At 44.7% G+C, this 115343-nt stretch carries 105 protein-coding genes and 4 pseudogenes (2 of these 109 only partly in view); 82 read left to right on the forward strand and 27 right to left on the reverse strand.

The features are described from left to right. Window positions 1-646, forward strand: the 3' portion of a protein-coding gene (locus tag MHI01_RS28965) for a PHP domain-containing protein (protein WP_036614639.1). It extends 224 nt beyond the left edge of the window; the window shows 646 of its 870 coding nt (coding positions 225-870); the start codon falls outside the window, past its left edge; it ends in the stop codon at window positions 644-646. Between the two features lie 143 nt (window positions 647-789). Here MHI01_RS28965 and MHI01_RS28970 read toward each other — a convergent pair whose 3' ends face one another. Together MHI01_RS28970 and MHI01_RS28975 are read right to left on the reverse strand one after the other, a co-directional pair. Further along, window positions 790-1236 carry a GNAT family N-acetyltransferase gene (locus MHI01_RS28970; RefSeq protein WP_101313589.1) on the reverse strand — a complete coding sequence of 149 codons (447 nt, stop codon included), beginning with the start codon at window positions 1234-1236 and terminating at the stop codon, window positions 790-792. A 207-nt stretch (window positions 1237-1443) separates the two neighbouring features. Then, window positions 1444-3216 (reverse strand): Rqc2 family fibronectin-binding protein, encoded by a 1773-nt coding sequence (locus tag MHI01_RS28975; RefSeq protein ID WP_340984676.1) that lies wholly within the window; start codon window positions 3214-3216, stop codon window positions 1444-1446. Window positions 3217-3572: 356 nt separating this feature from the next. Here MHI01_RS28975 and MHI01_RS28980 point away from each other — a divergent pair, with 356 nt between their 5' ends. From MHI01_RS28980 to spoVM, 19 genes are all read left to right on the forward strand, one after another. After that, window positions 3573-6431 carry a calcium-translocating P-type ATPase, SERCA-type gene (locus MHI01_RS28980; RefSeq protein ID WP_340984677.1) on the forward strand — a complete coding sequence of 953 codons (2859 nt, stop codon included), beginning with the start codon at window positions 3573-3575 and terminating at the stop codon, window positions 6429-6431. Between the two features lie 182 nt (window positions 6432-6613). Further along, a complete protein-coding gene (gene dapF, locus MHI01_RS28985) occupies window positions 6614-7447 on the forward strand; it encodes a diaminopimelate epimerase (RefSeq protein ID WP_036614947.1) in 834 nt (277 codons plus the stop codon). Between the two features lie 214 nt (window positions 7448-7661). Continuing rightward, entirely contained in the window at window positions 7662-9551 is a 1890-nt protein-coding gene (locus MHI01_RS28990; RefSeq protein ID WP_047843687.1) for a bifunctional homocysteine S-methyltransferase/methylenetetrahydrofolate reductase, read from the forward strand. 19 nt (window positions 9552-9570) lie between these two features. Continuing rightward, the gene (locus tag MHI01_RS28995) at window positions 9571-10470 is read left to right on the forward strand and encodes a YicC/YloC family endoribonuclease (RefSeq protein WP_076211386.1); all 900 of its coding nucleotides are present in this window, start codon (window positions 9571-9573) and stop codon (window positions 10468-10470) included. A gap of 51 nt (window positions 10471-10521) precedes the next feature. Then, window positions 10522-10782: an extracellular matrix/biofilm regulator RemA gene (gene remA / locus MHI01_RS29000; protein WP_006209218.1), complete on the forward strand. Its 261-nt coding sequence runs from the start codon at window positions 10522-10524 to the stop codon at window positions 10780-10782. A gap of 13 nt (window positions 10783-10795) precedes the next feature. Then, a complete protein-coding gene (gmk, locus tag MHI01_RS29005) occupies window positions 10796-11368 on the forward strand; it encodes a guanylate kinase (RefSeq protein WP_017687445.1) in 573 nt (190 codons plus the stop codon). Between the two features lie 157 nt (window positions 11369-11525). Then, window positions 11526-11738 carry a DNA-directed RNA polymerase subunit omega gene (gene rpoZ / locus MHI01_RS29010; protein ID WP_036614619.1) on the forward strand — a complete coding sequence of 71 codons (213 nt, stop codon included), beginning with the start codon at window positions 11526-11528 and terminating at the stop codon, window positions 11736-11738. Window positions 11739-12038: 300 nt separating this feature from the next. Next, window positions 12039-13274 (forward strand): bifunctional phosphopantothenoylcysteine decarboxylase/phosphopantothenate--cysteine ligase CoaBC, encoded by a 1236-nt coding sequence (gene coaBC, locus MHI01_RS29015; protein WP_145151258.1) that lies wholly within the window; start codon window positions 12039-12041, stop codon window positions 13272-13274. Window positions 13275-13277: 3 nt separating this feature from the next. Further along, window positions 13278-15827, forward strand: a complete 2550-nt coding sequence (priA, locus tag MHI01_RS29020; protein ID WP_340984678.1) for a primosomal protein N' — start codon at window positions 13278-13280, stop codon at window positions 15825-15827. Between the two features lie 116 nt (window positions 15828-15943). Next, complete coding sequence (def, locus tag MHI01_RS29025) at window positions 15944-16432, forward strand: peptide deformylase (RefSeq protein ID WP_017687449.1); 489 nt, start codon at window positions 15944-15946, stop codon at window positions 16430-16432. Window positions 16433-16444: 12 nt separating this feature from the next. Next, window positions 16445-17398 carry a methionyl-tRNA formyltransferase gene (gene fmt / locus MHI01_RS29030; protein ID WP_340984679.1) on the forward strand — a complete coding sequence of 318 codons (954 nt, stop codon included), beginning with the start codon at window positions 16445-16447 and terminating at the stop codon, window positions 17396-17398. Beyond that, window positions 17395-18873: a 16S rRNA (cytosine(967)-C(5))-methyltransferase RsmB gene (rsmB, locus tag MHI01_RS29035; RefSeq protein WP_340984680.1), complete on the forward strand. Its 1479-nt coding sequence runs from the start codon at window positions 17395-17397 to the stop codon at window positions 18871-18873. Before fmt ends, rsmB begins: the two co-directional genes overlap by 4 nt. 252 nt (window positions 18874-19125) lie before the next feature. Continuing rightward, window positions 19126-20166, forward strand: coding sequence for a 23S rRNA (adenine(2503)-C(2))-methyltransferase RlmN (gene rlmN / locus MHI01_RS29040; RefSeq protein ID WP_017687452.1), 1041 nt, complete (start codon window positions 19126-19128; stop codon window positions 20164-20166). 7 nt (window positions 20167-20173) lie between these two features. Next, window positions 20174-20950: a Stp1/IreP family PP2C-type Ser/Thr phosphatase gene (locus MHI01_RS29045; RefSeq protein ID WP_017687453.1), complete on the forward strand. Its 777-nt coding sequence runs from the start codon at window positions 20174-20176 to the stop codon at window positions 20948-20950. Further along, window positions 20947-23157, forward strand: coding sequence for a Stk1 family PASTA domain-containing Ser/Thr kinase (gene pknB / locus MHI01_RS29050; RefSeq protein ID WP_282320820.1), 2211 nt, complete (start codon window positions 20947-20949; stop codon window positions 23155-23157). Before MHI01_RS29045 ends, pknB begins: the two co-directional genes overlap by 4 nt. Window positions 23158-23218: 61 nt before the next feature. Further along, window positions 23219-24127: a ribosome small subunit-dependent GTPase A gene (gene rsgA / locus MHI01_RS29055; RefSeq protein WP_076328024.1), complete on the forward strand. Its 909-nt coding sequence runs from the start codon at window positions 23219-23221 to the stop codon at window positions 24125-24127. Between the two features lies 1 nt (window position 24128). Next, the gene (rpe, locus tag MHI01_RS29060; RefSeq protein WP_017687456.1) at window positions 24129-24788 is read left to right on the forward strand and encodes a ribulose-phosphate 3-epimerase; all 660 of its coding nucleotides are present in this window, start codon (window positions 24129-24131) and stop codon (window positions 24786-24788) included. Window positions 24789-24791: 3 nt separating this feature from the next. Then, window positions 24792-25043 carry a hypothetical protein gene (locus MHI01_RS29065; protein ID WP_047843680.1) on the forward strand — a complete coding sequence of 84 codons (252 nt, stop codon included), beginning with the start codon at window positions 24792-24794 and terminating at the stop codon, window positions 25041-25043. Window positions 25044-25210: 167 nt separating this feature from the next. Further along, on the forward strand, window positions 25211-25291 hold the full coding sequence (gene spoVM / locus MHI01_RS29070) for a stage V sporulation protein SpoVM (protein ID WP_017687458.1): 81 nt from the start codon (window positions 25211-25213) through the stop codon (window positions 25289-25291). 194 nt (window positions 25292-25485) lie between these two features. Here the strand turns inward: spoVM and rpmB are convergent, their stop codons facing one another. Continuing rightward, window positions 25486-25674 (reverse strand): 50S ribosomal protein L28, encoded by a 189-nt coding sequence (gene rpmB, locus MHI01_RS29075; protein WP_017687459.1) that lies wholly within the window; start codon window positions 25672-25674, stop codon window positions 25486-25488. 637 nt (window positions 25675-26311) lie between these two features. On the opposite strand from rpmB, the gene MHI01_RS29080 reads away from it, so the two are divergent. The 4 genes from MHI01_RS29080 (at window position 26312) to MHI01_RS29095 (ending at window position 31657) form a co-directional block, all read left to right on the forward strand. Continuing rightward, window positions 26312-28123, forward strand: a complete 1812-nt coding sequence (locus MHI01_RS29080) for a DAK2 domain-containing protein (RefSeq protein WP_127545462.1) — start codon at window positions 26312-26314, stop codon at window positions 28121-28123. A 211-nt stretch (window positions 28124-28334) separates the two neighbouring features. Then, window positions 28335-29198 carry a DegV family protein gene (locus MHI01_RS29085; RefSeq protein WP_076250889.1) on the forward strand — a complete coding sequence of 288 codons (864 nt, stop codon included), beginning with the start codon at window positions 28335-28337 and terminating at the stop codon, window positions 29196-29198. A 10-nt stretch (window positions 29199-29208) separates the two neighbouring features. Beyond that, window positions 29209-31254: an ATP-dependent DNA helicase RecG gene (gene recG, locus MHI01_RS29090; RefSeq protein WP_340984681.1), complete on the forward strand. Its 2046-nt coding sequence runs from the start codon at window positions 29209-29211 to the stop codon at window positions 31252-31254. 115 nt (window positions 31255-31369) lie between these two features. Continuing rightward, the gene (locus MHI01_RS29095) at window positions 31370-31657 is read left to right on the forward strand and encodes a stage VI sporulation protein F (RefSeq protein ID WP_036614589.1); all 288 of its coding nucleotides are present in this window, start codon (window positions 31370-31372) and stop codon (window positions 31655-31657) included. A gap of 535 nt (window positions 31658-32192) precedes the next feature. On the opposite strand, the gene MHI01_RS29100 is transcribed toward MHI01_RS29095, so the two are convergent. After that, window positions 32193-33773 (reverse strand): response regulator transcription factor, encoded by a 1581-nt coding sequence (locus MHI01_RS29100; protein WP_076328021.1) that lies wholly within the window; start codon window positions 33771-33773, stop codon window positions 32193-32195. A 7-nt stretch (window positions 33774-33780) separates the two neighbouring features. After that, complete coding sequence (locus MHI01_RS29105) at window positions 33781-35589, reverse strand: sensor histidine kinase (protein ID WP_340984682.1); 1809 nt, start codon at window positions 35587-35589, stop codon at window positions 33781-33783. Window positions 35590-35720: 131 nt separating this feature from the next. Here MHI01_RS29105 and MHI01_RS29110 point away from each other — a divergent pair, with 131 nt between their 5' ends. The 16 genes and pseudogenes from MHI01_RS29110 to MHI01_RS29185 all read left to right on the forward strand — a co-directional run bounded on the left by MHI01_RS29110 (window position 35721) and on the right by MHI01_RS29185 (window position 50563). Then, entirely contained in the window at window positions 35721-37052 is a 1332-nt protein-coding gene (locus MHI01_RS29110) for an ABC transporter substrate-binding protein (protein ID WP_340984683.1), read from the forward strand. Between the two features lie 111 nt (window positions 37053-37163). Next, window positions 37164-38015 (forward strand): carbohydrate ABC transporter permease, encoded by an 852-nt coding sequence (locus tag MHI01_RS29115; RefSeq protein ID WP_339194495.1) that lies wholly within the window; start codon window positions 37164-37166, stop codon window positions 38013-38015. Then, the gene (locus tag MHI01_RS29120) at window positions 38012-38848 is read left to right on the forward strand and encodes a carbohydrate ABC transporter permease (protein ID WP_340984684.1); all 837 of its coding nucleotides are present in this window, start codon (window positions 38012-38014) and stop codon (window positions 38846-38848) included. The genes MHI01_RS29115 and MHI01_RS29120 overlap by 4 nt, the downstream gene beginning before the upstream one ends. A gap of 13 nt (window positions 38849-38861) precedes the next feature. Beyond that, a complete protein-coding gene (locus tag MHI01_RS29125; protein WP_340984685.1) occupies window positions 38862-40415 on the forward strand; it encodes an alpha-L-rhamnosidase-related protein in 1554 nt (517 codons plus the stop codon). Then, window positions 40412-40612 carry a hypothetical protein gene (locus tag MHI01_RS29130; protein WP_340984686.1) on the forward strand — a complete coding sequence of 67 codons (201 nt, stop codon included), beginning with the start codon at window positions 40412-40414 and terminating at the stop codon, window positions 40610-40612. The genes MHI01_RS29125 and MHI01_RS29130 overlap by 4 nt, the downstream gene beginning before the upstream one ends. Before the next feature lie 643 nt (window positions 40613-41255). Beyond that, a complete protein-coding gene (locus tag MHI01_RS29135) occupies window positions 41256-42908 on the forward strand; it encodes a sensor histidine kinase (RefSeq protein ID WP_036660169.1) in 1653 nt (550 codons plus the stop codon). Between the two features lie 10 nt (window positions 42909-42918). Then, a complete protein-coding gene (locus MHI01_RS29140; RefSeq protein ID WP_340984687.1) occupies window positions 42919-43719 on the forward strand; it encodes a LytR/AlgR family response regulator transcription factor in 801 nt (266 codons plus the stop codon). Window positions 43720-43899: 180 nt separating this feature from the next. Next, window positions 43900-45135, forward strand: coding sequence for an L-lactate MFS transporter (locus tag MHI01_RS29145; protein ID WP_036675050.1), 1236 nt, complete (start codon window positions 43900-43902; stop codon window positions 45133-45135). A gap of 259 nt (window positions 45136-45394) precedes the next feature. Then, window positions 45395-45877, forward strand: coding sequence for a GNAT family N-acetyltransferase (locus MHI01_RS29150; protein WP_047843670.1), 483 nt, complete (start codon window positions 45395-45397; stop codon window positions 45875-45877). Window positions 45878-46019: 142 nt separating this feature from the next. Further along, window positions 46020-46960: pseudogene (glsA, locus tag MHI01_RS29155) on the forward strand (glutaminase A). A gap of 1058 nt (window positions 46961-48018) precedes the next feature. Beyond that, window positions 48019-48291, forward strand: a complete 273-nt coding sequence (locus MHI01_RS29160; RefSeq protein WP_340984688.1) for a hypothetical protein — start codon at window positions 48019-48021, stop codon at window positions 48289-48291. 17 nt (window positions 48292-48308) lie between these two features. Next, window positions 48309-48875: a radical SAM protein gene (locus tag MHI01_RS29165; RefSeq protein WP_340984923.1), complete on the forward strand. Its 567-nt coding sequence runs from the start codon at window positions 48309-48311 to the stop codon at window positions 48873-48875. Window positions 48876-49021: 146 nt separating this feature from the next. Then, window positions 49022-49348, forward strand: a complete 327-nt coding sequence (locus MHI01_RS29170; protein ID WP_340984924.1) for an SPASM domain-containing protein — start codon at window positions 49022-49024, stop codon at window positions 49346-49348. Beyond that, the gene (locus tag MHI01_RS29175; RefSeq protein ID WP_111621113.1) at window positions 49345-49620 is read left to right on the forward strand and encodes a PqqD family peptide modification chaperone; all 276 of its coding nucleotides are present in this window, start codon (window positions 49345-49347) and stop codon (window positions 49618-49620) included. Before MHI01_RS29170 ends, MHI01_RS29175 begins: the two co-directional genes overlap by 4 nt. A gap of 3 nt (window positions 49621-49623) precedes the next feature. Beyond that, entirely contained in the window at window positions 49624-50298 is a 675-nt protein-coding gene (locus MHI01_RS29180) for a hypothetical protein (RefSeq protein WP_340984689.1), read from the forward strand. A gap of 4 nt (window positions 50299-50302) precedes the next feature. Beyond that, window positions 50303-50563, forward strand: a complete 261-nt coding sequence (locus MHI01_RS29185; RefSeq protein ID WP_340984690.1) for a DUF362 domain-containing protein — start codon at window positions 50303-50305, stop codon at window positions 50561-50563. Window positions 50564-50595: 32 nt separating this feature from the next. On the opposite strand, the gene MHI01_RS29190 is transcribed toward MHI01_RS29185, so the two are convergent. Then, complete coding sequence (locus tag MHI01_RS29190; protein ID WP_340984691.1) at window positions 50596-50769, reverse strand: hypothetical protein; 174 nt, start codon at window positions 50767-50769, stop codon at window positions 50596-50598. A 268-nt stretch (window positions 50770-51037) separates the two neighbouring features. Between MHI01_RS29190 and MHI01_RS29195 the strand changes: the two are divergent. The 3 genes and pseudogenes from MHI01_RS29195 to MHI01_RS29205 form a co-directional block, all read left to right on the forward strand. Beyond that, window positions 51038-52638 (forward strand): annotated as a pseudogene (locus tag MHI01_RS29195) (ATP-binding cassette domain-containing protein). Next, window positions 52601-53026 (forward strand): helix-turn-helix domain-containing protein, encoded by a 426-nt coding sequence (locus MHI01_RS29200; RefSeq protein WP_340984693.1) that lies wholly within the window; start codon window positions 52601-52603, stop codon window positions 53024-53026. Before MHI01_RS29195 ends, MHI01_RS29200 begins: the two are co-directional and overlap by 38 nt. A 136-nt stretch (window positions 53027-53162) precedes the next feature. Then, window positions 53163-53696: pseudogene (locus MHI01_RS29205) on the forward strand (glutaminase); the annotation flags it as partial. Between the two features lie 215 nt (window positions 53697-53911). On the opposite strand, the gene MHI01_RS29210 reads toward MHI01_RS29205, so the two are convergent. The 3 genes from MHI01_RS29210 to MHI01_RS29220 form a co-directional block, all read right to left on the reverse strand. Next, window positions 53912-54253, reverse strand: a complete 342-nt coding sequence (locus MHI01_RS29210) for a YolD-like family protein (RefSeq protein WP_340984694.1) — start codon at window positions 54251-54253, stop codon at window positions 53912-53914. Continuing rightward, window positions 54250-55494 carry a DNA polymerase IV gene (locus tag MHI01_RS29215; RefSeq protein WP_340984695.1) on the reverse strand — a complete coding sequence of 415 codons (1245 nt, stop codon included), beginning with the start codon at window positions 55492-55494 and terminating at the stop codon, window positions 54250-54252. Before MHI01_RS29215 ends, MHI01_RS29210 begins: the two co-directional genes overlap by 4 nt. Window positions 55495-55987: 493 nt before the next feature. Further along, a complete protein-coding gene (locus MHI01_RS29220; RefSeq protein ID WP_076250913.1) occupies window positions 55988-56179 on the reverse strand; it encodes a hypothetical protein in 192 nt (63 codons plus the stop codon). A gap of 172 nt (window positions 56180-56351) precedes the next feature. On the opposite strand from MHI01_RS29220, the gene MHI01_RS29225 reads away from it, so the two are divergent. The 8 genes from MHI01_RS29225 to MHI01_RS29260 all read left to right on the forward strand — a co-directional run bounded on the left by MHI01_RS29225 (window position 56352) and on the right by MHI01_RS29260 (window position 66458). Next, window positions 56352-58580 (forward strand): hypothetical protein, encoded by a 2229-nt coding sequence (locus MHI01_RS29225; protein WP_076328017.1) that lies wholly within the window; start codon window positions 56352-56354, stop codon window positions 58578-58580. Between the two features lie 26 nt (window positions 58581-58606). Then, window positions 58607-59815 carry a HEAT repeat domain-containing protein gene (locus tag MHI01_RS29230; RefSeq protein ID WP_076328016.1) on the forward strand — a complete coding sequence of 403 codons (1209 nt, stop codon included), beginning with the start codon at window positions 58607-58609 and terminating at the stop codon, window positions 59813-59815. A 22-nt stretch (window positions 59816-59837) separates the two neighbouring features. Next, window positions 59838-61238, forward strand: coding sequence for a glycosyltransferase family 2 protein (locus tag MHI01_RS29235; protein ID WP_174806433.1), 1401 nt, complete (start codon window positions 59838-59840; stop codon window positions 61236-61238). Between the two features lie 274 nt (window positions 61239-61512). Next, window positions 61513-62316 carry a response regulator transcription factor gene (locus tag MHI01_RS29240; protein WP_036674925.1) on the forward strand — a complete coding sequence of 268 codons (804 nt, stop codon included), beginning with the start codon at window positions 61513-61515 and terminating at the stop codon, window positions 62314-62316. Window positions 62317-62470: 154 nt separating this feature from the next. Next, entirely contained in the window at window positions 62471-63838 is a 1368-nt protein-coding gene (locus tag MHI01_RS29245) for a nucleotide sugar dehydrogenase (protein ID WP_036674926.1), read from the forward strand. A gap of 35 nt (window positions 63839-63873) precedes the next feature. Beyond that, window positions 63874-64767 (forward strand): hypothetical protein, encoded by an 894-nt coding sequence (locus tag MHI01_RS29250; protein ID WP_340984696.1) that lies wholly within the window; start codon window positions 63874-63876, stop codon window positions 64765-64767. 566 nt (window positions 64768-65333) lie between these two features. Continuing rightward, complete coding sequence (locus tag MHI01_RS29255) at window positions 65334-66020, forward strand: hypothetical protein (protein ID WP_315372547.1); 687 nt, start codon at window positions 65334-65336, stop codon at window positions 66018-66020. 96 nt (window positions 66021-66116) lie between these two features. Further along, window positions 66117-66458 carry a DUF3139 domain-containing protein gene (locus MHI01_RS29260; RefSeq protein ID WP_315372548.1) on the forward strand — a complete coding sequence of 114 codons (342 nt, stop codon included), beginning with the start codon at window positions 66117-66119 and terminating at the stop codon, window positions 66456-66458. 658 nt (window positions 66459-67116) lie between these two features. Here MHI01_RS29260 and MHI01_RS29265 read toward each other — a convergent pair. After that, window positions 67117-67989 (reverse strand): helix-turn-helix transcriptional regulator, encoded by an 873-nt coding sequence (locus MHI01_RS29265; RefSeq protein WP_315372549.1) that lies wholly within the window; start codon window positions 67987-67989, stop codon window positions 67117-67119. A gap of 667 nt (window positions 67990-68656) precedes the next feature. On the opposite strand from MHI01_RS29265, the gene MHI01_RS29270 reads away from it, so the two are divergent. The 6 genes from MHI01_RS29270 (at window position 68657) to MHI01_RS29295 (ending at window position 75621) form a co-directional block, all read left to right on the forward strand. Further along, on the forward strand, window positions 68657-69859 hold the full coding sequence (locus MHI01_RS29270; protein ID WP_340984698.1) for an LLM class flavin-dependent oxidoreductase: 1203 nt from the start codon (window positions 68657-68659) through the stop codon (window positions 69857-69859). A gap of 249 nt (window positions 69860-70108) precedes the next feature. After that, the gene (locus MHI01_RS29275; protein ID WP_340984699.1) at window positions 70109-71383 is read left to right on the forward strand and encodes an ABC transporter substrate-binding protein; all 1275 of its coding nucleotides are present in this window, start codon (window positions 70109-70111) and stop codon (window positions 71381-71383) included. A gap of 3 nt (window positions 71384-71386) precedes the next feature. Next, window positions 71387-72259 carry a carbohydrate ABC transporter permease gene (locus tag MHI01_RS29280; protein WP_017687487.1) on the forward strand — a complete coding sequence of 291 codons (873 nt, stop codon included), beginning with the start codon at window positions 71387-71389 and terminating at the stop codon, window positions 72257-72259. Between the two features lie 49 nt (window positions 72260-72308). After that, window positions 72309-73124 carry a carbohydrate ABC transporter permease gene (locus MHI01_RS29285; protein ID WP_036674932.1) on the forward strand — a complete coding sequence of 272 codons (816 nt, stop codon included), beginning with the start codon at window positions 72309-72311 and terminating at the stop codon, window positions 73122-73124. A gap of 113 nt (window positions 73125-73237) precedes the next feature. Further along, window positions 73238-74455, forward strand: a complete 1218-nt coding sequence (locus MHI01_RS29290; protein ID WP_036614537.1) for an MFS transporter — start codon at window positions 73238-73240, stop codon at window positions 74453-74455. Window positions 74456-74733: 278 nt separating this feature from the next. After that, window positions 74734-75621, forward strand: coding sequence for a cell wall hydrolase (locus tag MHI01_RS29295; RefSeq protein WP_235431594.1), 888 nt, complete (start codon window positions 74734-74736; stop codon window positions 75619-75621). Between the two features lie 121 nt (window positions 75622-75742). On the opposite strand, the gene MHI01_RS29300 is transcribed toward MHI01_RS29295, so the two are convergent. From MHI01_RS29300 to MHI01_RS29315, 4 genes are all read right to left on the reverse strand, one after another. Beyond that, window positions 75743-76453, reverse strand: coding sequence for an ABC transporter permease (locus tag MHI01_RS29300; RefSeq protein WP_282320831.1), 711 nt, complete (start codon window positions 76451-76453; stop codon window positions 75743-75745). Continuing rightward, on the reverse strand, window positions 76450-77295 hold the full coding sequence (locus MHI01_RS29305; protein WP_253501708.1) for an ABC transporter ATP-binding protein: 846 nt from the start codon (window positions 77293-77295) through the stop codon (window positions 76450-76452). Before MHI01_RS29305 ends, MHI01_RS29300 begins: the two co-directional genes overlap by 4 nt. Before the next feature lie 138 nt (window positions 77296-77433). Next, complete coding sequence (locus MHI01_RS29310) at window positions 77434-78369, reverse strand: LytTR family transcriptional regulator DNA-binding domain-containing protein (RefSeq protein WP_282320832.1); 936 nt, start codon at window positions 78367-78369, stop codon at window positions 77434-77436. A gap of 322 nt (window positions 78370-78691) precedes the next feature. Beyond that, window positions 78692-79462 carry a hypothetical protein gene (locus MHI01_RS29315; protein ID WP_282320833.1) on the reverse strand — a complete coding sequence of 257 codons (771 nt, stop codon included), beginning with the start codon at window positions 79460-79462 and terminating at the stop codon, window positions 78692-78694. A 399-nt stretch (window positions 79463-79861) separates the two neighbouring features. On the opposite strand from MHI01_RS29315, the gene MHI01_RS29320 reads away from it, so the two are divergent. From MHI01_RS29320 to yaaA, 8 genes are all read left to right on the forward strand, one after another. Further along, window positions 79862-80536 (forward strand): hypothetical protein, encoded by a 675-nt coding sequence (locus MHI01_RS29320; protein ID WP_282320834.1) that lies wholly within the window; start codon window positions 79862-79864, stop codon window positions 80534-80536. Between the two features lie 256 nt (window positions 80537-80792). After that, a complete protein-coding gene (locus MHI01_RS29325; RefSeq protein WP_340984700.1) occupies window positions 80793-81152 on the forward strand; it encodes a hypothetical protein in 360 nt (119 codons plus the stop codon). 63 nt (window positions 81153-81215) lie between these two features. After that, window positions 81216-81497, forward strand: coding sequence for a hypothetical protein (locus tag MHI01_RS29330; protein ID WP_340984701.1), 282 nt, complete (start codon window positions 81216-81218; stop codon window positions 81495-81497). A 235-nt stretch (window positions 81498-81732) separates the two neighbouring features. Then, on the forward strand, window positions 81733-82188 hold the full coding sequence (locus MHI01_RS29335; protein ID WP_340984702.1) for a hypothetical protein: 456 nt from the start codon (window positions 81733-81735) through the stop codon (window positions 82186-82188). A gap of 217 nt (window positions 82189-82405) precedes the next feature. Beyond that, window positions 82406-82807 carry a DUF4279 domain-containing protein gene (locus tag MHI01_RS29340; RefSeq protein WP_339177743.1) on the forward strand — a complete coding sequence of 134 codons (402 nt, stop codon included), beginning with the start codon at window positions 82406-82408 and terminating at the stop codon, window positions 82805-82807. 54 nt (window positions 82808-82861) lie between these two features. Further along, entirely contained in the window at window positions 82862-83302 is a 441-nt protein-coding gene (locus MHI01_RS29345; RefSeq protein WP_340984703.1) for a hypothetical protein, read from the forward strand. A gap of 531 nt (window positions 83303-83833) precedes the next feature. Then, window positions 83834-84712 carry a prohibitin family protein gene (locus MHI01_RS29350; RefSeq protein ID WP_083669817.1) on the forward strand — a complete coding sequence of 293 codons (879 nt, stop codon included), beginning with the start codon at window positions 83834-83836 and terminating at the stop codon, window positions 84710-84712. A gap of 214 nt (window positions 84713-84926) precedes the next feature. Further along, the gene (yaaA, locus tag MHI01_RS29355) at window positions 84927-85679 is read left to right on the forward strand and encodes a peroxide stress protein YaaA (RefSeq protein ID WP_339177737.1); all 753 of its coding nucleotides are present in this window, start codon (window positions 84927-84929) and stop codon (window positions 85677-85679) included. Between the two features lie 207 nt (window positions 85680-85886). Here yaaA and MHI01_RS29360 read toward each other — a convergent pair whose 3' ends face one another. Continuing rightward, the gene (locus tag MHI01_RS29360) at window positions 85887-86450 is read right to left on the reverse strand and encodes a DUF4879 domain-containing protein (protein ID WP_076328002.1); all 564 of its coding nucleotides are present in this window, start codon (window positions 86448-86450) and stop codon (window positions 85887-85889) included. A 646-nt stretch (window positions 86451-87096) separates the two neighbouring features. Between MHI01_RS29360 and MHI01_RS29365 the strand changes: the two genes are divergently transcribed. The 3 genes from MHI01_RS29365 to MHI01_RS29375 all read left to right on the forward strand — a co-directional run bounded on the left by MHI01_RS29365 (window position 87097) and on the right by MHI01_RS29375 (window position 89479). Beyond that, complete coding sequence (locus MHI01_RS29365) at window positions 87097-88419, forward strand: WXG100 family type VII secretion target (protein WP_340984704.1); 1323 nt, start codon at window positions 87097-87099, stop codon at window positions 88417-88419. A 22-nt stretch (window positions 88420-88441) separates the two neighbouring features. Beyond that, window positions 88442-88816, forward strand: coding sequence for a ribonuclease toxin immunity protein CdiI (cdiI, locus tag MHI01_RS29370; RefSeq protein ID WP_105599580.1), 375 nt, complete (start codon window positions 88442-88444; stop codon window positions 88814-88816). A 330-nt stretch (window positions 88817-89146) separates the two neighbouring features. Continuing rightward, window positions 89147-89479, forward strand: a complete 333-nt coding sequence (locus MHI01_RS29375; RefSeq protein WP_340984705.1) for a hypothetical protein — start codon at window positions 89147-89149, stop codon at window positions 89477-89479. Window positions 89480-89985: 506 nt separating this feature from the next. On the opposite strand, the gene MHI01_RS29380 is transcribed toward MHI01_RS29375, so the two are convergent. Next, a complete protein-coding gene (locus MHI01_RS29380; RefSeq protein ID WP_340984706.1) occupies window positions 89986-90507 on the reverse strand; it encodes a GNAT family N-acetyltransferase in 522 nt (173 codons plus the stop codon). A 194-nt stretch (window positions 90508-90701) separates the two neighbouring features. On the opposite strand from MHI01_RS29380, the gene MHI01_RS29385 reads away from it, so the two are divergent. Further along, window positions 90702-91067 carry a hypothetical protein gene (locus tag MHI01_RS29385; RefSeq protein WP_340984707.1) on the forward strand — a complete coding sequence of 122 codons (366 nt, stop codon included), beginning with the start codon at window positions 90702-90704 and terminating at the stop codon, window positions 91065-91067. 418 nt (window positions 91068-91485) lie between these two features. On the opposite strand, the gene MHI01_RS29390 is transcribed toward MHI01_RS29385, so the two are convergent. After that, complete coding sequence (locus tag MHI01_RS29390; protein ID WP_340984708.1) at window positions 91486-93204, reverse strand: AAA family ATPase; 1719 nt, start codon at window positions 93202-93204, stop codon at window positions 91486-91488. A gap of 1155 nt (window positions 93205-94359) precedes the next feature. Between MHI01_RS29390 and MHI01_RS29395 the strand changes: the two genes are divergently transcribed. From MHI01_RS29395 to MHI01_RS29420, 6 genes are all read left to right on the forward strand, one after another. Then, window positions 94360-94764 (forward strand): hypothetical protein, encoded by a 405-nt coding sequence (locus MHI01_RS29395; RefSeq protein WP_340984709.1) that lies wholly within the window; start codon window positions 94360-94362, stop codon window positions 94762-94764. A 239-nt stretch (window positions 94765-95003) separates the two neighbouring features. After that, window positions 95004-95465, forward strand: a complete 462-nt coding sequence (locus MHI01_RS29400) for a hypothetical protein (RefSeq protein ID WP_340984710.1) — start codon at window positions 95004-95006, stop codon at window positions 95463-95465. Between the two features lie 50 nt (window positions 95466-95515). Next, window positions 95516-96031, forward strand: a complete 516-nt coding sequence (locus MHI01_RS29405; RefSeq protein WP_340984711.1) for a ParB N-terminal domain-containing protein — start codon at window positions 95516-95518, stop codon at window positions 96029-96031. Continuing rightward, complete coding sequence (locus tag MHI01_RS29410) at window positions 96024-96212, forward strand: hypothetical protein (RefSeq protein WP_340984712.1); 189 nt, start codon at window positions 96024-96026, stop codon at window positions 96210-96212. Before MHI01_RS29405 ends, MHI01_RS29410 begins: the two co-directional genes overlap by 8 nt. Window positions 96213-96232: 20 nt before the next feature. Beyond that, window positions 96233-96595, forward strand: a complete 363-nt coding sequence (locus MHI01_RS29415; RefSeq protein ID WP_340984713.1) for a Mom family adenine methylcarbamoylation protein — start codon at window positions 96233-96235, stop codon at window positions 96593-96595. Window positions 96596-96823: 228 nt separating this feature from the next. Next, on the forward strand, window positions 96824-97387 hold the full coding sequence (locus MHI01_RS29420; RefSeq protein WP_340984714.1) for a GNAT family N-acetyltransferase: 564 nt from the start codon (window positions 96824-96826) through the stop codon (window positions 97385-97387). A gap of 95 nt (window positions 97388-97482) precedes the next feature. Here the strand turns inward: MHI01_RS29420 and MHI01_RS29425 are convergent. Continuing rightward, window positions 97483-97623: pseudogene (locus tag MHI01_RS29425) on the reverse strand (IS3 family transposase); the annotation flags it as partial. Between the two features lie 95 nt (window positions 97624-97718). On the opposite strand from MHI01_RS29425, the gene MHI01_RS29430 reads away from it, so the two are divergent. Continuing rightward, window positions 97719-98000, forward strand: coding sequence for a DUF6809 family protein (locus MHI01_RS29430; protein ID WP_340984715.1), 282 nt, complete (start codon window positions 97719-97721; stop codon window positions 97998-98000). Window positions 98001-98141: 141 nt separating this feature from the next. Here MHI01_RS29430 and MHI01_RS29435 read toward each other — a convergent pair whose 3' ends face one another. After that, window positions 98142-99518, reverse strand: coding sequence for a right-handed parallel beta-helix repeat-containing protein (locus tag MHI01_RS29435; RefSeq protein WP_340984716.1), 1377 nt, complete (start codon window positions 99516-99518; stop codon window positions 98142-98144). A gap of 553 nt (window positions 99519-100071) precedes the next feature. Further along, a complete protein-coding gene (locus MHI01_RS29440; protein WP_445744915.1) occupies window positions 100072-101664 on the reverse strand; it encodes a catalase in 1593 nt (530 codons plus the stop codon). A gap of 188 nt (window positions 101665-101852) precedes the next feature. Between MHI01_RS29440 and MHI01_RS29445 the strand changes: the two genes are divergently transcribed. Continuing rightward, a complete protein-coding gene (locus MHI01_RS29445; RefSeq protein WP_340984717.1) occupies window positions 101853-103835 on the forward strand; it encodes an ATP-dependent DNA helicase in 1983 nt (660 codons plus the stop codon). 491 nt (window positions 103836-104326) lie between these two features. On the opposite strand, the gene cysK is transcribed toward MHI01_RS29445, so the two are convergent. From cysK to MHI01_RS29465, 4 genes are all read right to left on the reverse strand, one after another. Further along, entirely contained in the window at window positions 104327-105283 is a 957-nt protein-coding gene (gene cysK, locus MHI01_RS29450; RefSeq protein ID WP_339186604.1) for a cysteine synthase A, read from the reverse strand. Window positions 105284-105446: 163 nt separating this feature from the next. Beyond that, window positions 105447-105830, reverse strand: coding sequence for a hypothetical protein (locus MHI01_RS29455; RefSeq protein ID WP_339186606.1), 384 nt, complete (start codon window positions 105828-105830; stop codon window positions 105447-105449). A gap of 479 nt (window positions 105831-106309) precedes the next feature. Continuing rightward, the gene (locus tag MHI01_RS29460) at window positions 106310-106543 is read right to left on the reverse strand and encodes a hypothetical protein (protein WP_017687536.1); all 234 of its coding nucleotides are present in this window, start codon (window positions 106541-106543) and stop codon (window positions 106310-106312) included. After that, window positions 106540-107577 carry a nucleotide-binding protein gene (locus MHI01_RS29465; RefSeq protein WP_051447360.1) on the reverse strand — a complete coding sequence of 346 codons (1038 nt, stop codon included), beginning with the start codon at window positions 107575-107577 and terminating at the stop codon, window positions 106540-106542. The genes MHI01_RS29460 and MHI01_RS29465 overlap by 4 nt, the downstream gene beginning before the upstream one ends. 950 nt (window positions 107578-108527) lie before the next feature. Here MHI01_RS29465 and MHI01_RS29470 point away from each other — a divergent pair. After that, entirely contained in the window at window positions 108528-109262 is a 735-nt protein-coding gene (locus MHI01_RS29470; RefSeq protein WP_036614465.1) for a YitT family protein, read from the forward strand. 126 nt (window positions 109263-109388) lie between these two features. Here the strand turns inward: MHI01_RS29470 and MHI01_RS29475 are convergent, their stop codons facing one another. Beyond that, a complete protein-coding gene (locus MHI01_RS29475) occupies window positions 109389-109859 on the reverse strand; it encodes a DUF2188 domain-containing protein (RefSeq protein WP_339177708.1) in 471 nt (156 codons plus the stop codon). Window positions 109860-110249: 390 nt separating this feature from the next. Here MHI01_RS29475 and MHI01_RS29480 point away from each other — a divergent pair, with 390 nt between their 5' ends. From MHI01_RS29480 to MHI01_RS29490, 3 genes are all read left to right on the forward strand, one after another. Beyond that, window positions 110250-111050, forward strand: coding sequence for a lipid II flippase Amj family protein (locus MHI01_RS29480; protein WP_036614460.1), 801 nt, complete (start codon window positions 110250-110252; stop codon window positions 111048-111050). 136 nt (window positions 111051-111186) lie between these two features. After that, window positions 111187-111795, forward strand: a complete 609-nt coding sequence (locus tag MHI01_RS29485; RefSeq protein ID WP_340017868.1) for a TetR/AcrR family transcriptional regulator — start codon at window positions 111187-111189, stop codon at window positions 111793-111795. Window positions 111796-111876: 81 nt separating this feature from the next. Then, on the forward strand, window positions 111877-113112 hold the full coding sequence (locus MHI01_RS29490) for an MFS transporter (protein ID WP_076327980.1): 1236 nt from the start codon (window positions 111877-111879) through the stop codon (window positions 113110-113112). A gap of 104 nt (window positions 113113-113216) precedes the next feature. On the opposite strand, the gene msrA is transcribed toward MHI01_RS29490, so the two are convergent. Together msrA and MHI01_RS29500 are read right to left on the reverse strand one after the other, a co-directional pair. Next, the gene (gene msrA, locus MHI01_RS29495) at window positions 113217-114179 is read right to left on the reverse strand and encodes a peptide-methionine (S)-S-oxide reductase MsrA (protein WP_036614455.1); all 963 of its coding nucleotides are present in this window, start codon (window positions 114177-114179) and stop codon (window positions 113217-113219) included. Window positions 114180-114359: 180 nt separating this feature from the next. Next, window positions 114360-115070 carry a TVP38/TMEM64 family protein gene (locus MHI01_RS29500; protein WP_162158991.1) on the reverse strand — a complete coding sequence of 237 codons (711 nt, stop codon included), beginning with the start codon at window positions 115068-115070 and terminating at the stop codon, window positions 114360-114362. A 100-nt stretch (window positions 115071-115170) separates the two neighbouring features. On the opposite strand from MHI01_RS29500, the gene MHI01_RS29505 reads away from it, so the two are divergent. Next, window positions 115171-115343, forward strand: the start of a protein-coding gene (locus tag MHI01_RS29505; protein ID WP_036674957.1) for a Gfo/Idh/MocA family protein. 766 nt of this gene lie beyond the right edge of the window; only the first 173 of its 939 coding nucleotides appear in the window; its start codon is at window positions 115171-115173; its stop codon lies off the right edge, out of view.

A 115343-nucleotide genomic window follows, 5' to 3' on the forward strand; every position in this document is an offset into this window, starting at 1 on the left:
CAAAGATATTCATGTACTGGGCTATTACGTTAATACGGAGGATGAGATATTCCTGCAACGGTTGGCCGGATTACGAGAAGCGCGAGATGAGCGGAATCATCTGATTATCGCCAAGCTGCAAGAACTCGGGCTTGATATAAGCTGGCAGGAGGTACTGGATGAGCTGGGACGACCGTTAGAGCCGGATGAGAGTATTGGCAGACCTCATATGGCCGATGTGCTGGTGAAAAAAGGCTACGCTGTTGACATGCGGGATGCATTTGATCAGTATCTTGCTGAAGGCAAGCCAGGCTTTGTATCTGTACCCCGCGTTGCACCAGAGGATGCGTGTGAGTGGATCAGAGCCGCAGGTGGAGCCGCTGTGATTGCCCATCCGGGTCTCTATAACGATGATGAATTGGTGCGACGTATCATCGAAGACTCTCGTCCAGATGGCATTGAGGTGTTTCATTCGGACCATGGCCCAGAAGAGGAACGCAGGTATGGTAAGCTGGCCAAGGAATACGACCTCATTGAAACAGGTGGATCTGATTATCATGGTAAACGGCAAGGTGTTGTTTTCCACGGGGATCTTGGTAGCAAGACCGTAACGGTTGATGTGTTGGAAAGGCTGAAGGCAGCTGCTTCACAGCAAAGGGGAGAGTAAGCGAGACGTTGCAACGCTCTATCTGACTATAATAAATTCTGTATTACTGGATACATTTTAAGATCGAAGGAGTAAGAGACATGCAAGCATGATAGGGCTGAACGTTCATGTTTGCATGTCCCTTTTTTTGTTCTGAAAATAGTCTATGTAATGGAATAGTTTACCCAAGCGCCACGTGTAGCCCCGAGACGTTCGAATAATTGCTGTGCCCGCTCATTGGTCACTGCTGTGATCCAAGACATATATGCACATCCATGGTCACGCGTATATTGCTGACAGTGTGCAAATAATTTGGCTTCTGCTTCGCCTTCTCTGAATGTTTCCGTAACGAATAGGTCATTCATGATGGCGACACGCTCTGCTTTCATCGTGCTGTATGTAAAGAACAGGGTAGAAAATCCGATAAGCTTCCCGTCCTCTTCTGCCACGAATTGAGCACCGATCTGCTGATTAAGCAGGTTGTTTATCAAAAGCTGGATAGATTGATCACCAGGCCAGGGGTTGTTGTAGAATCCCACCACATAGTCATGCATTAATGCCATTAGGGGTTTCAGATCATCAGGTTGAGTTTCTCTGATATGTATGGTCATGATACACTTCCTTTAACTATAAATTTTATTCATCACAATCGAATTATTATACATATAAATGAATTAATATTCAATGAGAAAGCTAAATAAGCTGAGCTTCACATATCATTCAAACAAGTAATGCAACCACAAAAATCCCCTGAACCGTTAATGGTCAGGGGATTTTTCTATTGTTACTGTTACATCGCACCTTATGAGCTAAGCATACTATCCATTTTTAATCGTGGATGGCAGACTTTTGATCAATTCATCATTTGGCGTGACAAACAACGTCTTCTGATGATCATAGATCACAAAACCAGGCTTCGCACCACTTGGTTTGCGCACATGACGGATAAACGTGTAATCCACAGGCACACTGCTGGACTCCTTGGCCTGGCTGAAATAGGCAGCAAGCTGTGCTGCTTCTTCCAATGTAGCTTCACCAAATTCCGTACTGCGAATAACGACATGTGAACCTGGAATGTCTTTGGTATGCAGCCAGGTGTCGTTGGAAGAAGCGAGACGGTTGGTCACGTACTCATTCTGCAGGTTGTTTTTGCCCACAAGAATATCAATTCCCTCCGAGGAGGTGAACTGGTGTACGGTTGGACGGTCACTTTTCTTCTTCTTTTTACCCTTTTTATTACGGTCACGAAGGTATCCTTGCTGTACAAGCTCGTCCCGTATTTCCTCAATATCGTTCATCGATGCAATGGAGAGCTGCTGTAACAGGTTATCGAGGTAGTCAATCTCGTCTTTGGTTTTGCCAAGCTGCTCATGAATGACAGCCAGACTGTTCTTGTATTTGTTATACCGCTTGAAATAACGTTGTGCGTTGTCAGATGGTGTAAGCAGTGGATCAAGCTGAATGGTAATGTTGGCTTGGTCTTCATCGTAGAAGTTCACAAGCTCCACGCTCTTGTCCCCTTTGTGAACCAGATGCAGGGAGGCAAACAGCAACTCACCCCATAGTCTGAACTTGTCCGCATCATCCGCTTCCAGTAGATCCTTGTTCAGGTTGTCCAGCTTTTTGATGTTTTTGCTTCGCTCATTCTGCAGAAAACGGAGCAGATCACTTACTCTCTGTTTAACCGTGTCTCGTTCAGCCTTATCTCCGTAATAATCTTCCATGCACTTGCTCATCGTGTCATAGGTTTTCTCCAAATCCTGAATGCTCTGAAGATGAACGGCTGAGAAAATCATTTTGCCTTTGGCGTTCATTCCGGTTACAGGTGTGTAGATATGATCTCTGACAGGCACCATCACGGCTTCAAAAGCGTTCCAGAGTGCACCAGCCTCAACTCGGCTTTCACCCTCAACCACAGCTGGAGTGCTCACGGTGCCTTCAGCAGCAATTCCACGAGCAGCAATCTCTCCCGCAATTAACGGGCTAAGACCGCTAAAGGAGTTCACAAGCCAGCGTGATGCATCTTCTTCAGCGGCATGATAGCTGTCCTCGAAAGCTGTACGACTCACTTCGAGCGGATTACTTTTATGTTGCTCGGGTGGGGCAGTATACGCGAATCCAGGCATGATTACCCGGTAGCTACTGATGGAAGGAGTCACATGATGAATGCCATCCAGAATCGTTCCAGTTACAGGATCAAGCAAAATAATATTACTGTGACGCCCCATCAATTCAATGATGATCCGTTTAACCGAAACATCCCCCAGTTCGTCGCGCTGGCGCACATTGATGTGGATAATACGCTCCATACCAATCTGATGGATCTCCTCAATGATTGCACCTTCACAGTGCTTGCGGAGCAACATACAGAACATGGGTGCTTCTGTAGGGTTAAGGAATGTCTTTTCCGTATAATGCACACGGGGATAGGTTGGGCTTGCCGAAACAAGCAATTTACTATTTCCGCGCTGAGCACGCAGGGTGAGAACTACGTCATGGCCATTCGGTTGATGGATTTTGCTGATACGTCCACCAATGCAGCCTTGCAGTTCATGAACAATGGCCCGTGTTACAATGCCGTCCAATGCCATTTTTTCCACTTCCTCTCTCTATCGAGCATCTGCATTTATCATGCCAAATGCTTCATCTATATAACTGAAACGTGCAACCAGGTATGTAAAAAAACAAGGACTGGCTACAGATTCTTCGTTGCTTGCCTGTTGAACGCTGGAATTGGTACTGCGCAGAACATCGCAGACTTTTATTTTAGCCTATTCTGTCCATCAGGGAAAGGATTCACCTTCCGGGTGCTAATCACAGACCTGTCCGAATACATATAGAGCAGGTAGTTTGTCCGGCATAGTGTACAGCCTGTCGACCAGCGCGCCGGTGAGTCATGTGAGCTTATTTTGCAGATGAAATACAGACTGGGAGGGAAACTTGAAGCATGGAACATACCAAGTGGCATCAACTTAGTGATGAAGAGCTTCGTAACACTCTTGGCGTCAGCCCGCAGGAAGGATTGACGGATGAAGCTGTAGCAGAGAAGAGGAAAGTGGTCGGTTCGAATGAGCTGAGCGAGGGGAAACGCATTTCTCCAATTACATTGCTCTTGAATCAGTTCAAGGATTTTATGGTGCTGGTGTTGATGGGAGCAACGTTGGTATCCGGATTACTGGGTGAGTATCTGGATGCGGTAACGATTGTGGCTATTATCGTACTGAATGCAATTCTGGGGTTTGTACAGGAATTCCGGGCTGAACGATCTCTTCGTGCATTGAAACAGTTGTCTGCACCTCTTGCCAAAGTGCTTCGTTCAGGCCAGGAAGTACACCTTGCCGCCAAACAACTTGTCCCCGGAGATATTGTCATGGTGGAGAGTGGGGACCGTATACCCGCGGATGTGCGCTGGCTGCAAACGAACAGTCTGGATGTCGAGGAGTCGGCACTTACCGGGGAATCGGTTCCTGTAAGCAAACACTGCCTTCCGATTGCGGACGAGGACGTTCCGCTGGGTGATCAGAAGAATATTGGTTTTATGGGTACCATGGTCACTCGTGGTACAGCCAAAGGTGTGGTTATCCGTACGGGGATGGAGACGGAGATGGGCAAAATCGCCGATCTGATCCAAAATACGGAGGAGCAAGAAACACCGTTACAGCACAGGCTGGAGCAATTGGGCAAAATTCTGATTTTTGTCGCATTGGGATTAACCATTATGGTTGTCGTCGCAGGTATATTGCACGGACAACCAGCCGTTGGCATGTTTCTGGCAGGGGTCAGCCTCGCGGTGGCTGCCATACCGGAGGGTCTGCCGGCTATTGTAACCATTGCACTCGCACTAGGCGTGCAGCGTATGATCAAACGTAAAGCCATTGTACGCAAACTGCCTTCTGTCGAAACTCTGGGCTGTGCATCTGTAATCTGTTCGGATAAGACTGGCACGCTCACTCAGAACAAGATGACGGTAACGGATGTGTGGTTGGAGGGACGTAACATCAAGGTTACCGGGGATGGTTATGCACCTGAAGGGCAGATGCTGGAGAACGGTCGTACGGTGGAACTGAAGAGTGACCAGTCGCTACGCAGAATGCTTCAGATCAGCGCGCTTTGCAACAATGCGAGTATTGTGGAAAGTGCTGCAAGCGAGGTGGGGAGCAAGAAAAAAGGCAAGGATACCAAAAAGGAAAGCAAGAAAAACACGAAAAAAGGTGAACTCCAAGAAGAAACCGTTCAACGAGATAATGTATTTTGGGAACTGAAAGGCGATCCGACGGAAGGGGCACTCGTCACACTGGCCTCCAAAATGGGGCTTACTCCTGCCGGACTCAAAGAGTTGTATGCCCGCCAGCAGGAATTCCCGTTTGATTCGGAGCGTAAACGCATGTCGGTCCTGGTTCATCATCAGGGTGGCCGAATGATCTATACCAAAGGTGCCCCGGATGTGTTGATCGGACACTGTAGTTATATTTTGTGGGAAGGCAAGGTTGTACCTTTCACTGGAACACTGCGGCAGAAAGTGATGGCAGCTAACGAGAGCATGGCCGGAGCGGCACTACGTGTCCTTGGAATGGCCTATCGTGAAGTGCGGCCGGAAGAAAAAGTGGCTGACGAACATGCCGCCGAAAGTCAGCTTGTCTTCGTAGGACTTGCAGGTATGATTGATCCACCGCGTCGTGAAGTGCGTGATGCGATTGCCACATGCCGCAAGGCGGGGATACGAACTGTCATGATTACAGGTGATCATGGAACAACGGCAGAAGCTATTGCTCATCAACTCGGGATTCTTCCACGTGGAGGGGCTTCGTTAAGTGGTCAGCAACTGGCAGGCATGACAGACGAGCAACTGGATAAACAGGTAGAGGGCATCTACGTGTTCTCAAGGGTAAGTCCTGAACATAAGCTTCGCATCGTAAAATCGTTGCAGCGCAAAGGGCATGTCGTCGCGATGACGGGTGATGGAGTCAATGATGCTCCGGCGATTAAAGCGGCTGACATCGGGATCGCGATGGGCATTACAGGCACAGATGTGACGAAGGAAGCTTCTGCGCTCATTCTGAGTGATGACAACTTCTCAACCATTGTGGCTGCCATTGAAGAAGGCCGTAATATTTATGAGAACATTCGCAAGTTTATCCGTTATTTGCTGGCATCAAACGTGGGCGAAATATTGACGATGTTCTTTGCGATGATGATGGGCTTGCCGCTGCCACTCGTACCTATTCAGATTCTGTGGGTTAACCTCGTAACAGATGGCTTGCCTGCAATGGCGCTGGGGGTAGATCAGCCGGAAAAAGATTTGATGGAACACAAACCCCGTGGAGCCAAGGAAAACATTTTTGCCCGCAGACTGGGGTGGAAAATCGTCAGCCGGGGTGTATTGATTGGGTTATGCACACTCGGAGCGTTCTGGCTTACCCTTCAGGCTGCGCCGGATAATCCGGGTCAACTGATCAAGGCACAGTCTGTTGCTTTTGCTACACTCGTTTTGGCGCAACTCATTCATGTTTTTGATTGCCGTAGTTCGCGGTCCATCTTCCACCGGAATCCTTTACAGAACAAATATCTGGTTCTTGCGGTGATTTCATCGGTTGTACTGATGCTGGTTGTCATGTACGTTGAACCGTTACAGCCGATCTTCAAAACCGTACCTCTGGGATTGCGTGAATGGGCGCTCTGTATCGTTGCTGCAGGCATTCCAACGTTTCTTATGGGCGCAGGCAGCGTCTGGGGTGGTCGTCGTAATCGTCGCCGTATGGGTGGTACTGGCCGCTTCGTACCGAAAAGTACAAAGTTTTCGGCATAAAATCAATACCTTTTCCTTACCTATTTCGGTATGCTATCCTCAAAATGATTCAAAGCGGAAGCTTTGGCATTTTGCAGGATAGCTTTTTTGTGTAAATGCTGAATATGAATTTCTATGGTAATCCTGTAGAAGAGCAAGAATATAGCTTTGGCAGTAGACTGCCAAAAGGAGTGGGCAAGATTATGGAATTTACGAAAATGCATGGACTTGGTAACGATTTTATCGTTGTATTTGGTGAAAAGGAGCTTCCGGCAGATGCGGCAGAGTTGGCTGTGAAATGGTGCAACCGTTTCTTTGGCATCGGTGCGGACGGCCTGGTTTATATACTGCCTTCGGAGAAGGCGGACTTTCAGATGCGTATCATGAATTCGGACGGTTCGGAAGCAGAACAGTGCGGTAATGCCATTCGCTGTGTATCCAAATACGTATACGATCATGGTCACGTGAACCAGGAGCAGATCACCATTGAAACGATTGGTGCAGGGGTACAACCTGTGAGTCTCAACATTCGTGATGGTAAAGTGGAAACGGTACGTGTCGACATGGGTGAGCCGATCCTGAACGGTCTTCAAGTGCCTACAACGGTGGATGCCAACCCAGTGGTTGATCACTACATTGAAGCAAATGGACATGCGTTCAAATTCACTGCCGTATCCATGGGTAACCCGCATGCGGTTATCTATGTAGATGACGCTGTGAATTTTGACCTCACGACTTGGGGACCACTTCTTGAAGTGCATCCGATGTTTCCAAAAAAAATCAATGTGGAATTCGCCACAGTTCGTGACCGTGGATATGTGGACATGCGTGTATGGGAACGCGGAGCGGGTCCAACACTCGCTTGCGGAACCGGAGCTTGTGCGACACTGGTATCCTCTGTCCTGAATGGACATACAGATCGTACAGCAGTCATCAGCCTCAAGGGTGGGGATCTCCACATTGAGTGGAATGAAGCTGACAATCATGTGTACATGACTGGACCTGCTGAAGTTGTTTTTAAAGGAATCACTTCATAAAAAGTGAAAGGTTTAACCAAAGGGGCCTGCGGGCCTCTTTTTTTGTCAAAAAGGATAGGTCGTGTCTCCTGTACAGAGACATATTGGGGGCTGTATGGCAAGAAAGTCCATATGAGCTGGATACTCATCAAAAACCTGTGTTTTTCTTCGTTTTTTAGCGTTTTTTGTGTTACATTAGTATGTAAATGATCACAGCTAGGCGGGGGGAAATGGGATGAAGGCGGATTTGCGCAAAGTTATGCAGGAACGGGTTCTCGTTGGAGATGGGGCCATGGGAACATTTCTGTACCAAATGGGGTTCCCGGTGGGGATTTCATATGAAGAATTAAACTTGATTTCACCTGAAGTAGTGGCGGATGTACATCGCCGTTATCGGGATGCAGGTACAGAAATATTTGAAACAAATACGTATTCTGCCAATTACGACAAGTTGTCCAAGTTCGGTCTGGAGTCCAAGGTGGAGGACGTGAACCGTGCCGGCGTACGCATCGCCAAAGAGGTAGCTGGAGATACCGGTTATGTGCTTGGTGCAGTTGGTTCCATTCGAGGTGGCAAGCGGACGAACGTGTCAACGAGTGAACTGAAACGCTTTTATCAACAACAGATCTCTGCACTGCTAGATGAAGGCGTGGATGGCATTTTGCTTGAGACCTTCTATGATATCGAGGAAATGGATATTGCCCTTTTGCAAGCGCGCAAGCTAAGTGATCTGCCCGTAATTGGACAGTTCGCGGTAGAGGATGTAGGACACACACTGGACGGATATACAATGCCTGAAGCCTTCCGGATTATGCGGGAGCAGGGCGCGGATGTCATTGGTTTTAACTGTCGCTCAGGTCCAAACGGGATTATGCGTGCCATGGAAACCGTCTCGGGACGAATTGGTATTCCAATGTCCGTCTACCCGAATGCGGGTGCAGCAGATTATGTAGATGGTGAGTTCCGTTATGGTGCGACTCCGGAGTACTTTGGTCAGACGGCAGTGCAATTTGCTGAACTGGGCGCTCGTATTATCGGTGGTTGCTGTGGTACGACACCTGATCATATCACCGCTATGAAAGAGGCGCTTGCTGACTATGTGCCTTCGCCTATTCTGGAGCCTGATCCGTCAGAATCCAAACCGCGTATTGTGTTGCATGAAAATGTGGATGAGCGTTCCGGACGTGGCGGACAGCCTACGATCGTTGATCTGGTCAAGCATCGTCACACCGTTATCGTTGAACTTGACCCGCCACGTGACTTGGACATTGCCAAGTTCATGAAAGGTGCCGAGACACTGAAAGCAGCCGGAGCCGATGCCCTGACACTGGCCGATAATTCACTCGCGGTTACACGCATGAGCAACATGGCGCTGGGTCACCTCGTTCAGGATCGCACGGGCCTTCGTCCACTGGTGCATATTGCCTGCCGTGACCGGAATCTGATTGGAACGCAGTCCCACATGATGGGGTTTGATGCTTTGAGTATTAATCATGTACTGGCTGTAACAGGAGATCCTGCAAGATTTGGCGATCTGCCTGGTTCGAGCTCGGTATACGATCTGACTTCTTTTGAAATCATACGCATGATCAAACAGTTGAACGATGGAGTAGCTTTCTCAGGTAAACCACTGAAGCAAAAAGCTGGTTTTGTAATCGGAGCAGCATTTAATCCCAATGTGAAATATTTGGAGAAAGCTGTACAACGTCTGGAGAAGAAAATTACCTCTGGCGCTGATTACATCATGACACAACCGATCTATGATCCTGAGTTGATTGTAGCAATGCACGAAGCGACCAAACATTTGGATGTGCCCATTTTTGTAGGTGTAATGCCGCTAGCGAGTGGACGGAATGCAGAGTATCTGCACAACGAGGTTCCCGGAATCCAGCTTTCGGATGAAGTGCGTTCCCGTATGGCAGGTCTGGAAGGCGAAGAAGGCCGTGCGATGGGAGTGAAAATTGCCAAAGAACTGCTGGACGTAGCAACAGCGCATTTCAAAGGCATCTATCTCATGACACCGTTTATGTTCTACGGCATGACGGCCGAACTGACTCAATACGTATGGGAGAAGTCGGAGCATCAATGTCCTACTTGTTTCAACCCTAATAATCAATTACAATAGTAAAACGGATGTGATGCCGATGTCATTCAGTATGACCGGATACGGTCAATCCGCCTTTCATTTTGGCGGCTATAAGGTACAATTAGAGATCAAATCTGTTAATCATCGTTATTGCGAAGTGATGATGCGTCTGCCAAGAGAGTGGACGTATTATGAAGACGGTTTGAGGAAGATCGTACAGAGTCGTTTGAAACGTGGGCGGATTGATGTTTATGTAATGAAAGAAAAAGAGGAAGACCAGGCTCTTCCCGCTGTTCTGAATGAACAGACGGTCAGGGCCTATCTGCAGGCTGCAGAGCAACTGGAGACCCAATATGGAATGCAGGGCAAACCAAGTATTGTGGATATGCTTGGTCTGCCGGACGTCATGGTTCATTCGGATGGGACAAGTTCCATTCCCGAAGAGCAGAAGGACGAATGGGAGCGAGTTCTGCAGGAAGGATTGAAAGAGGCTCTGTCCAGCCTTGAACAGATGCGCGCTCGCGAGGGTCTTCATCTGGCCAGTGATCTGGAACGGCGGATTACCCGTCTGGAGTCACTGCATACCGAAATGCTTGATCTTGCACCGACTGTGGTAAGTGATTATCGCAACAAGCTAAGACAAAGGCTTACGGAAATGCAGGAAGAAGGCTCTTTCCCTTTTGATGAGCATAAATTGGGTATGGAAATTGCAATGTTTGCCGATCGTTCTAACATAGAAGAGGAGCTTACGCGTCTACAGAGTCACTTTGGACAGAGCAGGGAACTGCTGAAGAGTGATGAGCCCGTAGGTCGTAAGTTGGACTTTCTAATTCAAGAGATGAATCGGGAAGTCAATACGATTGGATCAAAAGCCAACCATTTGGCTCTGGTGAATCGTGTTGTCGAGATGAAGGCGGAGCTGGAGAAGATTCGTGAGCAAGCGGCGAATATCGAATGAACGGCCACATTTCGGCAAAAGAGTCGCATGTATAGGGGGAAGAACCTGATTATGGCAATCAAACTCATTAACATTGGATTCGGTAACATCGTATCGGCGAACCGGATTATATCCATCGTGAGTCCGGAATCGGCGCCGATCAAGAGAATTATACAAGAGGCAAGAGATCGTCACATGCTGATTGATGCAACGTACGGAAGACGTACTCGTGCCGTAATTATTACGGATAGCGATCATGTCATTTTGTCTGCAGTTCAGCCTGAGACGGTCGCCCATCGTCTTTCTTCGAAAGATGATGATAACGACGAATAAAATGGAGTGTAATATGTCTAAGGGATTACTGGTAGTGTTGTCCGGCCCATCTGGGGTCGGGAAGGGTACTGTATGTAGCGCTTTGCGCAAACGGGTGCCGGAATTGATCTATTCCGTATCGGCAACAACCCGTCAGCCTCGTCTTGGTGAAGAACATGGTGTGAACTATTTCTTCAGAAGTCATGAAGAGTTCCAGAACATGATTGCTGAAGATCAATTGTTGGAACATGCGGAGTATGTTGGTAATTATTACGGAACACCGCGTGATTTTGTAGAGAAAACGATTAACGAAGGCCGCGACATCATTCTGGAGATTGAGGTTCAAGGCGCGTTAAAAGTGAAAGAGAAATTCCCGGAAGGGATCTTTGTTTTCCTGCTTCCTCCTTCATTGGACGAGCTGAAAGATCGCATTCAGGGCCGTGGTACCGAAAGCCAAGCGACCATTGATCACCGGATGTCCGTGGCGGTTGATGAGATCAGTCTGCTGGAGCAGTATGATTACGCTGTTGTTAATGATGAAATTGATTTGGCGTGCAAGAGAATAGAAAGCATCATAATCGCCGAACATTGTAAGATCAATAAATAATCCCTTTTGCCGCTGCAGAATGCGATATAAGTGGGGCAGTTGTCATATCATATACTGAAGCACTCCTTCTCGGAATGCCCGGGTGTGAAGACATGCCACATCAGTTCTGTCAGGCGGCAACTTGTGATTATACTAATGCGAAGAGGTGTTTGTTAATATGCTGTATCCTTCTATTGATGAAATGATGAACAAAGTCGACAGCAAGTATTCCCTTGTTGTTGCTGCTTCCCGCCGGGCTAGACAGCTACGTGAAGGTGAAAAAACGGATTTAAGAGGTGCGAGATCCCATAAACAAGTTGGCGTTGCACTGGAAGAAATCTATGGAGACCTGCTCGTTGTCATCAAAGGACAGGACGAAGAAGAAGAGTAAGCCGCCTGCGGCTGCTCTTCAACTGCATACGGCGTAAGCCGGATTAATTGACAACCGCGAGGTTGTTATTTTTTTACGAATAAGCATATTTTAACGGAATCTTACTTAGGACGTGTCTCAAAACTCGCTGAAGTGCATCTTTTACCGCCTTTTCGCCCCCTGCTGCGTCACTTTCCCTTGACGTGCCCCGGCACGCCTGCGGAAAACTTCCTTGCTTGGAACGAAAATTCGGGAAAATCTGCTTCCTTCGGAGTTTTCAGACGCGCCCTAGACGTCGTATAAATATCGGGGGAAATAAACATGTTGAACGGTAAAAAAATCGTGCTTGGTGTGACTGGCGGCATAGCCGCTTACAAAGCGGCAACATTATGCAGCAGACTTGTGCAAAAGGGAGCGGATGTTCATGTGATTATGACAGCTTCCGCTACACAGTTTATTACCGAATTGACGCTGCAAACGTTGACCCGAAATACCGTATACACCGATACATTTGATGAGCGTGAGCCAGCAGTCGTATCTCATATTCATCTGGCCGATCTGGCTGATCTTGTTCTGGTTGCTCCGGCAACAGCCAATGTGATTGCCAAGATGGCGCATGGCATGGCAGATGATATGCTCTCAACAACTCTTCTTGCGACGACAGCCCCTGTCATGATTGCACCAGCGATGAATGTACATATGTATGATCATCCAGCTGTAAAGCATAATATGAACCTGCTTGTTGAACGGGGCGCCATGATGATTGAACCGGGTGAAGGTCTGCTTGCGTGTGGATATGTGGGCAAGGGACGTCTGGAAGAACCGGAGAGCATTGTGGATGTGGTGGAACGTTTCTTCGAACAGCGCGAGTCTGCAGACCGTGCCCGGCAAGGACAAGCTTCACTGTTACAAGGTAAGAAGGTTGTCGTTACGGCTGGAGGTACGATTGAGCGTATTGACCCAGTACGATACATTACGAACGATTCATCTGGAAAAATGGGATTTGCCATAGCCGCAGCTGCGCGTGATCTGGGGGCAGATGTGAAATTGGTTATGGGCAGTACCCAAGCCAAGCCACCGGAGAACGTTGAGTTGATCCCTGTACAGTCTGCACAGGATATGTATGAAGCGGTAACACGCGAGTGGGACGATGCTGATATCGTGGTTAAGGCGGCGGCAGTTGCCGATTATCGTCCAAAGGAAGTTTATACCGAGAAGATCAAGAAGAAAGGCGACACGCTGTCGCTCGAACTTATTAAAAATATAGATATTCTTGAAACACTGGGCAAACAGAAAACCCATCAGTTTTTGATTGGTTTTGCTGCGGAGACTCAGTCAGTTGAGATGTATGCACGTGAGAAATTGGAACGGAAAAACTGTGATCTGATCGTAGCCAATGATGTAACCCGCACGGGTGCAGGATTTGGAACAGACACCAACGCGGTACATATCTATGACCGGGAAGGTTTGGTGGAGGAGCTTCCAGTGATAGCCAAGGACGATGTGGCTCATCGGTTGCTCCGGATTGCGGCGGAGCGCATTGCCGGGAGGAATTAGGATATGGATATTGCCAAGGTCATAGTCGATGTTCCCGTGAAGGAAACAGATCGGCCGTTTGATTACCTGGTACCTGAATCGATGAGAGAATGGATCGAGATTGGCAGCCGGGTGGGTGTGCCTTTTGGTCATCGGACGGTGCAGGGATTCGTGATTGATCTTGTGCCGCGTACCGGAGAGGAAACATTCAAGCTTAAGCAGATTCAGGAGTTACTGGACATTGTTCCCCCGTTGTCAAAGGATTTGGTTGAGTTGGCCGAATGGATGAGTGGACGTTATGCCAGTAACCGGATTTTGTCATTGCAGGTCATGGTGCCGACGGCATTGAAAGGGAAAGCAGAGCGATACATCTCGCTGGGAGATGCACTTGATGGACAGATGGCGGGTGCACAACCGGATGATGAGGTGTTATTTGTTTGGGGAGAAGAGTCTACGACTGAGAAAGTACAGCAGGATATCATCCGTTTTGTCAAAAGTCGGGGTCAGGTACCGCTGCAACAACTGAGTCGAAAATATCCCAATCATGCTACACTAATTAAGAAATTATTGCTTGGTGGTGTACTGCTGGAAAGTCAGGCCATCAAGGACAAGTTAAATAAAAAAACGATGAAGTCCGTTGATCTGGCTGTAGATATTGCTGCTGCTCAGGAAGCACTTGCTTCATTCCCGGCGAAAGCACAGCGGCAGAAGGAGATTCTGGCTTTTTTGCTGGAAATGAAAGAACTGCTGCCCATGCCGATGAAAGAAGTGTTATCTACACTACAGGTATCGGCCGCGACGATTAAAGGGCTTGAGGAAAAGGGACTGATCGTCACCGAGGACGTTGAGGTCTTCCGTGACCCGTATCAGGGCAGGACGTTCAAAGCGACTGAACCGCTGGTTCTGACCGATGAGCAAAAACTTGTCTACGACAATATCAATGGCCGATTGCAGGAACAACGCCATGGGGTGTTTTTGTTACATGGTGTTACGGGAAGTGGCAAGACGGAAGTCTATCTTCAAACCATTCAACAATGCATCGAACAGGATCGGCAGGCTATCGTACTGGTGCCCGAGATTGCGCTCACACCACAGATGGTAGAACGTTTTAAAGGGCGATTTGGGGACCAAGTTGCTGTTATGCACAGTCGTCTGTCTGGCGGTGAACGTTATGATGAATGGCGCAAGATTCGTGAGGGTCAGGTAAAGGTTGCAATTGGGGCACGTTCAGCTGTATTTGCTCCATTCAGTCGGCTTGGGTTGATCATTATGGATGAAGAACACGAGACTTCCTACAAACAGGAGGAAACTCCGAAATATCATGCTCGTGATGTAGCGGTAAAAAGAGCACAGCAGCATCAGGCGGTGGTTGTTCTGGGTTCAGCGACACCTTCGCTGGAAAGTTATTACGCTGCACGCTCGCAGAGTAATGATGATTTTGCACCACTCTTACTGGAGATGCCAACACGGGCACTGGGTAACAAGCTGCCTGAAGTGCGTATCGTTGATATGCGTGAAGAGTTGAAGGATGGCAACCGCTCCATGTTCAGCAGGGCTTTGCACAAAGGGCTGGAGGAACGCTTGGAACGTGGTGAACAGACGGTGCTTCTGCTGAATCGCCGTGGATATTCGACCTTTGTTATGTGCCGAAGTTGTGGATATGTGGCAGGTTGTCCTGAATGTGATATTTCATTGACGTATCATCAGCGCTCGAATAATCTCCGTTGTCATTACTGCGGGTATGCGGAAGCGGCTCCGGAAGTGTGTCCGGACTGTGGAAGTGAGCATATTCGATACTTTGGTACAGGTACACAGCGAGTCGAGGAAGAGCTTGCCAAGCTCTTCCCGGGTATTCGGGTCATTCGGATGGATGTGGATACAACAACGGAAAAAGGGGCTCACGAGAAGCTGCTGAAACAGTTTCGTGAGAAAAAGGCGGATGTATTGCTGGGCACCCAGATGGTTGCGAAGGGTCTTGATTTCCCGGATGTAACCCTGGTTGGCGTGATAACAGCGGACTCAGCGTTGAATTTACCTGATTTCCGTGCTGCGGAAAAAACGTTTCAGTTGCTAACACAGGTAGCTGGCCGAGCGGGTCGGCACCAATTGCCTGGTGAGGTGTTTGTTCAGTCCTATACGCCGGAACACTACTCCATTGGTCATGCGAGTCAGCATGACTATGTGTCGTTTGTACGTGAGGAATTGCTGCACCGTCGCAATTTGCAATATCCGCCATACTGTCGCCTGATTCTGGTGACCTTTTCGCATGAGCAACTTCCAGTATTGATTCGTCTTGCCGAGAACTATACGCGAATACTGAAAGAGAAGGCTAATGCGGCTGGATGGCTCGGCAGTCTGGATCGATTCAGCAATGATGCCTTTGATGTACTGGGGCCGGTAGCGTCTCCGATTCCTCGGATCAAGAATAGATACAGATTCCAATGTATGATAAAATGGCGGGGGGATGTAGACGCCATAGGACTCGCTCTGGCTACGGCCCGGCGCATGGACGATGATGTTCAGGCGCAAAAATTGCTTATTAGTCTGGATGTAGACCCGCAAATGTTAATGTAAGCATTTTGCAGCAATGCGGATGTAAACAAGCGGTATAAACATAGATTAAAATGAATACCCCAAAAATACAGATATCGTCCTGAAATTATGATGAGGATTAGGAAGGTGCTTACAACATGTCGATTCGCATTATCGTGCAAGAACCAGATGAGGTGCTCCACAAGAGAGCCAAAGAAGTAACCAAAATTACACCAAATGTACAAAAATTGCTGGATGATATGGCTGATACCATGTACGATGCGGAAGGTGTGGGTCTTGCTGCGCCACAGGTTGGTATTTTGAAACGTCTGATTGTTATCGACGCAGGTGATGAGCAAGGGCTGATCAAGATGATTAACCCGGAGATCATTGCAAGTGAGGGAGAACAATTTGGACCTGAAGGTTGTCTGAGTATCCCTGGAATTAATGGTGATGTTCGCCGTTTCGAGACCGTTACAGTTAAAGGTCTGGATCGTGAAGGTAAAGAGCTGATTATTACGGGTAGTGGCTTGCTGTCCCGTGCATTCCAGCATGAGATTGATCATCTGGATGGTGTACTCTTTACGGATGTCGCCGAGAAAGTGTACGAAATTGCAGCCGATCAAACGGGACCGCGTCGTAATTAAGGAGTGATCGATTTGAATATTGTTTTTATGGGAACACCTGAATTTGCAGTGCCTTCTCTCGATATGCTGATGGCAGAGGGGTACAATGTGGTGGGTGTGGTGACTCAACCTGATAAACCACAGGGACGCAAAAAAATACTTACGCCAACACCGGTTAAGGCCGCGGCAGAACGCCACGGTCTGCCGGTGTTTCAACCTGTTAAATTGCGTGATCCGGAAGCGGTAGCCCGCTTGGCTGAATGGAAGCCGGATCTGATCGTAACCGCGGCCTTTGGACAGATTCTGCCCAAAGCCGCGCTGGATATGCCTGTTCGTGGTTGTGTGAACGTGCATGGCTCTCTTTTACCGAAATATCGGGGAGGAGCACCGATTCAACGTTCCATTATTAACGGGGAATCCGTGACAGGAGTCACATTGATGTATATGGCTGAAGGCTTGGACACCGGAGATATGATCTCGCGTGTGGAACTGCCAATTACGGATGAAGATACATCAGGATCGATGTTTGATAAATTAAGTGAGGCTGGTTCCAAACTGCTTCAGGCAGAAATGCCACGATTGATTGCAGGCGAGACAACGGCGGTCCCTCAGGATGATGCTGAGGCTTCGTATGCTCGCAATCTGACTCGGGATGACGAGAAAATGGACTGGAGTCGTACTTCACGTGAACTGTTCAATCAGATTCGTGGTCTTGTGCCGTTCTCCGGTGCATTTACGATGTGGGATGATCAGGTCTTCAAAGTTTGGGCTGCGGCTAATCCCGATCAGGTGGACCTAGAAACTTCTTCAGATGCTGGACAAGCAGAGCCGGGAACGGTGCTGCAATTGAATAAGGCAGGGATTGAAGTCCGCACAGGCAATGGATCTCTCTGGTTGACTGAAGTGCAGCCAGCAGGTAAAAAGGTGATGCAGGCCGCTGACTTTGCTCGCGGTGGTACACTGAAACCTGGAACGGTGCTACGATGAGCGGTAATATACCAGGTCGTTCGTCAGGAAAAGGCCAGCAAGCTAATGGAAATTCATCCGGACGTGAAGGAAACCGTCGTCCGAATTCGGGTAAATCGGGTGGTGCATCGCGCTCCCAGCAACCCAAAACATCTGCTCGTACATTGGCAGTCAAGGTTCTGAGTGCTGTTGAGCAAGATGGAGCATACAGTAATCTGGAGTTGAACCGCCGTCTGAAAGAGGCGGATCTAAGCCCCGCAGATGCTGGACTAGCTACCGAATTGGTGTATGGAACAATCGCCAGATTGAATACACTTGATTATTTTCTGGAGCGTTACGTCGCCAAAGGAGTATCCAAACTGCAACCATGGGTTCGCAGCCTGCTGCGAATTAGCGTATATCAGATGATATACCTGGATCGTATTCCTGAGCATGCCGTGGTGAGCGAAGCGGTTAATCTGGCGAAGAAACTGGGCCATCAGGGAATCTCGGGTATGGTGAATGGAGTGCTCCGCAATATGATCCGCAATCGGGATGAACTTCGTATTCCAGAACATCTGCCCGTTGCCGAACGTATTTCACTGGAGCATTCCCACCCGTTATGGATGGTTGAACGCTGGATTGCCCAGTACGGCGAAGAGACAGCGGAAGCGATCTGTCGTGCGAATAATGAGCCGCCAGCGGTGAGTGTCCGTGTCAACACAACAATGACCACACGGGAGAAACTGATGCATGAGATGACCAGTACAGGTGCAGTCGTTGAAGCTTCTCAGCTGAGTTCCGATGGAATTCTTGTACGTAGTGGCGGAAACATGGCTCTAACGTCCTGGTATCGGGACGGGTTGTTCTCTGTACAGGACGAAAGTTCCATGCTTGTCGCTGAAGCAGTTGCGCCAGAAGTAGACCAACTTGTATTGGATTGTTGCGCAGCTCCAGGTGGTAAAACAGCTCACATGGCTGAGAAAATGCAGGATCGCGGTCGTATTGTCGCGAATGATGTACATGCTCACAAGCGCCAGCTGATCCTGGATCAGGCGGAGCGTCTCGGTCTGACTTGTATCGATGCTGTAACTGGAGATGCGCTAGACCTGAATGAACGGTATCCGGAAGCGTCGTTTGACCGCATTTTGCTGGATGCACCATGTTCAGGTCTGGGTGTTATTCGCCGCAAGCCTGATGTGAAATGGACCAAAACCGTAAAAGATATCGAAGATATCGCAGGCTTGCAGCGTGAATTGCTTGATCATGTTGCGCCGTTGTTAAAACCAGGTGGTATTCTGGTGTATAGCACGTGTACGATTGAGCCTGCTGAGAATGAGGATATGGTTGCAGACTTCTTGAATCGACATCCGGAATACAGCCCAGCAGAAGCATCCGTCTGGTCTGAATCGGAGACAGCGAACTTGAAGGTTGTGAACGGTGGTATTCAGATTTTGCCACAATACGCTCACAGTGACGGATTTTTCATCGCACGGTTGACAAAAACAGTGGAATAACAGTTTAATAGAGCACGGAAGTATGACCGCCGAGGGGAACTTCGGCGGATTTCTTTGTGATGGGACTTCGATATAATTGTCAGAGAATGTGGTGACAGGGTGCGATGGCGGCATTGAGATGTTATAATGCATGAAGTACAGATATCAAGGGTATACATGGATGTAACGTGGTCTTTGTGATAGAATAGGACGAATGGAACGAAAAGAAGGAAGCCAACGAAAAGAAAAGAAGGAATAGGTGTTGACAACAAAATGAAACCTTTTATATATGATTATTCTCTGGAACAACTGCAGCAATGGGCTGTTGAGAATGGGGAGCCGGCGTTTCGCGGTGGCCAAATCTTTGACTGGATTTATGTAAAACGCGTGAATGATTTCAGTGAAATGACCAATCTGTCCAAGCCATTGCGTGAAAAACTGACAGAGCAATTTGAATTCGTAACGCTTAAGGAAATTACCAAGTTTGAATCCAAGGATGGAACGGTTAAATTCCTCTTTGGTCTTCATGATGATCATGCCATTGAGACAGTAATTATGAAGCATAACTACGGGAACAGCATCTGTGTAACCACACAGGTTGGTTGTCGTATTGGTTGTACGTTCTGTGCATCCACATTGGGTGGACTCAAGCGTAACCTTACGGCTGGGGAGATTGTTGCACAGGTTGTGCAGGCTCAGAAAATTCTGGATGAACGCAACGAGCGTGTCAGCAGCATTGTGATCATGGGTTCGGGTGAACCTTTCGAAAACTATGAAGCTACGATGACTTTCCTACGCATTATGATTCATGAAAAAGGGCTGAACATCGGTCAGCGTCACATCACGGTATCCACGAGCGGAATCGTTCCGAACATCTACAAGTTTGCAGATGAAGATACACAGATTAACCTCGCCATTTCGATCCATGCACCAAATGATGCACTGCGTTCGAAATTGATGCCGGTTAACCGTCGTTTTCCTTTTGAAGACGTGATGGAGTCCCTTCGTTATTATCTGGCCAAAACAGGTCGGAGAATTACGTTCGAGTATGCACTTATTGGTGGGGTAAACGACCAGCCAGAGCATGCAGCAGAACTGGCAAGTGTGCTTAAGAACATGTTGTGCCACGTGAATCTGATTCCGGTTAACCATGTACCTGAACGCAAATACGTAAGAACATCGAGAAGCGACATTTTCAATTTTCAGAAGATTCTCTCGGAACAGGGTGTTAATGTAACCATTCGTCGTGAACAGGGACATGATATTGCTGCCGCTTGCGGTCAGCTTCGTGCAAAGCATATGGAGTTGAGGTGAGAACGTTTTGATCAAAACAGTTCATGTGAGCCATATCGGACGAGTGCGTTCGGTGAATGAAGATTCAGCCTGGATTCGTAATCTCGATACAGGATATATTCTGGGTATTGTTGCCGATGGCATGGGTGGACATCTTGCAGGGGATACGGCAAGCCGCTTGGCAGTAGAGACGTTGGTGAAAGATCTGGGAACACTGGAACCAGGTCTGTCACATGCGTCTCTGTCTGCGGCTCTCAGCGATGCTATTTTGCATGCCAACGAAGTTATCTTCCGCACGGCATCAACAGATGACAAGTATCACAACATGGGAACAACGGTGGTTGCGGCTTTATTGAACGATACGGAAGGTGTTATTGGACACATCGGTGATAGCAGAGCCTACAAAATTGCGAACAAAGCTGTGATCCAGCTAACCGAGGACCATACACTGGTGAATGAATTGTTCAAAAATGGTCAGATTAGCAAAGAGGATGTGTCCCATCATCCACGTCGCAACGTACTAACTCGTGCGCTTGGAACAGATGCCGAGGTGAAGGTAGATCTGGATACCGTCAAGCTGGAGGAAGGCGAAGTTCTTCTCCTGTGCAGTGATGGTCTCAGTAACCTGGTCAGCAATGAGCAGATTATTCAGGTTGCCGGCAATCTGGAACTGGCATTGGAAGATCGTGCAGACCGACTGCTTCAGTTGGCTTTACTTGCTGGGGGAGACGACAACATCACGCTTGCTTTGTTCGAGTTGCAGAGGGAAGGTTCCGTGGATACGGAAACGGGGTGTGAGTCATGATTGGGCACCAGCTAGGCGGACGCTATGAAGTGATTGAGCGTGTCGGCGGTGGCGGCATGGCTCTTGTGTACAAAGCCCAGGATCTTCTGTTGAACCGGAATGTAGCGATCAAAGTCCTTAGACAACAGTTTGTGCATGACGAAGAGTTTATTCGCCGTTTCCGCAGGGAAGCACAGTCGGCAGCATCGCTGTCTCATCCGAATGTAGTTAGCATTTATGACGTGGGGCAGGAAGATGACGTTCATTATATTGTCATGGAGTATGTGGAAGGCAAAAACCTGAATGAAATTATCAAAGAACGTGCCCCTCTGCAGGTGGACGAATCGGTGCGAATCGCTTCCCAGATTGCAGATGCTCTTGATCATGCACATCATAATCAAATCATTCATCGGGATATCAAACCCCACAATATATTAATTGGCCGGAATGGCCGCGTGAAAGTCACGGATTTCGGGATTGCCCGTGCCGTTACGTCTACAACGATTACGCAGACGGGTTCCGTAGTTGGTTCTGTACATTACTTCTCACCGGAGCATGCCAAAGGCATCGTTACTGGTGAAAAATCGGACTTATATTCTCTTGGGATCGTACTTTACCAAATGCTTACCGGGCAACTTCCGTTTCTGGGTGAAAGTCCAATCAGTGTGGCATTGAAGCATTTGCAGGAAGAGTTCGATGAACCACGCAAATTCAATCCATTGATTCCGCAAAGTGTGGAAAATGTCATCTTAAAATCCATGCGTAAAAATCCGCAGGAACGTTATCAGTCGGCCAAAGAAATGCAGACCGATCTGGAAACTTGCCTGATGCCGGAGAGACGAAATGAAACGAAGATTGATTTTCCGGATGAGGATGATATAGATCAGACTCGCGTTATGCCAGCCATCAAGCCTGAACCGCGCGGAGTTACATCGACGGGTGCGGTGCCAGTGATGGAGTCTAACGAAGAAACTGGCAAGGGTAAGGCAAAATCGAAGAGTTGGAAGAAGCCAGCTCTACTCATCTCATTAACCGTTCTTATTCTAATCGCCATGGTGGGCGTTGTATGGTATGTCAAGGGTATGCTGGTTGTACCTGAAGTAACCGTGCCTAACGTGATCACCCAGACGGAAGAAAAAGCTCGGGAAATGCTTGAGGAGAAAGGACTCGTCGTCAGTGATGAGGTCATCCGTCTGTATCAGGAAGGTGTCGAACCCGGTATCGTCTATGAACAGAGCAGAAAAGAAGGCGATGTTGTCAAAGAAGGTTCCGAGGTCCAGATCAGTGTTGGTGCAGAAAAAGAACTTTTAAAGATGATTGATGTCAAACAAGTAACTTATGATGAGGCTGTCAAGAAGTTGACTGCGCTTGGCATTAAGGAAGATCAGATTCAGCGGAAAGACGAGTTCTCCAATGATGTGGCTTCAGGTTCTGTTATTTCCCAGACACCGGGTGTCAATGAGGAATTCGATCCTGTGACAGTTCAGATTGAGTTAACCGTAAGTAAAGGCACTGAAACGGTCAAAATGCCTGATCTGAAAAATCATACCCGCAGTGAAGCCGAAGAAAAACTTAAATCAGTTGGACTTGTACTTGCTCAGGTGCAGGAAGAATCAAGTTATACGGTGGACCAGGGCAAAGTGACGCAGCAATGGCCTGTGGAAGCTGGCGCAGAGGTTAGTCCTGGCGATAAGATTACAATCTTTATCAGTACAGGGTATCCGCCAGAAGCGCTGGAATATCCTTTTAATATCAATGTCTCACCCAAAGAAGAGGGCAAAAACAGTAAAATCCGTATCACATATGAAGACGCACGTGGCAAGAATCAGGAATGGGGAACACGCACCGTGAACTCAACCCAGACCTTGACCATTCCACTTGTGCTCGCTCCAAATGAAAATGGGGCTGTGTCCGTATATCGTGATGGACAGTTCCTGGATACGTATCTTGTCTCCTACAGTGAAGCCAAAAATGGAACAGTAAACGTACCTTCCATTGACCCGGAACAAAGCACTGAGACGCCGCCAGAAAATGAGCCTGATCCAGGTGAAGGTAGCGTAGATGAGGGAAGTGTTGATCCCAATCAGGAAGGTGAACCTGAGTCCACACCGGCAGACGGTGAGGGTGACAGCGTAGATGAGGACACTTCTGCCATGAATAATGGTAAGGGGCACGGCAAGGAAAAAGAGAAGAAAAAGGAAGTCATTAACGCATCAAGCCGTCCATAAGGGCGGCTTATGCTGGCGTCTGGAGTAAATGTACCACCATCTAAAGGAGGGCGTCGGAGCTATGCCAGAAGGTATCATCGTTAAAGCGCTAAGCGGTTACTATTATGTCATGCCAGTGGAAGACAACGGGGTTCCTTCGGTTGAAGGTTCCGCCGTTCAATGTCGAGCCAGAGGTATCTTCAGAAAGCGGGGAACGTCACCGCTTGTAGGTGACCGCGTCAGCTACATGTTGACAGAGAACGGAGAAGGAACGGTAGATGAAATCCGGAAGCGTGAGACGGAACTTATCCGTCCTCCTGTAGCCAATGTAAGTCTGGCTGTTCTCGTGTTTTCTGTGAAGGAACCGGATATGAACCTGAACCTGTTGGACAAGTTCCTTGTTCATATCGAGCAGGCGGGGCTGGATGCACTCATTGTGTTGACCAAACTGGATTTGGCTGATCCAGCCAAAGACACTGTTGCTGAAGTGAAAGCATTGTATGAGCAGGTTGGTTATGAAGTGATCTCCACAAGTTCACGTACCGGTGAAGGCAGTGAATTGCTCAGAGACCGACTGGCTGGTAAGATCAGCGTATTCTCCGGACAATCCGGTGTAGGCAAGTCTTCGATGTTAAATGCATTGATGCCGGGCCTGACGCTGGAGACAAATGCGATCAGCATGCGTCTAGGACGAGGGAAACACACCACCAGGCACGTGGAGCTTATTCCGTTGGATAATGGTGGGTTTGTTGCAGATACGCCAGGATTCAGCCAACTGGACTTTCTGGAGATCGGTGTGGAGGAACTCTCCACTTGTTTCCGCGAATTCGCCCAGTTTGCAGATCAGTGCAAATTCCGAGGTTGTACCCATACACATGAACCAGGCTGTCGTGTGCTTGCGGCCAAGGAGGAAGGTCTGATCTCCGAAAGCCGATATCAGCACTATGTGCTGTTCCTGAACGAAATGAAAGATAAGAAGCGGAGGTATTAACATGATTAAAATTGCCCCATCGATATTATCAGCTGATTTTGCCCGCCTTGGTGCGGAAGTTGCAGAAGCTCAAGCTGCAGGAGGAGACTGGATTCATGTTGACGTTATGGACGGTCATTTCGTCCCTAATATTACGCTTGGACCTGCGATTGTGAAGGCAATCGCTCCACATACAAGCTTGCCGCTCGATGTGCATTTGATGATTGAGAATCCGGAGCGTTATGTTGAGGAATTTGCCAAAGCGGGTGCAGCGGTAATTACCGTTCATGCTGAGGCTTGTGTGCATTTGCACCGCGTTATTCATTTAATTAAGGAGCAAGGAGTGAAGGCAGGAGTTGCCCTTAATCCGGGAACGCCAGCGTCTGCCATTCTCGAAGTTCTGGATGATGTGGACATGGTTCTTGTCATGACGGTCAATCCTGGCTTTGGCGGACAGGCATTTATCTCGGGTACGATGAACAAAATCAAGCAGATTCGTACCTGGTTGAACGAAAAGGGACGCCATGATGTACATATCGAAGTAGATGGCGGAATTGCTGCCGATACAGCCCCGCTTGTGGTGGAAGCCGGAGCAGATGTGCTCGTTGCCGGAAGTGCCGTATTTGGACGTGAGGATCGTGCTGCCGCGATTACTGAAATTCGCCGTAGCTACGGAGGCTGATCTATGACCCTCAAGGAGACACTGTGGACGATGGCTGCGAGTCTCGTGACGGGACTTGTGCTTGCTTTGTTTGCGGTTATTCAATCCCCGTTTAATGCTATTACGTCATTAATCGGGGTAGGCGTTGTTATTATGTATTTCCGCAAATTTGATCGTACGGGACATCGGGTTACTTTTGTCATTTTCGGCATACTGTATTATTTACTGAGTGTTTTCATGATCGCTGCCTATCAATATATTCCTGCCCAAACGTAAATGACCTGATCTTCGGGCTTGTCATTGTGGAATAGGGATCGAAGGTTCCGCATAAATATGGTTACATGAGCAGGTTTCTCATGTAGCCTTTTTTGTCGTGTTTGAGGTAAAGAAGGCCTGAAGCATAGGATACGGCGGACGCATGAGCATGATGGGGAGGGTGAATTATGAAATTTTACACATTCAAACTGCCGAAGTTTTTGGGAGGGTTTGTAAAGGCGATTCTTAATACGTTTCAAAAGCACTGATCCGATTGATAAGGTAACAGGGAATACCGCCGCTTTGGCTCAGGCTTATCTGGAATTCGTACCTGCGAAGCGCCATGCGGCGGCCATTCACATGTTAATGAGCGTATTCAAGAATCCCTTTTTTGAATACCAAAAAAGCACCTGCAAGGAACAAGGTGCTTTTTGCTTACCCGATTTATAGTAGCTTTGCGTGATTATACGCGAGTCACTTTACCGGCTTTCAGTGCACGGGTGCTTACGTATACACGTTTTGGTTTGCCGTCAACGAGAATGCGGACCTTCTGAACGTTTACGCCCCAAGTACGACGGTTACGGTTGTTAGCGTGGGATACGTGGTTACCGGTGCCCGGTTTCTTACCTGTCACATAACATTTGCGAGACATAGATTACACCTCCTATCCTAAAATAACCAGTTGCCTTCAGAAACGAAAAGTCATTCCATAAGGACTAAATTGTTCTTCCTGATCATAAAGATCAGGTTTCAGTAGCTAATGGCGTTGTTTAAGCCGGCATGAACCGGATCATTTCCATTACTTAACCTGCATAAAACAATACTTGAATATAATATCATAATTAAAAAAGCTTCGTCAACTGATCCAAAAACTTTATTTATTTCTCCTGTCTAATATAGTACAATGTTGAGTAGTCCATAATACAGTGGTGAACAGGCTGTTGCCGCGAGGAAGTCGGAGAATAAACCGTACTTAGAGGTCGGTGGTCTGCTTTTTGGCAACGCTGTGAGCTGCGGCATTCCATCATTGGCACCAGTCTCCATGCGGCATTCATGCCGGCTCTTGATACCGGTGCATATCCGTATGCCCCGAAGTTAGGGGTGCAGAGAGTGCAGGATATTGGTAGCCCGGCCGCCCAGACCGTTAATCCGGCTGACATGTTGTATTGTATGCCTGTGCCGGACAAGGTATGGACGAAGAATAACGCAGTCCGCGTTAGCGCATGAACAGACCAGACACATCTTGGTGCAAGGTGTTCGTGTATCAAGCTAGGAAGGGGAATTCTCACTTGAGTATACGTTCTTTAAATGGAACAGATTTCACCGCAATGGTACTTGCCGGAGCGGAACAACTTGGACAGCATGCAGAGCACGTCAATTCCCTGAATGTTTTCCCTGTGCCGGATGGTGACACGGGAACGAACATGAATTTGACAATGAGTGCAGGAGTCGCAGAGATTAAAAGAAAAAGTTCTGCCTCCATCGGCGAAGCTGCCGGTATTCTATCGAAAGGCCTGCTTATGGGCGCACGGGGGAATTCAGGAGTTATTCTGTCGCAATTGTTCCGTGGTTTTAGTCGTTCAGCTGCTCCCTATGAGGAACTGAATACGCTCCAATTTGCAGCAGCCCTGCAGAACGGTGTTGACGCAGCTTACAAAGCAGTCGTAAAGCCCGTTGAAGGGACCATTCTTACCGTAGCCAAGGAAGCGGCGAAACATGCCAACTACTACGCAAGACGGACGAATGATATTACTGAATTAATGAATGAAGTTTTGTTAAAAGCAAAAGAAGCACTGGCAATGACTCCGGAATTACTGCCTGTACTGAAACAGGTTGGTGTTGTGGATTCAGGTGGTCAGGGGCTTGTATATATCTACGAGGGCTTTATGGAAGTATTGCTGCAAAGTGACGGAGGGAGTCGTACTTCACTGAACAAAGAAGTAACCCCATCCGTGGCAGCATCTGCTTTGAAACCGGCTGCACCGACAGAAGTGGATATCAAGAAGCCTGCACAGCAGCAGGTGATTGCACCGGAGATGCCATTGTCTGCTCAGGCGAGACTGGAAACGGAAGATATTGAATTCCTGTATGATATGGAATTCTTCATTAATCGTGAGCTTGGAGAGAACGCAGGAGTGGCATTTGATGACGAAGCATTCCGGAAAGCGTTGTCAGTTAATGGGGATTCGATCATCATCATTGCCGATGATGAAGTCATCAAAGTTCATGTCCATTCCAAGACACCAGGCGATGTATTAAACCTGGCGCTGCATTATGGTGAGATTACACAGATTCATATTCTCAATATGCGTGAACAGCATCGGGATCTCCTGACAGCAGGCATGGATATTGCTCCATCACCTGAATTGTTTGCAGAGATTCCACCTGAGGCTGCGCGCAGTATGGAAGAGGCTGTGCTTCCTGCAGATGAGATGGCACCGTATGGTTTTATTGCGGTATCCTCCGGTGACGGTATTGCAGAGATTTTCCAAAGTCTTGGCGTTGATGTTGTTCTGTCCGGTGGACAGACGATGAATCCGAGTACTGAGGATTTTGTAAAAGCCGTTCGTTCCATTGCTGCGGAGCAGGTATTTATACTCCCGAATAACTCGAATATTGTACTGGCTGCGGAGCAGGCTCGTGAATTGCTTGAAGATGAGCGCCGGATTACGGTTATTCCAAGCAAGACCATTCCACAGGGAATGGCTGCTGCTTTTGCTTTCCAGGAAGATGAGTCTGCGGAAACAAACCGTGACCAAATGTTGGAGGCCATCAGCCGGGTACAGTCCGGTCAAGTGACTCATGCGGTTCGTGATACGCAATATGATGAATTAGATATTAAGGCGGGGCACTATATCGGTATTCATAACTCCAAAATTGTAGCGACGGATGAAACCATGCTTCAAGCATGTGAAGGTCTGCTCAAACAGATGATGGAGAGTGGAGATGAAGTGGTGACGATCCTTGAAGGGGACGAAGCTGACCCTGAGGTTACTGCTGCCCTCGCTGCATGGCTTGAAGAACAGTATCCTGATGCTGAGGTAGAGGTACATCTTGGAGGACAGCCTGTGTATTATTATTTGTTCTCCGTAGAGTCCTAATAAAGGTTGTTCAAAAAGTACCAATTGATCACGAAGTAGCTCACGAAGCAAACTCGACATCGAATCTTGCGTTCACCTTCGGAGTCCGGTGCTCATGTAGGTTTGCCTACACTCCGCTCCTCCTCCTTCAGGTTCTCGCAACCTTCTCGGTGCTGAATCGTTGACTTTTTGAACATGTATTAATAGCACTCTAGCGAAGAGGAGGAGAGTCATGAGCCACAAGGTTACGATAGTAACAGACAGTACGGCAGATATTCCCGAAGAACTCATTCGCAAATACGGGATTCATATTGTTCCGCTACGTGTTCTATTCGGTGAAGAGACCTATGCAGATGGCGTTGATCTGACTTCGGAACAGTTCTACGAAAAGTTGAAGAAGGTATCTGTGTTGCCTACAACTTCACAGCCATCTCCAACCGATTTCATGAATGTGTACCAATCACTTCTTGATGAGAACCCGGAACGCCCGATTGTATCGATCCACCTGTCATCCGGCATGAGTGGTACCTATCAATCGGCCATGCTTGGCAAGTCTTTGCTGGAGCGCGAGGGTGACATCACCGTGCTGGATTCGAAGTCAGCTTCGTATGGATACGGTCTGATGGTAGTACAGGCTGCTGAACTTGCCGAACAGGGCAAGTCAGCAGTCGAAATCGCTGCGGCTATTGAAGGGATGCAACAATCTCGCAAGTTGTTCTTTCTTGTAGATACTTTGGAGTATCTGCAAAAGGGCGGTCGGATTGGCAAAGCTTCAGCCATCTTGGGAACGTTGCTTAACATTAAGCCGATCCTGTCTATTGATGAAGAAGGCGTTATCTACGCAGTTGAGAAAGTCAGAGGTCATAAAAAAGCAATGGCACGCATTATTGAGCTGTTTCAGAAGGATCTTGCAGGCAAACGGGTGAACCTGGCGGTAGGTCATACCGCTGACCCGGGATCAGCGATCGCTTGTGCAGAGCAGCTACGGGGTCATTTTACACTGAATGAAGTGATCTATACCAATATTGGAGCCGTAATAGGCAGTCATGTTGGACCTGGTGTCATTGCGATCTTTATGTGGCCTGTTCCGGAATGAGGGATTAGACATGAAATTGGAAGAAATATCAGTTAAGCAAATTAACGGCGTGAGTGCTCTCAAAGAGGGAGAGCTTCACGCCTTTGGCATCTCTACTGTTAAAGACCTGCTTGAATATTATCCGTTCCGTTACGAGGATTATCGTCTGCGTTCACTTAGTGAAGTGAAGGATGGGGACAAGATTACGGTCCAGGGACAGGTAATGGGTATTCCTGTATTACAACGATACGGTAAAAAGTCCCGTCTTACCTGTAAGATCATGACGGAAGAGTGGATGATTACAGCCACCTGGTTCAATCGCCATTTCCTCAAAGAACAACTAACCCCCAATCGGGAGATTGTGATTACGGGAAAATGGGAACAAAAACGCATGCAGATGACCGTGACTGACTCGGAGTTCCCCGATAAAGGCGATGGGCGTTCAGGTACACTGCAACCTGTATATTCGGTAACCGGCAAACTGACACAACAATGGATGCGGAAAACGATCAATCAGGGATTAATTCAATTCGGAGATATGATTCCTGAAATTCTGCCTCAGTCCTTGATGAAGAAATACAGCTTGATGCCTCGTAAACAAGCGATTTCGGGAATTCATCGTCCACAGGACAACCGGGAAGGTCAACAGGCCAGACAGCGGATGGTGTATGAAGAGCTGTTTTTGTTCCAGTTGAAAATGCAGGCGTATCGCGCGCTCAACCGGAATCGCATGGATGGTGTAGTGCATACCACGGACAATACGACGATTCGTGAGTTTGTACGCAGTTTACCTTTTGAACTGACAGATGCTCAGAAAAAGGTGGAGCTTGAAATTCTGCATGATATGCGTTCGCCCTATGCAATGAATCGGTTATTACAGGGTGATGTCGGATCAGGTAAAACGGTTATTGCGGCAATTGCGCTATACACAACTGTTCGATCTGGATTCCAAGGGGCTCTGATGGTGCCTACGGAGATTCTGGCGGAGCAGCATATGCGCTCACTGCAAAAGCTGTTTGAACCGTTTGGGGTAACCGTAGGGCTGTTAACGGGCAGTGTAAATGGACGCAAACGTAAAGATCTGATCGCCTCATTGCAAATGGGCATGATTGATATTGTGGTGGGTACACACGCCCTGATTCAGGAAGATGTTTTCTTCCGTGATCTGGGTCTTGTGGTGACGGACGAGCAGCATCGCTTCGGGGTGAATCAGCGCAGCGTTTTACGACGCAAAGGATATAACCCGGATGTGTTAACGATGACGGCAACGCCTATTCCGCGGACACTGGCCATTACAGCTTTTGGTGATATTGAAGTATCCACGATCTCGGAACGTCCGAAGGGACGGATTCCAATCTCCACGTATTGGGTCAAACACGATATGATGGAGCGGGTGCTCGGTTTTATCTCGAGAGAAGTGGATCAGGGACGTCAGGCTTATCTGATCTGTCCGCTCATTGAAGAGTCGGAGAAGCTGGATGTGCAGAATGCCATTGATCTGCATGTGCAGATGCAGCAGAACTTTCCGAAATATCGTGTAGGTCTGCTGCATGGACGGATGACGGCTGCGGAGAAAGAAGAGATGATGCGGGACTTCTATAGCAATGATATTCAGTTGCTTGTCTCCACCACCGTTGTCGAGGTTGGGGTCGATGTGCCAAATGCCACGTTGATGGTCATTATGGACGCGGACCGCTTCGGTCTCTCCCAGCTGCATCAGCTTCGTGGTCGGGTCGGTCGTGGTGCGCATGCTTCTTATTGTGTACTCATTGCTGATCCCAAGACGGAGGTTGGACAGGAACGTATGAAGGTCATGACGGAAACGGAGGATGGATTCGAGGTATCCCGGCGTGACCTCGATCTCCGGGGTCCGGGTGATTTCTTTGGTACCAAACAGAGCGGACTACCCGAGTTCCGTCTTGCCGATATGGTTGCCGATTTTGCTGTGCTGGAACAGGTCAGAGATGACGTGACCCACTTAATTGAGGATGCGACTTTCTGGACCTCCATGGACTATGCACCTCTGCGTGATTTCCTACAGCAACAGCAAGTATTCAAGGGTGATCTGATTGACTAAAGCTTGCCTTGATAGCTGGTTTTTCGTATTACCTTTGTAAAAAAAGACAAGTGTACAAGCCCTCCCGACATATGAATAAGAAGTGAGTTCATTCTTTTGGGAGGTGCTATACGTTTTGGGTTATCAACAATATGGAATTAGTCCGCAGCTGGTGGAGCGGATCAAATTAAAGATGAAAAATCCCGCTGTCAAAGAGCGTATCAAAAAGTTGATTGATGGCGTGACCAAGTCTGATCTGCAAGATAAGGCCAAGGTCAGAAGGTTGGTCAAGTCTTCGGCAGTCATTATGAATGAGAATTTCTCTCCGGCGCAGGAGGAGCAGTTTGTTGCTTTTGTGCTTGCACAGAAGATTGATCCGAACAATACGTTTCATTTGATTAAGCTGTGGGGGATGTTTAGGTAGGGATTCGATGTAATGTTGGGTGGGGTAAAGAGCGTTGTTTACACGGGGGCACTGCGATGACAGAATAACCTTCCGAGCGCTGTTATCCCCGGATTTTCTGATTGACCCTTTCCAAGGGTAAAATCCGGTGATAAAGGCGCACGCTTCGCTTCTTTAGGTTATTTCTGTCCTCTCCGTTGTTGTGTAAATTGATTTATTTTACAAAACCAAATTACATCGAATGTTTATGAAGTAATTTTAGTGGGTGGGGCGTTCCATAAGTCAGGAAGATGACTTTTGGAACGCCCTTTTGATTGAATAACCAGGGACAAGCCTTGTGGTAATTACTCGGTTGAATATTGGTTGTAGTTATCGAAATGACCCATGACCTTGCTTGTGTTACCGCAAAAACAAAATTTTCATTGAGTATGTTATGTTGGTTAAATCGACCATCTTAGTACTTGCGAGCTTCAAGGAATATGGGCTGATGGAAGAAGGCCAGTACCTGCCGAATGATCGCTAAGAACCACAACAACGAAAACAAGGAACTGGGCCATCATGCATGGCCTGGTTCCTTGTTTTTTGCGGTGAAGGATTTGTGTTGCTTTCGGTATTCCTCTGGGGTCCAACCGGTCAATTTTTTAAACACCCGAAAAAAATATTTTGGATTGTCGTAACCCAGCTGTTTGGCAACCCGATAGATTTTATCGTCTGTGCTCGTTAAGAGCTGCTTGGCTTGCCTGATCCGTAGTCTGTTTACGTAATCAGTGAAGTTCTCGGATGTCTTTTCTTTAAATAAATGACTGAGGTAACTCGGGTTCAGGTAGAACAGGGACGATACCCATTCCAGCGTTAAATCCTTGGTATAGTGATTATCGATATATGTCCTGACGTTGTCGATCACTTGATCTGATGCGTAGGGGTTGTCTTCCTTAAGCAGAAGAGCTGTTCCCGTCAGCACCTTTACCATGTAATGCCTAATGCACTCCATATCGAACGAGACGTTCAGGACAGCCTCCAAGCTGGAAGAGGCGCTACTGTTACCTCCGTTCTGGATATAGTTACTCAGCAGCCGTTTGGTTTCCGTGATAATGTCTCTGCACTGCTCTTTCAGGTGGGCAAGCAAAGCGTCAGGCTGGCGTATGTAGAAAGCAAAGAAATCGGTGATGAGCTCTTCCACCTTCGGCACATTCCCGCTCTCTATAAAAAATAACAGTTCATATGTTCGAGCCCACTTCAGTTGATGTAAAGGAAATTGCTCCCGTGAAAATACGTAACATTTGCCAAAATCGGTAATGGCTCGTTCGTCCAACGCAAGGATCGTTTGATGATGAGCTTCTCGGACCCCACCAATGCCTGTATGAGGCAAGCTGATCCCCACACAACAATCCGTAGTTTCGGATTTGGTCAAAATGATACTCGCAGTTTGTTCCGCCATTTTCTGCAAATCAAGCTGGCCTGAGCAATCCAGATCATGCATCAGGAAAAACAGTACTTGATCCGTTTGTGGATGAGGAATGTACAGGCCATTCGAAAAGGTAGGTAGTTGCTGTGCTGTAAGCGGTTGAGGACCATAAATCGTCAATAAAATGAACTGGTCAGATGCCATGATGGCGGCAAATTCCGCAGAGCGGAACACAGGTGTTTTGATGGATGAATGGGGAGCCAGCACATAATTCAGGAAGGCTTGCATGTCTGCATCCCTTTTCATCTGCTCCGTTTCTACTTCTCTTAGAACGACTTCCCGCTGAAGAGAGCGCTCCTGTTCGATGGCTTGGATGGCTTGGTGAAGCGTACCGTGGATCTCATCCCGGCTAAAAGGCTTCAGCAGGTAATTTACAACTTTCGCAGAGATGGCCTCCTGCATATAATCAAAATCGGTATGTCCGCTAATGACAATTAACTTGATACGCGGATATTGCTGGCATACTGTCCTGATCAACAGCTTGCCGTCGACCTCAGGCATGCGCATGTCCGTAAAGATAATGTCCGGCTTGAACGATTCAATCAAAGCCAAGGCATCTGCCCCGTTATCTGCTTCGCCTAAGAGTTCAAGCGAGTGCTCAAAAGTCCCGATTTTTTTCAACAAACCTTTGCGGATCAAGGGTTCATCGTCCACAACGATATACGTGTACATCTCTTGGTCACCTCTTTTCCCAATTGGCCGGAATTTCGAGTGTAATTCGAGTTCCTGTATTCAAATCGGTATGAAACGAAAGGCCGTAACCCTCTCCGTAATACAAAGCAATTCGTGAATGCACGTTTTTGATGCCGATGCTTTGTTTATGCCTTTGACCAACGGTGACGAATTCAGGTGGCTGCTGGAGCAATTGTCGAAGTTCCTCCGCTTGTGTTGAGGACATGCCCACGCCATCGTCCCAGATCTCGAACACGATGCTGTCCCCCTGAAACAAACCGGTAATGGTAACGGAACCCTTCCCACGTTTGTTCTCCAACCCGTGATAGATGGCATTTTCCACGAGTGGTTGCAACAGAAGTTTCAGCATGCGACGACTCCGAATTTCCGGGTCTACATTCAGGTTGAACGCGAACTTGTCACCATACCGAATCTGCTGGATGGCCATGTAGTTTTCTACATGTTGAAGTTCTTCGCTGACCGCGACCAGCTCGCTGTCCGTTTTGATGCTGTAGCGGAACATGTCCCCGAGTGACTTGGTCATCACCACAATACTCTCAACTTCTTCGATCTCGGCAATGCTATTAATCGACTCCAGCGTATTGTAGAGGAAATGGGAGTTGATCTGTGCTTCCAATGCCTTCATCTGGGAGTCCAGCATGAGGATTTTATTCTGGTAACTCTCTCGGATATGTGTATCGATATCTTTCATCATTTTGTTGAACTCGTGGTAAAGGATGCCTATTTCATCGACTTGCCTTGTTACTTGAGGCTTGATGGTCACAAAACGATGAGATTTGGTTTTGCGCATCAGTTTGGTCAATTCGATGATGGGTTTGGTGATCAGGTTGGACAAGAAAAAGGAAAGTAGAAGGAAAATGACGGCACAGCTTACGGCCACGTATAACAGCAACTTTTGTGAGATGTTGTACTCCTCATACAACCGATCCATAGAGATGTTGGCAATCACGTTCCAATTGCGGCCGGGAACTTTCTGGATTACCGTCATCATGTTATCTTGGATTGATTTGTACTGTGAACTGTTTCCGACTTGATGCGTTGCCGCAGCCAGAGTATCGGAGAGAGGAGTGCCAACTCTACTTCCGTCGCTGGAGTACAGGATCTCGCCAGCGTCGTTCGCCAGATATAGATTGGACAAGCTTGGTGCCGGATTACGTTTTAGACCGTCAAAAATGTTCATACTGCAATCCAGCATAAACACGCCTAGGAACTCGTTGTTGTTGGGATCGTAGAGGGCTCTGGAGAAGCCAATGGATTCCTTGGCGTTAATGATGTAAGGTTTGACGCCTACTTCACCAATATACAAATCGCCTTTTCGCTGGATCGTATCCAGATACCACTCATCCCGAAGTGCTACATAATCGAGGCGTAGGTCTGTACCGCTGCTGCCATAGCTTATCCATTTGCCATCAGGTGTGAAAAGGTACAAACCATTGATGTAATTGTAACCAAGCAGAATGTTTTCAAAGATCAATTTCAATTTGCTGCGAATCATGAAGATTTCATATTGATCGTTGGTACCGTTCAACTTGATTAGTTCATCACTCACAGTGCTGTAAGCGGTTGCATTGGAAGACTGCTGAAGGAGTGTGACGGAGATCCGGTCGATGTTCTGCAAAATTTCCTCCATGCTCTTGACCGAATTGCCTATAGTTGTCGACGTCACGAGAGAGGTCTGCTCACTCACCAGCTTCGTGTAACTGCGATAGGAACTGACAGACACAACGATAATTGGCACGATTGATACGAGGACGAGGACCAGAAAAAGTTTAGTTTTGATGTTGAACAGAATCATACGTGCTCCTCCCGCCATTTGTCAATTCTAAAAATAGTGCACCATACGAGCCAAAGCAAATGCACTTTTGCCCACCGTATGATGAGAATGTGCACAAAGCAAGAATAAACATGAATTGGGGGAATGACAAGATGAAAAAAAGAAAACGACTGTGGTCCTTAGCTTTGGTACTGCTCTTGATGTTTCTGAGCGCATGCAGCTCCAGTAGCGAGGAGGGGGGCGGTACGGATACCAATAACGGGAGTACAGATGAGTCAGGAAAGCCAATTACGTTGACGATGATGCTTTCGGGAAACAAGGCATCTGAGGGAGAGGATTTCGAGCTGGAGACCTTGCCGCGCCTAGTCAAAGAGAAGTTCCCGAACATTAACTTGGAAGTACAAAAGTTGCCTGATGATCAATACAATACATCTGTTCGAACCAAGCTTGCGGCTGGACAGGGACCGGACATTTTCTGGATTTTCCCGAAAAATGCGGCTGGCGGTGTCATTGATTTTGCAAAGGCAGGCTTTGCTGCGGATCTGTCAGATCTGAAGTTCTGGGACAACATCAGCCAAGGAGCGAAGGAAGATATGTCCTATGAGGGTAAACCTTACGGGGTGGCCGAAGGGTTGGACTTCTTGGGAGTTTACTACAATAAGGAGTTGTTACAACAAGCGGGATATTCCGAGTTTCCGAAGGATTGGCCTTCGTTTCTGGACTTATGCCAAAAGTTGCAGGCAGCGGGCGTAACACCAATTGCGATGGGTGACAAGGACCCTTGGATGATCCAATTCGGTATGTATCCGATTGCGGCCAATGTCGTGTATCCGAATGAGCTGGATTTTGATGTCAAACTGCAGAACGGCGAAAAATCGCTGACTGATCCAAAGTGGGTTCAAACGATATCGAAATACAAAGAGCTCTATGATAACAACTACGTCGTTAAAAACTCGCTTGGTATTGGCAGTGCCCAATCTGCACAGTTGTTTATCGACGGGAAAGCAGCCATGACCTTTACGGGAACATGGGATTATGCCTCCATGACGTCCAAAGGCGCTACCGATTTTACTCGCGGATTCGCTTCATTGCCAGGTAACGAGCCGGAACAGCCGGTGTTTGTATCTGCTGCAACATCTGCCGGATACGCTTTGAACGCCAAATCGGCAAACCTGGATGCAGCCAAGGAAGTACTGAACTACCTGTTTGATGGTGAATCCGATCTGTTCAAAGCATTTGTGGAAGCCAACAGTTCCATCAGCGTCTATAAGGACGTAGAACTTGAAAATGAATTGTTCAAGGAAGTGAATGACAATTATCAACAAACTGGAAATTCCATCTACTTCAGCAACCAGATGTGGCCAGCAGGAGTATCGGACGTCATGCAAGCAAAGTTTGCCGAGATTATTGCTGGACAGAAAACAACACCAGAAGATGTGGCAAACGCCATGGAAACCAAGTTTAGAGAGCTGTGGAAAAACTAGAACAAAACGATGCTGTCTGCTGTAAAGGGGAGAATGATTGTCCTTCTCCCTTGCCGCAGGCCCTCTTGGAAAGGATGGAGCAGGATGAGCTCTACTGTAATGAAAAAGTCCATGTACTGGTTTGCTTTGCCGGCATTGATCTTCTACCTGACCTTCTGGATCTTCCCGATCCTGCGGTTGTTCCAGTACAGTATAACGGACTATAACGGGTACGCCCAAGCCTATAACTATATCGGTTTCGACAACTATAAGGAATTGTTCCGGAGCGACATCCTAGGCATTTCTTTAAAAAATACACTGATCTATACATTCGTCACCGTCATAGCTGGCAATATCATCGGTTTGGCAATGGCATTACTGTTAAACATGAAAATAAGAGGAACCGGGATTTACCGTTCCCTGGCGTATATTCCCACTTTGTTCAGTGCGATTGTCGTCGGCTTTTTGTGGAGTTACGTCTATATGCCGGATTACGGGCTGATTTCTTCCTTTCTCGATAAACTGGGTATCGCAAATGAACTGAATTTCCTGGGTGATTACTCGACCGCACTGTATTCTATTATCTTCGTGGAAATCTGGAAGACGATCGGAACGACAATGATTATCTTCCTTGCAGGACTACAGACTGTTCCGAGCGACCTTTTGGAAGCCGGACGGATTGATGGCTGCGGCTCATGGAGATTGCTGCGACATGTGAAGATTCCATTACTGGCAACAGCGATTACAATCAACGTGACGTTAAGTTTGATCAATGGACTCAAAGCGTTTGACTTCCCGTTTATCATGACAAATGGCGGTCCCGGTACGGCTACCAACACGCTTATTTATACCATATACAAGATGGCATTTACCGAACAACTCTTTGGTAAAGCTTCGGCTCTTGGCGTCATTTCCTTTGCCGTAATTATCGTCATTACCGCTGTTTTTGTCCTGAAAATGAACAAACGGGAGGTGTCGGCATGATGCTTCGTAAAGTTTTGGGGAAAGGGTCCATTCAGGTTGTCGTGTTGTTGGTGATGGCGTTAAACCTGATTCCGTTAATTATTGCCTTTTCGACATCACTCCGAGATCCAAGCAACAACACAAATCCGCTGGTCCTGTTCCGGGAGATGTCCTTTGCAAGTTACAAGGCTGCCTTCGACCGCATGCACTTTCCGGAAGCGCTATGGAACAGCGTGGTGTTAACCGGCGTATCGGTCGTGTTCGTTGTCCTGTTTGCGGCAATGGCGTCCTACCCGATGGCCCGTTTGAAGACAAAGCTAAGTAAGTTCATGTATTTGTTTTTTTTGTCCGGACTTGTGGTACCTGCGCAAATGGTATTGATACCGATCGTGCAAATGATTAATGCGCTTCATATCCCAACGAATCAATATACGCCTATTTTCATGTTCATTACGTGCAGTCTGCCGTTTTCAACTTTCCTGTACACGGGCTTCATTCGAAGCGGTGTGCCTGAGGAGGTAGAAGAAGCGGCGCACATCGACGGGGCGGGATTATTCCAACGGTTCTGGACCGTCGTGTTCCCCTTACTCATTCCGGTAACGGTTTCGGTCATTATTACACAAGGTGTCTGGATCTGGAACGATTATTTCTTCAATATGATCTTTATTTCCAGCGCAGGAGATTCACCGTTACCACTGGCCATGCTCGGATTTTTGGGCGATCAGCAAAATCCCACGCAGTGGAATGTCCTGTTTGCAGCGTGCTTTCTGTGCGCACTACCGTTGCTGCTGGCGTTCTTGTTCCTGCAAAAATATTTTATCGGTGGTATGACCGTTGGGGCGGTCAAAGGTTAAGGAGGACACTGCAATGAATGAAAAAGTGATAAACAACGCCTGGCTGGAAAAAGCACAGCGTCTAATGCCGGAGCTTCACCAGCAAAAGGTCTATCCGGAACATATCGTGAGCGCAGTTCCGGATGCGTCAGCTTTTCAGGGATGGCGTATCGAACCACTCGGCTTAGCAGAACAACTATCTGATCAAGTGTTGTGCAAGGGAGACAGTGTTACGCTGGATTTCGGGGAGCATCTCGTCGGTTATCTGACCTTGTCGCTTCTTAACGAACGCAGCAATGCAGATGCACCTCTCAGGTTGAAGCTCACATTTGGAGAAATGCCCTGTGAGGTCGGTGAGAATTTTGCAGAATATTCGGGCTGGCTTAGCCGTTCATGGCTTCAGGACGAGATCGTGAATATGGATGTGTTACCTGGCACGCTAACACTGAACCGTCGATATGCCTTTCGGTATCTGAAAATCGAGGTGGTAGAAACGTCGATCCGTTACGATATTCGAATTAACGATATATATTGCTTGACGGTGACTTCAGCAGACATAGGGGCAGTACCTCAATTGCCTGAAGGTATCGACAAGGAGCTGCTGGAAATAGATCGCGTGTCCGTGAAGACACTCCGGGATTGCATGCAGACGGTATTCGAAGATGGACCGAAGCGCGATCGACGTTTATGGATCGGAGATCTTCGCCTTCAGGCCCTCGTCAATTATGAAACATTCGGCTGTAATGATCTCGTCAAGCGCTGTTTGTATCTCTTTGCCGGAACGAGATTGGAAGGCGGCCAGGTAGGAGCCTGTTTGTACGAAAAACCAGAACCGTACGTGGACGACATTTACCTATATGACTATGCGTTGTTCTTTATTGCGACATTATGGGACTATTTTGAAGCTACCAAGGACAGGGAAACGTTGGAAGAACTTTGGCCGGTGGCTAGAGAACAGATTGAGATTGGGCTTAAACGACTTGATGAGCGGGGCATCGTAAGGGATGACGATACATGGTATTGTTTTCTGGACTGGCATGAAGAACTAAATAAACAGGCCGGTGCTCAGGCAGTTCTCATCTATAGTATGAAAAGGGGAAGGTCGATTGCCAAAGAACTAGAGTTGCCGGAGTATGAGCAATGGATTAACGCACACATCAAAGACGCTGAGCAAGCAGCCCACACATATCTGTGGGATGGTGAGCAGGGCTTTTTCGTCAGTGGTGAAAAAAGACAGGTATCCTGGGCATCGCAAGTATGGATGGTACTGGCTGAGATCATGGATGCTCCAGCTTCCCGGCAATTACTTGATCGGTTAATGAGTAACGAAGAAGCTATTGGCATGACCACGCCGTACATGGTTCATCATTATGTTGATGCATTGCTTATGTGCGGGGAAGAGGAGAAGGCACTGGAGCAGATCCGAAGGTATTGGGGCGGCATGCTAAAAGATGGGGCGGACACCTTCTGGGAGCTCTACGACCCGGACGACAAAACGTATTCTCCTTATGGTAGCAATTTGGTCAACAGTTATTGCCATGCTTGGAGCTGCACGCCAAGTTATTTTATTAGGCGAAATTTTTCATGAATTTTGGACTTGAGGTCAACCAAGAACATCTGGTTGGCCTTTTTGGATTAGTTTCAGATAGCATAGAGCCTGCCATGGCCTATTGTTTTTATTTTTATCTGTTTTTGTTCGTAACGTTAAAAGAACGAGTGGCTATTAATGAAGCGATAAATACGAATATTAAAATAAAGTTATATGGGTTTCCTTTAAGGTTGTAGACTTGAACGATGAGTGCCAGAGTTGAGATGCTTAAGATTATTCGCAGGACAATCGCCGATGAGCGATCGGGAATAATTGGAATAACATGACAACTGATTATAACATAGGTTTTTCTGGAGTCGGACATTTCCATAGAAGTTAAGGGACGAACTATGGTGTGCTTGGTGCAATATAGTTGATGTATTTTCACAGGATGGACTTTGCTTTCCTCCGGGGGGAGCGGTAAACTGTTGCATACGAGCATACGAGCATACGAGCATACGAGCATACGAGCATACGAGCATACGAGCATACGAGCATACGAGCATACGAGCATACGAGCATACGAGCATACGAGCATACGAGCATACGAGCATACGAGCATACGAGCATACGAGCATACGAGCATACGAGCATACGAGCATACGAGCATACGAGCATACGAGCATACGAGCATACGAGCATACGAGCATACGAGCATACGAGCATACGAGCATACGAGCATACGAGCATACGAGCATACGAGCATACGAGCATACGAGCATACGAGCATACGAGCCTTATGGATTAATGTCCTGGATATTAAGTCAAAAAGGCGTGGCTGTGTCGATATGCATTTTATTTCAGACAGATGTGGAGGAAGTAGGATTGGAAATGTTTACGATGCTGCTGGGTTTATTTGAACGGGCGGCGCTGTTGATTATATTTTTATTCTTTCTGTCGAGGGTGCCAAGGTTTAGGCAGATTCTGCAAAAGGGGAAATTAAGGTGGCAGGAGTCTATTGCGGTTACCTTGTTATTCTGTGCTTTTGCCATTTTCGGGACATATACGGGCATTAATGTTGAAGGTTCACTGGTGAATGTACGGATCATCGCCGTGTTATCGGGTGGTATTTTGTTCGGAGCGCCTGTGGGTATTATTACGGGTATTGTCTCCGGGGTGCATCGGTATTTGATTGATATGGATGGAGTCACAGCCATACCGTGTCTAATCACGAGTATCCTGGCAGGTCTGGTCTCCGGTTATATACATAAGTACACGCCCAAGCCCAAGCGATGGATTATCGGTATTGGTGCTGGAATGATCTGTGAAGCGCTCACGATGTTATTAATCCTGTTATTTTCCTATCCCGATCCACTGGGTGCCGATATCGTCTCGCAGATTGCGCTGCCTATGATTCTGGGTGAAGTCAACATTGGGCTGATTGTGCTCTTGGTGCAGAGTGTTGAAGGGGAAAAGGAAATGATTGCGGCTCGTCAGGCGAAGCTGGCACTGGAGATTGCAAACAAGACCTTACCGTATTTCCGTTCGATTGATGAGGATTCTCTGCGCAAAATCTGCCGGATTATTCAGGAGGATATTCAGGCCGATGCGGTTGCAATTACGGATACCCGGAATGTACTGGCGTATGTAGGATTTGGCGAGGAACGATATCATATCGGTAATGAAATTATAAGTGAGATGACCAAGAAGACGATATCTAGCGGGGAGATTACGATCAGTAATGATGTCATTGATGAAAAAACACCCGATATCCACTCGCTGTTAATCATTCCGCTCAAAGAACGAGGAGACATTACAGGTGCGCTCAAAATCTATTATCGCAAAGCGTACAAAATTACGTATCCATTACAAACGATGGCTGTAGGTCTATCGCAGATCATCTCAACCCAGATGGAAGTATCGCGGGTAGAAGAGATCAAGGCTGCTGCCAACAAAGCAGAGCTACGTGCATTACAGACTACCATTCATCCTCATTTTCTGTTTAATGCGCTAAATGCGATTGCTTCGTCCATCCGAACCAAACCGGATCGAGCGCGGGAGCTGATTGTGAATCTATCGGGGTACATGCGTTACAATCTGGAGCTGTCGGATGAGTTAATTGATATTCATAAGGAACTGGAGCAGGTCCGTAATTATGTAGAGATTGAGAAAGCTCGCTTTGGTAGCCGACTTAACGTGATCTATGACATTGATGAGGTCGCGGTGCATATTCCGAGTCTTGTTATCCAGCCGCTCGTCGAAAATGCCATTATTCATGGCATTCTCAAGGTGAAAGGACCCGGGACTGTTCGAATTCGGGTACAGGATTATCCGGAGTTTGTACGAATCAGTGTCAGCGATACAGGAGCAGGGATCAGTGCAGATATTATTGAACGGGTCTACCACGACCGTATGCCTGGTAACCAGATCGGGCTATACAATGTGCATCGACGGGTCAAGCTTATCTACGGACAAGGTGTAACCATTACGCGGCTGGAACAAGGAACCGATATTTTATTTGATGTGCCCAAAGGAGATGTCGTAACAAGGTGATGATGGATCAATGAGAGCTCTTATTGTGGAAGACGAGATTCTGGCAAGTGAGGAATTGAATTATTTAATCCAGGAACATAGTCAGATTGAAGTGGTGGATCGCCTTGAAGATGGGCTGGATGTACTGAAGTTTTTGCAGGAACAAGAAGTAGATGTTATTTTTCTCGATATCAATATTCCCTCGCTGGACGGTATGATGCTGGCCCATCATATTGGGAAATTTGCAACGAAACCCTACATTGTATTTACGACGGCGTATAAGGAACATGCAGCGGAAGCCTTTGAGTTGGAGGCGTTTGATTATATTCTGAAGCCGTATGACGAGAAACGAATTGCTGCAATGCTCCATAAGCTGGAGCTTGCATTCAAACGTGATCATGCGCCCGTGGAGCAACATTTTGAGGAGGGACCAGCCCCTACGGCGGACGGATCTGCTGCGCATGGTGAACTGGTACGAGAACGAGATACGAATTCCCATACGGACAGAAGAATTAATCTGCTGCGGAATGACAATATTATTGTTACGGATACGGCAGATATCTACTATGCGGAAGCACAAGAGAAAGTGACGAAGGTATATACCAAAAATGGGGAGTTCACCATGCCAGTGAGCATATCGGATTTTCACAGCCGTCTGCCACAGGATACGTTCTTTCGCTGCCACCGTTCGTACGTCGTAAATCTGTCGCAAATCCGTGAAATTGTACCTTGGTTCAACAATACGTATCTGCTCCGTCTGCGCGATTTGGAAGCTGAAGTGCCCGTGAGTCGTGGGAAGGTCAAAGAATTCAGGCAACTCATGCGCATCTAGAAGCATTTCATTCCGCATCTGATGCAACTCATGCTCAAAACGGTGTGATGAATCCCCTTTCATGTATGATTAGCTTGTGAACGCATTCATGTATATGACATCGGCAAAGGGGAGATCACGATGAAAGCAACAATTTCATCCGTTTCATCAACACCTGAATCAACTTCTGCACCTACAAAAATGAACCGCTGGCTTATTGTATTGGGGACCATCATTGTACAAATGGGTCTTGGAACCATCTATACTTGGAGTTTATTTAATCAACCGTTGTCTGATCGTTTCGGATGGGACGTCAGCTCGGTCGCGATAACTTTTTCAATTACCAGTTTTGCTTTGGCTTTTGCCACATTGTTTGCAGGACGATTGCAGGAACGTTGGGGTCTTCAGCGTCTGATCCGTGTAGCCGGGGTTGTGCTTGGGCTGGGTCTTATTCTGAGTTCTCAAGTCACCTCGTTAACACTGCTGTACATTTTGGCTGGATTTGTTGTTGGTTTTGCAGATGGTACGGCGTATATTACGTCGCTGTCTAATCTGATCAAATGGTTCCCGGAGCGTAAAGGTCTGATCTCGGGGATCTCGGTCGGCGCCTTTGGTACCGGTAGTTTATTGTTCAAATATGTGAACACGGCATTGATTGGTGCCGTTGGTCCTGCTCAGGCATTTATGTACTGGGGCATTATCGTTCTGGTTCTGGTCGTTGCGGGATCATTCCTGATCCGTGAAGCGGTTGTTCGTGAACAGGCTCCGGCAAGCAAGGAAGGATCCAAACAAGTCGTAGCACGTCATGATTACACGGTGAAAGAGATGCTGCGTACAAAAGAAGCGTACATGCTGTTTGTTATTTTCTTCACGGCGTGTATGAGCGGTCTGTACCTGATCGGTATTGTTAAAGATATCGGTGTACAGCTTGCAGGTCTTGATGTAGCTACCGCTGCGAACGCAGTGGCCATGGTTGCAATCTTTAACACGGCAGGACGTATTATTCTCGGTGCGCTGTCGGATAAAGTAGGACGAATGAAAGTCATCGCTGGTGCGCTGCTGGTTACAGCCGTAGCTGTCATGACACTTAGTCTGGTTCCACTGACCTTCGGGATCTTCTTTGCCTGTGTGGCGGCCGTTGCATTCTGCTTTGGCGGTAACATTACGGTATTCCCGGCGATTGTGGCCGATTACTTCGGACTGAAAAATCAAAGCAAAAACTATGGTGTGATCTATCAGGGATTTGGATTTGGTGCCTTGGCAGGATCATTCATCAGCGCCCTGCTGGGCGGATTCCATCTAACCTTCATCGTGATTGCTGTACTCTGCGCTGTCTCGCTGTTGCTCGCACTGATCATTACCCCTCCAGGTGAAGGTCGTCGTGCTCGTCAACGTGAAAAACAGATGAACCTTAACCCTTCATCACGGGCAAGCTAACAACATGCACTGGAAGTACGGAACTGAGGATATTTCTTCATCTTAAAAAGCAAATTAAAAAACAAAGTAAACAAAGCGGTCTCCAGTTGAGGCCGCTTTTTGGTATCTACAGTGGTCAGATTGCTGACTTAGTTGGCCTATCGGATCATCTGGCTGCCTGCAAGCGTGTTGCCTTGTGTGCATTCCATCATTCGCATCTGTTATACTCTAGGTGAATTCAACAAGACCAAGATAAGTTATGTACCCCAGAGGAGGCATCATGAAGTTCATTAAATACACACAACCTGATTTTGATGATTATTATGCATTGGTTTCCAATATGGAAGTAATGAAACAGATTACAGAACGTGCAATACCGGAGCAAGAGGCGAGAACGCAATTTGAGTCCATGCTGGAGTTTAATGAGCGTTCCACTTGTGGACATTACCGAGTATATAGTGAAGATGGTGCCGGTGTGGCGTATGCCAAATTGATTCCGGATCAGGAGGACCCGACCAAGGCTGAGATAGGTTACATGATCCTACCTGAACATTGGGGCAAAGGTCAAGGCACATCCATTGCGTCACGGTTGATTATTCAGGCACAAGCCGCAGGGATTGGATCACTCTATGCAGTTATCGATCCGGGTAACGCTGCTTCTCGCCGGATCTTGACCAGACAGAACTTTGTATCCACATGGACAGGCGATTACGATGGTCTTCCTGGTGAGATCTTGGAGTTAAATCTTCAAATGAAGCGGTAAAGGAACTGTTCTGAGGGTAATCAGATAATATAGGGCATCTTGCATGATGCAGATGAGCTCATTATCACCATGGTGCATGGGTTCACCCATGTACATTTCATGCAAGATGCTTGCTTATATAGAGATGTGGAGGAGATGACATATGAGCAATTCAACCATGGAACGTCTGAATGCATTGCTGCCGGAGTGGCTGGAGACAAGTCGTTTGCACACCGGGCAGGGTAAGGTGGCCTCTTATATCCCGGAGCTTGTGAAAGCCTCTCAGGATGAGCTCGGTATACATATCATGGACGCCGAAGGAAACTATGTGTCAGCAGGGGATTGCGGTGTCCCATTTACGATGCAAAGTATCTCCAAAGTATTTACCCTTATTCTGGCCCTGATGGATCATGGGGAAGAAGCGGTTTCTTTAATGTAGGAAAAGAACCGACAGGCGACGATTACGATTCGATGATCAAGCTTGAATTGGTTGAACCCGGAATCCCATTTAATCCATTAATCAATGCGGGTGCGATTACGGTGTCTTCTCTTGTTGGAGGAGATTGTAAGGAAGAGAAATCACGGCGTATTCTGGAGTTTTTCCGCAAACTGGCGAATAATGATCAGCTGGGCTATAACGAAGAGGTATTCCAGTCCGAATCGGAGAGCGGTCATATGAATCGTTCACTTGGCTACTTTTTGAAGCACAACGGGGTCATTAAGGATGATGTTGAAGACGTGCTTGCCGTGTATTTCCGTCATTGCTCCATTGAAGTGACGTGTGCAGATCTGTCTCGAATGTCACTCGTTCTGGCCTATAATGGAACAGATCCAATTACGGGAGAAGAACTCATCCCTCGTCGCTATGTTCAGATTGCCAAAACCTTCATGACCACCTGTGGTATGTATAATGCATCAGGCGAATTTGCCATCGAGGTCGGCTTGCCCGCCAAAAGTGGAGTATCCGGTGGAATTCTGACCCTTGTACCGGGACAATTCGGCATAGGTCTTGTTGGCCCGGCTCTGAATCGCAAAGGCAACAGTATTGCCGGTGTGCATCTGCTGGAGCGTCTGTCCAAGGAATTCGACTGGAGCTTTTTCTAAGAAGTTTTCAGAAAAAAAAGCTTTACCCTTATATGTAGCCGATGAATCACGTATCTGATATTTTGCTTCTTTAGAACGAAGTGAATGGTCTGGATATGTCTCGTCGGCTGCTTTTGGTATTCATCAGGATGTGTAGGAAGGTAGTCCTGCACTCCAAAAACAGTTGAGACATATGTGAGAAAATTGAATTTTTAAAGCCATTAATCTGAAACTCCCGTTTATCTGACGAATTACGACTCTTTATTTTTAAGATATAGGATAAAGGAACTATGTACAATTTAGTAGAAAATATTGTAATCTATTGGATAATAATTGCATTTTTAAAATATTATGTTGTAGGCGAATTGGTAAGAATGTTTTCAAGAATCTATTTGTACTTTGCGTAGCACTAATTACCATTGTAACTCTAAGTACTTCAGTATCAGCCGAACAAGGACAAGAAAACGAAAAACAAATTGTGCAAGTAGTTAAATTTTCTAAAGAAACAAATTTCGAAAACATAGTTGAGTTAGCCTTACAACAAAAAGGTCTTCATATACAAAACCTCTAATGCTTAACACTTCCTCTTCTAATATTCTTGATTAAATTGTTACAAATTGAATAAAAATCCAACTAAAACATATTTTAATTCATTTTCTGAAAATATATCAAGACCTAAATGTGTATTGTGAATGATAAATTCCTTTAATTAGAATAGGGTACTGAGTTTTTAGTTTTGGCAAGAAATCTTCTACAATGCAAGTAAGTTGATTTTGCTTGAAAGGAGGTGATATCTATGAAACCTTATTCAAAACCTGAGGTCTTTATCATGTCTATTAAGGGTCAAGCTTCTTGCGCATGTGGGTGTGGTTTTGTTGCAGGATCAGGCTCAGGTTAGGTTCTCTTTCTGTAATATCTGCCTGTTACAATCTTAAAAAGTCACCGAGAACAGGCAGAATTAACACCTCTAAACATAGTTTTAGATTTGATTTCATGTAACAATTAGTTGAAAAGTTTTCATAGGCATGAAATAAAAACGTACGTTAGAGATAAGATATTCTGAAATGGAGGTTATCACATTGGAGAAATTATCATTTCCAGAGCTATCGATTTATAGAGAGAGTAATGATTATATAATTCATAATTTTCAATTGAATAGCTGGGTGGTTCTTAATGAAAAAGAATATATGATCGCTTCAGAATTGATTTTCAATAAGAAGTCAGTTGGTGAATTGATTGGAGTGATAGAAGATAAAAACCTTGTAAAATACGTTGTAAATTTATTACTTCTATATAAAATCGGTTTTAGAGGAGAACTCCCCAGGATTATAATGATTATTTTTCAAATGTGAATAATAGTTTGGAAGGTATGAAGCCTAGTGTTGTTTATTTTGTCACTACATACAAGTGCAATTTAAACTGCATATATTGTTATGCGGAAAGTAGTCCTCAGAGATCAATGGATGGTGATTTAACAACAGAAGAAGCACTGAACATGTTTGATGAAATTAAAGAATTAGGCGCAAAAACTATTGTCTTTACTGGCGGAGAAGCTTTCTTAAGAAAAGATATTTTCGAGTTAATGGAATATGTTAAATCTTTAAACATGAAGGTAAATGTCATAACCAATGGATCACTGATCCAAAATAAGAAAAAAGCTGAGAGACTATCTAAAGTGGCTAATCTTGTGACAATTAGTTTAGATTCAATGAATGAAAATGAACATGATTTAAACAGAGGGAAAGGGACTTGGGCGAAGGCAAAAAATGCAATTGATTTATTACTAGAATCAGGCTGTAATATAAAAATCAATCAGACCATCACAAAAAACAATCTGTTTTCATCTGAACAAATTTTAAAGTTCACCAAAAGAAATAAAATACAATTAAAGATCATACCAACTTCTTCTTTAGGAAGGGGAAAAATGATGAGCTAAGTCAAAGCTTAAATCAGGATGAAAGAAGAGAATTCGAAAAAGAATTATACAGATTAAGTGAGGAAGACCTTGAAAACAATAATTATTCTTCTATTAAGCAATTTGAACATAGAAAACATTGTGGACATGGTTCGGGTGAATTTTCAATAGATAGCAAAGGAAACGTTTACTTATGCAAATTAATGCATGAACCAAATATGTTAGCAGGGAATATTAAAGTACAAGAACTCAGTAAAATATATCATCAATCTCCGCTTTTTATCGAAGCTCGGAAGCGGACCGTGTATAACTTGCCAGAATGTAAAAAATGTACCTTTAAAGAATTTTGTGGAGGAGGATGTAGGGCAATTCAAGCTTCTGAAACAGGTGACATAAACGGAACGAATTACCTTGAATGTATTTATATTAGAAAGAGCTTTAGGAAGCAAATGTGGAACTATTTCAAAAAAAGTAAGAAGGAGGTTTTGATATGATAAGCTACACAATAAACGATAATTTATTTCATCAAAAAAATGATGAAGGTATTTTTATATTGTCTCCAAAAGGTGAGACGATAATATTAAAAGATGAAGTAGCCTGTACAATATTCGATTTATTCAATTTGAACGAAACAATGACTTTATCTAAGATATACGAAATCTTAAGAGGCAAATTTAGTATTCCAGTTGAAGATGGTGAGTTTGAAAATGATATTGTTTCGTTTATTCAGACATTGATTGGTTATCAAGTTATTAAAGGATTATAATCTATGATTAATATTTTCGCAAAAAACGCCCTTGAATCAGAGAGAGAGATCATAATAGAGATTAACGGGGACTGTATGGCTCCTTTGTTGAATCCTAAACAAAAAGTATTAATTAAACCTGTAAACAAATACACTAATATTGAAATTGGTAACGTTGTATTGTTTGAAGATAAAAGTACAAATAATTTTGTTGTTCATCGAGTTAACTACGTATTAAATGAATTTGTCATTACCTCCGGAGATAACAATCCATTTTATGACCCCATTATAAAGAAAAATGAAATATTAGGCTTAGTGTGTTCTCAATATAATCCTATCACAATAACAAACACCTTGATAAAACCTCTATATTTTATTAATTCAGTAAAAATGAATAGCAAGTTTAAAGAATATTGTTATACAGATTCACCAGAACCAATTATAAGAGAGTTAAAATCGTTAAATTATTCAATAGTTGCAATTCATAATAAAGCAAAAATACATCTGATAGAGTCAGATATTATAAAGACAACTCCAGTAGCTTACTTCTTTGGTTATGAATTTAATGATGATAAGCATAATCATATTCCAAAAAATTTAACTGATGCTATATTAAGGACGGAAGTGTTTCCGCAACAATCAAATATTGAAGATGAAATTAATGCAATAAATTTTTTATATGGCAAAGGAGATTATTAACTATATGGCATATGTTATCACGGAACCTTGTTTAAAACATAAAGATTCACGTTGCATAAATGTCTGTCCAGAGAACGCCATACAAACTTTTGATGGTAGTAATCAATACTTCATTGATCCAGACAAGTGTACAGATTGTGGTATTTGTGATTTAGCATGTCCTGTAGCAGCAATATTTCCAGAAGAACTAGTGCCGCCAAATTGGAAGCATTATATTGAGATAAACAAGGACATATTCTTAAAGAATGATTATAGACAAACATAAAACTGCATTAAAAAGTAACAAAACAATTACGGCTATTTGTATACCTCAAGTAGTTCATAATGTTTTCCCCTTTTAATCAAGACAAAACGTAATTTTCCTTTTCTAAGATTTTGGTCTTCTGCCAAAGGCATAACTGGTAATAAACAGCGTTCCTTTTTTAAAAATAAGGGAACGCTGTTTATTTTCTTTGATTCTATTTCATTCACAATGCATAAAGTTTTCATTTGTTTTCTCGAGAAAGAATGACATACCTTCTAAAATTTTCGAACACATTTTGAGGGCTTTACGAGGTTCTTGGGTAGCCATCTCTACTAAGCATAATTAATAATTTTGGTAATGGATAACTAGCTTATTTAGTGAAATTTCAAAATTTTTTCATATTTTTTCCTAATTACATTGAAAATAAAGGAAATGAATGTTATCATTTGGTTATCTAAAAAGTGGAGGGGGATGCTTATAATGAGAAATTTAATCATGCAGAACAGGAAATTCGTAGCTATAACGCTTGTGTTAGTTATCTTAACTTCTATTACAGCTACAATTACTCCTATAATTATTCAGGCTTTATCAAATCAAACTAATGGTATGAACATAAATGTATTTGGAATTATTATAGGAGCCATGATTGTTTCATTTATTTTACAATTTGCTTTACTGATTTATCGACAAAATTATACTGCTAAATTCAATACGGAACACTTATCGTCCCTTTTAAAAAAGATGTATAAGATGAACTATGATGCATACAACAAACTTGAACCAACTTACTTAATTAACAGAATTTTTTCCGCTGTCGATTCTTTGTATTTATTCATGATCACAAGTTTTGAAGGTATAACCCGGGCAACATTTATTATTTTGGTTTCTCTTATCTTAGCTTTTTCAGTTCATTGGCTTGTATTTTCGATATTGTTACTCCTGATACCAATTAATCTTTTTGGCTTCCGATATATTAACAAACGGTTGAAGTTTAAAATGGAAGCTCTGCAGTCTGAAGGTGCGATCGCTAACAAAGACCTCGTATCCACACTATCTAATGTTGACAATATCAAACAACTTTTCGAATATAAGACTCTAGAAAATATCGTTGTACCAACTATTGGAAAGATGTATCGAACATTAGCCAATACTAATAAATTTGCTCAGGGATCAAGTGCAATCATTGATTTTATAAATCAGCTTTTTCAAAATATAATATACCTGTCGATTACTTATTCGATTATCCAAAACTGGCTACCAATGAGCAGTATCGTTATTATCGGAATTGTTCTCCCTTTATTCTTCAATTCATTGAAAGGGTTAACTGAGGCGAATATAAATTTCAAAACTTTAGAAACCAGTCTTGATTTTGTTAAAAATGACTTAGACAACAATGTAGAGGATGATGGTACACTAGAGGTAAATGCAATTGAATCGATTACATTTGAAGATCCAGAGTTTAAGCTTGCCGATTTGGAGATCCATTACCGACTACAAGAGAAGTTATCTAAAGGTCAGGTAGTATACTTACAAGGTCGTTCAGGTTCAGGAAAATCATCTTTATTGAAACTCTTACTTAAATTTCGACATAGTGCTGGAATCAAAATAAACAATATACCAATAGAAAAAATAAGTAACTACTCACTGAGATCCAGAATTGCATATCTGTCCCAAAACACTACAATCCTATCCAGAAGTTTAGAGGAGAATATTGGCTTTGGTCATTTGCTCACAAATGAGGAAAGAGAATATATAGAAAAATCTAGGATTCTAGATCCAATTTTTAAAACAAAGAACTGGGATACAATATTAATGGAAAACGGGGCGAATTTATCAGGGGAGAAAAACAAAGAGTTGCTATTGCTAGAATGTTGCTAAAAGACTCGGATGTATATATATTAGACGAATGTACCAGTAGTATTGATCAAAATTCAGCGGATGATATATTTAATACACTGCTGAAATATTCAAAAGATAAGATTGTTATATATACTTCTCATGATATAAATTCTATTAAGCATGCAAATAATATTATTTCAATAGAGACGGAGAACAAGGATGAAGAGTTATTGGACAGTCGAGGATTTGGCAAATGAATTACAAGTAACGACTAGAACTATAAGAAATTACTTGAAATCTGGTGAATTAACAGGATCAAAAGTTGGAGGACAATGGCGTTTCACATTAGACGATGTAAGAAAGTTAACTGGAGTCACAAATCCGATAATTGAGTTCTCTGAATCGTCAGTAAGCTCTGATTCATTTCAAGAATCACTGGTAGCATTCAACGTTCCCATCAAAAAAACTGAAGATTTGTTGACTATGCGCGAACAAATTATTGAACAATATAATCAAGTATATTTTGGAAATAACCGAAAGTTCTATTTCGAATTGATATCACAAACTCATTTTAGAGTAGTACTATCTGGATCTAGGAAGTATACTTTAAATTTCGGATCGTGGATTGAACAAAATTTCTTTTAAGATAGAAGTATTTTGTATTAATTAAGATATGCGTACTAAATAATTATAGAAATTGAAAAGGGTGGGGTGAGTAAGCCTCACCCGGCCTGATCTCAACGATTCTGGAATTTCACCATGTTCACCAGAACAGATGAGCGAAGAGAAATCCCGCCGCATTCTGGAGTTTTTCCGCAAACTGGCGAATAATGATCAGCTGGGCTATAACGAAGAGGTATTCCAGTCCGAATCGGAGAGTGGTCATATGAATCGTTCACTTGGCTACTTTTTGAAGCACAACGGGGTCATTAAGGATGACGTTGAAGACGTGCTTGCCGTGTATTTCCGTCATTGCTCCATTGAAGTGACGTGTGCAGATCTGTCTCGAATGTCACTCGTTCTAGCCTATAATGGAACAGATCCAATTACGGGAGAAGAACTCATCCCTCGTCGCTATGTTCAGATTGCCAAAACCTTCATGACCACCTGTGGTATGTATAATGCATCAGGCGAATTTGCCATCGAGGTCGGCTTGCCCGCCAAAAGTGGAGTATCCGGAGGGATATTGACCCTTGTACCGGGACAATTCGGCATAGGTCTTGTTGGCCCGGCTCTGAATCGCAAAGGCAACAGTATTGCCGGCGTGCATCTGCTCGAGCGTCTGTCCAAGGAGTTCGACTGGAGCTTTTTCTAAGAAGTTTTTTAAAAAAAGAAACTATACCCTCATATGTAGCCGATGAATCACGTATCCGATATTTTGCTTCTTTAGAACGAAGTGAATGGTCTGGATATGTCTCGTCGGCTACTTTTGGTATTCACCAGGGAGTGTAGGAAGACAGTCCTGCATGGCAACGGCAATGCTGCACCTATCATGGAACATCCGCAACATCGGGGTGGGTATATCTCCCTTCAGTCATCGGCTAGGGCCACATCTGTAATGAGGTTCATCTGAATATCCCGGGACCCATCTTCCATCAGCAGTCTGAGGGTACGAGCCGGACGGTCCAGTCGAAGCACTTGCCCCGTGTAACGAATATCATCATGTTCGTGAAACAACGTAATAATGGCCCTATCTCCAAGCATCATCGAGTTGCTGAGCAAACGGGACATTTCTTCCGCGGCCTGGGCATCCAGAGATGGGCGGGTACGAGGAGCAAGTTGTTCCTGATGAAGAATGTAAGCTTCCCGGTGTTCGGGGAGCATCATGCGTGAGGACTCGAAGATACCGTTTTGCTGCAATTTTTTACTCATTTATAATGACCTGCAATTTTATGAGAACGCTCATGGGCTTGCGCGGACGAGCAGAGGGAAGATGCCCGCATAATGGCAGTATCTCCGTACCTGCGCTTGATATCATCCGTGGCACGTTCCAGTTCTCTTTTGCGTTCGCGGTCATCAAACCAGGACAGCTGCACTTCGGAATCGGGTACAAGTCCGGTCAATGACACGCTGATGCGGCGGATGGGTAATCCGTCCCAATGGCGCAGGAACAGAGCTGCTGCCGCATCGTATACTTCATCCGTAATGTTGGTGGGTTCATTCACCTTCATCTGGCGGGAGAAACCGGTTGGCCGATCATAATCCTGTCCGCGACATCCAACCGAGACCACATGGCCCATGAGTGATTTGTCACGGGAACGTCGACTGACGAGTTCCGCCAGTTCAAGCAGTACCACTTTGATATCTTCCCAGGAGTCATAGTCCCGGGGCAGCGTCATTTGATGTCCGATCCCCTGCTGCTGATGAGCATAGGTCCCGGGTTTGACCGGGGAATCGTCAATACCACGGGCGATACGCCACAGTACCTCGCCATTCACACCCCAACGTTCTCTCAGTCGGGACAGAGGGGTCTGGGCCAGATCACCAATCGTATGGACCCCCATTTTATAGAGATGCTGCGCCATGCGGGAACCTACCATGAACATGTCTCGTACAGGCTTCTGCCAGATGGTGGACGGCAGATCTTTGCGAGGCAACGTGCAGATGCCTCCGGGGACTTTTTTGGCATACAGATCGCAGGCCATCTTGCTAACGACTTTGGTATCACTGATGCCGATCCGAATGTATACACCCGTCTCATCCATCACCCTCGATTGAATGCTGCGCGCAATCGTCTCGGGACTGCCGAACAGATCCAGGCTTCCGGTGACATCGAGAAACTGTTCATCAATACTATAGGGTTCCACCAGATCGGTGTAAGACTGAAGGATACGCGTAATATGAAGGGATACCCGAATGTACTCGGCCATCCGGGGGCGAACAACAACAACATCTGGACATTTGGCGAGCGCTTCGCCCAGTCGTTCTGCTGTCGTAATTCCATAGGACTTGGCGAGTGGACAGGCCGCAAGAATAATACCCGAACGGCGCGCCGGATCTCCCGCGACTACGAGGGGGCGGTCCTTGTATTCGGGATGTGCAGACTTCTCCACACTGGCATAGAATGACTGGCAGTCTGCCAGCATGATGACACGTCTGTCTTGGCGAGGCATAAGACTTCTCTCCTTATCCGTGATGCTAAGCTCATCTGTTAAGCATCAATGATCTTCATTTGAACATCGATAATTAACAGTTTATTTACAGTATGGAACAAGTGTTCTTGTTTTATAAGCATATCTGACAATTCGAAATGCGGCAACCGGAATTATTTTGTAAATTGGACACAATTATGGGTTAGCCATATTAGAGGCAGAAATTAGGAAATAAGATGTGCTTTTTTACATTTAATGTGAGAGATCTGTGACCTCTGGGTGATGACCGGGCGTTCATTTAGGTTTTTGTAAAAGGTTTATAAATGGGTACAGTCCTATAGAGGGGGACTGACGTCCTTTTTTGGTTTTCTGCATTTTTCAGAAAACCTTGATGTGACGCGGAATATCGCTGATGCGTTATCGGACTATAGTATCAATTTTGTAATCTTTATGGTTAATACTGTAAAAAGGTCCGCAACTTTAACATATGACTCGCGTTTAATGGGGTATGTGTTCAAACGGCAAACGTTGCCTGTACCCGCGTTGCACATAACAATAAAGGTTCCAGAAGTGCAAGATCAGCAGGCCATTTAATCCATGCGATTCCAGCAAATATTAGCGTTTGGGAATCAGTCGTATCCTGGAGGCTTTCGGGTGCTAGTTGATGGCGCTTTTTACGAATTATGGGCAGAATGTTCCATTTCATGTTTGCTTCCATCAGCCTAGTTACAAATGCAGAGTCTTAGCGCTATAGTGAGAACTACACCGCTGACATCTCTACCAAGCGGACATCCGAAGCGGAAAGATTCGTAAACTTCATGTTGGACCATTCGATGTTGAAGCAGGATGCATATTAGAGAGGTGAGCAATCTAAAGACATGAGCAGACAAAGACGAAGACGCTGGTTATTAACGGTGTTGACAGGAGCAGTGGTGGTGACCGGTGGAATATTTGCCGGATGGCACTATATGCAACCCAAGCTCGTTACGTACACAGCGGAGAACGGCACGGAGATGAAATTCAAGACCGATGGAGACCGGTTCATGGAATACGGGCCAGATGGAACGTGGAGGGAGATGTTCGTCAAAGGTGTCAACCTGGGCGCAACTTCACCGGGGCATTACCCGGGAGAATTCCCGCTGACCAAAGAGGATTACTTGCGGTGGTTCCAGCAGATCGAGGATCTGGGAGCCAATGTAATCCGGGTATACACGGTTCACGAACCGATTTTCTACTCCGCATTAGTCGAATATAACCGCGGCCGGGAGCAACCGTTATATTTTATACAGGGCATATGGTCACCTGAAGAAGAGCTGATTGAGAAACAGGATGCCTACGCGGCCCATATTGAGCAGACGTTCAAGCAGGAGATTGAAAAGGCCGTATCTGCTGTCTATGGCGATGCGGACATTCCTGCCAAGCAGGGAGAGTCCAGCGGCAAATACAAAACGAATGCAGGAAAATACCTGATGGCCTGGCATGTGGGGACGGAATGGGACCCGGCAATGGTAGACAACACAAACGCAAAACATGCGGACGTGCCGCAGTACAAGGGAGTTCATTTCTCGGCGAGTCCAGAAGCGTCACCGTTCGAGAACTGGCTGGCAGAGCTGCTGGATCATACGGCGGTCCTGGAGAAGAAGTATGGGTGGGAACATCCGATGACCTTCACCAACTGGGTAACGACCGATGTGCTGGATCATCCCGGCGAGCCGCTGTATGAAGAGGATCTCGTCAGTGTGGATGCCCGACATATTCAGCCGGAGGCGTGGCAGGGAGGTTATTTTGCAGCCTACCATGTGTACCCGTATTACCCGGATCTGTTCCATATCGATAAAACGCTCCAAACCATCAAGGATGAGAACGGTGAGTACAACACGTACAAAAGTTATCTGCGCAAGCTGAAAGCCGAGTTTTCCGATATGCCTGTAATGATTACAGAGTATGGCGTACCCTCTTCTCTTGGTATTTCCCATCTGGGTATGGGAGGACGGAATCAGGGTGGACATAACGAAGTAGAGCAGGGAGATATCGACGCGTCACTGACGCAGGATATCTATGATGAAGGATACTCGGGAGCAATTGTGTTCATGTGGCAGGATGAATGGTTCAAAAAAACATGGAACACGATGCCACTGGAAATCCCGGCTGATCGCCGTGCATATTGGCTGAACGTGCTGACAAACGAGAAGATGTTTGGTCTGCTTGCCATGGACCCGGGTAAACAGGAACAGTTGACCATCGACGGATCACTGGATGACTGGGATGATCTGAAGGTTGAAGAGGTCACGACCTGGCAGGGCCAAGTGGACGGCATTCAGGAAATGAAGATGACTCATGATGAAGCCTATCTGTATATTGGGCTGACCTTGGATCAACCGTTTGACCCGGAGAAGACAGTGCTGCGAATTGGCACAGATACACTTGCTGGAGGCAGTCAGCCTGACAAGTTACTCCCGGGCCGGACACTCAGTGATGGTCTTGAGACAGTGATTACACTGGGGCAGGATGAAGAATCACAGGTGGAGATTGCCAAGGATTATGACTTTAATCAGCGTCTGTACGGCAAAGAAGGATACGATATGCTGCCAGATCAGCAGTCAGATTCCGCAGATAATCCGTTCCACCCATGGAATCTGGCAGTCAGCCTGAGGATGACACCGCCGGATACCCGATCTGCTCAACCGTTCATGAATGAAAAGGTCGGAACATTGAAGCGAGGAACGACGGCTCCCGGCCAGCCTGATACGGATTCATTAACGTCATGGCAGTATAACGGCAATCAGGTGGAGATGCGAATTCCCTGGATGCTGCTTGGGTTCGGTGATCCGAGTTCGCTGCAAGCGATCGACTATGGACCGCTCAAGAATGGACGTGAGTTCTCCACAGTTGCTGTGGAAGGCGTTACCCTCATTCCGTGGTTAACGGACCGCGCCACGAAGAAAGTATCTTGGCCTGGGGGTGAACAGACGACCCTGGATCTGAAGACATTGCCGGTATATAGCTGGCAGCCTTGGGAGCAGGTGCAGTATAGTGAACGCCTGAAGCTAAGCTACGAAAAAATGAAGAAGAGTTATGAAAAAATTCCTAGTTTTCAGATCGAATAAATGAGTATAAAGGAGGACCTTTTCACATGTTTCCAAGTTTGGCTTTGGCCTATCTGTTTTTGTACATCTGTATCGCACTTGTTGTTGTAGGCGTCATCGTATTGTTTGCCATGAAAATGTCCCACAATGGCAAACGACGTAAGACGGCATTTTATGAATTGAAGCAGCGTGACTATTTCACCTATCTGCAAACAGCCTTGACTGAGAATAGTCCACTCAGATTGCCACCAGGCAAACTGGCTCCGCTGGAACGCAGAGTCATTCAGGACAGACTGATTGAATGGATCGACCAGTTCAAGGGTGAGTATCGCGACAAATTAATCGCACTGTGCCGTGAAGCAGGATTCGTAGAGCATGATCTGAAGGAACTGGGCCGTCTGCGTTATGGTCGCCAGATTGATGCGGCTTATCGCTTGGGTGGCATGCGTTGTCCCGAAGCCGTTCCGGGTTTGATGGAATTACTGAAGGATGAGAAACCGGGCCCGATGGCCATTATGATTGGTCGATCCATCTCCAGATGTACGACTCGGCAAGGTGAACTGAAAGACATGCTCGCTTTGCTGTTAACCAAAGGTAAGTCCATTCACCATCTGGCAGCAGATATTCTGCTCGAAACGAGTCTGGATACGAGCAGAATTCTAATTGAATTGCTGGAAGACCGGAATCCTGATTTTGTCAAAGTCGGACTGGTTGCCATGTGGGGACAGGCTGTACCTGAAGTGATGCCTGCACTCGACAGACTGGTAGGCGCAGAACATCAGGATGTACGTGCCGAGGCAGTGAAGCTGTATCTTAGCGCAAGTCCGGCACTCCGGGATGAGACAATCCTGAAGCTGATCCAGGACCCCGATCCGGAAGTTCGCGCCGAAGTGGTACAAGCGCTTGGTTACAAGCATGCATCTGGCAGCATTCCATTGCTGCGCAAAGCGCTTCGGGATGAAGACTGGAGAGTTCGATATAACAGTGCGGAGAGTCTGAGCAAGCTCGGTGAACCGGGATTCGAAGCGCTGTGTCAGGCTGCGGTGCAAGGTACAGTTGCTGAGCGCGAGATTGCGATGCAGCAGATTGAGAGTACCATGCAGCACACGAGAACCGATGACAGAGCTGTAGAGCAGATGATTGCACATAACAAAAAAAGACTGCTGTACGATCGCTATTTTGGCCCTGTACGAGAGAACAGAACCAGCAAGAAACGTCCAGGTGTCGCTACGGTAGGAGGGGATTACACTGCTTAGGGATCTACTATTAATCTACGGCATGGTCGCGATCTACTATGTTGTTTTTGTAAATACGCTCTATTTTTCCATTCTGGCCTTATCGTTCCGTAACATCTGGACGATCTTCCGGCGGTCGCATTATTCCAAATACAATACATTGTCAGGCTCGGAACTGGTACCTTCCGTTTCTCTGCTGGTACCGGCATACAACGAGGAACTGACGATTATTGAAAATGTGAACTGCCTGATGACGCTGAATTATCCAACGTATGAAGTCATTGTTGTGAATGATGGCTCCAGTGATGCGACACTGAATATCCTGTTGGAAGAATATCGTCTGAAGCCAGTACCCAATACGAAGATTCGGGGCAAGATCGCCTGTCAGAAAATTCGTGGGATCTACCATAATCCAGAGTTCCCGGATCTGTATGTCATTGACAAAGAAAACGGCGGTAAGGCCGATTCCCTCAATGCCGGGATCAACCTGTCCCATTATCCGTTGATCTCTTCCATCGATGCTGATTCGTTGCTGGAGAAAGATGCCCTCATCCGCATGGCACGGATGTATATGGAGAATCCGGAAGAGACGGTAGCCATCGGTGGAGATGTACGGATCGCCAATGGCTGCAAAATTGAAAACGGGGCAGTGCAAGATGTATCGCTGCCACGCAAGATCTGGCCCATGTTCCAGTCGATTGAATATCTCAAAGCCTTCCTGGGTGGACGGATTGGCTGGAGTCACATGAACGGTCTGATCATTGTCTCCGGTGCCTTCGGTATGTTCCGTAAGGACGCTGTAATCGCCGTAGGTGGATACCGGGATGGTTATCCTGGGGAAGACATGAACATCATCATCAAACTTCACCGTTACATGCTGGAAAACAAATTGAAGTACCGCATTGCCTTCTGTCCTGAGGCCGTATGTTGGACGCAGGCACCGGATTCCTACCGGATCTTGTCCAGTCAGCGTAAGCGCTGGGGCCGCGGGAATCTGAAGAACATGATCGAGAATCGTGGCATGTTGTTCAATCCAAAATATAAGGTTATGGGTATGGTGACCATGCCATATAACGTCCTTTTTGAAGCGCTCAACCCGTATTTCCGGATTACCGGACTTCTGGCTCTCGCTGGATATGTCCTTCTGGATATGACGCAATGGCCGATTCTGGTTCTGTTCGGACTGCTGAACTTTGTGAGTGGTTATCTGCTGAGTGTAGGCGCACTTGTCCTGGAGGAGATTGCTTTCAAACGTTACAACAAACTCTCCGATCTGGTCAAAATGCTCGTCTACTCCGCGCTGAAATTCGTGGGTTACCACCAGCTCGGCGTACTGTGGAGATTGCAGGGACATGTGCAGTTCATGCAAAACAACAACTCATGGGGTACCATGACACGTCAAAGCTGGTCCGAGGATGAGAAGAAAACAAGCGAAGCCGCTTGATTAAAGAATAATCAAAGCAATTATATGTCCAACTAGACATTTACACGATAACGGAGAGGGCAGAAAAAGCCTGAAGAAGCGAAGCGTGCACCTAAAAGCTTTCTGAAAGAAAGCTGCATCGAAAGCATACCTTTATCCCCGGATTTCTCCTTGTATAAAGGAATCAAAAAATCTGGGGATAACAGTGATCGAAAGGCTGTTCTGTCATCGGAGTGTCAGTGTAAATAATATTTTTTGGACTTATAGATAATCGAGGAGAAGGGTGGAAAAGAACATGCCAAATACGGCGACATTGCAGCGTGAGGCTGCCGTTAATGTGTACCGAAGTGTAGAACAGGGATTGAAGGAAACGGGTGCCGAAACATGCGGCTTAATGTTCATCCATTGTGCAGGAAACTCTCAACCTGAGCAGCAGGTCAGGACACATCTGGAACAAACGAGTGAGTCTGCCTTCCAGGTGTGGAAGGATGGGGCTACCCAAGCGATTGCCGTCCTGTTGCCAGGTTTGTCACTGGATGAAGTTCATTATGAAGGACTTCGGATCAAACATGAGTTGCAAGAGACTGTACCCGGTGCCGATCCACAGATTACACTGGCCAGTTTCCCGGAAGGGGAGCGCCCTTCGAAGGCAACTATTCAGCATATGGCTGAGTCCTCGAAGCTCGTAGATTCGTCGGAAATTCATATCTACACGCTGGACAATACGGCGGACGAGCCGGAACGAATTTTGATTGTGGACAACGATCCGACGGTACGCGAATTCCTGCAATTGCGGTTGAAGATGCAGGGATACGAAACCTATGAAGCGGTTGATGGACTGGCTGCACTGGAGTTGATCGAGAAAGTCACACCAGATCTGGTGCTCACCGAACTGAATCTGTATGGCATCGATGGTCTGCCGTTCATCCATCATATTCAGAATCTGGAGATGGAGCAGCCGCCCAAAATTGTCGTGTTGACCGAGCAACGTGTCGAGCAGACGATTAGTCAATGCTTCCGCAGCGGAGTCGATGATTACATGACCAAACCGTTCTCGCCTGTAGAGCTGGATGCCCGAATCAGACGCTGCCTGCATTAGAAGACGGCTTGAATAAGCTGATTGTGTGAAGTGCAAAGTAAGAGCTTTTTTTACACTATGAATCAGATAGATTAGAGCAACATTTAGAGCACAGACACTCATCTATTTATATGGATTTTAAGCACCACCAAATACACTGCCCGGAGGGAATATCATGGAGAATCAACAATTCCACACATTACTGAATGCGATTGAAAATAAAGAAGCTGTACTCGGCGTCGTCGGGCTCGGTTACGTAGGACTTCCACTTGCCGTGGAAATGGTCAATCAAGGTTTCACGGTAATCGGAATTGATCTGGATGCGTCCAAAGTAGAAAGTATCTATCAAGGAGATTCCTATATTCACGATATTTCGTCTGATGAGTTGAAAAAAGTAATGCAAAGCGGTCGTTTCCAGCCAACGACAGATTACAGCATGCTGCGTGTGATCGACGCCCTCAGTATCTGCGTACCGACACCTCTTAGTGAGAATCAGGACCCGGATACGTCTTACATCGAGACGGTTGTGGATCAGATCAAACTGCACATGAAACCAGGCATGCTGATTACGCTGGAGAGCACCACTTATCCAGGTACAACCGAAGAACTGATCCAGCAGCAGCTGGACAAGATCGGACAAGAAGCAGGTAAAGACTATTTCCTCTGCTTCTCGCCTGAGCGTGTGGACCCGTCGAACGGACGTTTCACAACATTTAATACGCCGAAAGTAATCGGGGGCACAACTGAAGCTTGCTTGAAGCTCGGAACAGCGCTATATGGAAAATATGTAGAAACCGTAGTACCGGTATCTTCACCAAAAGTGGCTGAGATGTCCAAACTGCTGGAGAACACATTCCGCAGTGTGAACATTGCCTTTGTAAATGAAATGGCGATGATGTGTGACCGCATGGGCATCGATATCTGGGAAGTTATTGACGCGGCGGCGACGAAACCATTTGGTTTCATGCCATTCTATCCAGGGCCAGGCATCGGTGGACACTGCATCCCGCTTGATCCGATGTACCTGTCATGGAAGGCCAAAGGCTTCCGTTTCTATAGCAAATTCATTGAGCTGGCGCAATCCACCAATGACAACATGCCATATTATGTATTGAACAAAACGTCAACGATTCTGAACGAATACGCTAAATCCGTACGTAAATCAAATATTCTGCTCCTTGGCATGTCGTACAAGCCGAATATTGCCGACCTGCGTGAATCACCAGGACTGGAAGTATATGAACTGTTCAAGGAAAGTGGAGCTAACGTTAGCTACTACGATCCACATGCGGATTCCTTCCAGGACAAACATGGCGAGACCGTACACAGCGAAGCGTTCAATCTGGAGCAGTTCAAGAAGTACGATTGCATCGTGCTGATCACCAACCACAGCGATTTGCCTTACTTTGATATTGCCGAGATGGGTGTGCCGATTCTGGATACACGTAATGCGTTCCGTTCGTACACACATCCGCATATCTACAAAATTGGTCACTCGGTACAGCATCCTGTGCTTGAACCAAGTGAAGCGTTGCTCGTCTGAGGAAATATATGAGGCAACGGGGCAAGCTGGTGGGTATGGCGAAATGGGCTATTCTGGCTGTGGTGTTGTGCCTGCTGCTTCTGTCCTGGATGTTCAAATGGTTCTCGGCAGAGGAACACAAAGCGACCTGGCTGTGGGACGCGTCCATTATTGCAGAGCAGACACCTGAGATTATTGCTTTCTCCAAAGAACAGGGCGTCGATACCATCTTCCTGCAAATCCAGGATGAGTTGCCTGACTCAACATACCGCAAATTCATTGCGGCTGCCCGACAGGCTGAGATTGAAGTGCATGGACTTAACGGTCATGCAGACTGGGCCTATGAGGAGAAGCGGGATGAAGGACTTGCTTTTATCGAGCGAGTAAGAGCATACAATGCAGCTTCGGCCAAGAATGAACGCTTCCAAGGTATTCAACTGGATGTGGAGCCGTATCAGTTGAAGCGCTGGGAGAACGAGGAGAGCAGCGTCATTGCAGAGTGGCAGAACAACATGAAGGCCTGGACAAAAGCCGGCGAGGATGCCGGACTGTACATGAGCGCTGCCATTCCTTTCTGGCTTGATGCCCGTCAGTCGGCTGAAGGAGGTACATTCAGTCGCTGGGTGATCTCCCACTTTGATGCGGTGGCCATTATGGCTTACCGGGATAGTGGGCAGCAGATGTATGATCTGTCCAAGGAAGAACTGGACGAAGCGGATGATCTCGGCAAGAAAGTCTGGATCGGAGCGGAACTCGCGGATACACAAGAGGGTGATCACCTGACCTTTTTCCGTAAACCGGTTAGCAATATGAATGAAGAGATGGCAAAGGTGTTTGATCTGGGTACCTCTCATTCTTCATTTGCAGGTGTGGCTGTGCATCATTATGAAGCATGGTATGCCAAGGAGAACGGTATTCCGCTTGCGCGCAAGGATGAAAAGAAGGAATAGTATTAAGCGAGAACATGCATAAACAAGACATACAGTTACAACATACAAGACGAGTTTTAACGTTATTTATCCATCCCTTTTGAGCAAAAGGAATTCGTTCCTTCCGTCTGTAGCTCAAAAGGGTTTTTTACATAAGACAGTTAGTGGGAAAATTAATCATAGTAGCTTGAGCTTAAGGACAGTACTTTCTTTTTCTGTACCCCAATGTGACATTACCTTTTAGTTGTTTCAGTGAATAAATCTATATAAGTATTATTTTGCTATCATATGGATAGCGAACAGTTATTTGGAATAGTGATTATCAAAAAATGGGATACATCCTAAAAATCCGAATCCAAGCTATAGTACTTAATGGGACTTAAATCATATATAAGCCAATAGTAAAGCTTCATTCGATTCAAATTATCTGGGGTGGAATACCGGGTTTTGATATCGGAACCTAATAATATCCTTTTTTGTTATTATTAATAGGTGTATTCTACTATTTACATATATTTTATATTGTAATATTATTCCTTTATCGACATCGGCCGAAGTTCGAAATATACTCATTTTGGAGATAAATAATGAAAAAAACAAAATTGTTAACTAGTTTCTTGTTGCTAATGATCTTCTCTATTTTTTCTATCGGTATGGCTAGTGCAGAAACTACTACATATGCCGAACAACAAATTACTGAATCTCCGGCAGCGAGAGCCTCAGATTTTAATAACAATAATACTGTAATCACAGAACAGAAGGATGACTCCGTAGGAGTATTCGCAATACCGGATGAGTATTATCCAGGAACTTCTACACCTATTCGTGTTGGTGACGTACTAGTAACCAACAGTACTAGTTCAAAAGGTCTGACAGGACATGCTGGCATTGTAACGGATCTTGGAGGAAGTGTTGTCTCAATTGGTGGTTACGACTTGCCACTAGAGAAAATTTCTATTTCTACATGGAAAAGCAGAAACAAGAATACCAAGATTATGCGTTATACAAATTCAAGTGTAGCTAGCAAAGCGGGTGCATGGGCTGCTTCCTACTATACAAATTATAAAAGTGTGGTAAAATATGGTTTGATAAACACAATTGGATCCTACGAAAAGGAAACATATTGCTCTAAAATTGCTTGGGATGCTTATTATTTTGGTGGAGGAGTATCCATTGATGGACATGGACCATTTTGGAGTGGTATTTATGGCCCCTATCATTTTCTGAATGAAAAAGGTTTCTCATTGGCTGGTTCTTGGGGAAGTAACTTCTAAATAGTTCAAATATTTCTTATATTCACAGTTAAGCTCCCTTTGGGGCTTAACTGTGAATTATTTCTAGTTTCAACTCTCATAATAGGAGGACTTTATATGACTAAAAGAATTAAAATCAGTTTGCTATCTATTCTAGCGTTAGTTGTAGTTATATCAGGATGGGGATATTTAAGTTTATTTGGTAATCCAATCAAAAAAAATGATGCTGAAGAGAAAGTGAGAGCCTATTTAATTCAACAAAAAGGCTATTCACCTGAGGAGCTTAAAGATATATCCGGCACGTATTCCTTCAAAAGCTCAGAAGCTCCTTATGGTGCTGCCGTAACATTCGCTGACGAGCCTAATGATAAGTATCAATACATCATTTTCAAAGACGGGAATATTGAACAGTTCAGCTCTTCAAGTGACAATCCAAAGCATCAAGAGCCTATGAACTAGATAAAATATTTGAAATATAGCAAAATTCACTTTTCTTTCTTACCCTTTGAAAGTCACAAAGAAGGGATAAATAGCGAATTATACAAATATAGTACAGATTAAAGTAGCGATTATTTTTTTTATAATGTAATTTATTGTGCTGGCATGTGTGTTCTTAAGTGAATTCAGATTTTTTAAAGGGATACCGCTTTATTAGGGGGAGATCCCTTGAATGTTTCTGTAATTAAGGGAGAACCTCAGGAATTTTCTTACTTTAGCTCAGTAAATCGTTCTAAATACGTTCAGTAAAATTTTTCCTTTAAATTACTAAGCACCAATTTGTGTTTCGTTATTGTCTCAACTATTTATACAGGGTAGTTCTGAACGAAAACGAATCTCCTATAGTTGAGACGCACAGGAACTTATTTTATACATATGAATGAAATGTGAATCTACCATCTGTAACTCCTAAACTTGAATTTTGTTTCATTTATGTAAGGTTATATTCATTTTTCTTATATACACATATTGTTTAGTGTTGCCTACATATATGTAGGAGCGTTAATTACAATTATATAGTTCAAAAAATAAGGCAAGTCCACGGTCAAATGATCGAAGGAACGTGCCTTTTATTGTTTCTAGCCATATCAATAAACAGATTCCACTTTTCTTTATGGACTTACTCTTTACTGCTCTCCGCTGTGCGATAGCGATTGGGCGGCAGACCAACTTGCTTTTTGAACGCTTTAGAGAAGGAGAACAAGTCCGGGTAACCTACGGAATGAGCCACTTCAGTTAAGCTTAGCGGCGTCTGCACGAGTAGACGTTTGGCTTGGGTCATTTTCAATTGCTGGATATATTGCACAGGGGACAGACCATAGGCTTTGCGGAACTGTTTGGCAAAATGGGTTCGATCCACACCCGCATGAGCGGACACACCTTCCACGGAGATGCCGCCTGCAAAATGAATGTCCATGTATTCCTTACCTTTCTGAAGCCAAGGTGTGGCTGAATCCGGTTGCAATCCTTTGGTTGCGGGGGAGCGGGCAATCCGGTCGAATAGAGTTAGAAACCGGGTGAGTCGTCCCAGATCACTCGCTCCGTCCTGCGGTTTGCGAACATCCTCCATGAACGCGCGCATCGCACTTGCAGTCTCCGGGGTAAGTACACCTGAACGGTATGGTGAGTCGGGTGTAAGTCCAATTCGGGAAAGCAGTTCGGCTGCATGTGCACCATCAAAGGCAATAAATATTTTCTGCAACGTATCCTCGGGGTCCGTCCAGTACTCATGGGTAACATGTGGAAACAGACAGAACGCATCCCTGGCACGAAGGGCGTGACGCTGTCCGTTCTGTATGAATGTACCTTCCCCCTCCAGCACAAATAGCAAATAATAATAAGGTGTAGTGCGCGGGCCAATATGATAGTTGGTCTTGGCTATATTACGGCCGATGCGGATCGGCCAGGCGCCACCAGCTTTCTCGAATTCAGATGGAGTGAAGAAAATAATATCCAAAAACTCATGGTGGTCCTCCTTCATGCTCTCGGTCATCAGGAACACCTCTTTATTATATAAGTATCGTTTGTACATTCTAAAAGTTTCGCTTATAGATGTAGTTCAAAAAGTCCACTTTTGATTACGAATCATGCCTAGTGGCATCATCAACATCGAAGCTGAAATTCAGCCGAAATAAGCGGGAGGCTTACGAAGTATGTTTCCTTTGGAAACATTGTGGTTGCTCACGTAGTTTTCCTACGCTCCACTACTCCATTTCTAGCTTCATTCCATCTTCTCGGTACTGAAAACCAGACTTTTTGAACATGTATTTAAACCTATTATACAGGTGGGTTTTATATATATTCAAGATCAGGAAGACCTAAATCTGAGAAAAGACCACAAAATGACAAAATAAAATTGCCGCGAAATGACATTGCTCACAGACAAATCAATTGTTATGATGTCCATACCTATTAAACCAAGTTAATTAATCGGCATTTGAGATTGGATATGCCTAATAAATCAATTTAAAGAATGACACGACAACGGAGGGGACAGAAAGGACCTGAAGAAGCGAAGCGTGCGCCTTTGTCACCAGATTTCCCCATGAAAGGGGAATGAGAAGAAATCTGGGGACAAGAGTGCTCGGAAGGTTTTCTGTAACCGAAGTGCTTGAGTGAAACATTTTTAGAGCAATTTATCATAGAAGGGATTGACTTTTGTGAGCGAACAGGAAGATATAAAGTTTGGATGGTTTTTGCCTACAGCAGGGGATGGTAAATATGTAGGGGTTGCCCCGGAGCGGGAGCCAAGTTTGGATTATCTGATCGATGTGGCACAGACGGCGGAGAAGGCAGGATTCGAATTTGTATTGATTCCGACAGGGGGAGCCTGTCTGGACGCATGGGTGGTCGGCTCAGCTGTGATGAGTCACACGAAGACATTGCGTCCCCTTGTGGCCATTCGCCCGGGTTTGGTAACACCCGTACTCGCTGCACGTATGGGAGCGGCATTGGATCAGCTATCGGGTGGTCGCGCCATGATCAATGTGGTGACAGGCAGTTCTGTTCGCGATTTGGAGGAACTCGGCGATCCACTGGCACATGCGCATGATGAACGGTATGTGCGGGCGAGCGAGTATATGGAAGTGATGAAGCGTTCATGGACTCAATCGACGGGATTGAATCTGACGGAGTTTGCCGGAAGTGGTTCAAAATCTGGTGCAGACGTACCCAGTGATCCCAATCCTGAATTCAACGGCCAGTATTACAATTTTAAAGGACCGGTAGGCATGCCGGAGACGGTGCAAAATCCGCATCCACCATTCTATCTGGGAGGAAGTTCTCCTATTGCCAAGAAGGTCGCTGTAGAACATGCGGATACGTTCCTTATGTGGGGCGAGCCTCATGACTGGATTCAGGAGCAGATCGAAGAGATTGAGGTCATCCGTCAGCAGGTGAAAGAGGAAACGGGACAAGATCGTCAGCTCCGTTATGGCATGCGTGCTCAGGTACTCATTCGGGATACCGAAGAAGAAGCATGGGCAGCAGCTTGGGAGATTATTAGCAAAGTACCACCAGAAGCGATCGAGAAAGCCAAAGCCGCTTTTGCCGAGACGGATGCAACCAACCAACGCAGACAGAACGAGCTACGGGAACTGTCCGAGAAGCAGCAGTTTGTCGTAGGTCCCAACCTGTGGACAGGCTTGTCCGTTGTGCGTTCCGGCGGTGCGATACTCATTGTAGGTACAGCCGAACAGGTCGCAGAGCGTTTGATGGAATATGGAGATCTCGGCGTTACGACTTTCATTCTGTCCGGTTACCCGCATCTGGAAGAGGCCGAAATCTTCGGACGTACCGTGATGCCGATCATTCGCGAGAAATGGAAAACAAGACAGAAGCAGCATCAAGTTACTACCAATTAAGTAAGTTAACTTTTTTTTACACTTTAACGGAGAGGGCAGAACCGATCTGAAGAAGCGAAGCTAAAAGCTTTCTGAAAGAAAGCTACTTCGTAAGCATCATCTTGCCTTTATCCCCGGATTTTTCCTTTTATAAAAAGGAATTAAATAAATCTGGGGATAACAGCGATCGGAAGGTTATTCTGTCATCGGAGTGGTCAGTATAAACATTCTTTAGTTAAAATATCAAGCATCCTCAGGAGGTCGTCTTTCATGAAAAAAAATAAAAAATTGATCCTGCCGCTTGTCAGTATGCTGGTGATGTCCATCCTGCTGTCAGCTTGCGGTGGCCGGGATAACGTTTCATCTGGAGAGAACGGCTCCTCGGGTTCAGGTAAAGTTACGATCAGCTTCATGCACTGGCGTGGAGAAGATTCCGAAGCACTCAACAAGACTATTGACGCATTTGAAAAAGAAAACCCGAACATCAACGTTGAGATGCAGACACTGCCCTCCGATCAATATCAGTCCACCGTACAATCCAAAATCAGTGACGGTTCGGTAGGGGATGTATTTGCATCCTTCCCGGGTGCACAGTTCGAAGCTTTCACGAAAGCGGGATTGTTCACGGATCTGACCGGATCATCGTTCCTGTCGGCCTACAATTCGAAGCTGATTGAATCAGGACAGCACGATGGCGAGCAATATGCAATTCCGTATCAACTCGTATATAACGATCCAATCTATAATGTAAAACTGTTTGAACAATACGACTTGACGCCACCAACCGATTGGGAAGGCTTTCTGGCACTTTGCCAGAAGCTGAAAGACAATGGCATCATTCCGATTGCCTTTGCCGGAGCGGACATTGGTCCAGGACAATTCATGAATACGATGGTGATGAACAATGCACCGAGTGACGACATTTTTACCAAAGTAGAAGCGGGCGAAGCCAAACTGACAGATGAGTTTTGGGTGAAAACATTGACTCAAATCAAGGAATTGAACGATAAAGGTTACTTCCAGCAGGATGCACTGGGTACGAAAGACCCTGCGGCTGGAGCACTGTTTATTCAAGAGAAAGCAGCGATGCTGGCAAGCGGATCATATCAATTGGCTCAGAACAAGCAGCAAAATCCGAACTTGGAGCAAAAACTGCTTGCACCAATTACGGTAAGTGCAGATCAAGCGAAGTATGAAGGGGTACACACCACCACATTCATGCTCGCCGTGAACAGCAAGTCTAAACATCCGGAAGAAGCGAAGAAGTTCCTCGAATTCCTGAGCAATCCGGAAGTGGCGAGCGAGTATGCCAACCAGACTGGACAAAATGTAACGGTGAATGATGTGAAGTACGACACGCCTGAGCTTCAGGTAGCCGGAGAATGGGCAAGCAAAAAAACCGTGTTCCAGCCACGGTTCACCATCCTGAACGGAGACAATCAAAAAGCAGTAACCAACTCCATCCAGGCTGTACTGAGCGGCACTTCTCCAGAAGAAGCAGCACAGCAGGCACAAGCGATCATTGATCAGCATATCGGGAAATAAACGATGAAAAACCGTCTTCAGCTATCCCTGTTTCTGATCCCTGGGTTGCTGCTGTACGTTGGATTGTTCGTATTTCCTACATTGACGGGGCTGTTCTATTCCTTTACGGACTGGGATGGGGTATCCCCGTCGTATGCATTTGTAGGGCTGGATAATTACAAGGACAGTCTCAGCAGCATCGTATTCCGCAAAGCCTTTGGCAACAACGTGGAGTTCATGTTAACGGTTGTTATTGCACAAACCTTTATTTCACTTGTCCTGGCTCTACTCTTGGTACGTAATACCAAGACACGCATCGTGCTTCGGGCATTGTATTTCCTGCCTGCGATTCTGTCCTCCGTATCGGTTGGACTGATCTGGGCATTTATGTATGATCCATCCATTGGATTGATCAACTATGGACTGAATGAAGCGGGTATGAGCAGCATCGCTCGCAACTGGATTGGTGATCCCAAGATCGCCATCTATTCCATCGCTGCGGTGCAAGTCTGGGCCCACGCTGGCCAGATGATGATTGTATTTATCGCGGGTCTGCAAGGCATTCCGGCAGAACTGTATGAAGCGGCTCGTATGGATGGCGGCAGCAAATGGCAGGTATTCCGTACCGTGACCTGGCCACTGCTGGCACCTTCGGCAACGATTGTTGTGGCCTATACGACGATTCAGTCGTTCAAGGCATTTGACCTCATTTTCACAATGACGGACGGAGGGCCGAACTACGCAACTGAAATTTTGACAACATATATCTATCATACCGCCTTTGGCAGCTATTCATTTGGTCTGGCTTCTGCCGGTTCCATGATCTTCCTGGTGTTGCTCGCGCTCTTGACGCTGTTGCAGTTCAAGGCACTGCGTGCCGACCGGGTAAGTTATTGAGGTTGATGTTGGAGCATTCATCCTGCAATCGAGGCAGAAGGGAGTTCACATGTTTTTAAAATGGTTCAATCGCCTGATCTTATTGGTGTACGCGCTGCTGATTCTGGTGCCGCTGTACTTTGTGTTTGTATCCTCGTTCAAAACAAGCAGCAATTTCTTCACCAGTCCATTCAGCTGGCCGGACCCGTTTACGTGGGATAACATCACTGGCATGTTCCGCAATCAGCCGATGTGGCAATATTTCGGAAACAGTCTGGTCGTGACGCTTGGTACGGTTGCCATTGAGTTATTGCTGAGTAGCATGATTGCTTACGCCATTGTCCGCTGGGGCGGCAGTGTAGGCAAAATTGTATTTGCTCTGTTCGTAGCAGGGTTGATCGTTCCATCCCAGGTGAGTATGCTGCCGATCTATTCCCTTACGCGTACCCTCGGCTGGTCGGACAGTCTCACGGGCCTGATTGTCGTATCCGCGGCTATGCTGATGCCTGTCTCAGTATTTATGCTGACAGGTTTCATGCGCATGCTCAATTCGGAGATTCTGGAAGCGGGCAGTATGGATGGGGCCAGCGAATGGAGACTCTATACGCGGATTGCACTGCCACTGGCTGCACCTTCGCTGGCGGCAACGGCTACGTTCCTGCTCGTCATGGTCTGGAATGACTTGCTTATTCCGATGCTGATGCTCAGCAGTAAGTCCAAGCTCACTTTACCGCTCGCACTTATGCAGTTCCGCGGGGAATACGTGACGAACTACCCGATGATGCTTACAGGTGTGCTGGTAACGGCCATTCCGATGATTGCGTTGTTCCTTCTACTCCAGCGTTACTTTGTAGCAGGTCTGACAGCGGGTTCACTCAAGGGGTAAGGTATCGCAGAAATCGGAAGGAAAAGCTTATTTTGCATTGATTTCTGGAGCATTCTGCATAATAATGATTTAGTGTCAGAATGACTACATAGAGATCAAGGGAGCTATAAGTGATGAGCAAACTGGAAGTATTGCGGAATCCCAAGCAGCGCAAGCTGCTGTTTAGTGCCGGCATGAGCTGGCTGTTTGATGCGATGGAAGTTGGTATGATCTCCTTTATCGTGGCTGCACTTGCCAAGGAATGGAGTCTCAGTCCCGGACAAGTCGGTGTGCTTACGAGTATTAACTCCATCGGTATGGCATTAGGTGCTTTGCTTGCAGGTGCACTTGCGGACCGTTTTGGACGGAAGGCCATTCTGATGTGGACCTTGTTAATCTTTACGATTGCAAGCGGTCTGTCTGCATTGGCGACTGGATTTGCGGTATTGTGTGCACTGCGTCTGGTTGCGGGTATTGGACTTGGTGGAGAGCTGCCCGTGGCATCCACACTGGTATCGGAGTCGATGCCTACAGCCGAACGGGGACGTGCCGTTGTATTATTGGAAAGTTTCTGGGCAGGAGGCTGGATTGTATCGGCGCTCATTGCCAACTTTGTCATTCCGGAGTACGGATGGAGAATTGCTTTTGCCATTGGTGCGCTTCCGGCGTTCTATGCACTGTATCTGCGTCGTGCCATTCAGGACCCGCCGCGGTACAAGAATCATACCAAGCTTCATAAAATCACGTTCCGCGAGAAAGTGGCTACCGTCTGGTCAGCACCACATCGCCGTACAACGTTGATGCTCTGGATTTTGTGGTTTACCGTCATTTTCTCTTATTATGGAATGTTTCTGTGGCTACCTTCGGTTGTGATGGCAAAAGGATTCACGTTGGTTAAAAGCTTCCAATACGTGCTGATCATGACGATTGCACAGTTGCCAGGTTACTTCACCGCTGCGTACTTTATTGAACGTTACGGTCGCAAGTTCGTACTGGTTGTGTATCTTACCTTGACTGCATTCAGTGCGATTGCGTTTGGATTGGCTACAACGGAAGCGACGATCCTGACCGCAGGAATCTGTCTTTCCTTCTTCAATCTGGGAGCCTGGGGTGGTCTGTACGCCTACAGCCCAGAATTGTATCCGACTTCCGTTCGTTCGACAGGTGTTGGCCTTGCCACATCGGTTGGCCGAATCGGTGGCGTACTGGCTCCATTAATGGTCGGTATGCTGGTTCAACGCGAAGTGGCAATCAGCCTAATTTTCACGATTTTCTTCGTGACAATCCTCATTGGCGCAGCAGCTGTACTGTTCTGGGGCCGGGAAACGAAGGGTCAGGAACTTGCTGAGTAATTGTCAATAAATACAACGCAACTTTTGTACGGGTCTGCCTGCCTACGGAAATAACGGGTTGGACAAGCGGTATATGGTTGATACAAGAAGGGGTGTGACCATGGTGTGACCATGGGCTCATGCCTCTTTTTGTTATGTTCGGTGTCGTTTTTTCACTGCGTCATCGGTCCGATAGACTTCATTTTTTCTATATCCTATAATGACACTCGGGATGTCCAACCGTGAGGATTCAGGAGGAAGATGTGGGATCTGGATTCAGAAAAGTGGAGGTTAATGGAATGATGAAGAATAATATTGGAATGGATCAACCGAATGAAATCAATGAAAAGAATATGATAAGTGAATTAGATAGCGTAAGTGAGATGACAGAGATGAAGGGGGGAAGCCATATGAACAGTAATGAACGGACTACAGTTGATAGCACAAATGAGGGGCTGAATCCATTAACGTTTGCTGACAACATGGAACCTATCACTGTCAGTCGGAAAGTCACTCATGGGAAGGGTAACATGGCTGGCAAAAGAGCAGGGCGGGTCAGTATGCTTCTCGGTGCCTGCGCATTGACTCTGGGCTTGACCGTGGCAGCTCCTTCTGCGGGAGCACAGAAGTTGGAACAGGGCGTTCGCAGCGAGCATGTACTGCAATTGCAGGAGCAATTAAGCGATCTGGGGTACTTTGACGCCGGAATGACTGGATATTACGGTACCATCACCAAAGGTGCTGTCCGCAAGTTCCAGCAGGCGCAGGGACTGAGTGCAGACGGTGTTGCTGGTCCAGCGACGCTGAATAGGCTGAACAAAAAGGCCAAAGCCGAGGGCGAGACGCTGCGCCAGTTGGCGAAGCTGATCCACGGTGAAGCGCGCGGGGAGTCTTTTGAAGGGCAAGTCGCTGTAGGAGCGGTTGTGTTGAATCGGGTACATTCGAGTGAATTCCCGTCGTCTATTTCGAAGGTTATTTTCCAGAAAGGGCAATTCACGGCTATAGATGATGGGCAGTTTAATACCAAGCCAACCCAGACTTCTTACAGGGCTGCTCGTAAGGCATTGAATGGCGCTGATCCGACAAACGGAGCGCTCTATTATTACAATCCGAAGATCGCCACTTCGGTGTGGAGTAAGAGCAGGCCAACGCTGCTGACTATTGGGCAGCATGATTTTACGAGATGAGTTAAGTTGAGATAGGTAGTGTAACATTTGAAATGGTAATGGTGAACCTCGGCTGTACGCTGCTGAATGCAGACGTGTACCGGGGTTTGTTTTATATTTTGGTTGTGTAGGCGAGGAGTGGCTACTCATCCTTTAACCGCCGTTGATACAAAATAACAGACACAATCGTTAATACAACCGTCCATATCAAAATAATGAGGAGAGGTTTTAAGAGGTCTCCAATTGTAAAGCCTGTATGGGGTATATTTAGCAAAGTCACAAGTTGAATGCTTGGTGTATAATCCAGCATTTTAAAAATCGGGAAATCTCCAAACAAGATTGTTGCAACAGGAGGAGCAGAAAATACCATTGCTGCAGGAATGATTGCTAATGAAGCTTCAAGGACCGTTTTAGAGAATAAACCACATATCGTTCCTACTGCTGTGTATAGAATTATTGAAAGAATGATTGCAATTGCAAATGCCCATATACTAGGTGGCTCATAGCCTAATATATACGTAGCAATAGCCAGAACAATAGCAGACATGACAAAGACTAAGGTGCTTTTACCAACTAATACATCCATCGTTGTGGCTGGAGTCATCATTAATGATCGTAAGGTATTACGTTCCTTTTCTTCCGCGATCAAACATGCTTGTGCGAAAGAGGTTAAGAGCACAAACGAAATATTTAGAAGAAAACCTATTGCCCCAGGGAAAGAAGGGCCTGCAGTGCGAAAAAGAAATGCGAATAGAATCGGAACAAGCAACATGATGGAAATGCCATAATTGCGTGAAAACTCTTTGTAGTCCTTTACAAATATTGCTCGCGCACGTTTTAACGAGATACTCATAACAGTTCACCTCCTGTCACTTTAATAAAGATATCGCCTAAACTTGGCTCTTTCGATTCCAATCGCTCGATTAAGCCTCGCTTCATCCAATCGGCAATTTGCTCAGCCGTTCCTTCATTCATCGGGAGCTCGTAGGTTTCCCCGTTTACCAATTCTACACAAACGACGTTTTCCCGATGCTGTTTTCTAAGTGCCTTAGGCGAGCCAATAGCTTGGATTTCACCTTGATACAAAATCGCTACACGGTCACATAACAATTCTGCTTCTGACATATCGTGTGTCGTTAGAAAAATTGTTGTCCCTTTCTCATTTAAGTAGCGTAGCCCTTTATAAATATGTGTGGAGTTTACCGGATCCAAAGCTGAAGTAGGTTCATCTAAAAATAATAATTCCGGCTCATGGATAATTGCGCATGCCAGCATAACACGCTGACGCATCCCTTTCGATAAGTGGATGACTTTCTTTTTGCGTTCTTCGCTTAAGTTTACAAACTGCAATACTGTATCGATCGAAGTTTTAGGAAGGTCATATAATTGGCGATACAACTCCAGATTTTCATCTATCGATAATCTTTCATATAGACCACTGTTATCTGACAAAATACCAAAGCGCATCTTCTGTGCAGACTGATGCATCATCGCCACTGGCTGGTTAAATACAGTTGCCTGTCCACTTGTCGGATTTAATTGCGCAGTTAAAATCTTAATTAAAGTTGTTTTTCCAGAACCACTTGGACCCAGGAAACCTAAAATTTCACCTTTTGGAATTGAAAAAGATACTTCTGATAATGCATTCTTATTTTCAAATCTCTTTCGAATACGTTCTACTCGGATAACATCCATGCATATCACTTCCTTGGAGTTGATGACTTAAGCATATAAAGATTACATGCCTCCAACCATCGAAATCCGCCGAAATGTAGCTGTCAACGGCTGAACGGTACCATTAGTTGCTTGATTGAATCGATATTTCCCTGGAAATCAAATGTTAAGATGTGTTTTTAATTCTTGTAATTTTGAACGAGATAACGGAACAATCGCATCTTGTCCTGTATTTAATCGCAAGCTGTAGCTATTTTTCGTCCATGTAATAATCTCTCTTACCTTCTGTAGATTAACAATATAGGATCGATGACATCTAAAAAATCCGAAGTTAAACAATTTCTGCTCGAGCTCGGTCAGCGTCAGCGCACAGATAAAACTTTCTCCACCTACATGGACAAGAACTGAACCATCCATACTTTCTATGTAATCAATTTCAGGCGGATTAAACAAAATCACTTTGTCATTTTTTTTCGTATAAATCTTCTGCAGGGTTATATTGGCTCGATCTTGTTCCTGCACTGTTTGCTTGTCCTCTTCTGAATCACGAATATCCAACAGATGAAATCCGGATTCATTCAGACGATAAATTGAATCACAGGAAATCATAGCATCCTCTAAATTAGAAGTTAAAATTAAAATCTGTATTTGTTTCGAAAGATCATCTAAAATCCGTTTAAACTGGCGACGATCTTGTTCTTCCAAATAAAAATAGGGTTCCTCCAGTACCAGTGTAGGCTGATGTGCAAAATAAACGCGCAGCAACGTCACATACATTCTTTTTGATGGGCTTAGATGCTTGATTTTTACCTTCTGTTCTTCTTTCAAAGCGAAATAATTCAATAACATAGTGGCACGATCATTCCGCTCTGTTACGTTGATTAGAAAAGTGATTAATTCTTCCACCGTTAATTGTGTATACTCGTTTTGTTGAGCTCGAAGTATGTAATATTGGGAACGATCCTGCAGTTGATTCATTAAAATCTGTTTTCGCTTCAAGTCTGTTATAATGCCAATCGATTGGTTACATGCCATATTTAATTCGATTTTGGGTAAAAATAGTTCCCCATCATGATACACTGGTTGAAATTGCATCTTGTCCTCCTGGTCATCACTGCTTTTGGATAATATGTAACAATTATAATGTTGAAGTTATTTTTTGTCAGCTTCAATTGAGATGATTTAGATCCTCGATCAGGCATATGAATAATGAGTCTCCAGAAATCGGTTGGACGTAGCAGCATTGCATACGAAAAGCGATTGGATACCATGGATATATAAACAAAAAACCACTCCAAATGAATGAACTGCATTCCAATTGTTAGACACAACTACCAATTGGAGGTGCAGTTCAATGAATTAGGGTGGTTTTTAGAGTAGTAGTTTTGTCGTAATGAGCGATGGAGCTGTGTTTACACTACTCTTGAAGAGCAAAAGGAATTTTCAACAAAGTGGGCTCTACAATGGTTTTTCCAGTATCGTAGTCATAGACTTTGTTGAACACAAGTTCAATGGATTCCAACTTATCAGGGTCATCGGTATATACCAAACCGTAATTGGTATTATCAATAACTACGCCATCATACTGATTATAGACATATGATTTTCTCATAAAATTGCGATCTGCGGAGATCGGCTTTCCCGTGTTTGGATGAACGGAGTTTAAGCCGTAAAAACCGATATTCTGATCGGTTGTATTTTCCACAGTGTAGAGGATATTGATATAAGTGATCTTGGAACCGATATCTTCCCGATTTAGAATGGAAATGTTTTTCTGTGAATCCTCAGGAATGTCACTAGCCTCTAATAATTGGGCATGAACAATATGAATGGTTAGTGGGCCACGTTCAAAACGTGTATTCAGAGGCACAGACTTTAGTAATTTCAGATTCCCGCCATAATCAAATATTCCTGTATCGCCAGGTTTGGATAGGATCGGTGACACAACACTTTCAAATAGCCTGTTCTGAAGACTGCTGGCGGCCTGCTCGAATTGATCGAGTTCTGGCTCCCATCCATTATAATTGCGCTCGGACCGGAAAGGTTCTAAACCGGTTTCCATGACTTGTCCAGGAGAAGCATCCATAGGCTGTATTTGGTTGATTTCTAGTTGTGTAGAAGTGGCATAATTTGAGCTGTCTGAGCTGCCCAGAAGTGCGATAGCGAGCAGTAATTGAACAATAAACATAGGATGAGACACCCTTTCTCTCTAAAATAAAATTAAATAAGATCATCAACCCACCTAGTTGTTATCTGAAAATAATTTGGGCTGATATGGTATTGGTGGAATAGATTTACGGTCAAAGTAATAATAATCATAGCAAAATGGCGCATTGAGATAATGAGAATAACGACCTAACTTCAGGTAATAGAAGATTGACGAGTGGATATAGTGATTTAGATATAAGGACCCATGCGACAAAGTGGGGATTTCTGTTCGGTAAGGACCAGGATCGGTTATGAGTGGATACATAGAACCATTTTAGAAGAATAACAATGAAATTTATCGGAGGAACAGATCGAACAGATTCTACAGGCTGGATCGGTTGTGTTAGAATATAGGAATTATGGAAGTTGGAGGGTTGAAGTGGGAATACATAAAGAGTTAAGTCAAATTAGAGCTGAAAACCAATCCACTACAAAACAAAATGTCCTTTCAATTGTAAGTGCGATAACGATCGGAGTGATTTTAGGTTTAGCGGCAAAGCTTGTGGATGCTCAGGGGATTAACCCCATATTTGACGATATTGGTGGGCGTCTAGGTATTTGGATTTTTGTTGCCACACTCATATCGGTTATTAGTTATTCTCCTAAACTAGCAGTAGTTAAGGTATTCTTCTTTTTTGTGTCGCTACTAACTGTTTATTATCTATACACCGTGTTTTTTCTACATTTCGTTCCAATGAAAGAAATTATTTTTTGGGGGATGTGTGCAGTAGTATCTCCGATGTGTGCTTATGTGATGTGGTATGCACGAGGCAATGGAACTGTACCTAGTCTAGTGTTATCCCTTCCAATCACAGCTCTACTGTCCGAAGGGTATCAATTGCGCGATGCTTACTTGCCCGAGCATACTCATTACTATTTGATCCCAATACTTATGGGAATATATCTAATCATGGTCATTATTTTATTATTTATTGTTCCTACGAAAAGACTTAAATTTTTGATTATACTACCAATATCTATAATAATGTCTTTCATCATCATATATTTTGATGTCCTAGGGCGGTTATTCGGTGGCTTGAACGGAGTGTTATAGATCACTTTGGCAGATTGTCATACAAATGCGACAGTCTTTTTTACAATAGTATATTTGCTTGTGTCAAAGTCTGGTTCGTCCTGTGTTGCCATAACAGGATTAATATTTGAAAAGATGAGAGCTACTGCAAAAATGGTGACCATAATCTTCTTGAAATTCAAAATAATTCTTCATTTTCTCTAGATGTAATTTATTATGATCTCTTATTTTGCTAATTTAGTATTTGCTATATCTTGACTATAAAGGAGGATTTATTATGAAGAGAGTATCGTTTTTTTTGCTTTTTCTTCTTCTATTGACAGCATCCGCTTGTTCAAACAAAGTCATTTCATATACAGGAGAGAGTGAGAATTGGAGTGTCTCATGTACCGTTCAAAGTAATAGCTCTGTAGCAAGTTATGAATATGAAATTAGGTACTTAGGAGATAATCCTTCATTAATTGAAAAAGTTAAAACCAAATTTATGAGCAAAAATATTCATTCTACAGGAGAAGTTCCTTTTAATACTGTAATCAGAGGAAAAGCTGAAGGGATGTCCCCATTTTTGGATGAGGATGAATTTATAGTTCAGATGGATTGGGAAGGAAAATCGGAAAAGATAGTGGTTACCAAATGATGGTGATAATAAGCGGAAATATTAATAGAATTACAAACTACAGGCTAAAGTGAGGTGAATAAAATGAAATTTCTAAAGGGAGTATTGATTGTAATTGCACTAATAGTTGTAGCTTCAGTCACATGGTATGGCTCCTATAAGAATGATATGAAGGATCTTGAAGATGGTTTAAGAACGTATTTAATCGTTGAAAAGGGTATGGATGAACATGATATTATTAGCATCACCGCTCGTCGAAGTAAAATGCCACAGTATCCTGTAGTCGTCAAATTGGAGGATAACCCACAGGAATATGTCTACACCTACAGAGAAACGAAATGGGTACAACTATGGCCTGATCCATAATTCTTCAATGGTATGTCCGATATTATTCGGTTTTATGGAATATTACGTCCTTTGGATGGGTTAGGCCTTATCTGTTGGATATGCAAGAATAAGTTGCAAGGTCCGGGTTTCAGCTCGCTTTATCAATTTTGGGGTAGCAAACTCTCAGATCATCTTTAATCTGAAAGCAACTGCATCCGGGGCCAAGATGGAAAGAGGGTAAATGGTACGTTGCTAAATAGAAGGAAGGTCATATTTGAGAAAAGGATTATTTATAGGTTTATTATTGATTACAGTAATCATTCTGGTGTTTTTTATGATGAAAGATCCGGTTCCCGTAGAAACTAGCAGGCATGTAAAATCTGTTGAACTAAAAGGTAATGTGTGCTTAGTTACCGTCAATAACCCTCAAAAGTCTACAGAGAGTACTCAAACAGAACAGTTCGAAAGTCAGTCATGCACAAATTTAAAAGAAGGAGATGCAATAAGCTACCAATCTCTAAGTCAAGGTAAGTATCTACACATCGTTTCAATTAATAAAGAACTAACAAGAGATCCTCTGTCAGGCTCAATAACTAAGAAGTTTGAGGAGGGTGGAAATATGTATATCTCCGTTGAATTACCTGGTGTAGGGGAAGAAATCTTCTTAATAGATAAATCGGACATTACTTTTTACTTGGATACTTGGGGACTTCCTATTCATTTAATTTAAGTCTATTGTTCAACCAATACATATCTGAAGACTCACCAGTTGCTTTTACTACATGGGGGAATATGTCGAGGGACAAAATGTGGTCATTTAAAATTCGCTAATTTAAATTTAAAGATAAGTAAGATGTTCAAATATGATAATAAAATGGATCAATAAAGAAGGTAGTACTCTTGCAGTTCAGGTTTTTGATATATGAATAAAGTTAGGAGGATCATATATGGACAAAACGAATATTATGGCTGAATTTATCATTACAGGAGATCATTTCGAACCGAAGTTAATCACAGAACAGATTGGAATTGAACCATCTGGAACCTATATAAAAGGAGAAAAGATTGATGATAGAGATTTGTATCGAAAGGAAACCTGTTGGTTTTTGGAGACGGACTATCAGGAATCTTTTGATATCAATCAGCAATTGAATCACATACTCAATCTTTTGGAGCCACATATAGAAAAGTTGAAAACCTTGAGAATGAAGCATAATTTGAATTTTCGGTTTAGCTTCTCGATTAGGATTATGCATAATGAGACCCCTGCGATTACTATTGAGAAAAAGGCAATTGGTATAGCCTATGATTTGAACGCAGAGTTTGATTTTGATTTGTATATTCTGTAGCAATGGAAACAAGTCATTCTGAAAATACATACAGAGGACAAGGGAAATGATTAAATGAATATTGGAGATATTGAGAAATTAGCGGATAGGTTACCTACAGAAGTTTTACTGTCTTTGTTCAGGAATGCTTTAAAAGATTTTGAAAATAAGATTCTTGATAAAAAAGTTTTTTTGTTAATCCTATCCGAATTAACAGATCGACAAATCATGACTTATGAGCTTTTAGAGGATAAAACTAGAAATGAGATGGATGTCTTAATGAGGAAGTTATGGAATACTAATTCCTACGAAGATGTAGATATCATACTCTCTATTGTTGTTAACCTTGGTTTGAAGAATTGTTTTATTAAAATTAAAGAGTCTATAAGTAAAGAAGATAATATAGATTTGATAATTTTAAACGAGATTAAAGAGACGATTATGGAGGTTGGAGATCATATTTCAAATCCATACTATGACTTAGAAAGGTTTAAATCATCTAAAAGTGAGTTTTAGCTCATAAGATGGTAACCTGTGATATAAATTTATAGTTTTAATTTTGGTTCGTATCATTACTCATTCGAAGATGCCATTAAACATTTTGATGGCTCTTTTTTTGTGACAGTAGGGCAGTTTATTTAGAATATGTGTACACCTACAGAGAAGAGCAATGGATACAACTCCTGATCCATAATACCCAGATGAATTGATGATCACTTTCTTGATAGGAATAACCGGGTACTGGACGCCGATTCATCCACCTTTCTCTTCTCTACTTTACCTAATAGTAGTTCAAGCGCGGAATATCCTTGAAACCTAATACGAATTTACAAAGTATATATAAAGAAGGATATAATTAGTTACCATTTATAAATTTGTACTCGGTTACATCCATAGAGGGGAGGACGGATATGCCATTTATTGGGGGAATCATTTTAATTTTTATCCTAGCATTTATTCTATGGTCATTAATGTTCCCGCTATTCAATAAAATAGGTAGTAGAATTCTGAAGAAATACAATAAATTCAAACAGGAGGAGAATGGTGATGAAAAATTCAAAGACGTTTAGGGTAGGGGCAATTGCGGTTGCATTAGTTATTATTGTGGGAGTGCTAATGGTGACCTTCTTTTTAACACGAATTCCTAATGGATATGTTGGGGTCGTATATTCACCAAATGGAGGCGTAAAAGATAGCACACTGAGTCAAGGGTGGAAACTCGTTGGAGCGTTTGATAAAGTGACGAAATATCCGATCCGAATTCAAACGGTGGAATACAGAGATATTCAGATTGCTACTTCTGACGGGAAAAACATCACAATCGATTTTGCTTACAACTACCAAGTAGAACCAAGTAAAGTATCTTCTATCTTTAATACATTTGGGCCAATTAGCATTCAAGAAATTGAGGATACATATCTCAAAACACGTTTCCGTGACGCAGCTCGTAAGGGGATTTCCAAGTTTACAGTCATTGATGTGTATGGTGAAAAGTCATCCGAAGCAGGAGTAGACGTGCAACAACGTTTTTCTGATGACGTTAAAGAGTTAGGCTTTATTGTATCCAACGTTACTGTAGGTGTTCCTCAACCTGACGCCAAGACTCAGGAAGCAATCGATAAGCGTGTCGAAGCTTCTCAAGAACTGGAACGTAAAACGACTGAACTGGAGATCGCCAAGAAAGAAGCAGATCGTAAGCGCGTGGAAGCGCAAGGTAATGCAGACAAACTATTGATCGAAGCAGAAGGTCAAGCTAAAGCAAATAAAGAACTTCAACAATCATTGTCGAGTCAACTCGTTGAATATGAAACCATTAAGAAATGGGATGGAGCCCTTCCATATGTAAGTGGGTCAAATACGCCAATGATTCAATTGCCGACTACAAAAACTGAGCAAAATAGCGGCGGGGGGAGCGTATCTCCCTAATAGCGGTTTGAAATGCACGCCTTGCTTTCTCACCAATTTAATGTGTTGAATTCTAATGAACAAGCCGGTCCAATCGTGGGCTGACTTGTTCATTTTAAGTCTTTTCAAAGGTACCATGAGGGATTTAGTTAAGCCATGGCATTGGATTCACCTGTCCAATCCTGTACAATGGATAACGACAAAAACAACGGTAGATTAAGGATGGATCAGCACGATGAGAATTATCATATCACCAGCTAAAAAGATGAAGATTGATACCGATCTTATGGCTATCGCACAGATGCCGCAGTTTATAAACGAGTCAGAACAGCTATTGAGTCTGCTTCAAAAGTTATCCTATGACGAACTCAAAGCGATGTGGAAGTGTAACGATGCAATCGCCGAACAGAACGTGGAGCGGATTCAGAATATGAATATAAAAGCAAATCTGACACCAGCAATCTATGCCTATGAGGGCATTCAGTATCAATATATGGCTCCAGGTGTTTTTCAAAATGAGGAACTGGCGTATCTTCAGCAGCATTTACGCATATTATCCGGTTTTTATGGCATGTTACGGCCTTTGGATGGCGTTACTCCTTATCGGTTGGAGATGCAGGGCAAGCTGCAAGGTCCAGGTTTCAAATCGCTCTATCAATTCTGGGGTAGCAAACTCGCAGATCAGCTTCAGTCGGAAAGCAATTACATCCTAAATCTAGCGTCCAAAGAGTATAGCAAAAATATCACGCCTTTTCTAAGTGAGGAAACCCGGTTCATTACTTGTGTATTCGGACAAATGGTCAATGGGAAGCTTGTTGAAAAGGCAACCTGGGCTAAAATGGCCAGAGGTGAAATGGTACGTTATATGGCAGAGCATAAGATTGCAGAGGTGAAGGACGTAAGAAACTTTGATCGGTTAAACTTTGCCTTTTCAGAAGAGCGATCTGACGAGAGTACGTATGTATTCATACAAGCAGAGGGAAAGTAGCCTACAGTGCAACGGTGGGTTTCTATACAAAGTCGCGCCCTTTAAGGTCACAATGAGAAAAGACGCAGGGGATGTATATCCCTGCGCCTGATCAAGAATTATTAAATCCATGTCCAAAGCTGATGAGCTTTTGGGCTTACTTTCCGTATTCCTCAGGATAGAACCAGGATAGCCAAATCCTCCAATATTCATATTACATCCTTCCTGTTAGCGAACATTAATCCAAGCGGTCCACTGAGTTGGAATATTAATGGAATAGACTGTACCTACAAATTGTCCCCCTGTAGTAGGCGCTTCATAAACCCAAGAATAGGCCCAAGCATCTACGACACGGTCACCGTCCAGATCAATAGCTTCAGACCAGTTGTTTGTCATTGTATTGCCGGCGAGTGTGCCGTAGTGACTGCTGTCATAACCGATCTGGAAAGTAATACACTGAATCCAAGCCCCACCATGATCATTGGTTGTGGACAGTGGGTTGTTATTGAAGCCGTAAATTTCTTGACCGCCATTCGGAGATACGACACCGTATACATTAATGTGAGATACTTTCGGAGCAGGCGCAAACAGAACTGGACCACCCACATTATCAGCCTTCTGCGATTCAAATTCAGCCTTAGCCGCTTTCACAGCTTCACGGAATTCTTTGGAATTAATAATTTCTTCCTTTGTCATAGGTTTGGCTTGAGTCACATCACCGTCTGCATAGGCAGCTACATTAAATGAAAGCATTAGAACAAGAATAAGAGCTAAACTAATCAACTTTCTCATAGCAATAAATTCCACCTTTCTTGTTATGGGTATTCTTTAACAAAAACATGCGGTTACGACAAATAGACCTGCTTGCAGCTTAAAGCCTCTTGCCCTCCTCTCTTTTAAAGATGATTCTTCTCCTTTTTTCTTTACTAAAAAAGAAATTAAGAGGTAGAACTCTACAGGCTAGAAAACTCTATGAAGTAGGAATGTATATGTAAAATGAATGCCTGCCAATGATTATGTGTTGCAGACAAAATGTAAAACTCATTTATACGCATTGATATCTTAGTTATGTTAGGCTCTGATCCCCATCTTGTTAATATAAGATTCCAAAATAAATATTTAAATTGTAATATATTCCATTTATACAAACATATAGTACCCCCTATCAACGGCACAAGTCAAGTTCATTCTTTAATTCTATTATTTGTTAAAGTTTTCTGCTTGTCGTAGTAAAATGCCACAGTATCCTGTAGTCGTAAAAGGAAAACCCTCTGGAACATGTATACACCTACATAGAGATCGTATGGGGCTGAGGGACGGATATAAATCATTCTGAGCGTGGATTCATGCAGTGAAATCAGGAGGTTAGCCGGATGTAATTGCCATTAAAATTCTGCTAACATAGTCCTATCATATCTTAGATGAGCGGTGAAAACGGATGAGTACAATTAAGGTGACTCCTGAGCAACTACATCATGTATCCAATCAGGTGGATCAGGCCAGACAACAGTTGGAGCATATTCGCAGTGAACTGACGAGACAGATCATGTTCGTTCAGATGATGTGGATGGGGGCGACGCAGGAGCGATTCTACTATGAGTTTGAGCAGTCGCGCCCTGTATTGCAGAAGGCGCTGGAAAGTATGGTGGGCATCTCCAAGGAACTCAAGGATATCGCCATGCGGTTTGAGAATGTCGATGCTGAAAAGGTGAGTCTTGGAAGTGCTGTTGGCGCTGTGGGTGCGGGAGTAGTGATGAAGACCTTGGGTAATGATGCGAGTACGGAGGATAAAGGCTACCGGATGGCGCAAGTCAATGTGTATGGGAAGCTGATGTGGATGCCTGTGAACGAGAATGGTGTTACGGATCAGGCAGCCCTTCAGGCATATAAGAAGGATCAGGGGCATTTGGATATCAATCGGATGCAAGCTACGGATGCTGAAGCGCCAGGAGAAGATATTTATGCGATGCAGATCAAAGCCTTTGAAAATGGAATTCATCCCTTCACAGGCGAGCCTGTATCCGATAAGTATGCTCAGATGATGTTGACTTCTCTGAAGTTCAGCCAGCTATTTATGGCATTTCAGATGGTTCGTGGGAGTATGCCGGGTGGCAAAGGGCCGTTTCGCTTGCCTGCCTCTGATCCGGCTGTGGCGAAGATTAAAAAGAATCTGGAAGCGAGGAAAGCGAATGAGCAGAAGAAGGGTTCTGAGGGCAAGGGACAAGCAACTAAGACAGTAATAAGTGAACATGTAAGTGATGCGGAGAAATTGCAAAGGCCATATGCTCACCTAGTAAACGTTGATGGATTTAAGAGAGGTAGCAGACCTGGAGTATCTGGTGGTCATAATATGGACAAATTTAATGGGGCCTTACAAGAAGACGCAAATAAGTATGGACTGAGTGTTAAAAAGGATTATTTTATAGGTGAACCCAAGAAGCACAATGTCGAGGGGATCTACGAGGTGGAGTATCAAATTCCGTCCTTGAAACGAAGTGAATCAGATAAAAGTATTTTTGAACCGATAACGGACTCAAATGGAAATGTGCTTGGGAAGAGAGTGAATGATCCCAAAACAGTATATGATCCTAATATAATTTCTAATGAAAAAATGTATAATTGGGGAAAAGCAGCATTAGAGCCACAGATACAGGCTGGAAACGTGAAAAACGGGATAGTTAAAGGAGAACTAAATGGGCTGAAATTTGTGGGGTTCGTAGATGAAAAAGGGAACATAAAGAACTTTTATCCTGCTTTTTAATTAATATCGAAGGAGAGATATGATGTACAAAATTTTGACAACAAAAGCTGAAATAGATAGATTAGTCGAATCTTATTTCTGGATTATTGATTTTCCGAGAGCTTTAACATACTTCGGAGATCATGAGAGACATGGATATGGTTCAGGTCCACTGGAGGTACAATTTTCATCCTATCATATGCCAGAAGAGGAAGAGTATATTGGTGATCAGAAAGTGTGTTTTATTGGAGAGCCGCCAGCATATGATGAAGATGTAATTGCAGTGATGGAGCATGATGAATTTTATAACTATTTGATGATTTACAGTGAGAAGTACGTGGAGGAGCACCCAGAAGCTAAACAGGAGATTTATAATTTATTAGATATGGTAAAAAAAAGATTGGGTTTACATTCTTAACTCACTGATTGTGAATCATAAATCATTTACGAGGATCTACGAAAGTTCGTTTATCTTATACGTCCATAGTATTCATAGTCCAAGTATTGGCTGTACAGTTGGGAAGATATGCAAGCACTAAAAACGTTGCCGTATGACCCCGATTGATGTTATAAAAATTCGAAAGCTCTTCCCACCTGAACGTTGTGAGGATTGAGCTTTTTTGTATGCAGAAAATAACCAAAGAAGGTGACATGACAGCAAATAAAGGTGCTGAATAAATTATTGTGGGCTATATTGATATGATTACATCCGCCTGTCCATTGTAATAAAAAGATTGGAGATACGAACATGATTAAATATAGGTATACAATCGAATATAAAGAAGATTTCAACGAAGTTATCGTGGACTTAGGCATCGATTCATCGTTAAAGAATGGTTATCTAATTAGTAATTCTTTGGGATCGGATATATTTGGAGACTTCGCCACGATCCAGGAAGAGATCGGAAACTTAATCGAATTACTGAAAGGGGAAATAACGTTATACGAAGGTGGAGGGAATGTGAACTTAATAAGATCTGACCAGTCTTTTACAACTTTTGAAGATATCTTTGCAGAAGAAGATGAAGAGGACAGTATATGTGAAATTGAGACGTTAGAATATGTAAAGATACTATTGTAATGGGCAAAAGAGAACTTTCAGTATAAAAGCCAGCGAGGCGTTATCTTGAAAGAAGAAGGGCAAGTAGCATTAGAGTGGTTAAACGAAAAATATATTGAGGTTTTAGTTTTGGGTCAAAAGATCGAGCGTATCAACAATTTGAAATTGATTGAATGAATGGTATGAACAATAGATCTGTAATATTTTGCGGAGAAAAGTGAAACTTTTCATTGCTCAAAAGTTACTGCAGTATAGCGAATTCGGAAAAACGTGTGCGAGTCAACGGTTAATACTATATCAAGTAAGTAATTAATAGATCCATTACATATACCTAGTTTGTTTCACTAAATGCGCGTAAGAACCAATTCATCTGCAATACTCAATGAGTTTCCCAATGGAATAACATCAAGAACGCGAAATTCACAATATAAGGAATATTAAAAGACAAAAAAGCCTAACCCCTCAGTATCTTGAACAAGGAATTTGGCTTATGGTCTTCAGCTTAAACAGCCGCGTCCGATTGGTGATTAGAATAATGATTTATTTGTCCATTTATAATTAATGAATTTTAACATTTGCCCATTCATTTCAAATTCTTTATCACTAGTTTCAATATGCTCGAATCCGTTTTGCTCTAAAACTTTTTGAGATGCTATATTGTTGGTGGTTGTTTTTGCCTTAACTTCTTTTATATCTAAATCAACTATTGTATTGAGTAATAATTTTAATGCTTTTTTAGCAATACCTTTTCCAGTGTGGATTTGTCCCACTCTATAGCCAAGAAATCCTATTTTATCGGAATCATCAATATCAACTAAATTTATTCTTCCAAGAATCGAGTTATTTTCGTCTTTTATTAAATAAAAAAAGGAGAGTCCTTTGACTTGTTCATCAAGCAGAGATTCATTCCTTACTTTAAAAACCTCAGGTATGTAATAATCATCTCCTCGAGACGGTACCATTTCCTCGAAAAAAATTCTGTTTTCAATTTCGAATTCATACAAGTCTTCAATATCTGTATCTTTTAACTTCTCAATTATTATATTCATGAACCCTTTCCTCCAATCAACTCTAATGCAAGATACTACGAATCTACTTCTGTAAACTATAATTTGTACTACGATATGAGTTTGTTCTAATTTCCTCATTTTGGATATGTTAAAAAATATTGAATTTATTGCAATTAAATTTTTGTACAGCAAGTATAACATCCTATTTCGTTATTCGACATTATGGGCGATTAATGGATATTCAAATCCCTAGTAAATTTGAGCAATCTTTGGATGGACATTATGGAAACCTAGGCTCGAAGATGTGGGCGTATATTAAAGGTCAACTGGAACAAAACATGAGCAATTATATAAATAACGATTCTGCGGTCTTACAACTACCCGATGACGATGTACTTACTTCCCAATGGACTGCAAGAAAATGGTCAATGACCAGCAAGGGCAAGATACTTCTTGAAAGTAAGAAAGACATGAAGAAGCGTGGATTAAAGTCACCTGACCGAGCTGACGCATATGTTCTCACATTCGGTGAATATTTGATGGGAACCCCGCAGTCTATTATAGTTCCAACAATAGGCGGTGTATCAATAAAAAGATAACAAGAAACTTTGAAATCATATTAAAAGGGAGACTGATTGTAAAGTAACTTGTATCTACAATAAAAATAGATCTGCTGCGGGCAAGACGGCAAACGCTACGATTCTTATAGAGAAACAGCGTTGGGTGTCAAAAGATATGACTTCTATACACACCAGTTGGAAAGGGCATAACGACTAATCAAAGACGAAGAAGCCCGTATAGCCGTTGATTACAGGTACATTCAAGGTTATTCACGCAAGGAAACGATACTCTTCTTCAGGCGTTCACTCAGTGACAGTACTATCAAACGCAAAATCGATGAGGGACTGGAGAGTGTGGCAAATAATTTGAAGCTTATCGGCTTTTTTGAGCAAGATGATGCTGAATTCTAAAAGAGAAGCTGACGATTAATTCGTCAGCTTCTCTTTTTTTGCATTATTATCCTTTAATGAAATCTAGCAGTTCGTTTTTAAAGAATTCCAGTTTTTCTGGAGTAGTATTTAACACTTTTTTAGTCAGTTCCACTCCATGATCTACTTTATTATAATGTAAAGAGTAATTTTTAAATAATCGTTCTAACACTTCACTTCCAACGACATCTTTTAACACATTTATAGAACCTCTAGGAAATAATTTAATGTCATCGGCTGCTAATAATAATTGTTCAATATCGCCCTTTATTCGATTGGGGTCTGTAACAACTATTGATGTATATTGGTTAATGATTTCAGAAAGCTCTTGATAACAGTCCAAAAAGTAGTTCTCGTACTCTCGTCGTTCCAAGATAATTATACTATCTCCATAGCTTTCTCTTAATGTGAGAAGTTTTTCGTCGGTTTTGTTATCTGCATCAATAATTATTTTATAAGGTATTGGGCTCTCAGATATGCCACTTAGAATTAAGTCAAGTTTGCCTTTATGCTCTCGCATAGAAGAATTCTTAGTGAAATAATTACCAGTTCCCTTCATGTTTAATATTCTGTAATTATAACCGATCTGTTTTAAGCCGAAATGAGAGAGGATCATTGGAAGTACAATTTCTTCAGTTTGTCCTTCTACAAATATTACTTTATCAGACAAAGCATAGTCGCTGTTACTTACACCTATATCCTGTAGTACTTCTTGTATTTGTTCTAATTGTGTGAAAGTACTTTTACCTTTCATCTTATTAACATGAATTAAATATTTTTCTGAGGGATAATTAATTAAGATAGGTGAGTGCGTAGTGAATATAAATTGGTGCTCACTGCCCTCACTTACTAAATCATATATGGCCTTCTCTGCAGAAGGATGTAAGAATACTTGTGGCTCATCAAATAGAACAACACTATTTTTTTTTGTATAGAGAACACACAATAATAATAGAACGTGAGTATAACCACTTCCGCAATCTGATAGGGGAATCGGTGTATCAAAGCCTTCAAAGGATACACTAATAAAAGTTTGCCTCGCACCGTTAATAGGAGTACTAATAGAGGTAACATCAGGGAAGATTTGAATAAATGTTTCCACAATTTTATCAAAAATTTCTTCCTCATTGTTATGCAGAGTATAGAGCAAACCATGGAGATTAGAGCCATTAATATTCAAAGAACGGTTTAAAGTGGAATCTTCGGTCGGAAGAACGTGTCTGGAGCCAGCTATATATACTATTTTTTCCTTGAGAAAAGTCATTAAATTTTTTAAGAAGGTAGGTGTGTCCGAAAAGGAGACAACACCTGAATTATTTATATACATTAATTTATAACTTGGAGTCTTATTATTATAATAATTTTGATTAACGTAAAAAGGTTTATATGAACTCTCATGATAGACTTCTACCGCACCAATAGAAGTAGCAAGGGTATTCTCACTATATTTAATAGAGATACTAAATTTGGGATAATTGTCCACTATATATTCGCTTTCAACCTTCTTATTTAATTCATAAATTTCTTCGAATGATAGGCTTACTTCTAAAATGATTTCTGTTGAATTGAAAGTGTCTGCTATAACACTTTCCAGATTGCCTCCTAGGACTTTATATATAGCTTCAATGAATGCCGATTTACCTGTATTATTTCTCCCTGCCAAGGCATTGATTTTATTATGTAAATCAATTTCTTCTGAATCTTCAATACTTTTGTAATTTCTAATACGTACACTAAGTATTTTCATTATGTATACCTCGTTTCTTTATTTCGATTTAATAGAACAATATCATTATAGTCTATCTTAGCTTGTAATTTGAGAGAGGATTATTGACCCGAAGGTAAACCTAGTCTGCCCTCATTTTAAAACCATGTTGAACCCCACGTGAATATTTTTCCATGATACATTAGGAGCATAGAAAAAGGCGAGAATGAAACGCACAACTGCAATAGAGGTATATATGACTGGGGCGTTCCTCTTATCGCTTTTCTGTTAACTTACGAAGGTAATTCAATTTAGGTACCGAATTAGTTGTAGGGGAGGTGTCGATCATTGGATTTCTGGCAACTATTAATTGCATGGATTGGTATCATCTGCTGGGTAATCGCGTATAAAGATCGGGTAAGCAGATGGATACTGTATCCTGTGTCGCTTGTTTGCTTATTTGGTACATTCATATTTTGGATTCTTAATCAATAAAGTGAGAAAATAGACGAGATCAGGAGCTAACGAAAAGTTATACTACTATAATGGAGCATAGTGTTTTTGACTCAATAATGTAATCTCAGTAAAATGGTCTTGTTCTTCCTCTCTTGTAATTTAGAACGTATGCATTTAAAGCAAAGAGCGTAGCGTTTTTGCTGCGGACGGTACGGACGCCAATCTTTTAATTACACAGGAGGTGATATTCTGGACATAATAGGAGAAACGGGGAAAACACTTTTAACGCCATGGCCTATGCAATTTTTGAGACGTTTGGTCTATATTTAGTTTTACCAGCAGTAGCAATAGCAATTATCTTAAGGTTTGTTTTAAGATTGAGAGGATCAAATCTCAAAATCACATTTAGCATTTTATTTCTCGTATGCGTATATTTCTTTATATACAAAGGAATTCCTCAATTCCAGATTGCATATCAAAGCAGGTTAAATCAATAAAGTACATATTACAGCCAAAGTCGTTCCTTCACTGGATCGGCTTTTTTTATTTGAAGGTATCGAAGTGATCAGCAGCAGAAGACGGAAGAAGATACGTATTCGCCCCAACAAGCAGCCTGAGAAGTGCAAAGGATGTGTATGGGGTAGATTGGATGGGGTTAAGCAGTTTTGTAGTTGGCCTATATGTCCCAAAGAGGAAAAACCTTCCTGATGTCGAATTTTGATGTCGAAGGAGGTGAATACCTTGGATAATACAATTAAATATGCGTTGGCTCTAAATGTATTAGGAGATAAAATCAATGCTGTTTCAACTGAACTTAAAGAAGCTGAGAAGCTTGCGTCAGAATTAAAATACGATGAGCTTCTGAAACGTAAGAGCGTTCTTGAGAGTGCGATTAGTCGATATGCTTCAATTAGAAACGAGCTGGCTGTTCTGGACCGTCCAGCAGTAATTGAACGGGAGCACCATCAGCTTGTTGATGCTTTCGATGAATTAATTCATGGTACTAAGTTAATGGATCAGGGTTTGAATTTAAAAGATATGAAAGTTACACCTGAGAAGATTCTCAATGGGTTTCAACTTCAGTTGAAGAGTCAAAAAGATACAATGGATGTAACAAACCGTATAGTGGAGAAGCTTAGTAAATAGTAGCGCCTGCAAAGGCGTTTTTCTTTTGCTCTCATATGACAGAATGTGAGCCGATCTGCGCCTCTTAGCATAAGAACGTACGTTTGCAGGGATCAGTCAATTGAAGAGCAGAGAACAGCGTCTGATTGAGCCTACGCATGCATATAATGGTCACCCAAACGTTGAAACCAACTCAACACAAATGAATAAAAGGATTTCTCTTAATTACGTCGAAAATCGACATTAAAGGGGGAATCTTGATGGGGTTTGATTGGGGAAGCTTTACAGGTGGTATAGTGGGGACGTTAGGAGCTATAGGGGCTGTTAAGTATTCCATGCATCTACAAGAAAAGAAAGAGAAACCAAATAAAATTAAGCAACAAGTACAAATTATTGATATCCTAATAGGCATCTTTGAGCGTCATTGGGTTGAAATTAATAAGGAACCTTTAGATACTTATGAGAATGCTTTCGAAAAGACAATTACTATTGTGAATACTCTAAGACAGTATTTAACGGTTGCTTTAGATAGTGACAGAGAACTTGTTTCTTTCCTATTGGGTGCTATTGATGAATTTAATAAAACCGGTAATGATTTTTCGCAACGCGAGAGATCCCGGGATGAGTTGTGGAGATTTCAAACAGCGATTCTAACTGTTATTGGCTTTAAACAATCTGATTTAAGAAAAATGAAAGAAAAACTATTTTCAGAGTATAAGTAATCTTAATTTTAGACTCCAAAGAGCGTCTTTTTTTATTGGAGGTAGAGAACATGAACATCAGAGTTGTACCGATCGATCAGATTAATTCAGCAGCCTACAACCCCCGTGTTGATCTTCAGCCTGGGGATGTTGAATATGATAAGCTTCACCGCAGCATAGAGGAATTCGGTTATGTTGAACCAATTGTCTGGAACGAACGTACCGGAAACATGGTCGGCGGCCATCAACGGTATAAGATCATGATCAATGAACCTGGCCACATTGAGTTGCAGGTATCCGTGGTGGATCTGGACGATCAGCAGGAACGGCTCCTGAATATTGCTTTGAATAAGGTATCAGGTGATTGGGATGAAGATGCCCTATCGCAGTTACTTGTTGAGTTGCAACAGGAAAACGTGGATATTTCCTTGTCCGGGTTCGACGATGTGGATCTGAAACAGATGCTTGGTGAGATTGAGATCCCGAATTTCGATGCGGGTACTTCCGAAGATCAAGGCGATTTGGGGGTATTGAGTTCAAAGCTGGTGACTTGTCCGCACTGCAAAGAGGAATTCGAACATGATTGATTTAAAAGTGGATTGGGCGACACAAGCAGCAGCGAAGTTTTCCTGTGAGAATTTCCACTACAGCCGTAGCTTGCCCGCAGGGAAGTCTGTGAAGGTGGGAGCATGGGAAGATGGCCAATTTATCATGTTGTTATATTCAGCCGTGGGGCGACTTAGAATATCGGTTCTCCTGATGGCCTGACGCAGCGTGAATGCTGTGAGTTGACGCGGGTTTCATTAACCAAGCATCAATCATTTGTATCGGAGATCTTTGCCAAAGCGATCCGGTTCTTGAAGGAGCAATCCCCCAACGTGGAGTTGATCGTCAGTTATGCAGACGTAGAGCAAAAGCATCACGGCGGGATTTATCAGGCTACGAACTGGATCTATGAGGGGAAAACGGACGGGGAGCATTACTTCATCATTTGGGGCAAGAAGACACATCCCAAATCGATTCACAGCAAGTACGGTACCGACAGTCAACGCAACGATTGGATCAGGACCAACTTGGATGCCAATGCCGAATTGTACCACACCGAGGGTAAGCAAAAGTACCTGATGCCGTTGAACAAGAAGATGCGGTGAAACCATTTTAGTTAGATTGATCTTGTAGAGAGAAGGAAAAGTTATATAGATTGACTGATGAAAACTATTAACATGCATTTAAACTTGTGTTATAATTTACCAAATACCTGAGAGGAATGAGAACTATGTAGTCGTATTAAATTTTGGTCCTCGAGCGAGATCTCCACCTTCTTCTTTCTATTAATAATGTAAGAAGAAATCAGGATGAAAATTGAGGAGGATCAGTATATGAGTAATTACATTTGGGCTGGAATGAAAGTTAGATTGCGTCCGGTATCACCAACAGACGGGGAAAAGTTTCATTTCAATGATCAAGATTCGGAGAATGCAAGATTATGTGACGAGTTACATTTTCCAAGGTCAGAAGAAGGTACAATCAGTTGGGCAGAGCATCAATCCAAAAACACTTCTCATGGCGACAACGTTTTTTTGGCTATAGAAACGCTTGATGGAACACTTATCGGGAGCATTTCTACAAACAGTTGTAATCTTCGATGTGGTACATTTAAATATGGAGTTTCGATATTCCGTGAGCATTGGCGCAAAGGTTATGCATCTGATGCTATTAAAACTATACTTAAGTACTACTTTGAGGAATTAGGATATGTGAAGGTGAACGCTCATGTGTATGCATTTAATGAGGGTTCTGTAGCATTGCATGAAAATCTAGGCTTCATTCAAGAGGGAAGAATAAGAAACATGATTTTTACAAAAGGACGGCACTATGACGAATATATCTATGGTCTAACTAATAAAGAATTCGATGAAATTCACACGTTAGGGAAGATATAGCAGTTCTTTGTACAGTTTCGTCATATCATGAAACGATAGCTCACTAAAAACCACCTATCAATGAAATGCCCCGTAAAGTTATACAGATTATATCTTTAGGAAACTTGTTGGGCAAGAATTCGGTACCATACCGGACTCTTGTCTTTTAGTTTTGTCTTAATGCGTTTGTTGTTGTAATAATCAATGTATTTGGATAGCTCTTGTTTAGAATGTGAGATATTTTCAAATTCCTTTACTTTAATTTCGACTCAATAAAAAACTAGCGGATTTCCCGCTAAATTCCCATCTCACCTCATCCCATGAGTTACAATCTTCCTGAGGTGACCTTACCATGAAGGATAACATGTCAAATCTGATCGAAGACTTGTTTCACGGAAACCTGCGATTGGATGAGTCAATTCATCCTGAACAAACTGAGTATCAGGAGATCAATCGCCAGATATCAGACCTGATGCAGGACTACAAAACACAGCTTACCGAGAATGAATACGATGCTCTGGAACAACTGATAGACTTGATCGGACAATCCACGTCGATGTATGTGGAAGCGGCGTTCGAGCAAGGTTTTCGCACAGGCAGCAGACTCATCATTGAGGTTTTAGGCAAAACGTGAGTGTGAGTATCTTTCAACCTAGAAGCCAGTATACAATACACAGCAATTCAAAAATCCCCTCCTCCATTACCACCGATTAGGCTGGCATTGGGGGAGGGGACTTGCTTTTAAATTATTCTTTTATCTTATTTACTCCCATACCTACCGCGCACCAATATTCGTACCCGATGGCGTACCCGAGCCGGTCAGATCACTGCCCTTCGCAAGCTTGAGGAAATTGCCCAAGACAGGCGTTCCATCCGCGCTACGTGTTACCGAAGGCACGAGGGAGACAAAGTCGGCTGCGCTGGCGAGCAGGCCTTTGGCGTTCTCGCTTTTTTTGTTTTTCCACCAGACGTTGGTGCTGCTGACGTCGGTTCCGCTTGTTTTGTCACTGGCGCCGCCTTGGAAGGACAGGTTGTTGGTGAAGATGTGGGTGCCTACATCAAAGGCAAAGTTGCTTTGCCCATTGTTCCAGGAGGTGTTATTTTTCATCTGGATGGAACCGGGATTACTGTTGTAAGTGAAGCCGTGCTTTTTATTATTAAACGCAATGCTGTTCTCAACGATATGATTCACCGCAATCTTCTCGCCGCCCAGCTTGAAGCCGTTGCCATCACTGTTGGAGGTAGAAGTGCCGTCTGCGGTTGCGCCATTGGCGTAGGCGATGCTGTTGCGGATCGTAACCGCGCCGATGGCGCCTGTATCTGTTTTGCTATACAGATCCCAGCCATCGTCCACGTTATAGGCCGCAATACAACCGTCGAAGACGTTGCCCGGGCCTACGGTCAGTTTGGCCGCAAAACCGTCTGCATCCTCGCCGTCATCCGGGTCATAGTTGTTGTGGGAGTAAGAACGAATCACTTCATTATATGCAGGCCATTCACTCTTGGCGGCTGTGGAAGCATAACGTCCCATCTGAATACCCGTATCCCGGTTGTGATGAGCTTCGATCTGCTCCAGACGGTTGTAACTGCCTCCGATGAAGATGCCGTTGTCGCCCGCACCCTTCACCTCAAGCCCTTTGACGAACCAGTAGTCTCCGAACATTTGCAGTCCACGATTGGTGGAAGCGAAGGCCTGGGCTGAGAAATCAAAGACCGGTTTTTCCGATCCATACGCCACCAGGTTTTTACGTTGGCTCGATGTGCCGCTGTTGCCACGTTCAATGGTAATGGTCTGGGAGAAGTTATAGGTACCGCCGCGTAGATAGATCGTTTTGCCTGGTGCGATCTGGGTCAATGCGTTAGCCAGTGACGTTGGACTGTTCAGTGTTCCCGGATTGCTGGCTGAGCCGCCAGGAGACACATACAGATCACCCGCAGCAAGTGCGATATTCGAAGTCGCCACCGATTCAGAGGGATTTTGCAAGCTGCTCTCGATCAGTTCCTCAGCACCGGCCGATCCACCACCAATTAATAATAGAGGGAACGCGGCACTCAGACAGATATGGGCCATTTTGGATTTGAGGGAGCGTTCCTTCAGAGAACGTGCAGATCGTGCAGATACATGAGTGGATGTGGATGGGAATAATTTCATTACGTAAGCCTCCTTGGTTAATTGGGAATAGAATGAAGAGCATGTGGTAGCCGTGTACCAGACCGTTACCTATGAGATAGGTCATGCCGGCTGGTTAGATGTAATCTCTAGGACACAGCTTTATGGTAAATGTTGTAAGCGTTATCATCAATAATCATCTGATCAGATGGAGGTACATGCAGGCAGGTCAGGCCTGCAAGCTTCCAATGCCTGTAATATCACGTGAATTATGTAATCTTTCCATTGGGTGATAGCTCTCATTTAACGAAGAATCATCTGAAATGAACGTAGAGAAGTACGCTTTTCCATCCTCAAAGTACCAGTTTTACTTATGATCCACTCCTATGAACTTCATTCAACCTAAAATAAATAGCAGCCTACATCCTGAAGTGGAGATTATACTCAAACTAGTCATGAAAAAGCCCTGATAGCAGCTGCAACGGGCAACTTGACGATCAGGGCTATGTTTAATTCAGAACGTAATTTGCTTACTCAACATACTCGAATGTACTAACAGTGTCAGACTTATCAGTCTAAACGCTGTCCAGCTATTTTAATATCCGTCCGTCTCACGACTGCGTTTCTCTGCTTGCTCGACACTTGGTTCATGTTTCGGTTGGACTGTGGCACTATCATCGGTTGGTACAGAGGCCAACCCTTCAGAGACGCGCCGACCGTAATCCGCATCCGCTTGGGTGAAGTAAGAGATCATGCGCTCCCGGATATCCGGTTTGCATTGTGCCAACGCGCCGACCATGTTGCTGATTAGCTCATCCCGCTCCCAATCTTCGAACGCCCGATACGTATCACCCGCTTGTCCAAAGTCATTTGTACGCTCAATCTTCTCACGGACAAGTCGACCTTCCACCAGTGGTTCATGTTCCTTACCACGTGGGGGTGCTTCTTTTAACCCACCGAGCGATGAAGGCTCATAGTTCACATGTGGATTCTGACCCGGCGCACGATCCACTTGATACTGCATCTGCCCGCCGCTTTGATTGGTTGCCACCCGATTTTTCGGTGCATTTACAGGCAATTGCAGGTAGTTTGCACCCACCCGGTGACGCTGGGTATCTGAATAAGAGAAGGTGCGTCCCTGCAGCAACTTGTCATCTGAGAAATCCAGCCCGTCTACCAATACGCCTGTGCCAAACGCTGCTTGCTCCACTTCATTGAAATAATCCTCGGGATTACGATTCAGCGTCATTTTGCCAACAGGTAGAAAAGGAAACTGCTCCTGCGGCCACAACTTGGTCGGGTCCAGCGGGTCGAAATCCAACTCCGGATGCTCGCCGTCCTCCATCACTTGAACGCACAGCTCCCATTCGGGATACTCCCCTTTTTCAATAGCGTGATACAGGTCCAATGTCGCATGATTGAAGTTCTGTCCTTGAATCTCGCTCGCGTCTTTTTGCAGCAGGTTGCGTATCCCTTGATTGAGCGGTTCCCAGTGGTATTTGATGAGTACGCCCGTGCCTTCCTGATTGATCCATTTGTATGTATTAACACCCGACCCTTGCATCTGCCGATAATTCGCTGGAATGCCCCATGGAGAGAAGAGGAATGTCACCATATGGGTAGCTTCAGGACTTAGCGATACAAAGTCGAAAAACCGCTCCATATCCTGTGCATTGGTCAACGGGTCTGGCTTGAAGGCGTGTACCATATCCGGGAATTTGAGCGGGTCACGAATGAAAAAGATTTTCAGATTGTTACCCACCAGATCCCAGTTGCCATCTTCGGTATAGAATTTTACAGCAAATCCGCGCGGGTCCCGCAGTGTCTCCGGTGAATGTCCGCCATGTATAACGGTAGAGAAGCGAACGAAAACGGGCGTTTGTTTGCCTTTTTCCTGAAACAGATGTGCACGTGTGTACTTCGATACCGGTTCACTCCCGGCTGTTCCATACGCTTCAAATACGCCATGAGCACCAGCACCACGGGCATGGACCACACGTTCCGGAATACGTTCGCGGTCGAAGTGAGTAATTTTTTCGAGAAAATGATAGTTCTCCAGCGTAGTCGGTCCCCGGCTGCCAACGGTTCGTACATTCTGATTGTCCGTAATGGGATGCCCTTGTCGATCCGTTAATGTCTCAGCTGATTTGTCTGAGGAATGCTCTGGTTGTGAAGACTGATGATTCATGGAGTGGAGCACCGCCTTTCCTTAAAGTGGATTCCTGTATATATTTTCCCTGAAAATTGGTTCTATACATTAAACCTCGCAAATAATCTCGTAAAAAAAGCTTGTCACCCGCTTCATCGCGTGAGATAATTAACTTTTGCCCTGCGGCCTTTTTTGAACGGAAAAATGAAAGAGGACCGCGTCTAAGAATGGAGGCTGACCTAGGATTGTCTACACAACGTTATCCTTTTGCATATGATCCGGCTGAACCTTTTGTATCCCGTCTGGGAGAATGGGTCGCCGATGTTTTTTACGATATTTTGCCAGAGTTCGGCTTCGAGGTACGGGATGAACAGATTTTTATGGCGTACCAGCTCGAACGGGCCTATGGAGATAAAAAGACCATTATGGCGGAGGCCGGTGTCGGAACAGGCAAGACGTTAGTCTATCTGCTCTACGCGGTCTGTTATGCACGTTATACGGGCAAACCGGCAGTGATTGCTTGTGCCGATGAGTCTTTGATTGAACAGCTTGTGAAGCCCGGCGGAGATATTGCGAAGCTGGCTGCACATCTGGACTTGGAAGTGGACGCACGTCTGGGCAAATCACCGGATCAATACGTCTGTCTGAACAAACTAAGTGCGATGCGATTTGCGGATGAAGATGCGCCTGTTATTGAAGAAGTGCATGAGAGTCTGCCGGATTTTGTGAACACGCCGGGTACACTTCAGGCCTTCCATCCGTATGGTGACCGCAAACAGTATCCACATCTGAATGATCGTCAGTGGAACAAAATCAACTGGGACCCGTTCCAGGATTGTTTTGTTTGTCCTAAAAGACAACGCTGCGGCCTGACGCTGTCGCGTGACCATTACCGACGTTCCAAAGACATCATCATCTGTTCCCATGATTACTACATGGAGCATGTGTGGACCTATGATGCGCGCAAACGCGAGGGACAATTGCCCTTGCTGCCTGACCACAGCTCAGTTGTATTTGATGAAGGACATTTGCTGGAAGAAGCAGCCCTGAACGCACTGAGCTACAAGCTGAAACACCGCATCTTTGAGGAACTCGTCACTCGCCTGTTAGAAGGAGAGATTCGTGAATCCCTCGCGGAGTGTGTAGATGAAGCGATTGAGAGCAGTGAGCGACTGTTTGCATTGCTGGATACGTATACGGTGGCGATCCCTGGTTCGGAACGGAAAGAAGTTCGGGTAGAGCCGCCACTGCTACGTGAGATTGAACGTCTGACGAGTGTGCTGGATGCAATCGGCGAAGAACTGGTATTTGAGAGCGGCTTGTTCTCGTTGGATGGTTATCAGATGCGTGTCGTGGAAGAACATCTGGACATGATTCAGTCTGCGCTTGCCTTGTTCCGCAAGGAAGATGGTTACATCTGTTGGGCGGAAGAGAGCGAGGATGAGACGACCTTATCGATCATGCCGCGCACCGTGAAGGAAATGCTGAACGAGCGTGTGTTCAACACAGGTATTCCCATCGTGTTCTCCTCTGCCACGTTATCTGTGGACAGTTCATTCCGTTATGTGGCGGACAGCTTGGGCATTGATGATTTTGTATCATTCTCGGTGGCTTCTCCGTATGATTATGCGGACAAAATGAAGATGAAGATTACAGACGAAGCTGTGCCGGGTCACCCGGAGAACGAAAATCGTATGCGGGACGCGGTGTCTATGCTTCAGGAGAGTGGAGGACGTGCGCTGATTCTGTTCCGTACGATGGAAGAACTACGGGCATTCAAACAGGACATCGTTCATGTACCTGAAGCAGAAGGTTTGCGCTTTATGTATGAGGGCGATCGGGAGATCAGTGATCTGATCGCGGCGTTCCAGCAGGATGAGGAAAGTGTGCTGTGCTCCGTTAATCTGTGGGAAGGTCTGGACGTTCCAGGTCCGTCATTATCCAATGTCATGATCTGGTCGCTTCCGTATCCACCACAGGACCCTGTCTTCAATGCAAAACGCAGTGCGTCGGCAGCACCATACGAAGAGATCGATCTTCCGTATATGCTCTTGCGTGTGAAGCAAGGTCTCGGACGTCTGATTCGGACAAGCACGGATTCTGGTTCCGCGGTCATTCTCGATGAATCGCTGTATACCAAAAAGGAAGCCAAAGACCGCATTGCGGCCCTGCTTCCTGAAGGTGTGGAATGGACAACCCTGACACACTAACCAGCTTACGTTAAATATTCTTGCTTTATTTTTGATGATAAGGTTTCTTGCCAAAATAAGTTCTTGTTCTCTGCGGATTCACCATCCGTATGTGAGCAAGAGCTTATTTTTTGTTTTGATGGTTCCTTCAATGTACTTCTCTTCCCTTTTTTTCGAGGGGTTTTCCCTCGCTCCTCGCTACCAATCGCTCCAACATTCTAACGAACCTACCGCACCTTATTAGGGTGATAATGAAGAGATGTAAATTCTAACGAATCTCAGTAACGTTATCCCGCCGAAAATAGCTCTTAAGCCTGTAAATCGACCGAATTTGGAGAAATAACGTCGCTGTGATTCGTTACACGTCAGACCTGCGCAAATAGGAGCGAATAGCGTGTGTCAGGTTCATTAGAACCAATGACCAATGAGCGCTAATAAGGGAGGGCCTCTGTCATGCTCATGACTTATGGGAGATGGAAGCCCCTTTTTGATGTGTACAGATTTATGCTGTGTTAAAAAATACCCATGCTCAGATACCGTTCCCCGGTATCCGGCGCAATGCAGAGCACCCGGTGCCCCGGCCCCAGTTCCTTCGCGATGCGAAGGGAGGCCCACACCGAAGCGCCAGAGGAAGGGCCGAGCAACAGCCCTTCCCGGGCAGCAAGCTGCCGCATCGTATCCAGTGCGTCCTCATCGGACACCTGGATGATGGCATCCCACACGTCGGTATTCAGGATGTCCGGAATGAAGCCCGGACTTGTACCGACGAGCTTGTGTGGTCCGGGCTCGCCACCGGACAACACCGGAGAACCTTTGGGCTCCACCGCATAGATGCGGATATCGGGTAACTGCTTGCGCAGTTCTTCTCCCGTCCCGGTAATGGTTCCGCCAGTTCCCGCCGTAGCGATGAAGGCATCCAGCTTGCCTTCCATCTGCTGCATAATCTCGGGAGCTGTCGTAATCCGGTGAATATCCGGGTTTGCCTGATTTTCGAACTGCTGCGGAATGAAACTTCCCGGAATGTCTGCTTGAAGTTCTTTCGCTTTGCGAATTGCGCCTGGCATCCGCTCCGCAGCAGGGGTGAGCACCACATCTGCGCCATAGGCTTTCAGAATGTTGATGCGCTCCTTGGACATATTGTCCGGCATAATCAGAATGGCTTTATATCCTTTGGCGGCGGCATTCATCGCAAGACCAATCCCGGTATTGCCGCTCGTCGGTTCAATAATGGTAGCACCAGGGACCAAGTGTCCCGCAAGTTCAGCCTGAACGATCAGGTTGTAGGCGGCACGGTCTTTGACGCTGCCACTTGGGTTGAAGTATTCCAGTTTCACGTATACATCAGCAGAGTTGCTGCCTGTGAGTCTGTTCAGTTTAACGGCAGGTGTCTGGCCGATCAGTTCGGTTACATCTGCGGCAATGCCTGTATGTGCGGGTGTTTGTTTAATCGAATGTGTATTCAAATCCATGAAGTACAACTCCTTGATTGATAAGACGTTGAGAGTATATCCGGTTGAAACTATATCATGCCTTATTGGAATGGTTGGATATCTCTATTCCATCTTAATGAACGTAACCTTCCGTGGTCAACTTGTTTTGCTGGGGAATGGGTTCTATATTGTCAGAGTTGTATCAAGTCTGCGCCAAGTCCATCTGCAGATGCCGACTGAGTTCTTTTTTGACTTCATTACGTGCGAATGTCCACAGCATATAGAACCGTTGCCAATACCCTCTGCACATATACAGAGTTTCGATGCCCTCGGTTTCCCGTTTCTCTTCCAGTACTTTGACACCGCGGGTTCTCATCTGTTTACGAAGGGCCAACATCTCCTTGAGCACATTGTTTTGAATGCGGGTCAGCGACAGAATGTAGACTTCGGGCATCTTCAGTAGCAACGTATCCAGTGTGTGAATATCTCGTTCAAGTACATCCAGCAATAGCGTGCGCACAACCAGACCTTTAATCAGACGATGGTCTTCATCCGCAGGGGATGGGGCGGAAGTTGAGGATGTCATATGTTCACTTCCTTAACCTTTAATTGGAATTTTATATTTACAGAACATGTGTTCCTATATTATAATCAATATATGTAATGGAGATACACAATACAACCGAGAAATATTGGAAGCAAACATTATCGCATTTTCCTAAAGGTACAGATAGTGAGTGAGGCTAGGGATTTAGGGACAAGCCTGCTCCAAAATAAGGTATAATTTATGGGTTTTGCAGGAAACCTAAGGCCATAAACCAAATAAACCTTATGCAATGCAGTCTGCTACAGAAGTAATTACAAGCAATGAATTACTGCAATGAATTGCTATTACGATTATGATCATGATTCAAGGATGCCTTGCCGCAACACGATGGCACCAGGTCAACGAGTAGAAGCAGTTTTATTTTAGAGAAAATGAGCAACAAAAAAGCCCCTGCCTTGGGCGGCGGGGCCTATGGAATACTGCCGATTCAGCGGCAGGTTTGATGATGTGTTCAGAAATTAAGCAAGATATTGAGGCTTTTCGTAGAACGCCTCTTTTTCAAGGATGACCTTATAAGGTCTTTCCTTGCCCTTCAGGGAGGGCCCAATGGTAGTTAGCGGTACGGCCGGCTTGTGGAAACGATCTTCTTCCTTGGGTTCCGGAACCGGTCGTGATGATTCGGGCGCAGAACTGAGGCGTACCTTTTTTTCGCTGCCCCAGCGCTTGCTTATTTTTTTCGTTTCCGGTTTCATTCCGGTTCGCCTCCTAACAAATCGTTGATGGCGTTGAACAGTTGACGATTCTGTAGGTCAATCTGCTGAAATACCGCCTCATCCGCTTCAATATGTCCAATAATGTGAACGGTGATTACATACCTCTTGGCTACAGGATAGCATAGCAGATACTCTTTCTCAAGGTAATCATCATACAGGTTGATCTTGATTTTATTCTCCCGGTAAGAATCAATCACCAGAATGCGCTTGGGATCATCCGGTTGTTTGTCGTCGTTAGCGGACAAGTCATACTTTCTCCCCGGTTCTCCAACATTACCACATAATTGCTCGATGTAACCACTGTCATCTGTACGGTATATGGCTGTGCCACGTACAGCGAATGGAGGATGAGAGACAAAGGCAGTACGTAAGGCATCGCTCATTCGCTCCAGCATCTTGGCATCTGCTTTGCGGGTACGCAGCAATTCCCTAAAGAACCGCAGCAACTTAAGCAGTTGTAACCTTGCTTCTCCCTCAGTGCGTTTATGCTTCTCAATGATGTTCTCCAATTCTGGATCACTCCAGCGTCCTTGTTCCTCAATACTGTCTGCGATTTTGGAACATGCCACGGACACGGCTGGTGCCCACTTTCCGTCAGAACGGATTTCATATACGAGTGGATTTAACCCCAGCAGATCTGTGGGCATACGCAATCCTTCAACCTTAGTTGTGTCCTTGATGTCTGTAATATCTTCAGGAAGAATGAAAAAAATACGTTTTCGTCCCAGACGACCCATAAACAGACCCATTTCCAGCATTGTATTATCCCGGACCGACGCGTAGTACTTCCCGCGGATTTTGGATATATCATCCGGATGAAAAATAAAAATGGCAAAGTCAGTCGTACGGACCTCTACTTCCAGATCGTCCATGGTATAGCTGCTTGGATTAAAAACCCCAGAATACCAAGGGGTAACTTCGGCTGAAAAACGTAAGTTTTCGTGTACTGCGGCTGCAATCGGCTTCGCTTCCAGCGAGCAGCCAATAAAGACTCTTGGCTTTAACGTTTTCATCAATCCGCCTCGCTTAAACGGTAGTGGGATTCAATTGTTATATTATACCATAAAAAGCAGAGTAAGTCTGGAAACGTCTGAACTGGACAAAGAATAAGCCGATTACGTTTGCTATAGTGTATGTGTGAAAGGAAAATGATTCCTTTAAAAAGCGCAAGAAAATAAAAAAAGGCCCCAATTTGTCACAGTTGGGTGACTGACAGTTATTTTTGGAAGCTTTGGTCATAGAATAAAGGAGCAGGTTGCACCATTAGCAAGCATTGCTTATCCTGGTGTTGCCGTATGACTGCTGGAGCAGTCCAAAGGCTGCTTTATGCCTGTTTTTGAGGGGTCTACTGTTTAGACCCGGTCACGTTGGTGTTATATAATAGAAGAACAAGCAAGTTAGCTTTGGTGTTTAAACTGAATGAACTTGCAACTGCTGTAAGTTGGATTTACAATTTACACAGGAACGAAGAGTGCAGAACCCATCTGTAGAAGCGAAGCGTTCGTCTGAAAGCTTTTTGAATGAAAGCAGATTCGGAAGCATAAGCGATCACCGGATTTTCCCCAGAGGGAAAATGGAATTCCAAAAATCCGGGGATAACCGCGATCAAAAGAGGGTACTGTAATCCAAGTGTAAGTGTACAATTAAATGTTCAAGCTTACGCATTGTAGTTATTTTTCAGTTTAACTGAGCACAGCTAACCACAACAGAACAGAAAGGATCAGGATACCATGAGTTCCCGAAGGACAATCTCCCCAAGGACGATCTGGAAACGTTACGATCTCTCATACACATAGCGCCCCTTGTAGAGTACACCAACCGGTTTCAAAAAAACGGCTGACTCTGCGAAAGAGGGGATTGGAATGAATATTCGAAGGACGTACACGATGATTTCTTCCAGGCTTACCTTTTGCAGGGTACGGTCGGTCTAAAAAACCAACCTACAAACTGCGAGGGAACCTGAATGAAGAGAACATCGTTAACCTTACAACACGTTAAAACAGAGGCGATCAAATTCGCCATTATGCTACTCGGTACATTTATTTTAGCTTTTGCTTATTATCACATTAACTTTCAGAATCATTTATCGGAGGGCGGATTTGTTGGTCTGGCCCTGCTCGGAAAATACGCAACAGGCTTATCACCTGCTATCGGTATGTTGTTACTGGACATTCCGGTCATGATCCTGGCTTGGTTCCTTAAAGGCTGGAAATTCATGATTCAGGCATTGCTTGGCGTCGGTGCATTTTCCCTATTCTATGACGGCTTTGAACGATACTCCACACTGGTATTGTCGTTTAACGGAAATCTGTGGATTCCGGCAGTTCTATCCGGTATATTGACAGGGGTAGGCGCTGGGATCGTGCTTCGATTCGGTGGAGCGACAGGTGGAGACGATATTCTCGCCGTGCTGGTTAGCCGCTGGAAGGGATGGAAGCTGGGAACAGTTTTCTTTGTCAGCGATGCTTTTGTATTGGGATTGTCGCTTTTCTTTCTTCCGGTAAAAGAAACTTTATATACGATTCTGGCCGTATGGATTGCCAGCAAAGTCATCACGTACGTCGTTAGTGTTCCGGCTCGCGGAACCGTGGTTACAACTTCGGCGGTGAAATTGCCGATGCCATCGGCTGCAGCCAAGGCAGTTAACGCTGCTGCTATTTCACAACGGACTACGGTGGCTAGAGGGGTATCCAATTAACCATACGTCTCAGAACAACCATAACCTGCATGCATCATATTCAGGTCTTGATAGTTAAAGTTCATACAAAAATCCCTTTTGACTGCTCTTCAGCAGCAAAAGGGATTTTGTTGTTTTCCGATTCATTCAGGGCTTGATCGAAGAAGCAATCTGACCATCCTGATTATGGATAATCGCTCGAATATTTTGTTTGCTACTCAGTTCTTTGGCCTTATCTACAGCTTCTGCCTTAGTATCGAATGTCGACAGATAGGTAGACTTTCCTTCTTCCTTGATCGCCCAACCGGAGTCGGTAGGCACGACATGGATGTTGTCATGACTTTTGGACGAAGAGACGGGCTCGGAATGACGACGATCCGTGGAAGACGACTTTTTAGAGTTGGAGTTATCGGAAGAAGATGTGGAGTCCGATTTCGAACTTTCTGGTGCGGGATGATTCTCATTCCATTCTTCCGCCTTAGCTGTCGCTATGGCAATCGAGCGTCCTTCCTCATACCCGTCATCGAGCAGAGCATTGGCAATCTCAATTGCTTTATGTCTGACACGTGGTTCCAGGTTCTTCATGGATACCGGATAATCCTGTTTGTTCCAAGGCATATGAACCCCTCCTGTACAATAATGGATTAGTTGTATATTACCCTGTGAGGAGAGGGATAAACGATGAACATCCGAGGTCGTAAGTGCATTTACCGATGATCTATATAAATTGAAATAAACATTTACACGAAACGGAGAGGACAGAAAAAACCTGAAGAAACGAAGTGTTCGCCTTTATCCCCGGATTTATCCCTTTATAAAAGGAATCAAAAAATCTGGGGATAACAGCGATCGGAAGGTTGTTCTGTCATCGGAGTGTCCAGTGTAAATATTCTTTAGTTCAACTTATATAAAAGGATCTCGTTCCTATACTTTTGCAAGCCAGAGGAGTATAATGCTGTCCATGAAAGAAATAAGTTCAATAACAGGAATATAAAGGAGTACATACATATGTTTAGTCTTAGCCTGGCAATCCCTATGCTGTTCACCATGCTGATTCATGCCGCAGACAGCTTGTCATACGCGCTCCGCCTCGGTGGATTACGCACCCGCAGAATCGCGTTGGCCATTTCATTGGCAGGTATCTTGTTGTTGGTTTCTCGAACCTCGAATATGGCCCAGGGTCCGATGGTAGGTAATCTAGTGGATACTGCAACACGTGGAACCAATCCACACTTTGCGGCGCAACTGCACTGGTTAATGGGTGCGGCAACAATTGGAACGGCATTAGCCATATTGTGTTTTCCAACCATGGTGAAGCTCTCATCAAGAATGGTTGTACATTTTGAAGCAGCCGGTTCCATCCCTGCGATGGTTCGCGGTATGCTGAAGCGAAGCAAGATTAGAAATGCAACGTATTACATCACCCCGCCATCCTGGAAGATGGCCAAACGATTGGTACAACATGGGATGCCAAGACGGTTAATGCTGCTTAATGTAGCGGTAACCGCAATCTATACCACAGGTGTCCTGTCCAGCTTATACGCAGCGTACCTTTACCCAGGGCAGGCTGTAGCTGCATCCCAATCAACCGGGTTAATTAACGGAATAGCGACTATTTTGTTAACCATCCTGATTGATCCGCGGATTTCCCTGCTTAGTGACAAATCATTACGTGGCGAGATCCGTTTGGATCGCATGAATCAGATCTATGGATGCATGCTCGTATCCCGTTTATTCGGTACTCTGTTGGCACAGTTGTTATTAATTCCATTTGCGTATTGGATCGGTTGGATCGTAAGTATGATGTGACGACTTCTTTCCTGAATTGTAGCCAGGCACTCTCTTGTACATCTTTTGAAACAGCAAATGAGAGGGTGCCTGTGCAAAATGAATTGACGGGGTATTTGTGCTGTGATACTATTAGACCGAATAGTCGGTTTAATTTATGGGGGTTTTTCCAATCGAAGTTAAACGAAGAAAAGATGTTACCCAGATAAAGAAAGACATTGCACGTAATACCAAGGAACTGTTTGCCCAAAAGGGATATAGTGCAACTTCCATGGAAGACATATGTACGATTAACAATCGGAGTAAAGGCAGCATCTATTATCATTTCAAAAGCAAAGAAGAGTTATTCATGTATCTAATCAAGCTTAACAATGAAGATTGGATGGATGCTTGGCTGGACAAAGAATCCGGGTATAAGACTGCCATAGACAAATTGTACGGACTTGCTGATCATTACGTGGATGATTTGGCTAACCCGCTGAATCACGCCATTAACGAGTTTGTCTCGGGTCAGGTCGTCAGTCAGGAGATGCTTGATGAGATGCTTTCCCTGATCCGAATTCCGTATGCGACATACGAGTCCATTATTACTAAAGGGATGGAAGATGGGGAGTTAAAACCGGATGACCCACAGGATGTAATGCACATTATCTACGGTCTGTTTAGCGGATTGACTACACTCTATTATGAGAAGGACCTGACGGAGATTCGTCGTATTTACCACAAAGGCATGGCCGGTCTGCTGGCAGGCATTCAACAACGTTAACCATGAAAAGCTGATGTAACGTCAGTTTTTCTTTTTAAATATTAATAAACCGGACAGTCGGTTTAAAAGAGGAGATGGAATATGAACACATTGTTCAGAAACAAAGCTTTTTTAATCGTGACAGGGTCTGATCTGCTGCAAAATTTGGCGATATGGATCCGGAATATGGCAATCCTCTATTATGTAATGGATCGAACTCAAGGAAGTCCAATAGCTGTCTCGCTGATTACCGTACTTGAATATGCCCCGATTTTTGTTTTCTCCATCATAGGCGGTGCACTTGCTGATCGCTGGAATCCCAAACGTACGATGATACTGGGGGATATTCTGAGTGCGTTGTCTATTGTCATGATTATTGGCGTTTTATCTTCTGGGTATTGGCAGATTCTATACGTAGCCACGTTTGTATCCTCTATCGTTAGCCAGTTTTCTCAACCATCCTCTCTAAAGATTGTGAGGCGAAATGTAAAGGGAGAACATTTGCAGTCTGCAATTGCTATCACCCAGAGTGGTCAATCGTTGTTTTTAATTCTCGGACCAATCGTCGGAACGTTTATATACACTGCAATGGGCATTCAGGCATCCATGTACGCATTACTCACTTTATTCCTCATCTCTGCGCTTCTACTCACATTTCTGCCTAAAGACGCCACCCAGCGGGAAACAAATACCTCATTATTAGCGGATATCAAAGAGGGGTGGCAATATGTTGCTCGATCTCGCTCGTTAAAAATGCTTAGTCTGGTATTCATCTGTATAGGGCTTTCTGCGGGTCTCATCAGCCCACTTGGAATATTTCTGATCACCGAACGTCTGGGACTTGAAGCAACGTCGTTACAGTTTCTCTCTGGAGCGTCCGGAATAGGTTTATTGATTGGAGGAGGTATTGCGGCTGCTGTAAGTGCTAAGCTGAACCAGACCTTAACTCTGCTTGTAGGTGTGCTGTGTCTGGCTGTAGCCACGATGGGGGAAGTGTTATCCAGTTGGTTCTGGCTGACCCTTTTGATCAGCTTCTTAAGCTCAATCAGTATGGCATTCATCAACGTCATCATCTCCACATACTTGGTCACTCGGATAGATGAGCATTTGATCGGGAGAGTGAATGGCACCATCACACCTTTATTCATAGGAAGTATGCTTCTTGGATCTTCCATGGCAGGTGTACTGATGAACAGCACATCCATTTTTATCGTCTACGCAATCTCGGTTACCGTGATGATCATGGGTATTGTTCCAGCGATGCGAATTCAATTTCGTAATGATCAGACGGCTTCTGCCAGCCAATTAAATTCGGAAATCTCTTCGAGCCAAACCTAATCAATGCATTCTCGTGCAACAATAGTTCGTCTATAAAAAACAAAAATGTACAACAAAAAAGCAGCGGGATCATCCCACTGCTCTTTTTGTATTTGTATTATAACTTATTGGAAAAGGACGGCGTACTCACCGTATCCTTCTTTTTGCAAGTCTTCTTTGGGCACAAAACGAAGTGCCGCAGAGTTGATGCAATAACGCATTCCACCTGCTTCGGCAGGACCATCGTTGAACAGGTGACCCAGATGGGAATCGCCCTCACGACTTCTCACTTCGGTACGAATCATGAAGTGGCTGAGATCGGTTTTTTCCTTCACGTTGTGGTCACGCAATGGACGTGTGAAGCTCGGCCAGCCGCAGCCGGAGTCGTATTTGTCGGTAGAACTGAACAATGGCTCGCCAGATACGATGTCCACATAGATACCATCACCGTGGTGATCCCAGAATTCGTTATGGAATGCAGGCTCGGTCGCGCTGTTCTGCGTAACTTCATATTGAAGCGGCGTCAAACGCTCTTTCAGCCCGTCTTTATCCACGTTACCGGTCCAGTTACGTTCGATGAAATCTACACGTCCAGAACCTTTGCTGTAGCGTTTGTAATGGGCAGGGTTCTTCCGGTGATAATTTTGATGATGTTCTTCCGCTTCATAGAACGGTTTGGCTGGCAAAATGGGTGTGAAGATTGGTTTGTCAAAACGTCCACTTTGTCCCAGCTCCGCTTTGGAAGCTTCCGCAATCTGGCGTTGCTCTTCACTGTGATAGAAGATAGCCGTCTGATAGGAAGATCCGCGGTCATGGAATTGTCCGCCTGTATCCGTAGGATCAATCTGCTGCCAGAACAGTTCAACCAGTTTCTTATAAGGGAAGATGGCAGGGTCAAACGTAATTTGTACAGCCTCTACATGTCCTGTTGTCTCCGAGCAGACCTCTTCATATGTTGGATTCTCGGTATGTCCTCCTGTATAACCCGATACGATCTTATGAATACCGGGCAGTTCTTCAAAGGGGGATACCATACACCAGAAGCATCCGCCTGCAAAAGTTGCTAACTCACTTGAATGTTGTTCCATGCTATAGTCACTCCATTTCTGATGAAGATTTAGCGCTCGTGTTCGAGCTCCAGCAATCTACCGTTTTATTAAACTTGTTACACAAGCATTAGGCTTGCTCTTCTATTATATCCTGAATTGGCAAGCCAACCAAGCCGGAATGAAAACAAGCTGAATCTGAACGGTTTGCGAATTCTGAATTCAGGCTTTGTTGCGTGACCGAAAGCGAAATAAGAGCAATACAATGGCCATGAACACCAGATATCCGGCAAGGATGGCCAAGCTCAACCAGATTGAGGTTTCAGCTTGTGCACCTGCATAGGCAAATACAAAAATCGCTGGCATTTTCCCAATGGCCGTGGCAAGCATGAAGACCCAGAATGGCGTGTACGTTATACCTGCGTAGATATTAACGGCCATCTGAGGCACGATCGGCAACAGTCGCATCGACATGACACCCATGAACGGATGTGCTTCCATCCATGTGGTAAAACGGTTCAGACCCCGAATACGTTCGAGGTACGATCTCGCCTGATGTCTGAAGATGGTTCTTGCTCCGCCATACACGAGCATGGCTGCAAGTGTGGTGCCAAGCCAGCATATCCAGGCTGCCGTGGTGGTACCGTAACTGTAACCAAAGGCGATAATAACAAACTTATAAGGAATGACAGGCACAAGAGCAAACAATGTTGCCATGGCGAGTAACAGCGGAATGGACTGATGAAGATCTGTCCAGGCCAGCAGTTCATATCTGTAAATAAACGTGACTCCTGCAAGTAAAACATATAACAGAAGCCATAACCATTTTCGCAAAATCCCAAACGCTCCTTTCAGATCAGGCAGGTCTGGTCGTGTCCCGATCTGTACTGCTGTTCCTCCTAAGTTTACCACGTTCGCCCATTGTCTGAACAATTCGTGCGAAGTGTGCTGCAATCACTGGCAAGTTGCTGTCCGAAGGGTTACACTATAGGACGTGGAAATATAGAACCGAACTGAAGGTGGAATGATCATCATGGAAACAACCCAACGTAAACGAGTTGCAATTATCGGCCTCGGCGATATTGCACGTAAAGTATATTTGCCGCTGTTAACAGCTCATCCGAACGTGGAGATTGTAGGCATTATGAACCGATCTCCGGAGCCGGTCAAAGCCGTTCAGGAGGCGTATCGATTAGAACGGGGAAC

This window comes from Paenibacillus sp. FSL M7-0656 (assembly GCF_038003225.1).
GTDB classification, from domain to species: Bacteria; Bacillota; Bacilli; order Paenibacillales; family Paenibacillaceae; genus Paenibacillus; species Paenibacillus amylolyticus.

Excerpts from the sequence above, each read along its gene's own strand:
- MHI01_RS28970 (WP_101313589.1), bottom strand. The coding sequence starts at position 1,236 with ATGACCATACATATCAGAGAAACTCAACCTGATGATCTGAAACCCCTA.
- MHI01_RS28975 (WP_340984676.1), bottom strand. The coding sequence starts at position 3,216 with ATGGCATTGGACGGCATTGTAACACGGGCCATTGTTCATGAACTGCAA.
- MHI01_RS28980 (WP_340984677.1), top strand. The coding sequence starts at position 3,573 with ATGGAACATACCAAGTGGCATCAACTTAGTGATGAAGAGCTTCGTAAC.
- dapF (WP_036614947.1), top strand. The coding sequence starts at position 6,614 with ATGGAATTTACGAAAATGCATGGACTTGGTAACGATTTTATCGTTGTA.
- MHI01_RS28990 (WP_047843687.1), top strand. The coding sequence starts at position 7,662 with ATGAAGGCGGATTTGCGCAAAGTTATGCAGGAACGGGTTCTCGTTGGA.
- MHI01_RS28995 (WP_076211386.1), top strand. The coding sequence starts at position 9,571 with ATGTCATTCAGTATGACCGGATACGGTCAATCCGCCTTTCATTTTGGC.
- remA (WP_006209218.1), top strand. The coding sequence starts at position 10,522 with ATGGCAATCAAACTCATTAACATTGGATTCGGTAACATCGTATCGGCG.
- gmk (WP_017687445.1), top strand. The coding sequence starts at position 10,796 with ATGTCTAAGGGATTACTGGTAGTGTTGTCCGGCCCATCTGGGGTCGGG.
- rpoZ (WP_036614619.1), top strand. The coding sequence starts at position 11,526 with ATGCTGTATCCTTCTATTGATGAAATGATGAACAAAGTCGACAGCAAG.
- coaBC (WP_145151258.1), top strand. The coding sequence starts at position 12,039 with ATGTTGAACGGTAAAAAAATCGTGCTTGGTGTGACTGGCGGCATAGCC.
- priA (WP_340984678.1), top strand. The coding sequence starts at position 13,278 with ATGGATATTGCCAAGGTCATAGTCGATGTTCCCGTGAAGGAAACAGAT.
- def (WP_017687449.1), top strand. The coding sequence starts at position 15,944 with ATGTCGATTCGCATTATCGTGCAAGAACCAGATGAGGTGCTCCACAAG.
- rsmB (WP_340984680.1), top strand. The coding sequence starts at position 17,395 with ATGAGCGGTAATATACCAGGTCGTTCGTCAGGAAAAGGCCAGCAAGCT.
- rlmN (WP_017687452.1), top strand. The coding sequence starts at position 19,126 with ATGAAACCTTTTATATATGATTATTCTCTGGAACAACTGCAGCAATGG.
- pknB (WP_282320820.1), top strand. The coding sequence starts at position 20,947 with ATGATTGGGCACCAGCTAGGCGGACGCTATGAAGTGATTGAGCGTGTC.
- rsgA (WP_076328024.1), top strand. The coding sequence starts at position 23,219 with ATGCCAGAAGGTATCATCGTTAAAGCGCTAAGCGGTTACTATTATGTC.
- rpe (WP_017687456.1), top strand. The coding sequence starts at position 24,129 with ATGATTAAAATTGCCCCATCGATATTATCAGCTGATTTTGCCCGCCTT.
- MHI01_RS29065 (WP_047843680.1), top strand. The coding sequence starts at position 24,792 with ATGACCCTCAAGGAGACACTGTGGACGATGGCTGCGAGTCTCGTGACG.
- spoVM (WP_017687458.1), top strand. The coding sequence starts at position 25,211 with ATGAAATTTTACACATTCAAACTGCCGAAGTTTTTGGGAGGGTTTGTA.
- rpmB (WP_017687459.1), bottom strand. The coding sequence starts at position 25,674 with ATGTCTCGCAAATGTTATGTGACAGGTAAGAAACCGGGCACCGGTAAC.
- MHI01_RS29085 (WP_076250889.1), top strand. The coding sequence starts at position 28,335 with ATGAGCCACAAGGTTACGATAGTAACAGACAGTACGGCAGATATTCCC.
- recG (WP_340984681.1), top strand. The coding sequence starts at position 29,209 with ATGAAATTGGAAGAAATATCAGTTAAGCAAATTAACGGCGTGAGTGCT.
- MHI01_RS29100 (WP_076328021.1), bottom strand. The coding sequence starts at position 33,773 with ATGTACACGTATATCGTTGTGGACGATGAACCCTTGATCCGCAAAGGT.
- MHI01_RS29105 (WP_340984682.1), bottom strand. The coding sequence starts at position 35,589 with ATGATTCTGTTCAACATCAAAACTAAACTTTTTCTGGTCCTCGTCCTC.
- MHI01_RS29110 (WP_340984683.1), top strand. The coding sequence starts at position 35,721 with ATGAAAAAAAGAAAACGACTGTGGTCCTTAGCTTTGGTACTGCTCTTG.
- MHI01_RS29115 (WP_339194495.1), top strand. The coding sequence starts at position 37,164 with ATGTACTGGTTTGCTTTGCCGGCATTGATCTTCTACCTGACCTTCTGG.
- MHI01_RS29120 (WP_340984684.1), top strand. The coding sequence starts at position 38,012 with ATGATGCTTCGTAAAGTTTTGGGGAAAGGGTCCATTCAGGTTGTCGTG.
- MHI01_RS29125 (WP_340984685.1), top strand. The coding sequence starts at position 38,862 with ATGAATGAAAAAGTGATAAACAACGCCTGGCTGGAAAAAGCACAGCGT.
- MHI01_RS29130 (WP_340984686.1), top strand. The coding sequence starts at position 40,412 with ATGAATTTTGGACTTGAGGTCAACCAAGAACATCTGGTTGGCCTTTTT.
- MHI01_RS29135 (WP_036660169.1), top strand. The coding sequence starts at position 41,256 with ATGCTGCTGGGTTTATTTGAACGGGCGGCGCTGTTGATTATATTTTTA.
- MHI01_RS29140 (WP_340984687.1), top strand. The coding sequence starts at position 42,919 with ATGAGAGCTCTTATTGTGGAAGACGAGATTCTGGCAAGTGAGGAATTG.
- MHI01_RS29145 (WP_036675050.1), top strand. The coding sequence starts at position 43,900 with ATGAACCGCTGGCTTATTGTATTGGGGACCATCATTGTACAAATGGGT.
- MHI01_RS29150 (WP_047843670.1), top strand. The coding sequence starts at position 45,395 with ATGAAGTTCATTAAATACACACAACCTGATTTTGATGATTATTATGCA.
- MHI01_RS29165 (WP_340984923.1), top strand. The coding sequence starts at position 48,309 with ATGAAGCCTAGTGTTGTTTATTTTGTCACTACATACAAGTGCAATTTA.
- MHI01_RS29175 (WP_111621113.1), top strand. The coding sequence starts at position 49,345 with ATGATAAGCTACACAATAAACGATAATTTATTTCATCAAAAAAATGAT.
- MHI01_RS29180 (WP_340984689.1), top strand. The coding sequence starts at position 49,624 with ATGATTAATATTTTCGCAAAAAACGCCCTTGAATCAGAGAGAGAGATC.
- MHI01_RS29185 (WP_340984690.1), top strand. The coding sequence starts at position 50,303 with ATGGCATATGTTATCACGGAACCTTGTTTAAAACATAAAGATTCACGT.
- MHI01_RS29200 (WP_340984693.1), top strand. The coding sequence starts at position 52,601 with ATGAAGAGTTATTGGACAGTCGAGGATTTGGCAAATGAATTACAAGTA.
- MHI01_RS29210 (WP_340984694.1), bottom strand. The coding sequence starts at position 54,253 with ATGAGTAAAAAATTGCAGCAAAACGGTATCTTCGAGTCCTCACGCATG.
- MHI01_RS29215 (WP_340984695.1), bottom strand. The coding sequence starts at position 55,494 with ATGCCTCGCCAAGACAGACGTGTCATCATGCTGGCAGACTGCCAGTCA.
- MHI01_RS29220 (WP_076250913.1), bottom strand. The coding sequence starts at position 56,179 with ATGAAATGGAACATTCTGCCCATAATTCGTAAAAAGCGCCATCAACTA.
- MHI01_RS29225 (WP_076328017.1), top strand. The coding sequence starts at position 56,352 with ATGAGCAGACAAAGACGAAGACGCTGGTTATTAACGGTGTTGACAGGA.
- MHI01_RS29230 (WP_076328016.1), top strand. The coding sequence starts at position 58,607 with ATGTTTCCAAGTTTGGCTTTGGCCTATCTGTTTTTGTACATCTGTATC.
- MHI01_RS29235 (WP_174806433.1), top strand. The coding sequence starts at position 59,838 with ATGGTCGCGATCTACTATGTTGTTTTTGTAAATACGCTCTATTTTTCC.
- MHI01_RS29240 (WP_036674925.1), top strand. The coding sequence starts at position 61,513 with ATGCCAAATACGGCGACATTGCAGCGTGAGGCTGCCGTTAATGTGTAC.
- MHI01_RS29245 (WP_036674926.1), top strand. The coding sequence starts at position 62,471 with ATGGAGAATCAACAATTCCACACATTACTGAATGCGATTGAAAATAAA.
- MHI01_RS29250 (WP_340984696.1), top strand. The coding sequence starts at position 63,874 with ATGGCGAAATGGGCTATTCTGGCTGTGGTGTTGTGCCTGCTGCTTCTG.
- MHI01_RS29255 (WP_315372547.1), top strand. The coding sequence starts at position 65,334 with ATGAAAAAAACAAAATTGTTAACTAGTTTCTTGTTGCTAATGATCTTC.
- MHI01_RS29260 (WP_315372548.1), top strand. The coding sequence starts at position 66,117 with ATGACTAAAAGAATTAAAATCAGTTTGCTATCTATTCTAGCGTTAGTT.
- MHI01_RS29265 (WP_315372549.1), bottom strand. The coding sequence starts at position 67,989 with ATGACCGAGAGCATGAAGGAGGACCACCATGAGTTTTTGGATATTATT.
- MHI01_RS29275 (WP_340984699.1), top strand. The coding sequence starts at position 70,109 with ATGAAAAAAAATAAAAAATTGATCCTGCCGCTTGTCAGTATGCTGGTG.
- MHI01_RS29280 (WP_017687487.1), top strand. The coding sequence starts at position 71,387 with ATGAAAAACCGTCTTCAGCTATCCCTGTTTCTGATCCCTGGGTTGCTG.
- MHI01_RS29285 (WP_036674932.1), top strand. The coding sequence starts at position 72,309 with ATGTTTTTAAAATGGTTCAATCGCCTGATCTTATTGGTGTACGCGCTG.
- MHI01_RS29290 (WP_036614537.1), top strand. The coding sequence starts at position 73,238 with ATGAGCAAACTGGAAGTATTGCGGAATCCCAAGCAGCGCAAGCTGCTG.
- MHI01_RS29295 (WP_235431594.1), top strand. The coding sequence starts at position 74,734 with ATGATGAAGAATAATATTGGAATGGATCAACCGAATGAAATCAATGAA.
- MHI01_RS29300 (WP_282320831.1), bottom strand. The coding sequence starts at position 76,453 with ATGAGTATCTCGTTAAAACGTGCGCGAGCAATATTTGTAAAGGACTAC.
- MHI01_RS29305 (WP_253501708.1), bottom strand. The coding sequence starts at position 77,295 with ATGGATGTTATCCGAGTAGAACGTATTCGAAAGAGATTTGAAAATAAG.
- MHI01_RS29310 (WP_282320832.1), bottom strand. The coding sequence starts at position 78,369 with ATGCAATTTCAACCAGTGTATCATGATGGGGAACTATTTTTACCCAAA.
- MHI01_RS29315 (WP_282320833.1), bottom strand. The coding sequence starts at position 79,462 with ATGTTTATTGTTCAATTACTGCTCGCTATCGCACTTCTGGGCAGCTCA.
- MHI01_RS29325 (WP_340984700.1), top strand. The coding sequence starts at position 80,793 with ATGAAGAGAGTATCGTTTTTTTTGCTTTTTCTTCTTCTATTGACAGCA.
- MHI01_RS29330 (WP_340984701.1), top strand. The coding sequence starts at position 81,216 with ATGAAATTTCTAAAGGGAGTATTGATTGTAATTGCACTAATAGTTGTA.
- MHI01_RS29340 (WP_339177743.1), top strand. The coding sequence starts at position 82,406 with ATGGACAAAACGAATATTATGGCTGAATTTATCATTACAGGAGATCAT.
- MHI01_RS29345 (WP_340984703.1), top strand. The coding sequence starts at position 82,862 with ATGAATATTGGAGATATTGAGAAATTAGCGGATAGGTTACCTACAGAA.
- MHI01_RS29350 (WP_083669817.1), top strand. The coding sequence starts at position 83,834 with ATGAAAAATTCAAAGACGTTTAGGGTAGGGGCAATTGCGGTTGCATTA.
- yaaA (WP_339177737.1), top strand. The coding sequence starts at position 84,927 with ATGAGAATTATCATATCACCAGCTAAAAAGATGAAGATTGATACCGAT.
- MHI01_RS29360 (WP_076328002.1), bottom strand. The coding sequence starts at position 86,450 with ATGAGAAAGTTGATTAGTTTAGCTCTTATTCTTGTTCTAATGCTTTCA.
- MHI01_RS29365 (WP_340984704.1), top strand. The coding sequence starts at position 87,097 with ATGAGTACAATTAAGGTGACTCCTGAGCAACTACATCATGTATCCAAT.
- cdiI (WP_105599580.1), top strand. The coding sequence starts at position 88,442 with ATGTACAAAATTTTGACAACAAAAGCTGAAATAGATAGATTAGTCGAA.
- MHI01_RS29375 (WP_340984705.1), top strand. The coding sequence starts at position 89,147 with ATGATTAAATATAGGTATACAATCGAATATAAAGAAGATTTCAACGAA.
- MHI01_RS29380 (WP_340984706.1), bottom strand. The coding sequence starts at position 90,507 with ATGAATATAATAATTGAGAAGTTAAAAGATACAGATATTGAAGACTTG.
- MHI01_RS29385 (WP_340984707.1), top strand. The coding sequence starts at position 90,702 with ATGGATATTCAAATCCCTAGTAAATTTGAGCAATCTTTGGATGGACAT.
- MHI01_RS29390 (WP_340984708.1), bottom strand. The coding sequence starts at position 93,204 with ATGAAAATACTTAGTGTACGTATTAGAAATTACAAAAGTATTGAAGAT.
- MHI01_RS29400 (WP_340984710.1), top strand. The coding sequence starts at position 95,004 with ATGGGGTTTGATTGGGGAAGCTTTACAGGTGGTATAGTGGGGACGTTA.
- MHI01_RS29405 (WP_340984711.1), top strand. The coding sequence starts at position 95,516 with ATGAACATCAGAGTTGTACCGATCGATCAGATTAATTCAGCAGCCTAC.
- MHI01_RS29410 (WP_340984712.1), top strand. The coding sequence starts at position 96,024 with ATGATTGATTTAAAAGTGGATTGGGCGACACAAGCAGCAGCGAAGTTT.
- MHI01_RS29420 (WP_340984714.1), top strand. The coding sequence starts at position 96,824 with ATGAGTAATTACATTTGGGCTGGAATGAAAGTTAGATTGCGTCCGGTA.
- MHI01_RS29430 (WP_340984715.1), top strand. The coding sequence starts at position 97,719 with ATGAAGGATAACATGTCAAATCTGATCGAAGACTTGTTTCACGGAAAC.
- MHI01_RS29435 (WP_340984716.1), bottom strand. The coding sequence starts at position 99,518 with ATGAAATTATTCCCATCCACATCCACTCATGTATCTGCACGATCTGCA.
- MHI01_RS29440 (WP_445744915.1), bottom strand. The coding sequence starts at position 101,664 with ATGAATCATCAGTCTTCACAACCAGAGCATTCCTCAGACAAATCAGCT.
- MHI01_RS29445 (WP_340984717.1), top strand. The coding sequence starts at position 101,853 with ATGGAGGCTGACCTAGGATTGTCTACACAACGTTATCCTTTTGCATAT.
- cysK (WP_339186604.1), bottom strand. The coding sequence starts at position 105,283 with ATGGATTTGAATACACATTCGATTAAACAAACACCCGCACATACAGGC.
- MHI01_RS29455 (WP_339186606.1), bottom strand. The coding sequence starts at position 105,830 with ATGACATCCTCAACTTCCGCCCCATCCCCTGCGGATGAAGACCATCGT.
- MHI01_RS29460 (WP_017687536.1), bottom strand. The coding sequence starts at position 106,543 with ATGAAACCGGAAACGAAAAAAATAAGCAAGCGCTGGGGCAGCGAAAAA.
- MHI01_RS29465 (WP_051447360.1), bottom strand. The coding sequence starts at position 107,577 with ATGAAAACGTTAAAGCCAAGAGTCTTTATTGGCTGCTCGCTGGAAGCG.
- MHI01_RS29470 (WP_036614465.1), top strand. The coding sequence starts at position 108,528 with ATGAAGAGAACATCGTTAACCTTACAACACGTTAAAACAGAGGCGATC.
- MHI01_RS29475 (WP_339177708.1), bottom strand. The coding sequence starts at position 109,859 with ATGCCTTGGAACAAACAGGATTATCCGGTATCCATGAAGAACCTGGAA.
- MHI01_RS29480 (WP_036614460.1), top strand. The coding sequence starts at position 110,250 with ATGTTTAGTCTTAGCCTGGCAATCCCTATGCTGTTCACCATGCTGATT.
- MHI01_RS29485 (WP_340017868.1), top strand. The coding sequence starts at position 111,187 with ATGGGGGTTTTTCCAATCGAAGTTAAACGAAGAAAAGATGTTACCCAG.
- MHI01_RS29490 (WP_076327980.1), top strand. The coding sequence starts at position 111,877 with ATGAACACATTGTTCAGAAACAAAGCTTTTTTAATCGTGACAGGGTCT.
- msrA (WP_036614455.1), bottom strand. The coding sequence starts at position 114,179 with ATGGAACAACATTCAAGTGAGTTAGCAACTTTTGCAGGCGGATGCTTC.